Origin of the sequence: Streptomyces sp. CB02058, from assembly GCF_001905505.1 — a bacterium.
Classification (GTDB): domain Bacteria; phylum Actinomycetota; class Actinomycetes; order Streptomycetales; family Streptomycetaceae; genus Streptomyces.
This window is the reverse complement of the sequence record NZ_LIPG01000011.1, coordinates 1-91,567: the sequence shown is the minus strand read 5'-3', so window position 1 is coordinate 91,567 and position 91,567 is coordinate 1. Positions and strand designations below refer to the sequence as shown.

The window sequence follows — 91,567 nt, the reverse complement described above, 5'->3', positions numbered from 1 at the left end:
AAGCCCCGTGCCCTTGTGGCACGGGGCTTTTCTGCGTTCACGGCCCCTTGCCCGTACCCCTGTGCACTGCCGCAAGGATGCTGAGGGTAAGGTCAGGGGGCATCATTGGCACGTTCTTCACAGGAGGCCCCCGGGTGGAGGTCCAGGAGACTCGAGTTCAGACGGACCGAGTACTCACCATCCCCAACATCCTCAGCATGGCTCGCCTCGTCGGCGTACCGCTCTTCCTGTGGCTGATTCTTCGCCCCGTGTTCGGCGGGCCCAACAGTGACGGCTGGGCCCTGCTGGTCCTGATGCTGAGCGGTGTCAGTGACTACCTCGACGGCAAGCTGGCCCGCCGGTGGAACCAGATCAGCAGTCTCGGCCGGCTCCTGGACCCGGCTGCCGACCGCCTCTACATTCTGTCCACCCTCGTCGGACTGACGTGGCGGGAGATCCTGCCCCTCTGGCTGACGGCAGCGCTCCTCGCCCGTGAGCTGATGCTCCTCGTGATGGTGGCAATCCTGCGCCGACACGGCTATCCGCCGCCCCAGGTGAACTTCCTGGGTAAAGCTGCAACGTTCAACCTGATGTACGCCTTCCCCTTGTTGCTGCTCAGCGACGGAAGTGGTTGGCTTGCTTCGCTGGGCACCATTTTCGGATGGGCGTTCGCTGGATGGGGTACAACGCTCTATTGGTGGGCAGGGATCCTCTACGTGGTCCAGGTCCGCCGTCTGGTCAAGGCGGATGAAGTAGCCGATTAGCTCGTTGACGTGGCGCCGTGCAGAGTCGCAGGCCCGCACCGGATAGTTGTGGTGTTGCCCCGACGGGCGAAGTCGGCTAGACCGTCGTCTCTTCGAGGAGGACGTTTCCGACATGAAGGCCGTCGTGATGGCAGGCGGTGAAGGCACCCGCCTTCGCCCCATGACCTCAAGCATGCCCAAGCCGCTCCTGCCCGTGGCCAACAGGCCGATCATGGAGCATGTGCTGAGGCTGCTCAAACGGCATGGGCTCAACGAAACCGTTGTCACCGTCCAGTTTCTCGCCTCGCTCGTCAAGAATTACTTCGGAGACGGCGAAGAGCTCGGGATGGAGCTCAGCTATGCCAACGAGGAGAAGCCACTCGGTACCGCGGGGAGCGTCAAGAACGCCGAGGAGGCCCTGAAGGACGACACCTTCCTGGTCATTTCCGGTGACGCCCTCACGGACTTCGATCTCACGGACCTCATCGCCTTCCACAAGGAGAAGGGCGCACTCGTCACGGTGTGTCTGACCCGGGTCCCGAATCCTCTGGAGTTCGGGATCACGATCGTGGACGAAGAAGGAAAAGTAGAGCGCTTCCTCGAGAAGCCGACCTGGGGCCAGGTCTTCTCGGACACGGTGAACACGGGCATCTACGTCATGGAGCCCGAGGTCTTCGACTACGTCCAGGCCGACACCTCCGTGGACTGGTCCGGTGATGTGTTCCCGCAGCTCATGAAGGAAGGCAAGCCGATCTTCGGCTATATCGCCGAGGGTTACTGGGAAGACGTGGGCACCCACGAGAGCTATGTGAAGGCCCAGGCCGATGTGCTGGAGCGCAAGGTCGACGTAGAAGTGGACGGATTCGAGATCTCGCCCGGGGTCTGGGTCGCGGAAGGCGCGGACGTCCATGCCGACGCCGTACTCCGAGGGCCGCTGTACATCGGTGACTACGCGAAAATCGAAGCCGGTGCGGAGATCCGCGAGCACACCGTCGTCGGCTCCAACGTCGTCGTGAAATCCGGCGCGTTTCTGCACCGGGCGGTCGTGCACGACAACGTGTACATCGGTGAGCAGAGCAATCTGCGTGGCTGCGTGATCGGCAAGAACACCGACATCATGCGTGCGTCGCGTGTCGAGGACGGCGCCGTGATCGGCGACGAATGCCTGGTCGGTGAAGAATCGATCATCCAGGGGAACGTCCGGGTCTATCCGTTCAAGACCATCGAGGCCGGCGCCTTCGTCAACACCTCGGTGATCTGGGAGTCGCGCGGCCAGGCGCACCTCTTCGGAGCCCGCGGTGTGACCGGCATCCTGAACGTCGAGATCACCCCGGAGCTCGCCGTCCGGCTCGCCGGCGCGTACGCGACGACTCTCAAGAAGGGCGCGACGGTCACGACCGCGCGTGACCACTCCCGTGGTGCCCGTGCGCTGAAGAGAGCGGTCATCTCGGCCCTGCAGGCCAGCGCCATCGACGTCCGCGACCTGGAGAACGTGCCACTGCCGGTGGCCCGTCAGCAGACCGCACGGGGCAGCGCCGGCGGAATCATGATCCGTACGTCTCCGGGAGTGCCGGACTCGGTCGACATCATGTTCTTCGACGAGCGGGGAGCCGACCTCTCCCAGGCACGCCAGAAGAAGCTGGACCGCGTCTACGCCCGCCAGGAGTTCCGCAGGGCCTTCCCCGGCGAGATCGGAGACCTCCACTTCCCGTCGAGCGTCTTCGACTCCTACACCGGCTCCCTGCTCCGCAACGTCGACACGAGCGGCATCGCCGACGCGGGCCTCAAGGTGGTCGTGGACGCCTCCAACGGCAGCGCCGGACTCGTTCTGCCCAGCCTCCTCGGACGCCTCGGCGTGGACGCCCTCACGATCAACCCGGGACTCGACGAATCCCGGCCCACCGAGTCCGCCGAATCCCGTCGGGCGGGGCTGGTGCGCCTCGGCGAGATCGTGTCGTCCGCACGCGCGGCCTTCGGGGTGCGGTTCGACCCCGTGGGCGAACGCCTGTCGCTCGTCGACGAGCGGGGCCGCATCATCGAGGACGACCGGGCGCTGCTCGTCATGCTGGACCTCGTGGCCGCCGAGCGCAGGAGCGGCCGCGTCGCCCTGCCCGTGACGACGACCCGCGTCGCCGAGCAGGTCGCGGCCTACCACGGCACGCAGGTCGAGTGGACGACCACGTCGCCGGACGATCTGACGCGGGTGGGCCGTGAGGACACGACCATCTTCGGCGGCGACGGCCGCGGCGGCTTCATCATCCCCGAGTTCAGCAGCGTCTTCGACGGTGCCGCGGCGTTCGTCAGGCTGATCGGCCTGGTGGCCAGGACACAGCTCACGCTGAGCCAGATCGACGCCCGCATCCCGCGCGCCCATGTCCTGCGGCGAGACCTCGCCACACCGTGGGCGGTCAAGGGGCTCGTCATGCGGCGGGTCGTCGAGGCCGCGGGCGAGCGCAGCGTGGACACCACCGACGGTGTGCGTGTGGTCGAGACCGACGGCCGCTGGGTCATGGTGCTGCCCGACCGGGCGGAGGCGGTCACCCATCTGTGGGCGGAGGGCCCCGACGACGCTTCCGCACAGGCGCTGCTCGACGAGTGGGCTGCGGTCGTGGACAGCGCGGGCGACTAGGGCGTTCGCGCGGATACAGCCCGGCATGATCCGAGCGGGAGGCCCCGGGGTCTCCCGCTCGGGCCGGGCCTGGTCCGCGAGCGAGGTCCCGCACGTGCGGCGGCATGCGCGTCCCGCGTGATGCGTGTACGAGGCCCCAGGTCGTCGACGGTCGGCCCGGCATCCGATGTGCCACCGGTTCCGGGCCGACGGTGGGGCCATTCGGCGGCAGCCTCCATGACGTGCGACGATGTGCGGCATGTCGCAGCCGCCCCCCGATCGGAGTAGCGCCCCGCCGCGTCCTCGCCCCGACGCGTCCATGTCGCTGCTGACCACCGTGATGGAACACAGCCTCGACGAGGGATACGCCGAGGCCTCCGCCCGCCGCAGGTCGGAGGGCGATGCCGGGCTGCCCCGCACGCTCAGGGCCAAGCTGGGCCTTGCGGCCGGTCTGGTGCTGGCCGCGTTCGTGGTGACCCTCGGTGCCGCCGAGGCACAGGTCGCGGCACCCGTCGTGGCCAAGGAGCGCGAGGAACTCATCGACCGCGTGAACGCCGAGACCTCCACGGCGGACACGCTGGAGGCCGATGTCGACAAGCTGCGCAAGGACGTCAACGAGCGGCAGCGCAAGGCCCTTGAGCGGCACGGCGGGGACCAGGGCGGCCTGGTCGCCCTGTTGTCCGGCGCAACTGCCGTGGAGGGGCCAGGAATCAAGCTCGTCGTGGACGACGCGGAGGACACCGACCAGGGTGGCGGGGGACCGCGGGAGTCCACCGGCTTCGCGGACACCGGCCGGGTGCGCGACCGCGACATGCAGCGCGTGGTCAACGGCCTCTGGCAGTCCGGCGCCGAGGCGGTCGCCATCAACGGGCAGCGGCTGACGGCCCTCTCGGCCATCCGCGCGGCCGGCGACGCCATACTGGTCGACAACAGGCCGCTCGTGCCGCCGTACACGGTGCTCGCGGTGGGGGACGGGAAGCAGCTCGCCACGCGGTTCCGCGACAGCGCGGACGGCCAGTACCTTCAGGCGCTGCACGAAAGTTTCGACATCCGCACCAGCATCTCCGAACAGGAGAAGGTGCGCCTGCCGGCCGCTCCCAGCCTGATCGTACGTACAGCAGAGCCTCAGGCCGCAGACACGGGCAGTGGTGCGGCAGACACAGGGAAGGGCACATCGTGATCGCCGTACTGGGCCTCGTCGTGGGAGTCGTGGTCGGACTGTTGGTCCGGCCCGAAGTGCCGGCGGTGGTCGAGCCCTATCTGCCGATCGCCGTCGTGGCCGCGCTGGACGCGGTCTTCGGCGGCCTGCGGGCCATGCTGGACGGAATCTTCGTGGACAAGGTCTTCGTGGTGTCGTTCCTGTCCAACGTGGTCGTCGCGGCGCTGATCGTCTTCCTCGGTGACAAGCTCGGCGTCGGGGCCCAGCTGTCCACCGGTGTCGTGGTCGTGCTCGGCATCCGGATCTTCTCCAACGCCGCGGCCATCCGCCGCCACGTCTTCCGGGCCTGAGGCCGATGAACAACGAACAGAACCCCTTCGGTGGGGGACCGGCCGGAGCGCTTCCCCCCGAGGCCCCCGGGCCCGAGCCGTCACGCCCTGCCCCCGCCGAGGGTGTCTCCGGACGTCAGCGGCTGCTGGCGGGACTCTGGCCGCCGAGGGTGAGCAGGGCCCAACTCATCGTGGCGCTCCTGCTGTTCGTCCTCGGCCTCGGTCTTGCCATCCAGGTCAGGTCGAACAGCGACAACAGCGCCCTGCGCGGCGCCCGCCAGGAGGACCTGGTCCGCATCCTCGACGAGCTCGACAACCGCACCCAGCGCCTGGAGGACGAGAAGCAGCGCCTCGACGACCAGCGCACGGAGCTGGAGAACAGCTCCGACCAGGCGGAGGAGGCCCGTAAGCAGACGCTGGAGAAGGAGCGCCAGCTCGGTATCCTGGCGGGTACCGTCGCGGCGCACGGTCCGGGGATCACGCTGACCATCAGCGATCCGAGCGGTGCGGTCGAGGCCGACATGCTCCTCGACACCATCCAGGAGCTGCGTGCCGCGGGTGCCGAGGCGATCGAGATCAACGGTGTCCGGGTCGTCGCCAACACGTACTTCTCCGGGGACGGGGGAGAGTTGAGGGTGGACGGCAAGAGGATCGAGGCTCCGTACGAGTTCAAGGTCATCGGCAAGCCGCAGGACCTGGAACCGGCTCTGAACATCCCCGGCGGCGTGGTGCAGACGCTGGAGAAGGAGCAGGCCACGGCGGAAGTGGCACGCGCCGACGACATCGTGGTGGACGCCTTGCGACCGGCGGAGCAGCCTGACTACGCTCGGTCGTCGCCCCAGTGAGACAGGGGTGTGTGGTGCTCGAAGGACACGGGCACGAGGTTGCGGGGGGTCGCCGCAACGGATCGGTGACGCGTGGTGGAAACTGTCGGGTGGATACGGACGTTGTGAGGATGTCCGGGTCGGCAGGTGTGTTCATTCAGGGTTCGTCCTGCCCCACGGGCGGGTCTATTTCGGTCAAGGGGAAACGCCCGTGAAGTTGTTTGCGAAGTTGTTCGGAAAGAGTGCCCGCGAGGACAGCAACGCTGCCCGCCACCGCGCTCCGCGTCAGGGTGCCGAGGAGCAGGGCTCGGAGCGCCCGCTCTTCCGCGATGAGGTGCCGGGAACCGCCGGTGGTACCGGCGCGTCGTCGGTTGACCCCGCCGGTGCAGGACGCATAGGTTTCGGGGAACCATCAACCTCAAGTACGGGTGGAGGGTTCGCCCCCGCTCCGGAGGGCTCGTCCATGCCGGTTTGCAGCAGGTGCGGGCATCGCAATGCCGAGGCCAGCCGATTCTGTTCCAACTGCGGCGCGCCGCTGCGGGGCGGAATTCCCGAGCGGGCTTCGGAGACGACCTCGACCATCTCGATCTCCGGTATCGAGGCGTACGAGGCAGAGGCGACGGGGCAGACGTCCCTTCCCTCGCTCTCCCCGGAAGCCCAGGCCGCGGTCGACGCGCTGCCCGCGGGATCCGCGCTGCTGGTCGTGCGCCGAGGCCCGAACTCGGGCAGCCGCTTCCTGCTGGACGGCGACCTGACGACGGCCGGCCGTCACCCGCAGAGCGACATCTTCCTCGACGACGTGACCGTGTCGCGGCGTCATGTGGAGTTCCGCAGGAGTCCGGACGGTAGTTTCACCGTGGGCGACGTCGGCAGCCTCAACGGCACCTACGTCAACCGTGAGCGCATCGACTCCGTCGCGCTGTCCAACGGCGACGAAGTCCAGATCGGTAAGTACCGGCTGGTCTTCTACGCGAGCCAGCGGGGCGTGTGACCCTTCCCCGGACACCGTCCGGGGGGACCACCAGGAAGGCCCATGCTGCGAACACCGACAGGCGGTGCCGGTCACGGCACCGCCGCCGCGGGCGAGCGCACGATGAGTATCGGCACGGTGCTCCTCCAGCTGCGCGACGAGTTTCCCGAAGTCACGATCTCCAAGATCCGCTTCCTGGAGACGGAAGGGCTGATCGAGCCCCAGCGGACGCCGTCGGGCTACCGGAAGTTCGGTCCCGCCGACGTCGAGCGGCTGGCACAGGTCCTGCGCATGCAGCGGGACCACTACCTGCCCCTCAAGGTCATCCGTGAGCACCTGGAGGCCCTGGCCCGCGGTGAGCAGGTCGCGCTGCCGTCCCAGGGCGCGCAGGGCGAGCTGGGGGACGGCAGCTGGGACCAGGACCCGGGCGCGGCGACAGCGGCCCGTATCGGCCGCTCCGAGCTCCTCGCCGCCGCCGGCATCACCGAGGAGCAGCTCGACGAGTGGGAGTCCTACGGGCTGGTCGTGCCCGCGTCCGGCGGGAGCTACGGCGCCGAGGCGGTGACCGTGGCCAGGCTCGTCGCCGATCTCGGCCGGTTCGGGCTGGAACCTCGGCACCTCAGGGCCGTCAAAGCGGCGGCGGAGCGTGAGGCCGGGCTCGTCGAGCAGGTGGTCGCGCCCCTGCGCAGGCACCGGAATCCGCAGACCAGGGCCCATGCCGAGGCGACCGCCAGGGAGCTCGCCGAGCTGTCCGTGAGGCTCCACGCGGCGCTCGTGCAGTCCGCGCTGAAGGTGAGCTTTCACTGACCTTGGAGGAGCCCGACTATCCAAACATGGCGAGCACGTCCTAGGGTTGCTGTGTGAACGAGCTCGACGTTGTGGGTGTCCGGGTGGAAATGCCCTCCAACCAACCGATCGTGCTCCTGCGTGAAGTGGGAGGCGACCGGTACCTCCCTATCTGGATCGGCCCTGGGGAAGCGACCGCGATCGCCTTCGCCCAGCAGGGCATGGCTCCGGCCAGGCCGCTGACCCATGATCTCTTCAAGGATGTGCTCGAGGCCGTGGGCCAGGAGCTCACCGAGGTCCGCATCACGGACCTCAGAGAAGGGGTCTTCTACGCGGAGCTGGTCTTTGCCAGCGGGGTCGAGGTGAGCGCGCGTCCTTCCGACGCCATAGCGCTCGCCCTGCGCACCGGTACGCCGATCTACGGCAGTGACGGGGTGCTTGACGATGCGGGCATCGCCATCCCGGACGAGCAGGAGGACGAGGTGGAGAAGTTCCGCGAGTTCCTCGACCAGATCTCGCCGGAGGACTTCGGTACCAACAGCCAGTGACCGTCCTCGGAGGGGCGGCGTCAGCGCATCCGACAAGCCGTTCCCGTAAACCAGTCACGGGAAACCACCCTCAGGGTGATTATCACTCGGCGTGCCGAGTGTGGCGATCGTTGACGCACCCCTGGTGACTGCCTACCTTCGAGGTGGCAGGTCAAGGACGGAGGTCGGCGTGAGAAGCAGCGGCGACGGTACGGCTGCGGGTGGGCCGTACCGGCAGCACGGCAGTGCGGCCGACCACTCCATCAGACAGCCGGTTCAGCCGGCGGTGGTGGCAGCGGACGGTGTGGCAGTGGCGGGTGACATCGGCTATCGGGGGCCCACAGCGTGCGCTGCGGCGGGTATCACCTACCGGCAGCTGGACTACTGGGCGCGTACGGGGCTCGTCGAGCCGAGCGTACGTCCGGCCTACGGGTCGGGGACGCAGCGCCTGTACAGCTTCCGGGACGTGGTGCTCCTCAAGATCGTGAAGCGGTTCCTGGACACGGGGGTCGCTCTGCAGAACATCCGCACCACTGTCCAGCACCTCAGGGCACGAGGATTCACGGATCTCGAGCGCATGACCCTGATGAGTGACGGGGCGACGGTCTACGAGTGCTCCTCGCCCGACGAGGTCGTGAGTCTGCTCCAGGGGGGCCAGGGCGTCTTCGGGATCGCCGTCGGCGTCGTCTGGCGGGATGTCGACGCGGCGCTCTCCCAGCTCCACGGGGAGCGGGTCGACACGGGGGAGACGCTGATCGGGCACAACCCCGCCGACGAACTGGCACGCCGGCGCAACCGCGCGGTCTGACCCGGCGGAGCAGCAACAGGAGCCCTGACCCGAGCCGCCCCGCACCGCGCACGCGCCGGGCGGGGCGGTTGTCAGTGGCGTAGGGCACCATCGGTCCATGTGAGAGCCGCGCCCACGATTCTGCATCTGGACATGGATGCCTTCTACGCCTCTGCGGAGCAGGCGGCGAAGCCGAGTCTGCGCGGCAAGCCGGTGGTGGTGGGCGGCCTGGGGATGCGCGGCGTCGTCGCCACCGCTTCGTACGAGGCCCGGCGGCTCGGTGTGCACTCGGCGATGCCGATGGCCCAGGCGCGTCGGCTGGCGCCCAACGCGGCCTACCTGGTCCCCCGCTTCTCGCTCTACCGGACGGTGAGCGACCAGGTGATGGAGCTGCTCGGGCGGCTGTCACCGCTCGTCGAGCCGCTCAGCCTGGACGAGGCCTTCGTGGACCTGGAGGCCGGAGGGGTCGCCGACGACTCGGCCTCCGCCCGTGCGATCGGCGTGGAGCTGCGTACGGTGATCAGGGCCGTCACCGGCCTCAGCGGCTCCGTGGGCCTGGCCGGTTCCAAGATGCTGGCCAAGATCGCCTCCGAGGAGGCGAAGCCCGACGGACTGATGCTCATCGAGCCCGGCACCGAGCGCGAGCTCCTCGCGCCGATGTCCGTGCGCATCCTGCCCGGCGTGGGGCCCGCCACAGGAGACCATCTGCGGCGCGCCGGCATGACCGTCGTCAACGACCTCGCGGAGGCGGGGGAGGCCGAGCTCGTACGCCTGCTGGGCAAGGCGCACGGCGTCGCGCTCCACCGCATGGCCCAGGGGTACGACGACCGGCCCGTCGTCGCGGAGCGGGACGCCAAGTCCGTGTCGGTCGAGGACACCTTCGACGTCGACCTGCACGACCGTGTGCGGGTCAGGACCGAGGTGGAGCGGCTGGCGGACCGGTGCGTGGGGCGGCTGCGCGGGGCCGGGCGCTCCGGGCGCACCGTCGTTCTCAAGGTACGCCGCTACGACTTCTCCACGCTCACGAGGTCCGAGACCCTGCGGGGCCCCACGGACGACCCCACGGTGGTCAGGGAGGCCGCCGCGAGGCTCCTGGAGGCCGTCGACACCACCGGCGGAGTGCGGCTGCTCGGCGTCGGCGTCACGGGCCTGGCGGACTTCACCCAGGAGGACCTCTTCGCGCAGGCCGCGGAAGCGGAGGCGGAACACGCGGCGGAGGAGGCCGCGGCGACCGGAGCCGCCCCCGAGGAGGCGGAGGCGGCTGTGCGGGAGGCCCGGGAGAGCGAGGAGCAGACGGCGCCCCGGCGCTGGTCCGCCGGGCACGACGTACGGCACGAGGTCCATGGACACGGATGGGTGCAGGGCAGCGGCGTCGGCCGGGTCACGGTGCGCTTCGAGGAGCCCTGGACACCGCCCGGCCGGGTGCGCACGTTCCGTGTCGACGATCCGCAGCTGCAGCCGGCCGATCCGCTCCCGCTGGTGCGGCGGCCCGCGGACTACTCCTCCTGGCCGGCCAGCCGGCCGAAGTCGCGGTCCGGGGCGACGGGCCCTGCCGACGGGGCGGAGTCCAGCCCGTAATGGCGGTAGAGCTGGAGTTCCTGTTCGGGGGAGAGATGGCGGCCGACGCCGAAGTCCGGCGCGTCCTTGATCAGGGCCCGGTCGAAGGGGATCAGCAGCGCCCCGTCGACGAACTCGCTCGGCTCCAGCGGGACGAACGCGTCCCTGGTGAAGAGACCGGTGCGCACGGCGGCCCATTCGGGTACGCCCGTCGCGTCGTCGAGATACACCTCGTCCACCGTTCCGATCTTGGCACCTTGACGGTCGAAGGCCTTTCGGCCGATCAGGCTGCGCGGATCGATGTCGGTCTGCACGGTGCCTCCCACGGGTCACAACTGCATCAGGGTGGTCGCAACTGCTCCACAGGCACTACGAAAGGGCAGAACCGGGGTATCGGCCACTCGAGACGGCCCGCTCCGTCCCCGCTGGTAGGCTGGAACCGGCTGCTGACCCCGTGCGGGAGAGTCCTCCGGAGAGATCCGGGGGCGCCGAAGGAGCAACTCCTCCCCGGAATCTCTCAGGCCCCCGTACCGCACGGACGAGGTCACTCTGGAAAGCAGGGCGGAATCCGTGCGGCACACGCCGCCGCGGGCGCCGCCCTCACCGACGGTGAAAGCCGGTACGCCCCAGGGCGTCCCGGTGAAGCTCTCAGGTCGAGATGACAGATGGGGAGGCCGTACGGGCAGCCACGCCGTGGCGCCCCTCGCAGGTCGTGGCAGACCAGGAGGCCTCCATCATGACCCCCCGTCGCACTCCGCTCTCCCAGCTGGAGCAGGGCATTCCCTTCGAGCAGCGCCACATCGGGCCCGACGCAGGGGCCCAGGCGAAGATGCTCGCCCAGGTCGGTTACGGCTCCCTCGACGAGCTCACCGCCGCCGCGGTGCCCGACGTGATCAGGAGCGCCGAGGCGCTGGACCTCCCCGAGGCCCGTACCGAGGCCGAGGTCCTGGCCGAGCTGCGCGTCCTCGCCGACCGCAACCAGGTGCTGGCCCCGATGATCGGGCTCGGCTACTACGGCACGTTCACCCCGCCGGTGATCCTGCGCAACGTCATGGAGAACCCTGCCTGGTACACGGCCTACACGCCGTACCAGCCGGAGATCTCCCAGGGGCGCCTCGAGGCCCTCCTGAACTTCCAGACGATGGTCGCCGACCTCACCGGCCTGCCGACCTCGGGAGCCTCGCTCCTCGACGAGGGCACGGCCGCCGCCGAGGCCATGGCCCTGGCGCGGCGCGTCGGCAAGGTGAAGGAAGGCGTCTTCCTGGTCGACGCCGACACGCTGCCGCAGACCGTCGCCGTGATCCGGACCCGCGCCGAACCGACCGGCGTCGAGGTCGTCGTCGCCGACCTCACCGACGGCATCCCGGCTGAGATCGCCGAGCGCGGCGTCTTCGGCGTGCTGCTCCAGTACCCGGGCGCCTCCGGGGCCGTGCGCGACATCAAGCCCGTCATCGACCAGGCGCACGAGCTGGGGGCGGTCGTCTCCGTCGCCGCCGACCTCCTGGCCCTGACGCTGCTCACCTCGCCCGGCGAGCTCGGCGCGGACATCGCCGTCGGCACCACCCAGCGCTTCGGCGTCCCGATGGGCTTCGGCGGACCCCACGCCGGCTTCATGGCCGTACGCGAGAAGTTCGCCCGCAGCCTGCCCGGCCGCCTCGTCGGTGTCTCCGTGGACGCGGACGGCGACAAGGCCTACCGCCTGGCGCTGCAGACCCGCGAGCAGCACATCCGCCGCGAGAAGGCCACCAGCAACATCTGCACCGCCCAGGTGCTGCTCGCCGTCATGGCCGGCATGTACGCCGTCTACCACGGCCCGGACGGGCTCCGCACGATCGCGCAGCGCACCCACCGCTACGCCGCCGTCCTGGCCGAAGGGCTGAAGGCCGCCGGCAACGAGATCGTGCACGACGCGTACTTCGACACCCTCACCGTGCGGGTGCCGGGGACGGCGGCCGACGTCGTCGCCGGTGCGCGTGAGCGTGGGGTCAATCTGCGCCTCGTCGACGCGGACCACGTCTCCGTCGCCTGCGACGAGACCACCACCCGGGCCCGGATCGCCGCGGTCTGGGCCGCCTTCGGAGCCGACGGCGACATCGAGGCACTGGATGCCGAGACGGCCGACGCGCTGCCCGAGGGGCTGCTGCGCACCGACGCGGTCCTCACCCACCCGGTCTTCCACCAGCACCGCTCCGAGACGGCGATGCTGCGCTACCTGCGCAGGCTCGCCGACCGCGACTACGCGCTGGACCGCGGCATGATCCCGCTGGGCTCCTGCACCATGAAGCTGAACGCGACCGCCGAGATGGAGTCCATCACCTGGCCCGAGTTCGGCGCGCTGCACCCCTTCGCCCCCGCCGAGCAGGCACAGGGTTTCCTCACCCTCATCCGTGAGCTGGAGGAGCGCCTCGCCGAGGTCACGGGTTACGACGCCGTCTCCATCCAGCCCAACGCGGGCTCGCAGGGCGAGTTCGCCGGTCTCCTGGCCGTCCGCGCCTACCACCGTGCCAACGGCGACCACGGCCGTACCGTCTGCCTGATCCCGTCCTCCGCGCACGGCACCAACGCGGCGAGCGCCGTGATGGCCGGAATGAAGGTCGTCGTGGTGAAGACCGCCGAGGACGGGGAGGTCGACATAGAGGATCTCCGGGCCAAGATCGCGCAGTACCGCGACGAGCTCGCCGTCCTGATGATCACCTACCCGTCCACGCACGGCGTCTTCGAGGAGCACGTCGCCGACATCTGCGGCGAGGTGCACGACGCCGGCGGTCAGGTCTACGTGGACGGTGCCAACCTCAACGCCCTGGTCGGCCTCGCCAAGCCGGGCCACTTCGGCGGTGACGTCTCCCACCTGAACCTGCACAAGACCTTCTGCATCCCGCACGGAGGCGGCGGCCCGGGCGTCGGCCCGGTCGGCGTGCGCGCCCACCTGGCGCCGTACCTCCCCAACCACCCCCTCCAGCCCGCCGCGGGCCCGGAGACCGGCGTCGGCCCGATCTCGGCCGCCCCGTGGGGCTCGGCGGGCATCCTGCCGATCTCATGGGCGTACGTACGCCTGATGGGGGGCGAGGGCCTCAAGCGTGCGACGCAGGTCGCCGTACTCGCGGCCAACTACATCGCCAAGCGCCTGGAACCGCACTTCCCGATCCTCTACAACGGCCCGGCCGGTCTGGTCGCGCACGAGTGCATCGTGGACCTGCGGCCGCTCTCCAAGGAGACCGGCGTCAGCATCGACGACATCGCCAAGCGGCTGATCGACTACGGCTTCCACTCGCCGACCATGTCCTTCCCGGTGGCTGGGACGCTGATGATCGAGCCGACCGAGAGCGAGGACCTCGCGGAGCTCGACCGGTTCTGCGACACGATGATCGCCATCCGGGGCGAGATCGACAAGGTCGCCTCCGGGGCCTGGAGTGCGGACGACAACCCGCTGCGCAACGCCCCGCACACGGCTGCCTCGCTCGGCGGCGAGTGGACCCACGGCTACAGCCGTGAGGAGGCCGTCTTCCCGGCCGGCGTCACGCCCGCGGACAAGTACTGGCCGCCGGTGCGCCGGATCGACGGTGCGTTCGGTGACCGCAACCTGGTCTGCTCCTGCCCGCCGCTGGAGGAGTACGACCAGTAGGAGCGCGGACACGCGTCGGGGCCGGTGCGGAGAATTCTCCGGGCCGGCCCCCGTGTCTCTGCTGCCTCGGTCAGGCGGCCTTCACCACCCGGTCGCTCTTCAGCGGCCGGTGAGGGGCGATGATCTGCCCGTCCGGGAGCAGCTCGCCGGTGTCCTCGAAGAGCAGGACGCCGTTGCACAGCAGGCTCCATCCCTGTTCCGGGTGGTGGGCCATCAGGCGTGCGGCCTCCCGGTCGTTGGAGTCGGCGGTCGGGCAGGGTGGCTGGTGCTGGCACATGGAGGGGTTCTTTCGCTGCGTCGATTCGAGTGTCCTGCGGCTGGACGATGTGTTCATGGCCGCCCCCGTATCAGTCGGTCCGGTCCCAGTGTTGCCCCACGGGCGTCATTCCGCAGGGATTTCGCTGCAGCTGCTGTTCTCCTCCCATGACGCATCACCCGGCCGGACGGTTCGATCCAACTGGACTGTCCGTTCGGATGGTTCGGGGTGACCTGACCGGACTAGTCCGCACGGGAAGCCGACGCGCCCCCGCCGGGAGTCCCGGCGGGGGCGCGTGATGACGCGGGGTCAGGCAGGCGACCCGAGAAGGCCGGGGACCTCGGGCAGATCCGGCAGGGGCGCTGGGGTGACACGCAGTGTCATGACCGGGAGCAGCTCGGCGACATGATGCGGCCGGTAGGCCGTGATGCCCGGCGGGGCGGGCGCCAGGGGCACCAGCACATCGGTCGGCGCGAGCACACCGCCGCCGGCGTCGGCCCCGGTGTCGTGGTGCAGCCAGAGGGTGAGCATGTACAGCTCGGGCACCGAGAGCAGGCGCGGCTGGTAGTGCGCCGACGACGACTCCGCCTGACGCACGGCCAGTTCGGTCGAGAGGAGGTACGGGCCCTCGAAGAAGTGCGAGAACGTCCAGCCGTCGGCGGTGAGCATGGTGTCCGCGGCGGCGACGGCGCGCTCGCCGTCACGGATCAGGAAGCGCCAGCCGGCCAGGCGGGTGCGCGGAGCGGCCTCGTTCGGCACGATCCGGTCCAGCACATGGACGGGAAGCGGGAGTTCGGGGCTCAGAGATCCCTGGACGGACCTGAGAGCGGGCGTATGGGCCTCGCGCACTGCGGTGGGAGAACCGAGTGCCGCGAGAACGCTGCGCAGTGCGGGCGCGGGGGCCGGGGAAACATGCAGCGGCATAGTGGGTCGCCTCTCACTTCGGAGACACGGTGATGCGTGGGCGGGTGCAGACGGCGCTGTCGGCGTGCGGGGCCAGAGGAAGGCCGGTGACGGGCGGACGGGCCGGTGCGTCAACTCTCTGCCTCGTGCGCAGAGTTTATACGACAAATGTTCACACGATGTTTCGGCTACCTGACCCGCATATTGCGCGCAAGGGGCATCTGAGCCTTTGAATTGCGGGGTTTCTGTGGATTCGGGCCGCTCCGGACCCCTGCCGCCAGGTATTTTCCCTATGCGGCGGTAGGCTGAAACACGTCGGTGTTTCTACCACGCAACTCGGCCGCGTGAACTGCATATGCCTCATGCCTTCGGAATGTGCCTCCGGCGTCGGCCACCAGACTAGTGGCTGTCCGGAGGGCGCGCAGGCGTTACGGATCATCTCGTCGGGGCATTATCGATCGTGATACGAGCGGCCTGTGCCGCGGGCCGCCCACTCGAGGAGGGACCCTTCGATGGGCGAGAAGGTCGTGGCGGGCGCCTTTGCCCCGTCCGATCGGCAGGCGTACCGCGAGAAGCTCACCCGGTGCCTGACCGGGCTGGAGAGGCTCCTGTCGGAGCGGAGGTTCGATCGGCCCAGGAATCTCATGGGGCTGGAGATCGAGCTGAATCTCGCGGGTTCGGACGGCATGCCGAGGATGCGGAATGCTGAGGTGCTCCAGCGCATCGCCAGCCGGGATTTCCAGACGGAACTGGGGATGTTCAATCTGGAAGTAAACATTCTTCCCCACCGGCTGAGCGGCCGGGTTTTCGATCAGCTCGCCGAGGAGTTGCGCACCGGACTCGCATATGCCCATCGCAAGGCCGCGGAGGTCGACGCGGGGATCGTGATGATCGGCATCCTGCCGACCCTGGGACGTGATGACCTGGTCTCGGCGAACCTCTCCGACGTGGACCGTTACACGCTTCTCAACGATCAAATGGCGGCGGCCCGCGGTGAGGAATTCATCCTTGATATCGAAGGCGTGGAGCGATTGGTCTCCACCTCTTCCTCGATCGCCCCGGAATCGGCCTGCACCTCCGTGCAGTTGCATCTCCAGGTGACCCCGGACCGCTTCTCCGACGTCTGGAACGCCGCCCAGGCCATCGCGTCCGTACAGATCGCCCTCGGCGCCAACTCTCCCTTCCTGTTCGGCAAGGAGCTCTGGCGGGAGTCGAGGCCGCCGCTGTTCCAGCAGGCCACGGACGTACGGCCGCCCGAACTCAGGAATCAGGGGGTGCGCCCGAGGACCTGGTTCGGGGAGCGCTGGATCGGATCGGCGTACGAGCTCTTCGAGGAGAATCTGCGCTACTACCCGCCGCTGCTGCCGATCTGCGACGACGAGGATCCGCTGCACGTTCTCGACGAGGGCGGGGTGCCGGCCCTCGCCGAGCTCGTCCTGCACAACGGCACGGTCTACCGCTGGAACCGCCCGGTCTACGGGCTGGCCGACGGCGTGCCCCATCTGAGGGTGGAGAACCGGGTCCTGCCCGCCGGTCCCACGGTCGTCGACGTGATCGCCAACGCCGCCTTCTACTACGGGCTCGTGCGCGCGCTCGCCGACGAGTCCCGGCCCGTGTGGAGCAGGCTGCCCTTCGAGGCGGCTGCCGAGAACTTCGACGCCGCCTGCCGCCACGGCATCGAGGCGGAGCTGCTCTGGCCGCGTCCCGGCCGCTCCGGAGGCGTGGCCAAGGTGCCCGCCGTCAAGCTCGTACGGGACGAACTGCTGCCGCTCGCCGCCGCGGGGCTCGACGCCTGGAACATCGAGCCCTCGGACCGGGACCGCTACCTCGGCGTGATCGAGGAACGCTGCCGGCTCGGGGTGAACGGAGCCTCCTGGCAGGTCGACACCTACCACCGGGCGCTGGACGCGGGCCTCGAACGCGAGGGGGCCCTGGCGGCGACCACCCGGCGCTACGGGGAGCTGATGCAGGCGGGCGAGCCGGTGCACACCTGGCCGGTCGGCTTCCCCGCCCCCTGAGGGAGGAGCCTCCCGGTGTCCCGCCTCCGCGACACCTTCGGGCAAGCTATGACGCGTAGTCGACGGAAGGTGCACAGGTGGAGGCGGGGCGCGTGGCTGAATCCATTCCTCACGAGGGGGTGTCCCGGCGGACCCTGAGCTCGGAGACGCTGCTCGTGCTGGCTCTCTCGCTCGGGGCCAGCGCGGTGTCCGCCCTGATCAGCTTCATCGGGTCGTTGACGAAACCAGGTGGCCTCAAGGACCAGGCCGCGACGCTGAACGGCTCGTACGCCCCGGGCCGGCCATGGCTCGACCTGTCCTGGCAGCTCTTCGGCATCGCCACGGCGCTGGTGCCCGTCGCCCTGGTGGCCCACCTGCTCATGCGGGAGCGCGCGAGTCTGCGGACCCTCGGCCTCGACCGCACCAGGCCCTGGCAGGACCTCGGCCGGGGCACTCTGGTCGCGGCGGGGATCGGCAGCGCCGGGCTGGCGTTCTACCTGGTGGCGCGGGCCACCGGATTCAACCTCACGGTGGTGCCGGAGTCGCTGCCCGAGGTGTGGTGGAAGTTCCCCGTACTGATCCTCTCCGCGCTCCAGAACTCCCTCGTCGAGGAAGTCATCGTCGTCGGCTATCTGCTGCGGCGGCTGGGGCAGTTGGGATGGACGCCGATGGCCGCGCTGGTGGCGAGTTCCGTACTGCGCGGCTCGTACCACCTCTACCAGGGGATCGGCGGCTTCATCGGGAACATGGTCATGGGCGTGGTCTTCGTGCTGCTGTACCGGCGCTGGGGGCGGGTCGGGCCGCTTGTCGTCGCCCACGCCCTGCTCGACATCGGGGCGTTCGTCGGTTACGCCCTGCTCGCGGGCAAGGTGGACTGGCTGCCGACCCCGTGAGCAGGGCCGCCCCGCCCGCCGGGCTCAGAGTCCCGCGAGCAGGTCGCCGTCGATGACCGTGACCGCGCTGCCGGTCAGCAGGGTGCGCTCGCCCCGCAGCGAGGTGCGGACCAGACCCGAGCGGGCCGAGGCCTGGAGGCCCGTGAGGTCGCCACGGCCGAACCTGGCCGACCAGAAGGGCGCCAGAGCGGTGTGGGCGCTGCCCGTCACCGGGTCCTCGTCGATGCCCACCCGGGGGAAGAAGCCCCGCGAGACGAAGTCGTAGCCGCTCGTGGGGTCCTCGGCCGCCGCCGTGGCGATGACGCCCCGTCGGGAACAGGCGACGAGCGCGCGGAAGTCCGGCCGGAGAGCGCGTACGGCCGCCTCGTCGGCCAGTTCCACCAGGAGGTCGCCGACCTGCTCGCCCGTGTCATGGACGGAGAGCGGCGACGCGCCGAGCGCCTCGGCCAGTCCGGCCGGGGCCGGCACCGGTGTCAGAGGCGCCGTCGGGAAGTCCAGCGTCAGGGTGCCGTCCTCGTGTGCCGTGGAGCGCAGGACGCCGGACCGGGTCGCGAAGCGCACCGTGCCGCTCGCGGCTCCCGTGGTGTGCAGGACGTGAGCGGTGGCGAGTGTCGCGTGCCCGCACATGTCGACCTCGGTCGTGGGGGTGAACCAGCGCAGCGCCCAGTCGGCGTCGCCGCCCGGCGGCAGCGGGTGGGCGAAGGCGGTCTCGGAGAGATTGACCTCGGAGGCGATGATCTGGAGGCGGTCGGCCCCGGGGAAGGTCCCGGAGTCCAGGATCACGACTCCGGCGGGATTGCCGGCGAAGGGGCGGCCGGTGAACGCGTCGACGATGCGGATCTTCATGGAGCAGACGGTAGGCGGACGCAATCGCGCGGTCCAAGGCCAATCGCGGATGCGCGGCTCGTACCGTCGGCGGGTCGGCCCACGCCACGGAGGTGACCCCCTTCGGCCGGCGCCGTTGGCGCGCGTTCCGCGATCGCCCTTCCGCCGCCGTCGGCTCCTAGGGTGGGCGAGGCCGGTGCGGACAGCCGCTCGCCCGAGCCGATGCCCCGTTCCGCGACGCGATGGGAGACTCCGATGGGCTCGTTCGATGTGCTGCTGGACGACGAACGCAGGCAGTTCGACGCGTTCGTGAAGGACGGTCGGAGTGCCGTCGAGGCAACCCTCGACGGCCTCACCGAGGAACAGGTCCGCCGACGGCTCGTACCCTCGGCAACCACGTTGCTCGGCCTGCTCAAGCACGTCACGTGGATGCAGCGGGTCTGGTTCGAGGAGTGCGTCGGCGGCACGTCCCGTCGGGAGCTGGGATTGGTGCAGAGCCCGGACGAATCCTTCAGGCTCTCCGACGACGACACCGTCGCCTCCGTCCGGGCGGCCCATCAGGAGGCCTGCGCGACGGCCGCGGCGATCGTCTCGGGTCTGTCGTTGGACACCGTCGTGACCGGCCACCGCACCGGACCGCGTACGCTGCGCTGGGTGTATCTGCAAGTCCTGCGCGAGCTGGCCCACCACTGCGGGCACGCCGACATCCTGCGCGAGCAGCTGCTCGCCACCGACCGGGTTCCGGGGCCGGACCCGACGGCGTGACTCATGACTTCCGGGCACCGGCGTGAGTTCGACGCCGGAGCCCCGCTGTTCCGGCGCGGCCGTCAGACCTGTCCAGCCGATCATGGCGGCCGGACCGCCCGCCGGACGGGAGCCATGGCCGTGAACCAGCCGACGCGGAGACATGGGGGGTAGGGGCATCATGGTCGCGTTCCACGCGTCCGCACTGGACGGAGTCGCCCGCAATCCGTCGCTGCCGACACCGCTGCTGCTGTGCCTGCTCGCCTTCGACGGGGGTGGTGACGGTCGTCCGCGCCGACGCCGAGAGGTGCCTCGCCGAGCGGACGCACCTGGCGGCACTCGCCGAGAACCCGTCGCTGCCCGCCGATCTCGTGGAGCGGCTCGCCGCCGACCCCGACGAGGACGTACGGCTCGCCATCTCGCTCAGGCCGGAGCTGGACGAGACGCGGCGCATGGAGATCGACTTCACGGCCGGGGACTTCGACCGGGGGGATACCGTGCAGTAGGTACGAGACGGGCTGAGCGACCCCGAGGTGCTGCGCCGCGCCGCGGTCTCCGCCCACCCGCTGCTCCAGCGCGCCGCCGCCCGGAGTCCCCACCTGCCGTCCGGTCTGCTGCTCCTGCTCGCGCGCGTCGAGGATCCGGTGGTGGATAACCGCCTGGGCATTCACCACCCCGACACCCCGGAGGAGGTTCTGATGCGGGTGTACGCGAGGCTCGGCGGGACGTTCTCCGCCTGGATGGCGGAGACGCACCCGCGCTTTCCCCGCGAGGGCCTCGCCGCCCGCTACGCGGACCACCCGGACGGGAACTACCGCCGACTGGCCGTCCGGGATCCGGCCGCCGCGCCCGCGCTGATCGAACGGCTGAGCCATGACCCCGCGGTCTGGACGCGTCAGGCAGCGGCCGGTGATCCGCGCCTCCCGCTCCACCGGCTCCGCGAGGCCCTCCACGAACCCGAACTGGCCTCCAGCGCGGGCGCCAACCCGGCGCTCCCCGAAGACGAGATGGCCGCCGTCCTGAACCGGGCCGGCGTTCCCGCCTGACCGCCGAGTGACGCGGCCAGGCCCCGCCCCGCTTCCCTTTGTGAGGCCGATCGCGGGCGTCAGGGCCGAACAGCTGAGTGACGTTGCCCCTTCGGCTACAACCGGTCCGGCTGTTCTGGCTGTTCGGCCTGTCCGGCCTGTTCGGCGGGGAAGAGGATGGGGCTGAGGAGGTAGCGGGTGCGGTCCCGCGAGGGTTCGTTGGCGAGGAGGGGCGCGATGGCGGCCTGCATCGCTCCGATCAGCTCTGCGAGCTCGTCCTTGCTGAGCCAGATCGCGTGCTGGCGGTAGCCGACGAGGTCGTCCACGGGATCACTGCCGTCGCGCTCCAGATAGGCGCCGAACTCGGCGACCAGGGCGGCCATCGCGGCAGCGAACGCCCGCTCGTGGTGCTGTGGGGTGAGCGCACGCATGGCTTCCGCGTCGATGCCCGGGTGCTCCTGCCTCAGCCGGTAACTGCGTTCGACGGCACCCCGCACCCGCCGTTCGTCGGCGACGTCGAGGATGCCGCCTGCGGCGAGAAGGTCGACGTGCCGGTAGACGGTGGCCTTGGAGGCATCCGGGATGAGAGCGCACAACTGGCCGGTGGTCAGGGCCCGCCCGCCGCGCAGGGCGTGGACCACGCGGAGGCGGACAGGGTGCGCCAGGAGTTCCAAGGTGTCCATGACCAAACATTCTCACGCATGCTACCTTTATCAAAATTGAGAAAGGTGAAGCGATGCAAGCTGCTGAGCAGACCGCCGTGCTGGTGGTCGAGTGGGCATGCGACGGCCGCTTCGGGGAGATCGTCGCGCGGTTCAGCCCGCCGTTGAGTGCTGCGGTGACCGTCGAGGCACTCCAGGCGGCCTGGCTCGCCGAGACCGCGCGGACCGGTCCGGTCACGGACCTCGGCGAACCGTCGAGCGAGCCTTTGCGCCCGGACCTGACCCGTGTCGGCGTGCCCGTGGTCTGCGAGCGGGGACAGTTCACCGCCGTCATGTCGGTCGACTCCGTCGGCCTGCTGAACGGGCTGCGCCTCGCGCCTCCTGCCGGCGAACCATGGACGCCGCCCCGCTACTCGGATCCGGACGCCTTCGAGGAGCACGAGGTCACGGTCGGGGCCGGCCCTCTCGCCGTGGCCGGCACGGTCACCGTTCCGCGCGGCGACGGCCCATGGCCCGGAGTCGTGCTTCTCAGCGGCGGTGGCCCCTTCGACCGGGACGCGACCAGCGGCCCCAACAAGCCCCTCAAGGACCTCGCCTGGGGGCTGGCATGCCGCGGCGTGGCGGTGCTGCGCCACGACAAGGTGACCTTCACGCACGCGGCGCAGGTGGCTGCCGCGGACGACTTCACGATGACGCAGGAGTACGTCCCCCACGCCGTCGCCGCAGTGCGTCTGCTCCAGAACGAGCCGTGCGTCGATTCCAGCCGGGTGTTCGTCGCCGGGCACAGCATGGGCGGCAAGGCCGCCCCGCGGGTCGCCGAGGCCGAGCCGTCCGTCGCGGGTGCCGTGATCCTGGCGGGTGACGCCGAGCCCATGCACCGGGCGGCCGTCCGGGTCGTGGGCCACCTTGCCGCCCTCGACCCCGGTCCGCGCTCCGAGGCGCTCCTCGCGGAGATCACCCGTCAGGCAGTGACCGTCGAGGCCGCCCTGTCACCCCGTACGCCCCGGGAGGACCTGCCTTTCGGCCTTTCCGCCTCGTACTGGCTGGACCTGCGCTCCTACGACCCCGTTGCCACCGCCGCCCGCCTGGACAAGCCCCTGCTGATCCTCCAGGGAGGCCGCGACTACCAGGTGACCGTCGAGCACGACCTGTCCCTCTGGAGGGAGGGGCTGACCGGGCATCCGGACGTCACCATCCGGATCCACGAAGCCGATGACCACCTCTTCTTCCCGGGCACGGGACCTTCGACGCCCGCCGGGTACCTGGCGCCGCAGCACGTCGACGCGGCGGTCGTCACGGACATCGCCGCGTGGCTGGACCGTCGGCTCTGACGCGGGTGTCCGCCGTGCGGTGGAAGGCCGAGTGCCTGGCGGGGCGCGGGTGGCCGGTTCGGGAGGCGCCGGGGGTGATCCGTGCCGGCCACGGGATCGTGGCAGGGGCGGGTGGCGGCTCATCCGCGTGCTCATCGACCACTGGCAGCGCCTCGCTGGTGGTCGTCAGGGTCTCGTGATCACCGGATCGTGTGACAGCCTTCGAGATCGGTGCGGGCGGCGGCCACTCAGGTGCCGGGGTGCTGCGGCAGGGCGAGCCAGTCCGACCAGGAGATCTCGCGGCCGAGGAAGCGCGGCTGCTCGAACGGCCAGTCGACGGCGATCCACCGCGGCACCAGCGCGTCGAGGGCCTGCTCGACCTCGCCGCCCACCAGCTCGTCCACCACCCACCAGGAGATCTCGCCGTCCGCGCCGGCCCTCTCCGGCGGGTCGATGTAGACACAGCCGAGCAGAACCGTCTCCGCCGCGTCGAACAGCGCGTAGTTGAAGGACTGGTGCGCGGCGATCTCCTTCTCGTGCCGCGAGAGGTCGGCCCGGTCGGCCTCGTAGGTCATGGTCTCCGCGGGCCAGCCCCAGGCCGGGCCGAAGATGGTCCACAGCCGCTCGCGCGACCCCATCACGGCCGGATAGTCGAGCGGGGTGTCCGCCTCCCGGATCGGCCGCAGATGATGACCGCCGCCCGGCAGCGGTACCAGGACGGGGTGGACGAAGTCATCGGGAAGCCAGCTCATGGTGCCCGACCGTAGCAGCGCGGCCGTCCGCCCCCTCGGAATTCCCCGCACGCCGGCAGGCTCTGCTGTCATGCCGACGGGCCCGCGACCACGGGATCGAGACCCCTGTTCGGTCGACGGACTTGATGATCGGCAGGGCGACGGCTGCTCGGTCGGGCTGCCGCTGCACTCCTCCCGCCCTTCACTGCCCGTGCCGGGTCTTGCCTTGCGATAGTTTCCGATATATCGTTGAGGCATCGCGACAGATCAACGACAAGTGTCGCGTCACCACGATGACGAAAGGAGCGCAGTCATGCGTTCACATGGACACGATCACGGGTACGGCCCTGGGCGCCGAGGCGCCGGCAGGGGAGACTTCGACGGCGGCCGGGCCGCGTTCGGGCCGTTCGGCCCGCCCTTCGGTGGCGGACCCTTCGGTGGCGGCGGAGGCCGCGGCCGGGGAGGCGGAAGGGGAAGGGCCAGGCGCGGTGACGTACGTGCCTCCATCCTCGCGCTGCTCAAGGACCGCTCGATGCACGGTTACGAGATGATCCAGGAGATCGGCGAGCGCAGCGGAGGGGCCTGGCGGCCCAGCCCCGGCTCGGTGTATCCCACGCTCCAGCTGCTGGAGGACGAGGGTCTGATCGTCAGCGTCAGCGAGGGCGGCAAGAAGCTGTTCACGCTGACCGACGCGGGGCGTACGGAGGCCGAGTCCGGCGCCGAGGCGCCGTGGGAGGAAGCCGGTCGCGGTGTCGACTGGGAGGGTATGAACGAGATCCGGCAGGCCGGGTTCGGTCTGATGGAGGCGTTCGGCCAGGTCTGGAAGACCGGTTCGGCCGACCAGCGGCAGAAGGCCCTCACGGTCATCAACGACGCCCGCAAGAAGCTGTATCTGATCCTCGCCGACGAGCACTGAGCCGTGCGGCTCGCCGAGTGCTGGTGAAGGGCCCCGGTCGACCTCGACCCGGGGCCCTTCACGCTTTCCGTGTGCGCGCGACGCAGGGTGCGCCACCGCCTTCCCCTCGGGGGAGATCTCATCCGGAAGGATGAGGGGGCGTTCTGTTGTGCCCGCCTTCCGCGGGATGCCGGATGCGCCGTAGCGGGGATGTTTTCGCTCCCCGGGGCTGATGGGGTGGAGATGTGCAATTCCGGACGTCGGGGATCCCCGAACAGGCCCCATCCAACCCGCCGTGGGCCGGTGTCGGGCTGAGTGACGCCATGACGGCGGTGGCTGGCGGCGCGCGGCGGCGGGCCGTGCGCGACGGTGACCGCCATGTCGACACCGCCCATCTGCTGCATTCCCTCGTCGAGTCGGACCCCGAGGTCCGGGAGGTCTTCGACGGCGGGCCGCAGCTCGCCAAGGTGCTCGGCTATCTCGTGCAGCGCAGCATCGGATACGGCCTCCGCTGGCAGGGCACCCAGGAGGATTCGGGTGAGTTCCCCGCCGTACGTGAACCCGGTGGCGAGGGGTGGTCGCCCTCGGCCGCGGCGGCGCTGGAGCGCGCGGTCCGGGGTGCGGTCCTGCGTGGGCGGGTCCATGCCGACGGCCTCGATCTGCTCGTGGCGCTGGTGGCGGATCGCCGATCCCGGGCGGTGGAGGTGCTGGAGCGCGCGGGTGTGGTGACCGAGCGGCTGGCCGTCCGTGCGGCGGACCGGCTCGCGACGGGCAGCCCGTTGCAGTGATCATGAACACGCCCTGGACAGGTGTGACGGGGGTGACGCTGCTGACGCCTGCTGCCATGATGTGCCGATGCACGTGTCTCAGGGGAGAAGTGCCGGTCTGGGCCTGGCCCTTGTCTCGGCCTTCGCGTTCGGTGGTTCAGGGGTCGCGGCCAAGCCGTTGATCGAGGCGGGGCTCGACCCCCTCCATGTGGTGTGGCTGCGCGTGGCGGGCGCCGCTCTCGTCATGCTTCCGGTCGCCTGGAAGCACCGGAATCTCGTCCGGGAACGGCCCGTCCTGCTGGCCGGCTTCGGGCTGTTCGCCGTGGCAGGCGTCCAGGCCTTCTACTTCGCATCGATCTCGCGCATCCCGGTGGGTGTCGCCCTGCTCATCGAATACCTCGCGCCCGCGCTCGTCCTCCTCTGGGTCCGCTTCGTGCAGCGGCGGCCCGTCACCCGCGCCGCCGCCGCAGGGGTGGTGCTCGCGGTCGGCGGACTCGCCTGTGTCGTCGAGGTGTGGGCCGGGCTGAGCTTCGACGTGGTCGGGCTGCTGCTCGCCCTGGGTGCCGCGTGCTGCCAGGTCGGCTACTTCGTCCTGTCGGACCAGGGTGCCGGGCACGGGGACGGTCCGGACGCCGAACCGCCGCACCCCGTCGGCGTGATCGCGTACGGACTGCTGGTGGGTGCCGCCGTGCTCACCGTCGTCGCGAGGCCGTGGGGTATGGACTGGGCGGTGCTCGGCGGACACGCGGACATGGACGGGGACAGTGTCCCCGCGTGGCTGCTGCTCGGCTGGATCGTGCTGCTCGCGACCGTGCTCGCCTATGCCACCGGGGTCGTCTCGGTGCGGCTGCTCTCGCCGCAGGTCGCGGGGGTCGTCGCCTGCCTGGAGGCGGTCATCGCGACCGTGCTCGCCTGGGTGCTGCTGGGTGAGCACCTCTCCGCGCCGCAGCTCGTGGGCGGTGGAGTGGTGCTGATCGGTGCCTTCATCGCGCAGTCCTCCGCGCCCAGACCGCCGTCGGGACCCGTGGCATCGGGTCCGGGCGTGCTCGCGGCCGAGGTGCCGGGAGCCCACGCGCCGGCCGGCGGTGAGCTCTCCTCGCGTCCGCCCTCGCCGTAGGGGCGAGGGCCCGCCGGGCCGGTCGGCGCGCGGCGGACCGCGGGCGGCCGGGTGTCAGAGGGTGCCGAGGTAGTCCGGCACCGGCACCGCCGGGTCCAGGTCGGCGGACGGCACCGGCGCGCCGTAACTCCGCGCGAGCGGAACCACGCCCGCCCAGTACGGCAGTGCGAGGTCCTCGGGGGCGTCGTTCGGGCCGCCCGTGCGAATCTTGGCGGATACCTCGTCGAGGTCCAGGCGGATCACCGCGGTCGCCGCCAGTTCCTTCGCGTCGGCGGGCCGTGAGTCCTGCGACCTGCCCGGCACCACCTGGTCGACGATGGCGTCGAGTGCGATGCGCCGCTCCTCGGGGTCCGTCACCGTACGGGCGATGCCGTGGACCACCACCGAGCGGTAGTTCATCGAGTGGTGGAAGGCGGAACGGGCCAGCACGAGGCCGTCGACATGGGTCACCGTGAGGCAGACGGCGAGCCCGGGATCGGCCGCGCCCGTCGCGCGCAAGGGGCGCGATCCCGTGGAGCCGTGGATGTACAGCCGCTCACCGACCCGGCCGAAGAGGGTCGGCAGGACGACGGGTGCGCCGTCGCGGACGAAGCCGAGGTGGCACAGGTAGGCCTCGTCGAGTATCGAGTGGACCGTCTCCTTGTCGTACGAGGCGCGCTCCCTGGAGCGGGTCGGGACCGTGCGCTCCGTCGGCGCGTAGGCGGCTGCCCCCGGGAGGCCGGTGCTGTCGGGCGTGGCGGTGTCCGGCATTGCGTACTCCATTGCACTAGTGCATAATCATGTTTGTGCTAGGAGAGTATCGGATCAGCGGGCGGCGCGCATCGGACATTGCCGCGAGTGTGGAGCGCGGGGTCGCGTCGGGAGACCTCCCGCCCGGTCATGTGCTGCCGCCCATGCGGGAGTTGGCGACTCTGCTCGGCGTCAATCCGAACACGGTGGCTGCCGCGTACCGCACGCTGAGGGAGCGCGGAGTGATCGAGACGGCGGGCCGGCGGGGGAGCAGGGTGCGCCCGCGCCCCGCGAGCACGTCGCGCGGCTCCCTCAGGGTCGAGGCACCGCCCGGTGTGCGGGATCTCGGCGACGGCAACCCCGATCCCGCCCTGCTGCCCGGCCTCACCGATGCGCTGGCCGAGGCGGCCGGGGCCTATGCCCGGGGGCCGCGGCTCTACGGCGAAGCGGCGGTGGTTCCCCGGCTCGCGGAGCTCGCACGGGCCGGGCTGGACGCCGACGGTGTCCCCGCGGGGCCGGTCGCGGCCGCTTCCGGATCGCTCGACGCGATCGAGCGCGTCCTCACGGCGCACCTCAAGCCCGGTGACGCGGTGGCGATCGAGGACCCGGGGTGGGGCGCCCTGCTGGACCTCGTCCCGGCGCTCGGCATGCGCGCCGTCCCGGTGGCGCTGGACGAGGAGGGGCCGCTGCCCGGGGAAGTGGCGCGAGCCCTGGACGCGGGGGCCAGAGCGCTCGTGGTCACCTGCCGCGCGCAGAATCCGACCGGCGCGACGGTGGGGAGGCGGAGGGCGGAGGAGCTTCGCGCGGTCCTCTCCCGGCACCCCGGAGTGCTTCTGATCGAGGACGACCACGGCCACGCCATCGTCGACCTCCCGGTGCACCCCCTCGCCGGGGGCACGGAGCACTGGGCTTTCGTGCGCTCCGTCTCCAAGGCGTACGGCCCCGATCTGCGCCTCGCCGTGCTCACCGGGGACGCGCTGACCGTGGACCGGGTGACGGGGCGTCAGCGTCTCGGGCCCGGCTGGGTCAGCGGACTGCTCCAGTGCGCCGTGGCACATCTGTGGGCCTCGGGCGCCGTCGACACGGCACGGGTCGCCCGGTCGTACGGGGAGCGGAGGGATGCCCTCGTGGGCGCGCTCGCGGAGCGGGGCGTCGAGGCGTACGGGCGGACCGGGATGAATGTGTGGGTGCCCGTGAGCGACGAGACCGGGGCGGTGGCCAGGATGCTGCACTCGGGCTGGGCGGTGGCCCCGGGAGCGCGGTTCCGGATGGCGTCGCCGCAGGGGGTGCGGCTGACCGTGTCGTCGCTCACCGCCGCGGACATCGAGCCGCTCGCGAACGCGGTGGCGGAGGCGGCGCGGCCCGCCACGCCGGTCAGTTACGGCTGAGCGGCCCGGCCGCCGGTGACACGGCGCGAGGCTCCGGCCGGGCCTCGGGCCCGGCTCTGGGTGAGTGCGGCGCCGGCGAGGACCACCAGTGCGCCCACCGGGGTGTTCCAGGCCAACTCCTCCCCGAGCAGGGACACTCCGGCGGCCGTGGCGATGACCGGGATGAAGTAGGTGACCATCTGCGCCGTCGTGGGCCCGACTTCCTCGACGAGGCCGTACTGGAGCAGGACCGCGAGCCCGGTCCCGAGTGCCCCGAGCGCGACCACGGCGAGCGCGGGGAGCAGTGGGAAGTGCTCCGGAACCGACGTGAACACCGGCAGTACCAGGGCCAGTTGCACCGTACCGAGAAAAAGCTGACTGGCCGTTAGCGCCAGGGTGGATGAATCGGAGCCCGCCAGTGTGCGGCGGACGTAGATCCAGCCGACGGGATAGCTGAGCGAGGCGAGCAGGGCCATCGTGGTGCCGGTGACGTCCAGCCCCGAGAATCCCTGCCAGGCGCCGAGCACCGTCAGTACGCCGATGAATCCCAGGCCCAGTCCCGCGACGCGGCGGCGGGTGGGCCGGTCCTCGGAGAGCGCCACCAGGGACAGCGCCATGCCCCACAGCGGCGAGGTCGCGTTGCAGATCCCGGCGAGCGTGGACGGGATGGTGAGCTCGGCGTACGCGAAGAGCGAGAACGGCAGGGCGTTGAGGAGGAACGCGGCGACGAAGAGATGACCCCAGGTGCGGCCCGAGCGCGGCAGTCGCTCGCGGCGCACCGCCATCGCCGCGGCGAGGACGGCCGTCCCGAACAGCAGCCGGCCGAAGGTCACCTGGAACGGGGCGTACCCGTCGGTGCCCACCTTGATCAGCAGGAAGCTGAACCCCCAGATGAGCGACAGGGCCGCGAAGCGGAGCCGCCAGTCCAGGGCGGGTCGCGGTGCGCGGGGTGCGTGCGGGGAGGCGGCCGGGGGCCGCAGGGTTCTCGGTGCTGACGGAGCGCTCATGGGACAACCATGACGAGAGCAATCGCGTAGGACAAGTGAGACTTCATGGAGGACTTCGCGTAGCATTGCTTACATGTTGAATCTGGAGCGCCTGCGGACGCTGGATGCCCTGGCCCGCCACGGCTCCGTGAGCGGGGCGGCCGACGGCCTCCATGTCACCACTTCGGCCGTCTCCCAGCAGATGGCCAAGCTGGAGCGCGAGGTCGGCCAGCAGCTCCTGGCCAGGAACGGCCGGGGCATCCGGCTCACCGACGCGGGCCGGCTGCTCGCCGACCACGCGGCGAAGATCCTCTCCCAGGTGCAGATCGCGCAGTCCGACATCGAGGCGCAGCGCGGCCAGGTGGTGGGCGAGGTCCGGCTCGCCGCCTTCCCGACGGCCGCGCGGGGGCTGTTCCCCGCCGCTCTCGCCACGCTCCGCGCGGACCATCCCGAACTGCGGGCGCGCACGACGGAGCTGGAACCCGAGAGGGGAATCCGTGCCGTGCTGCGCGGGGACACCGACCTCGCCGTGGTCCTCGAATGGAGCAACAAGCGGCTGCCGGTCCCCGGCGGCCTGGCGAAGGCCGAACTCCTCGACGACGCACCGGACATCGCCATGCCCGCCGGGCATCCGCTCGCCGACCGGGCGGAGGTCGACCTCGAGGACTTCGCGGACGACGACTGGGTCTCCTGGCCGGAGGGCGAATTCTGTTACGACTGGCTGATGTTCACGCTGAGGTCCAAGGGGATCGAGCCCCGCATCGCGCACCTCGCGGGCGAGCATCACACCCAACTCGCCCTGATCGCAGCCGGTTTCGGCGTCTGCGTGGCACCCCGGCTGGGGCGCGGGCCCGTCCCGGACGGGGTGCGGCTGGTGCCCGTACGGCAGCCGATGCGACGCCACGTCCACGCCGTGTGGCGCACCGACGCGGACCGGAGGCCGTCGATCAGGGCCGCCGTGGCCGCACTGCGTGCCGCGGGGCGGGCCCTGCACGAGCCGATGCCTCCCGAGCCGGCCCGCTGACCCCTGTCCCGGCAGGGGCCCGTACGGGGGAGTCCGCTCAGCTGCCCTGGGCCAGCTTCCGGAAGTCCCAGGACGTGACCGCCTCGGGGGTCAGGCGCAGCCAGCCGTGCCGCGCGTCGTGCGGCAGGGTGTCGAGGGCGAAGTACTTCGACGCGAACGTCCGCTCCGGCAGGTCCAGTTCGGGGCATTCCTCGCCCGTGCGCGGGATCTCGCCGACGAAGGAGACCTCGCCCGACAGCTCCACCCCGCGCAGTTCCCCGTACTCGGCTCCGTCGTCCACCACCACGGCGACCCTCGGGTCCTTCCGGAGCTGGGACCAGCGCAGGCTACGGGTCAGCGAGTACAGCCAGAGGGACGTGCCGTCCCAGACGAACCAGAGTGCGCCGACATGCGGCCTGCCGTCGGGGGAGACCGTGGCCACCCGGCAGGTGCGCTGTTCGGTGAGGTAGGCGTCCCGCTCCGCGTCGGTCATCATGATCCGACGGCCACGGCGCTGGGCAACGGTCACGGGACGCCTCTCCTGCTGTTCGGCCGGTTCCCGGAATCATGGAGCCTCTTCCGCGATCACGCAACGGTCCCGGACCGGCCGTGGCGGCTCACGCCAGAGTGATGGAGTCGCCCTCCACCCGGATCTGCTTCTCCGGCAGCGGCAGGGTCGCCGGACCGCCCGTGGCCTCACCGGTCGCCGCGTCGAACGTACTGTTGTGGCACGGGCAGTTGATGACACCGTCGGCGATTCCCTTCACGGCGCAGCCCTGGTGGGTGCACTTCGACGAGAACGCCTTGAACGTGCCGGCGGTGGGCTGGGTCACCACGACGCCCTGGTCGGCGAAGACCACCCCGCCGCCCTCGGGGATGTCGGCCGTCTTCGCGAGGACCGCGCCCCCGGCGTTCGCGCCGTCCCCCTCCTCGGCCGGCTGGACCGTGTCCGAACCCCCCGCGTCGTCCTGCGATCCGCCGCACGCGGTGAGAGCGGCGGCCACGCCCACCGCACCGACGGCCGCGACGACGGTGCGGCGCCGGAAGTGGACCTGGCTCTCCTGCGATGCGCTCATGCGTGCAATCCCTTCATCGGAGTACGACACCTCGGGTGAGGATACGGAGCCGAGCGGCCGGACGTTCAGCCGCGGACCCGGTTCACCGCCGGTGGCCGCCGACCAGCATGCGGAGGTCGACGGCTTCGGCCATCGCCCGGGTGCCCGCGTCGTTGGGGTGCAGACCGTCACCGCTGTCGAACGCGGGGTCGAGCGTCAGCGGGTCGCCGTCCGACGCCGTGGCCGCGGCGAAGTCGACCACACCGTCGAACGCGCCGGAGTTCCGTATCCAGTCGTTGACCGCGGTCCAGGTCGCCTGGCGCTCCGGGGTCCAGATGAACGACCCCTGGAAGGGCAGCAGGGTCCCGCCGTACACCGGAACGCCCTTCGCGTGGACCTTCTCGATGAACGCCCGGTATCCGGCGATGATGTCCTCGGCCGGGGCGCTGAACCCGATGTCGTTGATGCCCTCCTGGAGGATCACGGCCCGGACACCGCTCTGGCCGAGCGCGTCCCGCTCCACCCGCGAGACACCGGACGGGCCGTAGAACGGCTCCCCGTCCCGGTCCGCGATGAGGCGGTTGCCGCCCAGACCAGCGTTGACGACGGCGAGCGACGGGCCGTGCCCGCCCTGGAGTCTGCGCGCGAGATGGTCCGGGTAGCGCTGGTTGGCATTGCCCGTGGTGCTCGCGGTGTCGGTGATGGAGTCGCCGAAGGTCACCACGGTGCCGGTCGTACGCGCACCGGCGCGCACATCGACACCGCTCACCAGCATCCAGCAGGGGGTGTCCGTGTATCCGGCGCCCGAGGTGCCGAGGGTCGCGTCCCCGTCCGCGAGGTAGTTGCCCTGCGCGGTGAACGGATGGTTGGTGACCGGGCCCGTCGCCTCGTCCACATGCACGCTGACCAGCAGGCTGGACAGGGCGCGAAGGCGCATCGGAAGGGGGTCGCTGAAGAGGTCCCCGCCGGCCGGGATCGTGGTCTGCGCGCGACCGCCGAAGGTCAGCGTCCGCAGGGTGCCGGGCACCGCGGCGGCCCCGGACTCCTGCAGAGCGACGGTGACATGACCTACGCTCACCGGCCGCGTACCGAAGGTGTTCGCGAGCCGGACCCGGACGTTGTCGCCGCCCGCGCTGACGAAGAGCACGTTGCGGACCGTCTTGTCCTGCAGGCCCGCTCCCGCGGGGCAGCTGCTCCAGGGGATCTCACTGCCGGCCACCTGGCTCGCACCCCATGCGGTGACCCACTTCGCGCCCGGACCGTGCGCGGAGGCTGGCTGCGGGACGGCGACGAGCGCGAGGAGCAGGGCGCTCAGGGCGGCGAGGGTCGTACGTGCGGCGGCGGAGGCAAGGCGTAATCGCATCGGTGTGCTCCTTCGGGGCGGGTACGGGGTGTGCGGGGTGAGTGCGGTCGGTACGGCGACGCAGCGGCGGCCCCAGGAGTCTGGCAACGTTGTCACGGTGCGAGAGGGGTGCGTGGGTCTGCCGTGATGAATGAGACCGGACCCGGGCCGGGCGCACAAGGTGTTGTTCGAGTCAGGCGGAAACGGTGAGCATCGCACCCCGGGACGCGAGCCGGAGCGCCGGTGCATCCGTGCGAGCGCGGCCCACTCGTACGGATGCACCGGAAGACTCGGCAGGCGCGCACCTGGCTCACCGTCCCACCCGGCCAGAGCTCATCTCCTGCCCTGGCCGGCCCCGGCCGCGCCGCCGGTGTCTCCGCCTCCGCCCGCCGGATCTTCCGACGGCCCCGTCCTGCCCGCCGGAGTCATGGCCGAGCGGAGCATGGACGCCCCCACATGCGTGAGGGTGTGCAGGACCGTCGGCCCGTTCCGGATGCTGGTGATGAGTCCCGCGTCGCGCAGCGCGGTGGCGTGCCGGCTGGCGGAGGAGGCGGAGACACCGGCGGCGCGGGCGATCTCCCCCGTCGTGGCACCCGAGGACGCGGCGTACAGCGCGACCGCACGGGTGCGTCCGAGCAGGGCGGTCAGAGGTCTCCCCGGAGCCTCGAAGCCGCTCGCCGGGCCGTGTGCGGCCTGTCGTGCGTCCCGCTCGTGGAGCAGCGAATACCAGAGCACGGGCGGCAGTTCGGGATCCGCGAAGGCGACCGGCTCCCCCCAGTTGAAGTACGAGGGGATCAGCGTGATCCCGCGCCCGTTCAGATGCAGGTCCCGGTCCCTGGCCTGCTTCGGGTAGGCGACCTCCAGGACGGGAGGGCGCCAGCGCATCATGGGTCCGAGCCCCGTGAGCATGCCCTCCACGCCGCCGTCCAGGATGCCGCGGCAGCGCACCGCCCGCTCGGCCTCGATCCGCGCCTGCGCCTGTTCCTTGTGCGGGACCACGACGGCCTCGTGGTACGCGCGCAGCATCCCGACGAGTTCCCTGCGCGCCTCCAGCCGGGCGAGTTCCCCGGCCCAGGACGGTGCTCCGACGGTCCTGTCGAGGATGGCGATCTCCTCCAGGACGCGCTGGGGAGGTGTGGCCAGAATCGACTCCACGCCCGCCTCGAATCCGTCTATCGCGTGGACCGGAGTCAGAAAATCGGGAAAATACGCGGCTCTTGGATACAGCGGCAGGAGAACGCCTCGCAGTAGCCGCTCCATTCCCTTCTCCCGCAGTTGCTGACGCGCTGTTCGGTGCCACCCTGCGTACGCCCACCGTCCTTTCCTCGACTGAAACCTGTGCAGACTCGATGCGATCTCCCAGAGTGGATCAGGAGCGGCGGCAATCCTTGTTCTGCCCAGGTCGGCATCACTGAAATGAATGCGGAGCATCGCTTTCTCCCCCGTTGAGCTCAGCTTCTGCTCTCAGTCGCAACAGCATGGCCCAGCCGGGCGGGTCTGGGCAATCGCGGCACGCCGGGTCGAGCCCCGTGCCATGCGGAGCCGACGCGTCCGCGGGGCACACGAGCCCGGCTTGATCGAAAGCACCGGTCCGTACCCGACCTGGGCCCGAAGAAAGCCACGAGGTCCGGCAGTTCCCCCGGGCAGGTGGTGTCCATTCACCGCATGGGGAAAGGAAGTTCGTTCTCCTCCGGTTCGGAGGTGGTCTGCCGAAAAGGAGACAGTCTCGATGTTCCCGGACCATTGTCAGGAGGCCGGGGGCATCCTCTGCAACGTCCTCGTCCGCCCGCACGCGATCTACGAACGCCGGGATGCGAAGGGCGCCGGACGTCGAGGACGGGCCGTGAAAGGCCGCGTGTCCTGATGTCCTCCGCCCGGGCCCCGGGGCAGCATCGGCCGGGTGAATCCTCCTGCGGACCCGGAGCGGACCCCGGACGGCCGTTACGTGGTCGTCGGCCACCGCCGGTGGCGCGCGACGGACCCCGAGATCCCCGGGGACGTCGCCTCCCGCCTCCGGCACCACCTCATGGCGGGGCGTCGCGCGGTGGCCGCCGCACGGCGCACCGCCGACACGGAGGCCGAGGGCCGGGCGCGGAAGCGGGTGCACACGGCGAAGGTGGCCCTGGGTGAGAGGGGCACGCCGTGGTGGGAGCAGTCCTCACCGGCGCGCCGCCGGCGCTGGGAGAGCGGGGTGCGCCAACTCGACCTCATGGATCAGGAGGAGGGAGGGACCGCGCCGTGAGGCGGGAGTGCCCGCGCATGAGGTGGGCATCCCGGGCCTGAGGTGGGAGTGCCAGGGGCGCGTCTGCCGCCCCAGGCGACCGTGTTCGCCCTCTTGCCCTGCGGATGCGGCCCGCCCTACCTTACTCCTCGGTAAGTTTACTCTCTGGTAAGGAGTTTGTCGTGGCTGTTGCCTACCGGACGGTCATGGTCGGCACGGACGGCTCGGAGTCGTCGTACTCCGCGGTCGAGGGGGCGGCCCGCCTCGCTGCCGCCTGCGGGGCCGAACTTGTCATCGCCTGCGCGTACATGCCTATGAGCGGGACCGAACTCGCCAGGGCACAGGATCAGTTAGGTGCCGAGGCCTATCAGGTCGTGGGTTCGGCGCCGGCGGAGGAGACCCTCCGGACAGCCACGGAGCGCGCCCGCGCCCAGGGGGCGGAGACCATACGCTCGACCGCGGTGGAGGACGAGCCGGTGCCCGCGCTCGTGGCCGTCGCCCGGGAGTGTTCGGCCGATCTCGTGGTGGTGGGGAACAGGGGCCTGCGCTCGCTCGCCGGACGCATTCTCGGCTCCGTCCCCGCGGACATCGCCAGAAGAGCGGGTCTCGACGTGCTGATCGTCCACACCACGTGAGCGAGTCGGGGGCGACGGGCGGGGCGAAGGACCCGTCCGAGGCCGAGGAGTTGCGACAGGCCGTCGAGGCCGTGCTGCTCGGGGGCGAGCGCCTCTGGACGAGGCGGGACGTCGGCGAACGGTCCGGAGTGGGTCCCGAGCGCACCGCGCAGATCTGGCGTGCGCTCGGATTTCCCCTGGTGGAGGACGAGGCGAGGGTGTTCACCGACGCCGATGTCGACGCGCTGCGTGCGGGGGAGCGGCTCGTCGGCGCGGGTCTCATCACCGAGGAGAACGAGACGGCGATGGCGCGGGCGCTGGGGCATCACCTGTCCCGGCTCGCGGAGTGGCAGGTGCACACTCTCTGGACCTGGCTGAACCGCGACTCCGGTGCCGCCGGCGGCCAGGCGCTGGTGGAGCAGGCCGCGGTTCTGCTACCGGAGATGGAGCTGCTGCAACGGCATGTGTGGCGCCGGCATCTTGCCGCGAACGCCGAGCGCGTCCTCGCGGAGACGGAGGAGGACGCGCGGGCGGTACGGGGACAGGGGGAGGTCCGGGGCGAGGGGGAGCACGGATACGCCGCGGAAGGGGTTCCGGCCGCGCCGCACGAGGCCGCCGACGTCCGCGAGCGTGCGGTGGGATTCACCGACATGGTCGGCTACACCCGGATGACCCGAGGGCTGGACAGTGCCGAACTGGTCCGGGTCATCGACCGGTTCGAGAGCCTGACGGGTGATGTGGTCGCCGAGGGAGGGGGCAGGGTGGTGAAGACCATCGGTGACGAGGTCCTCTTCGTCTGCGAGTCCGCCCCCGACGCGGCCGACACCGCCCTGGAGCTCACCGCACGGGCGGAGACGGAACACGGGTTGCCGCAGGTGCGGACCGGGGTGGCACACGGGGCGATGCTCAGCCGGTTCGGTGATGTGTACGGGGCCACGGTCAACATCGCGGCCAGGCTCACCGCGGTGGCCCGCCCCGGCACCGTACTCGTCAACACAGCACTCGCGGGCGAGCTGGCCGGCTCGGCGGCGTACGAACTCAGAGTGCTCCGACCCGTGTCGGTGCGGGGGTACAGCCGGCTGCGGCCGGTGCTGTTGCGGTCGCGCGGCGGCCGGGGCGCGGTCTCGTGGAGACGGACCTGACCCGCCCCCGGCCCGGCCAACCGGTCAGGCGCTCGGGAGGAAGAGCCGGAAGGGGGTGACCGCGCGGGGCGCGGAGCACGCGCAGGGCCTCTCGCGACCACTGAACCGGGGTGCTTCCAGGTCCGGTTCCGCTCCATTCGCCGGAAGCCACCCCTCCGCCGAGGAGCCTTCATATGATCGCTTTCGCTCCCGCTGAGCGCGGGAGATCTTCAGGAGGAGGGGGCCACATGTCGAACATGTCGAGACGTTCGCTGCTGGGATATTCGGGGACGGCGGCCGCGGGGGCCGTATTCGCCTCGGCCGGAACCGCCGCTGCCGATGACGCGCACGCGAGCCAGACGCCAGCGGTGTTCTCACCGGGTACGAAGTTCGAGACCAGCGCCAGCATGGCCGAGTCGGACCTCATGATGGAGATGACGTTCAGCGTCCGGGTGGACTGGCCCAACGGCCTTCCGTCGGCGCAGGACATCACTCCCCTGGAGATCGCCAACGCGCTGTCGGCGATCGCGGAGTCCAAGGGCTGGCCCCCGCTCACGTTCTACGGTGCCCAGCCCCCGGCTCCGCTGACCTGACCTGACCTGACCTGACCTGACCGATCGCTCCGGAGGCCGGGGTGGCCCGTTCCCGGACGGGCTCTCCGGCCGCTCCCGGGCTGAGCAACGATCGAGGCAACAGGCGGCAGCCGAACAGGTGGAACGCTGCCGCATCGCACTCGGGCAGGGAGAACCTGCACCACGGAACGCCTGTGCCCACGCGCCCGTGCGCATGGCCCCTCACGGCCGAAGCGCGGCCCGGCGGCGCAGGCCGGTCCGCTCCGTCACAGCGGACGCCGTGCCCAGAACAGCGCGTGTCCGCTGTCCCCTTCGGGGACGAGTTCCTCCTGTTCGACTGTCAGCCCCGCACCGGTGATCCAGGACCGATTCGTGTCGGCATCCGCGTGGCTCCACCACATCGTGACGCCGCTGTCCAGCCAGTTCTCGTCCGTGCCCGTCCACGCGTGCTGCCCTGTGCTGCAGAGGAACCAGCCGCCGGGCCGGAGCCACGACGCGATCTTCCTCAGCAACGGCGGCTGTTCCTTCAGCGGAATGTGAATCAGGGCATACAGCGACACCACGGCATCGAACGTCCCGACGGGAAAGTTCACCGAGGTCGCGTCCGCCCTGATGAAGTCGGCCTGCGGCACCAGCGTCCGAGCCCGGTCGATCTGTGTCTCGCTGATGTCGACGCCGGTGACCCGGTGACCTGCTCCCGTGAGGTCACGCACCACGGGTACTCCGCTGCCGCAGCCCAGATCCAGCACTCTGCTGCCTGCTGCGAGACGTCCGTTCAGGTCGGTGACCCAGCGGTGGTACTTCGTGTCGGAGTCGTACGCCTCGTCGTACCGCAGAGACAAGGCGTCATAGCCGCGCCGAACCAGGCCCTTGGGATCTTCGACAGTCACAGCCGGGGACGGTAGCGCCCTCGCTCTGCGTGCGGCGAGTTCTTTTCGCCCTCCAGCCGGCTTCCCGCCCGCGCGACCGGCTCACCCAGGCCCCACGGGCCGCCCTCGCACCGGTCTCCTCCCGCCCCGGTCGCCGTGGACGCTGCCCGGCAGCCGGTCCGGTGGGCGTGGGCGGAGACCGGCGGCACGTCCTCCGCGCACCGCACGCGGTGCGCCGGGGACCGGCCCGGGCCCCCACGGACGGACCGCTGTCGGACGGGCCCAATGCCCGCAGGAATACGGCTGTCGGGTCAGGAGCCGATCACCTACGGTTCCGCCATGACGACTTCGGCGCCACGCCCCGACCTGCGGCCTCCCGGCCTGAACACCGACGAGAAGACCACGCTGCTGACCTTCCTGAACTACCTCCGTGAAGCGGTCCTCGCGAAGGCGGCCGGCGTCCCGGAGCCCGCGGTGCGCACGGCCGGCGTCCCCTCCGGGACCAGTCTGCTCCGGCTGATCAAGCACCTGACGGCTGTCGAGCTCAACTGGTTCGTCTGGGCCTATGCCGGCGCCGACCGGGAGTGCTGGGACGACGAGGGGGACGTCTCCGCCGACGAGACGGCGTCGGACCTGGCGGACGCCTATCGTGAGGCGATCGCCCGCGCCGACGAGGTCGTTCTGGCCTGCACCGACCTGGACCGCCCCGGCGCCCGCTCGCTCCGCGAGACCCCGCCCCCGTCGATGCGCTGGGTGCTGGTCCACATGATCGAGGAGACCGCCCGGCACGCCGGGCACGCGGACATCCTGCGCGAACAGATCGACGGCTCGGTCGGACGCTGACGCGGGTGTCGCTCGTCCCGGAGTGATCTCAGCGGCCGGCTTCCCTTGGGGGGCGTCGGACGCCTTGTCCGCCTGCGGGCGTCGGGGTTCGACGCCCCGGCCGGAGCGGGGGCGTGCCGTCCGGTTACCTTCGGCCATTGGCTTCGGTGTGAGGCTCTCGTGGTGTTCACAAGGGGCGTGCGTGATCCGGAGGGGGTCATGTCAGGGGCCGCCATCGGCGCACACGGCCGGCACGGGGCCGGCCGGCGGCTCCCCGGCCGAGCACGGCGGTCGGAGACATCGCCGCGCACGGCTGCCCCGCCACCTGCGAAGACGCGGTGTCCGTCCGCCGCGGTCACCTCGCACCGGGTGTTCCACCGGGCGTCGTCGTGGCGCAGCTACCCAGGGGTGATTAAGGGCGGCTAGGGGTGTGGGGCGCGGTTCGAATATCTCTACGGTTTGCCCGTCGCCAGTTTTCGGGGCTATGAGACGGGGTCTGGAAATGGACAGCCATGCGCACGTGGGCGGCAGCCGGCCGGCGGGCACTGCCACGGATACCGAAGGTGCGGACGAGACACCAGCAGTGGGCGGAGCCGCGGACGCGGCCGGTGGCCCCGGTGGTGAGTTCGTCCATGAACTGCTCGACAAAGCCGTAGCCACCACCCCCGACGCACCCGCTGTCCGGGACGCGGACGAGAGGTGGAGCTACGCGGAACTGGACGAGGCGAGCCACGCCGTGGCCGTCTGGCTGGAGCGGCGCGGACTCGGTGCCGGGGACCGGCTCGTCGTCCAGCTGCCCACGGGCCGTGAACTAGCGGCGATGTTCTACGGGGCCTCCCGCCGCGGAGTCATCTTCGTGCCGCTCAACCCCGCGATGAAGCCCTTCCACCTGCGGTCCGTAGTGGCGAACTGCCGTCCCGCGCTGTTCGTCACGGACCACGACGGCGAGGCCCGCGCGGGCGAGCTCGCCCTCCCCGCCGAGGGCGACGCCCCCGCCGGTCCGGTGTCCCGCACGACGTTCGAGGACATCTGGCCGGAGATCGCCGCGCTGCGCGAGAGCGGTGTCCGCGCCGCCCCGGTCCCGCTGCGGTCCGAGGACCCGGCAGCCCTCATCTACACCTCGGGGAGCACCGCGGCACCGAAGGCGGTCATCTGTCCGCACGCCCAGGTCACCTTCGCCACCCGGGCACTGGTGAGCTCCCTCGGCTACCGCGCGGACGACGTCGTGTTCTGTCGCTTCCCGATGTCCTGGGACTACGGCCTCTACAAGGTGCTGATGAGCTGCGCCGTCGGCAGCGAGATCGTGCTCGCGGACCGCGCGGAGGACCTGCTCCTGCTGCGACGGATGCACGAGGTCGGGGCCACCGTGGTCCCCACCGTGCCGTCGCTCGCCAGCATGATCGTCAAGCTGGGCCGCCGGGCCGCAGCAGGTCAGTTGCCCCTGGTCCGGATGTTCACCAACACCGGCGCGGCGCTCCCGCCCTCGGTGATCTCCGAGCTGCGGGACCTCTTTCCCGGCACACGGGTGGTCCGCCAGTACGGCCAGACCGAGGCCAAACGGATCACCGTGATGCCCCCCGAGGAGGACCAGGAGCGCCCCGACGCGGTCGGGCTGCCCCTGCCCGGAACCCGGGTCCTGATCCTGGACGAACAGGGCCGTCCGGTGCCGGCCGGCGAGACCGGCGAGATCGTGGCCGAGGGCGGTCACGTCATGCCCGGCTACTGGGGCGCACCCGAACTGAGCGCACGGACCTTCCGGCGCGACGCCGAGTCCGGGCAGCTGCGGCTGCACACCGGCGACTACGGCAACCTCGACGAGGACGGCTACCTCTACTTCCGCGGCCGGCGCGACGACATGTTCAAGCGCAAGGGCTTCCGGATGAGCACGCTGGAGATTGAAGCCGCCGCCATGGACATCCCCGGTGTCCGGGCCGCCGCGGCGGTCCCGCCCGGCGACCGGCACGATCTCGCGCTCTTCGTGGAGACCGAACTCGACCCCAGGGTCATCATCAAGGAACTCACGGTCCGTCTGGAGCCGGCCAAGATACCGGCGATCTGCCGGGCGCTGACCGAGTTCCCGCTGACCCAGCACGGCAAGAACGCCCGACAGGAACTGGCCAGGCTGCTCGACGGGAGAGACAAGTGAACGCCCCCACCGGTCCGGATCCGGAGGATCTGGCCAAACGTTACGGCACCCCCCTGTACGTCTACGACCTGGAGAAGGTACGGGCCGCCCGCCACGATCTCTTCCAGTCCCTGCCGGAGGGCTTCGAGGTCTACTACGCCTTCAAGGCCAACCCGCACGTCGATCTCGTCCGTACCCTGCGCGAGGGCGACGGCCCCTCCTGCCGCGCCGAGATCAGCTCCACCGGCGAACTCGCGGCGGCTCTCGAAGCGGGCTACGCGGGTAGAGACGTCCTCTACACCGGCCCCGGAAAGACCTACGAGGAACTGCGTACCGCCCTGGAGAGCGGCGTACGCCTGTTCTCCGCCGAGTCGCTGGGCGACCTGCGGCACATCGGCGGGGCCGCCTGCGAACTCGGCGTGACCGCCGACTGCCTGCTGCGCATCAACAGCGCCACGGGGTCGGCCGGCACGGGCATCCGGATGACCGGCAAGCCCACCCAGTTCGGCATCGACAGCGAGACCGTCCCCGAGCTCGCCGAGCAGCTGCGGGACGTGCCGGGAACCGACATCGTCGGCCTGCACCTGTTCTCCCAGAGCAACGCCGCCGACGAGGAGGCGCTGCTCGGCGAGTTCCGGCACACCATCACCGCCGCGGCCCGCATCCAGGAGGAACTCGGCATCCCCCTGCGGCTGCTGGACATCGGCGGCGGCTTCTCCGTCCCGTACGCCACGGCCGGCGAACGCGCCCGCTACCCGGGCCTGGCCGCCGGTCTCGCCGAGGCCCTGGACGAGGCGTTCCCCGCCTGGCGCGAGGGCAGTCCCAAGGTCGCCGTCGAGTCGGGCCGTTACCTGGTCGGTGACAGCGGCACGCTGGTCGCGGGCGTCAGCAACGTGAAGGTCAGCCGCGGCCAGAAGTTCGTCATCCTGGACACCGGCATCAACAGCTTCGGCGGGATGTCGGGGCTCGGCCGGCTGCTGCCGGTCACGGTCCAGGTCGCCGTCGGCGCCGAGACCGAACGCGCCACCCTGGCAGGACCCCTGTGCACCCCCGGCGATCTTCTCGGCCGGCAGGTCGAGGTGCCGCTGCTCACCGAGGGCGACATCGTCACCGTGCCGAACGCGGGTGCCTACGGGCCGACAGCGAGCCTGCTGATGTTCCTGGGACGCCCGGCGCCCACCGAAGTCGTCCTCGACCGGGACGGAGTGGTCTCCGTCTCGCGCATCGAGCATGTCCGCCGCAGCCGCGAAGAGGAGCCGGCGGATGTCTGACGGGACGGCGGTGGCCCCCGCCGAGCGTGCGCTGCCCGCGCAGGGCTCCAAGGGCACCGTGGTGGTCACCACGGTCGCCTCCGACTCCCACACCTGGAACCTGGTCTACCTCCAGTTGCTCATCGAGGAGCTCGGCTACCGGGTGATCAACCTGGGCCCGTGCGTCCCCGACGACCTGCTGGTGCGGGAGTGCCTGGAGACCGCCCCCGACCTGCTGGTCGTCAGCTCGGTCAACGGCCACGGCCATCAGGAGGGGATGCGGATGATCCGACGGCTGCGCGAGCAGCCCGAACTCGCCGCGACCCCCGCCGTGATCGGCGGCAAGCTCGGCATCACCGACGAGGCCGACCTGCTCTCCGAACAGCTCACCGAGGCCGGCTTCGACGCCGTGTTCCCCGACGACGCCGACCCCGTGATCGCCTTCCGGTCCTTCATCGAGGTCCTGGAGAGTTCCGCCCGGACCGCCGGGAACCGGGCCCTGCCCGGGCCCCGGATCACCGCGTGAAGCCAGCCCGGCGGCCGACGCACTCCCGCCCCGCGCCGACGGGGGAGCCCGGTCAGCAGTCCGCCGGCTTCGGCGCCTTCGTGCGGGCGCACGGGGCGGGCGGCCGGCTCGTGGTGCAGCCCCGCATGGGGTTCGGCGACCCGGCCCGCATGCGGGCCGGACTGCTGGCCACCCGCCGCGCCGACGCCCACACCGTGGGCACCATCACCCTGGACAGCCACACCCGCGTCGGCCATCTCCAAGCCGTCGAGGAGGCGCTGCGCGCCGGGTTCGACCTCAACGGATACCCGGTGGTCAGCCACCCCGTCGAGACGACCGAACGGGTCCTGGACGGCATCCGCGGCCCCGACTTCCCCGTACAGGTCCGGCACGGTTCCGCCGTCCCCCGGGACATCTTCGCCGCCATCGCCGGCCTCGGCCTGACCGCCACCGAGGGTGGCCCCGTCTCCTACTGCCTTCCCTACGGGCGCACCCCGCTCGCCGAGGCGGTCCGGGAGTGGTCCGTGTGCAGCGAACTGTTCGCCGAACTCAGCGGCAGCGGCGCCGAACCGCACATCGAGACCTTCGGCGGATGCATGCTGGGACAGCTCTGCCCACCCAGCCAACTGGTCGCCCTCAGCCTCCTGGAGGCGATGTTCTTCGTCCAGCACGGAGTGCGCAGCGTCTCCCTCAGCTATGCCCAGCAGACCCATCTCGGCCAGGACCAGGAAGCAGTCGCCGCACTGCGCCGTCTGTGCCGGGAGCATCTGCGCACCGACGACTGGCACGTGGTGGTGTACGCGTACATGGGGGTCTACCCGCAGACCGACGGCGGCGCGCTGCGGCTGCTCGGCCAGGCCGCCGAGCTCGCCGTCACCACGGGGTGCGAACGGCTCATCGTGAAGACCGTCGCGGAAGCCCGGCGCATCCCCACGATCGTCGAGAACGTCCAGGCACTGGAGTACGCCGCGGACGTGGCCGCACGCACCCCCCGGCCCGCCGCCCTCGCGGGTGCTCCGGCGGAGACCGACTCCCAGACGTATCAGGAGGCCCGGGCCCTGGTGGAAGCGGTCCTGTCCCTCCATACGGACATCGGCACCGCCCTGATGCGCGCATTTCAGCACGGCTATCTCGACATCCCCTACTGCGTGCACCCCGACAACTGCGGTCGCACGCGCAGCTATGTGGACGGCGAAGGCCGGCTGCGCTGGTCTGCCATCGGCTCTCTTCCGCTGGGGCATCTGGTGACCGGTCCGAGTACGGGACGTGTCACCGCGACGGGGCTTCTCAGCGACCTTTCCTACGTACGCAGCACCTTTGACGAACCTCCGATCCAGCCGGTTCTGCTCGACGGCGGCTGACTGTTCCGGAGGGCAACGTTCCGAACGTCCGGAAGGACTCCGCGACGGAAATCGCGGCCGTGTGCGCGACGGCGGTCGCGATATCCGTGGAACCGTCACGCCGGGCAATGGGCCGCCCCACCGGAAGAGGCCCTTTACCGGGCGCCACCACCGGCAACCGGGGTCACTAGGGGTGTCAGCCGGGAGCCCGGCCCCCCTACGTTGGCGATATCCGGTCGGAATATCCGTACCGGCCCGTCGCTCGCGGCAGTGACAGCAACACCTTTGAGTTCAGAAGCAAGAACAGATCCACTGCCATGACGAAGAACGAATCCGAGACACGATTTCCGTAATGGCCGGCACACCGTAACAAGGCCGGGTGTAGGCATATTCGCGCGCCGTGAATCGCGCGAACCAGTGATGACCGTGGAGTGCGCTGATGACCGAGCCCGGTTCCCTTTCCTCTTCTGCCGACAAGGTGAATGTGTCGCATGCCGAAGCGGGTGACCCTTCCGAACTGGTCCGCCGACTCGAGGCGCTTCCGGTCGCCGAGCAGACCCGGCAGCTGACCGACCTGATCTGCCGCGAAGCCGTGGCGGTGCTCCGTCGCCTGCGCCCGGACGAGAAGCGGGTGGCCGTCGACGCGCGCCGCCCCTTCCGCGAGCAGGGCCTGGACTCCCTCGGGCTGGTCGCGCTCCACACCGGGGTCAACACCGCGACCGGGCTCGCGCTGCCGCCCACGGTCGGCTTCGACCACCCCACGCCCGCGCTCCTCGCCGAGCACCTGCGCACCGAGGCCCTCGGACTGCCCGCCACCGCCGTGGCCGTCGACGGCCCGGCCGCCCGGCGGGTGGACGACGACGACCCCATCGTCGTCATCGGTGCCGCCTGCCGGTTCCCCGGCGGGGTCACCAGCCCCGAAGCGCTGTGGCAGCTGCTCCAGGAGGGCGGGGAGGTACTCGGTGAGTTCCCCCGCGACCGCGGCTGGGACGTCGACGGGATGTACGACCCCGACCCGCAGGCGCAGGGCAAGAGCTACGTCAAGCACGGCGGCTTCCTCGCCGACGCCACCGACTTCGACGCGGACTTCTTCGGGATCAGCCCCCGCGAGGCGCTGGCCATGGACCCGCAGCAGCGCCTGATGATGGAGACCACCTGGGAGGTACTGGAGCGCTCCGGCATCGACCCGCACCGCCTGCGCGGTACGCGCACCGGCGTCTTCGTCGGCGCCGAGGTCCACGAGTACGGTGTCCGCGTGCACGAGGCCCCCGACGGTCTCGACGGCTATCTGATGACCGGGAACGCCCCGAGCCTGGCGTCCGGGCGCGTCGCCTACACCTTCGGCTTCGAGGGCCCGGCGATCACCATCGACACCGCCTGCTCCGGCTCCATCGTCTCCCTGCACCTGGCCGCACAGGCACTGCGCCGCGACGAGTGCTCCCTCGCCATCGTCGGCGGCGTCACCGTGATGGGCAGCCCCGGCATGTTCACCGCGTTCAGCCGACAGCGCGGTCTGGCCCCCGACGGGCGCGTCAAGGCGTTCGCCTCCGCCGCCGACGGCACCGGCTTCTCCGAAGGCATCGGCCTGCTGGCCGTCGAGCGGCTTTCCGACGCCCGCCGGCACGGCCACCAGGTGCTCGCCGTCGTCCGGGCGACCGCGGTCAACCAGGACGGCGCCAGCAACGGCCTCACCGCGCCGAACGGCCTGTCGCAGCAGCGGCTGATCCGCGACGCCCTGTCCACGGCCGGACTGACCGCCGCCGACGTCGACGCCGTCGACGCCCACGGCACCGGCACCACGCTCGGAGACCCGATCGAGGCCCAGGCGATCATTGCCACGTACGGCCAGGGGCGCCCCGAGGGCAGCCCGCTGTGGCTCGGCTCGGTCAAGTCCAACCTCGGCCACACCCAGGCGGCGGGCGGCGTGGCGAGCATGATCAAGATGATCCTCGCCATGCGGCACGGGGTGCTCCCCAAGACGCTCCACGTCGACGAGCCGTCCCCGCACATCCGCTGGGAGGCCGGCGACGTCCGGCTGCTCACCGAGCCCGTCGAGTGGCGCACCGGTGACCGCCCCCGCCGCGCCGGTGTCTCCGCGTTCGGTATCAGCGGCACCAACGCCCACGTCATCCTCGAGGAAGCCGGCGACGCGGAGGCCGCCACGGCCGTCGACCCCGGCTCCGCGGAGGACACCGGCACCGACGCGACGGAGACCGCCACCGCCACCGACGCCGATGCCGAGGCGACGGAGACCGTCACCGGGCTCCTGCCGCTGGCCCTCTCCGCCCACAGCGCGCCCGCGCTGCGCGCGCAGGCCGACCTGCTCCGCACGCACCTCGACACGCATCCCGGCACTCCGCTGCCGCACCTCGGCCACGCGCTGGCGACCACGCGCGCCGCACTCAGCCTCCGGGCCGTCGTCACCGTCAGCGACCGCACCGGGCTCGACAGCGCGCTGCGCGCCCTCGCCGAGGACACCGACCACCCCGACGTGGTGCGCGGTGAACCCGCCACCGGACGGCTCGCGTTCCTCTTCACCGGCCAGGGCAGCCAGCGCGCGGCCATGGGACGTGAACTGTACGAGCGGTACCCGGTGTTCGCGGACGCCCTCGACGAGGCCATCGGTCATCTCGACATCCAGCTGGAGCACTCGCTCTGGGACGTCCTCCTCGCCGACGAGGGCACCGAGGACGCCGCGCTGCTGAACCGGACCGAGTACGCCCAGACCGGTCTCTTCGCCCTGGAGACCGCACTGTTCCGGCTGCTGGAGTCGTGGGGCGTACGGCCCGACTACCTGGCCGGCCACTCCCTGGGCGAGCTGTCCGCGGCCCACGCCGCCGGAGTGCTCTCCCTGGAGGACGCGGCGACCCTCGTCGCCGCGCGCGCCCGCCTGATGCAGGAACTGCCCGCCGGCGGTGCCATGGTCGCGGTCCAGGCCACCGAGGCAGAGGTCGCCGCAGCCCTCGCGGACGGCGACGGCACCGTCTCCCTCGCCGCCGTCAACGGCCCCGACTCCGTCGTCGTCTCCGGCGCCGAGCAGGCCACCCTCGCCCTGGCCGAACGCCTCGCCGCGGGCGGCGCCAAGACCAAGCGGCTTCGCGTCTCCCACGCCTTCCACTCGTCCCTCATGGAGCCGATGCTGGAGGAGTTCAGGGGGATCGCCCGGCTGCTGGAGTACCGCGCGCCCCTGATACCCGTCGTCTCCAACGTCACGGGTGAGATCGCCACCAGCGCCGAACTCTGCGACCCCGAGTACTGGGTGGGCCACGTCCGCCAGGCCGTCCGCTTCGCCGACGGAATCGACACCCTCGCCGCCGCCGGAGTCACCACCTTCCTGGAGCTGGGCCCCGACGCCGTACTCACCGCCATGGCGCAGGGAGCACTGGCCGACGCCGGTGACACCACGTCCGCGGACGACGCGCCCGCCTTCCACTGCGTGCTGCGCCGCGGCCACGACGAACAGCGGGAACTCCTGACCGCCCTCGGCGCCGTCCACGTCCGCGGCTTCGACGTGGAGTGGGGCGCCGCCTGCGCCCCGGACGGCGCCCCCCGTGTCGAACTGCCCACGTACGCCTTCCAGCGCCGCCGCTACTGGCTCACCCGCGGGATCACCGACTCCGGCGACCCCACGGGCCTCGGCCAGGTGGCCGCCCGGCACCCGCTGCTCGGCGCCGTGATCAGCCGCGCGGGCGAGGACGGCATCATCCTCACCGGCCGCGTCTCGCTGCGCTCCCACCCCTGGCTCGCCGACCACGCCATCGCGGGCACCGTCCTGCTGCCCGGCACGGCCTTCGTGGAACTGGCCGTCCGCGCCGGTGACCAGGTCGGCTGCGACGCCATCGAGGAACTGACCCTCGCGACCCCCCTCACCGTCCCCGCGGACGGCACCGGCATCGCTCTGCAGATCCAGGTCGCCGCCCCCGACGGCAGCGGACGCCGCGCCATCGCGTTCTACTCGAGACCCGAGGACGCCACCGAGGACGAGCCGTGGTCCCAGCACGCCGACGGACTGCTCGCCCCACTCGGTGCCCCCGCCGCCGACCGCACCGGCTTCGGCCTCGCCGAATGGCCCCCCAAGGGCGCCGAGCCCGTCGACATCACCGGCCTCTACGAGGACATGGCCACGAAGGGCTACGGATACGGCCCGGCCTTCCAGGGGCTCCGAGCCGCCTGGCGGCACAACGGCGAGGTCTACGCCGAAGTCGCCCTCCCCGAGGGCGTCCAGGGCGACGCCGGAGCCTTCGCGCTCCACCCCGCACTGCTCGACGCGGCGCTGCACGCCACCGACTTCACCCAGGACGGAGCCGCCGACGACGTCACCCGTCTGCCCTTCGCCTGGCACGGGGTGACGCTGTACGCCACCGGTGCGTCCGCCGTCCGGGTCCGGATCGCGGCCACCGGCCCCGACTCCGTCCTGCTGCGCCTTGCCGACACCACGGGCGCACCCGTGGCCCTCGTCGACGGCTACCTCGTACGTGCCGTCGACACCACGCGCCTTGCCGCCGCCGCCACGCGCACCGACACGCTCAAGCGCGTCAACTGGGTCGAGGCGAGCGCTGGTTCACCAGCCGACCTGGAGAACTGGGCGATCGCGGGAGCGGACCCGCTGGGTCTCGCCGACACCCTCGGCGTACCCGTACACCCCACACTCACCGAGCTCGGCGCAGCGGCCGACGCCGACGGGCCCGTGCCTGACGTCATCCTCGTCACCCACCGTACGGAGGCCACGAGCACAGGCACCGACCCGCTGGCGACCACCCGTACGGCCCTTGCCCAGCTTCTCGGCACCGTAAAGAGCTTCCTCACCGACGAACGGTTCGCCGGCTCGCGGCTGGTGCTGCTCACCGAGGGCGCCGTCGCCACCACGGACGACGACACCCCGCCCGCCCTCGACACCGCACCCCTGTGGGGTCTGGTGCGGGCGGCCGAGGCGGAGAATCCGGGCCGGTTCGTGCTGGTCGACGGTGATGCCGCTGGTGTTTCTGCCGGGGTGCTGTCCGGGGCGCTTGCCTCGGGTGAGCCGGAGTTGGCGTTGCGTGGGGGTTCCGTTCTGGTGCCGCGTCTGGTGTCGGTGGCGCAGGCGGATGGTGCTGGGAGTGCCGAGGGTGGTGCTTTTGGTGCGGGTACGGTCCTGGTGACGGGTGGTACGGGTGGTCTCGGTGCGCTGGTGGCGCGTCATCTGGTGGCCGAGCACGGTGTGCGCAGTCTGCTGCTGACGAGTCGTCGTGGTCCTGATGCTCCGGGTGCGGCCGAGCTGGCCGTAGAGCTGGAGGAGTCCGGTGCTGTGGTCACGGTCGCCGCGTGCGACACGGGCGACAGGGACGCCCTGGCCGCGCTGATCGCCGGCATCGAAACGGGCCACCCCCTCACCGGCGTCGTCCACCTCGCCGCACTCCTCGACGACGGACTCACCGAGTCCCTCACCCCCGAACGCATCGACGCCGTGCTGCGGCCCAAGGCCGACGGCGCCTGGTACCTCCACGAGCTGACCCGGGACCTGCCGCTCCGGCAGTTCGTGCTGTTCTCCTCGACCGCCGCCTTCCTCGACGCCGCAGGACAGGGCAACTACGCGGCGGCCAACGTCTTCCTGGACGCCCTCGCCCTCCACCGGAGCGCCGCCGGACTGCCCGCCACCTCGCTCAACTGGGGCCTGTGGACCGGCGACCACGGCATGGGCGCCGGTCTCGACCACGCCTCCGTACAGCGCATCGCCGACCTGGGCCTCACCCCCCTGAGCGCCGACGAGAACCTCGCGCTGCTCGACACCGCCGTGAGCGACACCAACGCCGTCTCCGTGGTGCCCATACGCATCGACACGAGGGCCCTCCAGCGCCGGGGAGACGCCCTTCCCGCCGTACTCCGCGGCCTGGTCCGGACCCCCGCACGCCGCACCTCGGCCGACAGCGGGCCGGGAGCCGTCCCCGTCGAGCAGACCCTCGCCCAGCACCTGGCGACGCTTCCCGCCCCCGACCGCGCCGACGCCGTGCTCGGCCTCGTCCGCACCCACGTCGCAGGCGTACTCCGCCACGACGACGCCGAAGCGATCAGCCCGCAGCGCGCGTTCAGCGACATCGGCTTCGACTCCCTCGGCGCCGTCGAACTCCGCAACCGCCTCAACTCCGCCACGGGCCTGCGCCTGCCGGCCACCCTGATCTTCGACTACCCCACACCGCGTGGGCTCGCCGAGCACATCGGCTCCAAACTGCTCGCCGTCGAGACCGCCGCCCCCAAGGCCCCGGTCGCGCCCCGCACCCCCGCCGACGAGCCCATCGCCATCGTCAGCATGGCCTGCCGCTTCCCCGGAGGAGTCACCTCACCCGAGGAGCTCTGGAACCTCGTCTCCGAGGGCCGTGACGGCGTCTCCTTCTTCCCCTCCGACCGTGGCTGGGACACCGACGGTCTGTACGACCCCGAGCCCGGCACATCCGGAAAGTCCTCCACCCGCGAGGGCGGCTTCCTCTACGACGCAGCGGACTTCGACCCCGAGTTCTTCGGCATCAGCCCTCGCGAAGCCCAGGCCATGGACCCCCAGCAGCGCCTGCTGCTCGAGACGGCCTGGGAGGCGTTCGAACGCGCCGGCATCGATCCCCACAGCCGGCGTGGCTCGGACACCGGCGTCTTCGCCGGCGTGATGTACCACGACTGGAGCACCCGTCTCACCGATGTCCCCGAGGACGTCGCCGGGTACCTCGGCAACGGCGGTCTCGCGAGCGTCGTGTCCGGCCGCGTCGCCTACGCCCTGGGCCTCGAAGGCCCGGCCGTCACCGTGGACACGGCCTGCTCCTCCTCCCTCGTCGCCCTGCACTGGGCGCTCCAGGGGCTGCGCCGCGGCGAATGCTCCCTCGCACTGGCCGGCGGCGTCACCGTGATGTCGACCCCTGACACCTTCATCGACATGAACCGGCAGCGCGGGCTGGCATCCGACGGCCGCTGCAAGTCCTTCTCCGCCGCGGCGGACGGCACCGGCTGGGGCGAAGGCGCGGGCCTCCTGCTCCTGGAGCGGCTGTCGGACGCCCGGCGCAACGGGCACCCGGTGCTGGCGGTCGTACGCGGCTCTGCCGTCAACCAGGACGGTGCGAGCAACGGCCTCACGGCCCCCAACGGGCCCTCCCAGCAGCGCGTCATCCAGCGGGCCCTGCACGACGCCCGGCTCACCCCGTCCGAGATCGACGCGGTGGACGGTCACGGCACCGGCACCACACTCGGCGACCCCATCGAGGCCCAGTCGCTCCTGGCCGTCTACGGGCAGGAGCGCCCGGACGACGCCGAGCCGCTGTGGCTGGGCTCCGTCAAGTCCAACGTGGGCCACACCCAGGCCGCCGCGGGCGTCGCCGGAATCATCAAGATGGTCATGGCGATGCGCCACGGCCAGCTGCCCAAGACCCTCCACGTCGACCGGCCCTCCGACGAGGTGGACTGGTCCGAAGGCGCTGTGGAGCTGCTGACCGAGTCTCGTGCCTGGCCCGCGACAGGCCGTCTCCGACGGGCCGCCGTCTCCTCCTTCGGTATCAGCGGCACCAACGCCCACGTGATCGTCGAACAGGCACCGCTGAGCGCCGCTCCGGCCGCCCCCGAGAGGATCGCCTCCGCTCCGTCCGTCCTGCCCTGGACCCTCTCCGGCACGTCCCCGCAGGCGCTGAGCGCTCAGGCGGAACGCCTGCTGCGGCACCTGGGCGCGCTCCGGGACGACGAACTCGCCGCCGCCGGCCGCACCCTCGCCACCGGTCGCGCAGCCCTGGACCACCGAGCCGTGGTCGTCGGCGGCACGAAGGACGAACTGGCCGAGGGGCTGCGGGTGCTCGCTGCGGGTGGCACGAGTGGTGTTGCCGTGGGCGAGGTGCGTGCGGGCAAGTCCGCGTTCTTGTTCACGGGTCAGGGTGCGCAGCGGGTGGGGATGGGTCGTGAACTTCACGCTTCCTTCCCGGTGTTCGCCGAGGCGTTCGACGCGGTCGTGGCGGAGCTGGATTCCCATCTGTCCGGGTCTCTGCGGGATGTGGTGTGGGGTGAGGATGCGTCGGTGTTGGAGCGGACGGAGTTCACCCAGCCGGCGCTGTTCGCCTTTGAGACGGCGTTGTTCCGTCTGCTGGAGTCGTGGGGTGTGCGCCCTGACTTCCTGGCGGGGCATTCGGTGGGTGAGCTGACGGCTGCGCATGTGTCGGGTGTGTTGTCGTTGGCGGATGCGGCGAGGCTGGTTGCTGCGCGTGCGCGGCTGATGCAGGCCCTCCCGGAGGGTGGCGCGATGGTCGCCGTCCGTGCGTCCGAAGACGAGGTCCTTCCGTATCTGGCGTCGGATGCGGTGAGTATCGCTGCGGTCAACGGTTCGGATGCGGTGGTGATCTCCGGTGCTGAGGTGGATGTGCTGGAGGTCGCGGCTCGGTTCGAGACGGAGGGTCGTAAGACCAGTCGTCTGCGGGTCTCGCACGCGTTCCACTCGCCGCTGATGGAGCCGATGCTGGCCGAGTTCCGTACGGTCGCGGAGAGCGTGACGTTCGGCGAGGCCCGTATCCCGGTGGTCTCCAACGTGACCGGCGAGCTCGCGACCTCGGATGATCTGCGTACTGCGGACTACTGGGTACGTCACGTCCGCGAGGCGGTTCGTTTCGGCGACGGCATCCGTGCACTGTCGGCCGCCGGGGTCTCGGTGTTCCTGGAGGTCGGCCCCGACGCCGTCCTCACCGCCATGGCGCAGAACGTCCTCACCGGAGACAGCGAAACCGGCGACGCCGCAGTCTTCACCGCGCTCGTGCGGCGTGAACGCCCGGAGGCGCGTGAGCTGTTGCTCGGTCTCGGCCGCGCCACCGCCCACGGCGCCCGGCTCGACTGGGACGCCCTGTTCGCCGCGTACGGCCCGGGATCAGGGGTCGTCGACCTTCCCACGTACGCCTTCCAGCGCAAGCGCTACTGGCTGAACGCCACCGTCAGCACGGCGGCGGGCGTCGGGGGTGCCGGACTGGAGCCGGTGAACCACCCGCTGCTCAGTGCCGCCGTGGTCGTGCCGGACTCCGACGGTGTGATTCTCACCGGTCGGCTCGCCGCCGGTACGCAGGCATGGCTGGCCGATCACGAGGTGCTCGGAAGCCTCCTGCTGCCCGGCACGGGCTTCGTCGAACTGGCCGTACGTGCCGGGGACGAGATCGGCTACGGCCGAGTCGACGAGCTGACCCTCCAGGCCCCGCTGATCATTCCGCGACGCGGCGCCACGGACCTGCGCGTCACCGTCGGCGCGACGGGCAGTGCGGCCGGCGCGGACGCGGACGACGTCGCGGGCGCCCGTACCGTCACCGTCCACTCCCGACCGGAGGGCGCGGCACCCCACGAGTGGACCTTGCACGCCACCGGTGTGCTCACTGCCTCGCCCGCCGTCCCGGACTTCGATCTGGTGCAGTGGCCGCCGCCCGGCGCCGAGCCGATCCCCGTGGAGGGCGCCTATGAACGCCTCGTCGGACGCGGCTACGGCTACGGTCCGGTCTTCCAGGGGCTGAAAGCCGCCTGGCGCAACGGCGAGGACGTCTACGCCGAGGTCGCGCTGCCCGAGGACGCGGGGACCGAGGCCGGTCGCTACGGCCTGCATCCCGCGCTGCTGGACGCCGCGATGCACGCCGACCTGCTGGACGAGCAGGGCGCGGCGGACGGCGACACCCTGCTGCCGTTCTCCTGGAACGGCGTCACTCTGCACGCTTCCGGCGCCACCGAACTGCGCGTCCATCTGAGTCGGCTGCGCGGCGACGAACTCTCCGCGCTCCGGGTGGCCGACGCCTCCGGACGCCCCGTGGCGACCGTCGAGTCGCTCGTGTCGCTGCCGGTCTCCGCCGCCCAGCTGGACGGCTCCGGCGGCCGGTCCGACGCGCTCCGTCGCATCGCCTGGAGGCCGCTGCCTCTCTCCGAGCCTCTGAGCGTCCCGAGCCCGGGACCCGTGTCGGCATCCCTGGGAGCCACGCCGCTCGCGGCGACCGGAACGGTCACCGAGTACGCGGACCTGGCCGCACTCCAGGCCGCTCTGGACGGCGGCGCCGTGGCACCGGAGCAGGTGCTCTGCCCGGTGCCCGACCTCACGGGCGGGCACACCCTCCCGGACGCGGTGCGTGCCACGGCCCATTGGCTGCTCACCACGGTCCAGCAATGGCTCGCGGACGAGCGATTCGCGCTGTCCCGGCTGGTCGTGGTCACCCAAGGTGCGGCCATCGCACCGCTCGGCGAGGTGGCCGGCCACCAGGCTGCGGCCTCGCTGGCCCAGGCCCCTCTCTGGGGTCTGGTGCGGGCGGCCGAGGCGGAGAATCCGGGCCGGTTCGTGCTGGTCGACGGTGATGCCGCTGGTGTTTCTGCCGGGGTGCTGTCCGGGGCGCTTGCCTCGGGTGAGCCGGAGTTGGCGTTGCGTGGGGGTTCCGTTCTGGTGCCGCGTCTGGTGTCGGTGGCGCAGGCGGATGGTGCTGGGAGTGCCGAGGGTGGTGCTTTTGGTGCGGGTACGGTCCTGGTGACGGGTGGTACGGGTGGTCTCGGTGCGCTGGTGGCGCGTCATCTGGTGGCGGAGCACGGTGTGCGCAGTCTGCTGCTGACGAGTCGTCGTGGTCCTGATGCTCCGGGTGCGGCCGAACTGGCCGTAGGGCTTGAGGAGTCCGGTGCTGTGGTCACGGTCGCCGCGTGCGACACGGGCGACAGGGACGCCCTGGCCGCGCTGATCGCCGGCATCGACACGGACCACCCCCTCACCGGCGTCGTGCACGCCGCGGCGGTCGCCGACAACGGACTCACCGGCACGCTCACGGCAGAGCGACTGGACACCGTGCTGCGGCCGAAGGCCGACGGCGCCTGGCATCTGCACGAGCTGACGCAGGATCTCCCCCTGAAGCAGTTCGTGCTGTTCTCCTCCGCCGGCGGCCTGGTCCTCGCCGCAGGACAGGGCAACTACGCGGCGGCCAACGTCTTCCTGGACGCCCTCGCCCTCCACCGGAGCGCCGCCGGACTGCCCGCCACCTCGCTGGCGTTCGGCATGTGGGCGGTGGACACGGGCCTCGGCGGCTCCCTCTCCGAGGCCGACCTCGACCGGATGGACCGGCTCGGCACCCCTGCCGTCGCAGCCGAGGAGGGGCTCGCCCTCTTCTCCGCAGCCCTCGGCACCGGGCTGCCCGCCCTCGTACCGCTGCCCGTGGACGCCGCCGCCCTCGCGGGCCGCTCCGGAGAGCTTCCCGCCCTTCTGCGGGACCTGGTGCACCGCCCCGGCCACACACCTCGCCGCGCCGCCGCCACCGGCGCCGCCGGGGCAGACGCCCGGCTCGGCGGACTGCTCGTCGGCACCGCCGCGGAACGCTCCCGAGCCCTGCTCGAACTGGTCAGGGCCGAAGCCGCCACCGTGCTCGGCCACAGCGGGGCCGACGGCGTCAGCCCGGACCGCGCGTTCAAGGACATGGGATTCGACTCGCTCGCGGCGGTGGAGTTCCGTAACGCCCTCACCGGTGCCACCGGTGTCCGGCTGCCGGCCACCCTCGTCTTCGACCACCCCAACTCCCGTGCGGTCGCCGACTTCATCGGAGCGCGGCTGTCCGGTGTCTCCGCCCCTGCGGCGCCCGCCGTGCGAGCCACTGTGCCCGCAGCCGCCGACGACCCGATCGCCATCGTCAGCATCAGCTGCCGCTTCCCCGGCGACGTCAGAAGTGCCGAGGACCTGTGGCAGCTGGTCGCCGAGGGGCGCTCGGCCATCACCGGATTCCCCGCCGACCGTGGCTGGGACGCCGACGCCCTCTACGACCCCGAGCCCGGCACTCCCGGCAAGACCTATGCCCGTGACGGCGGATTCCTGCACGACGCCGCCGACTTCGACCCAGAGTTCTTCGACATCATGCCGCGCGAGGCCCTGGCCATGGACCCCCAGCAGCGGGTGCTCCTCCAAGGGGCCTGGGAGGCCATCGAGCGTGCCGGGATCGCTCCGGACTCGCTGCGCGGCTCCCGCACCGGCGTCTACGTCGGCATCATGTACCACGACTACGGCTCCCGGGCCGGGGCCGTGTCCGACGAGCTGACGCCCTACCTGGGCAACGGCAGCGCAGGGTCCATAGCCTCCGGGCGTGTCTCCTACGCCCTGGGCCTGGAAGGCCCGGCCGTCACCGTGGACACCGCCTGCTCGTCGTCCCTCGTCGCTCTGCACTCGGCGATCCAGGCCCTGCGGTCCGGTGACTGCGACATGGCACTGGCCGGCGGTGTCACCGTGATGCCCAACCCGGACATCTTCGTCGACTTCAGCCAGCAGCGGGGTCTGGCGGCGGACGGCCGCTGCAAGTCCTTCTCCGCAGGCGCGGACGGAACCGGCTGGTCCGAAGGGCTCGGCCTGCTCCTGGTGGAGCGGCTGTCGGACGCCCGGCGCAACGGACACCCGGTGCTGGCAGTGGTACGCGGTTCGGCCGTCAACCAGGACGGTGCGAGCAACGGCCTCACGGCCCCCAACGGGCCCTCCCAGCAGCGCGTCATCCAGCAGGCACTGGCCTCCGCAGGACTCACCACGGCCGATGTCGACATGGTCGAGGGCCACGGCACCGGAACCCGTCTCGGGGACCCGATCGAGGCCCAGGCCCTGCTGGCCACCTACGGCCAGGAGCGCCCGGAGGGGCAGCCGCTGTGGCTGGGCTCCATCAAGTCCAACATCGGCCACGCCCAGGCCGCAGCCGGCGTCAGCGGCATCATCAAGGCCGTGATGGCACTGCGTCACGGCCAGATGCCCGCGACCCTGCACGTGGACCGTCCCTCGGACCAGGTGGACTGGTCGGAGGGTGCCGTGGAGCTGCTGACCGAGGCCCGTGACTGGCCGGAGACCGGCCGCCCGCGCAGGGCCGCCGTCTCGTCCTTCGGGCTCAGCGGTACCAACGCCCACATCATCCTTGAGCAGGCTGCGGAGCCGACGGCCCCGCAGGCCCGGAAGCACCTCCCCGACACGGTCCAGGACGCCGTGCCCGTACCGCTCGCCCTGTCCGCGGCCAACGCCACATCACTGGCCGCCCAGGCTGAGCAGCTCCACGCCCACCTGTCCGACAGCCCCGAACTCGTCCTGCACGACCTCGGGTTCTCCCTGGCGACCTCACGTGCGGCGCTGGAGCACCGCGCTGTGGTACTGGCGACGGACACGGAGCAACTGATCTCCGCTCTGGAGGCGTTGCAGGAACAGCGCGAGAACTCCGCTGTCGTGCAAGGGCTTTCGCGATCGGTCGGAGCGTTGGCCTTCCTGTTCACGGGTCAGGGTGCGCAGCGGGTGGGGATGGGTCGTGAACTTTACGCTTCCTTCCCGGTGTTCGCCGAGGCGTTCGACGCGGTCGTGGCGGAGCTGGATTCCCATCTGTCCGGGTCTCTGCGGGATGTGGTGTGGGGTGAGGATGCGTCGGTGTTGGAGCGGACGGAGTTCACTCAGCCGGCGTTGTTCGCTTTCGAGACGGCGTTGTTCCGTTTGCTGGAGTCGTGGGGTGTGCGGCCGGACTTCCTGGCGGGTCATTCGGTGGGTGAGCTGACGGCTGCGCATGTGTCGGGTGTGTTGTCGCTGGCTGATGCGGCGAGGCTGGTTGCTGCGCGTGCGCGGCTGATGCAGGCCCTCCCGGAGGGTGGCGCGATGGTCGCCGTCCGTGCGTCCGAAGATGAGGTCCTTCCGTATCTGGCGTCGGATGCGGTGAGTATCGCTGCGGTGAATGGTCCGGATGCGGTGGTGATCTCCGGTGCTGAGGTGGATGTGCTGGAGGTTGTGGCTCGGTTCGAGGCGGAGGGTCGTAAGACGAGTCGTCTGCGGGTCTCGCACGCGTTCCACTCGCCGCTGATGGAGCCGATGCTGGCCGAGTTCCGTACGGTCGCGGAGAGCGTGACCTTCGGCGAGGCCCGTATCCCGGTGGTCTCCAACGTCACCGGTCAGCTGGCCACTCCGGATGATCTGCGTACCCCCGAGTACTGGGTGCGTCATGTCCGTGAGGCGGTCCGCTTCGGAGACGGCATTCGCGCGCTGTCGGCTGCTGGGGTCTCGGTGTTCCTGGAGGTCGGCCCGGACGCCGTCCTCACCGCCATGGCGCAGAATTCTGCGGCTGACGCGGTGTTCGTGCCGGGTCTGCGGCGCAACCAGAGTGAGCCCGAGGCTCTCGTCACGGCGCTCGCGCGGCTGCACACCGTCGGCCACAGCCCCGACTGGGCGGCGTTCTACGCGCCCACCGGAGCCCGCCGGGTCGACCTGCCCACGTACGCCTTCGAGAAGCGGCACTTCTGGCTGGATGCCGCAGAGGCGCCCGCCGTCGACGCTGCCGGTCTCGGTCAGGTGGCCGCCGGGCATCCCCTGCTCACGTCCGTGGTGGTCTCGCCCGAGGGCGGCAGCGTGGTCCTCACCGGCCGGCTCTCGGTGACCACGCACCCGTGGATCGCAGACCACGACGTGCTGGGCACCGTGCTGCTGCCCGGTACGGGTTACGTCGAACTGGCCCTGCGCGCCGCCGAGGAGGTCGGCTGCGACCTGGTCGAGGAACTCGTCATCGAGGCGCTGATGCCACTGCCGGAGAACGGCGACGGAGTCGCGGTTCAGGTGGTGGTCGGAGAGCCCGACGGCGCGGACCGCCGCTCGCTGGCCGTCTACTCGCGCGTCGAGGACGCTCCGCCGCAGGTGGAGTGGACCCGGCACGTCTCCGGATATCTGGCCGTCGAGAACCGCGAACCGGTCACCCCGGAGGAGTTCGACGTCGGCTACGGGGTCTGGCCGCCGACCGGCGCGGAACCGGTCGACGTCAGCAACGTCTACGACTACCTGACCGCGCAGGGCTATCACTACGGTCCGATGTTCCGCGGTCTGAAGGCGGTCTGGCAGCGCGACAAGGAGGTCTTCGCGGAGGTCGCCCTCCCGGAATACGCGCGGGACGAGGCGGCGCGATACCGCATGCATCCCTCGCTGCTGGACGCGGCGCTCAGCGCCACGGACTTCCTCGGCGGCCGGAAGCCCCAGGACGTCGGTGCCTCCATGCTGCCGTTCTCCTGGTCCGGTGTGTCCCTGCACTCGGGCGGCGCCGCCTGCTTCCGCGTACGGATCAACTGGACGGGGTCCGACGAGGCGGTCGGCTCCGACGCCGTTCGGCTGGAGCTCGCCGACGAGCACGGCACACCCGTCGCGAGCGTCGAGTCCCTGGTGGTCCGGGCCGTCACGCCCGACCGGGTGTCGGCAGCCGCCGCGGCATCCACCGGTACCCGTCACCTGGAGTCGATGTTCCGGCTGGGCTGGAGCCAGCTGCCGGTCGGTGCGCACTCCGACGCCACGGTCGGCGACTGGGCCTTCATCGGTGAGGACGACCTCGGTCTCGCCGCCGATCTCGGCCTCGCTCCCGACGCGCTGCCGGTCCATGCCGACCTCGCCGCACTGCGGGCCGCCGTCGACGCCGGTACCAAGGCGCCCGAGCTGGTCCTCCACCGCTGCCCGGGTGCGGCGGAGGGCGACGACATGGCCGAGCGCACCCACCGCACGGCGGCCGAAGTCCTGGGCCTCGTCCAGGACTGGCTTGCCGACAGCCGGTTCGCCGACTCGCGGCTCATGCTCGTCACCCACGGCGGCGTACTCACCGAGACCGAACCCACCGAGGGAACACCGAACGACCTCTCGCAGGCCCCCGTCTGGGGCCTGATCAGGTCCGCCCAGCAGGAACACCAGGACCGCCTGGTCCTGGTCGACCTGGACGGCTCGGACACCGCCCGTCGGACTCTGCCGGCCGTGGCCTCGCTCCGGGAACCGGAGGCCGCGGTCCGCGGCAGCGAGGTGAAGGTGCCGAGGCTGGCCCGGATGTCCGCGGCCGAGGGCGACACCCCGCAGACCTGGGGACCGAACGGAACCGTCCTGGTCACCGGCGGTCTCGGCGGCCTCGGAGCGGTGCTCGCCAGGCACCTGGTCAGCACCCACGGCGTCCGGCACCTGGTGCTCACCGGCCGCCGTGGCGCCGAGTCGCCCCACGCAGCCGCGCTGCGCGACGAACTCTCAGCGCTGGGTGCCGAGATCACCGTCGCGGCCTGTGACACGGCCGACCGTGACGCCGTGGCCGGACTGCTCGCCGCGATCCCGGCGGACCAGCCGCTCACCGCAGTGGTGCACGCGGCCGGAGTGATGGACAACGCCCTGATCGACTCGCTGACCGCCGAGCAGCTCTCCGAGGTGTTCCGGCCCAAGGTCGACGCGGCCTGGCACCTGCACGAACTCACGCGGGACATGCCGCTGAAGGCATTCGTCCTGTTCTCCTCGGTGTCCGGTCTCGCCATGGGAGCGGGTCAGGGCAACTACGCCGCGGCCAACCGCTTCCTGGACGCGCTCGCCGCCCACCGCAGGACCCAGGGGCTTCCCGCGGTCTCGCTGGCCTGGGGCCTGTGGGCCACCCGGACCGGCCTCGGCGGTGCCGGGGTGGACGAGGACCTGGAGGAGCAGCGGATGGCGGCCATGGGCCTGCCCGCCCTCTCCTCGGCGGAGGCGCTGGTCCTCTTCGACCAGTCGCTCGGCCTGGCCGCCCCGACCCTCGTGCCGTTGCGGATCGACGCCGCGGCGATGACCGCCTCCGGCTCCGTACCCGCCGTGTTCCGCGAAGTCGTACAGCGCACCACCGCCCGCACCGCCCGCCCGGCCGCCGGCGGTCAGGGAACGCGCTCCACCCAGCGCGCCCGGAGCTCCGCACCGGACACGCAGAGCACCCAGTCGCTCGAAGAGCGTCTGGCGGCGCTGCCCGGACAGGAACGCGACCGGGTCCTGCTCGACACCGTGCGCACCCACGTCGCTGCCGTACGGCACGACGAACCGGACGCGATCGACGTGGAGAAGGGCTTCACCGAGCTGGGTCTCGACTCGCTCGCCGCGATCGAGCTGCGCAACCGTCTCAGCTCGGCGACCGGGCTGCGGCTCCCCGCCACGCTGATGTTCGACTATCCGAACCCGGTGACCCTGGCGAAGTTCCTCCTGGAGGAGTTGCTGCCCGGTATCGAAGCACTGGCACCGGCCGCCCCCACTCCGGCCGCGAACGGCACGGGCGGCGGGGCACAGGGGCCGGCCGCTTCCGGTGACGACGCCGAACTCCAGCGGCGGATCGGGACCGTCTCCATCGCCCGACTCCGTGAGGCCGGACTGCTGGACACCCTGCTCAAGCTCTCGGAGGAAGCCGACACACCCGGCAACGGGTCCGAGGGGGCCGGCAGCAACGGCGGCAGCGACAGCAACCGCAGCGACGCGATCAAGAGCATGAACATCGAGGACCTGGTCCGGGCCGCGCTCGGCACCGACAAGTCCTGACAGCATCCGGTCACCCAGCGAGAAACCAGGGACAATCACGTGGAAGCATCCGCTGAGCAGATCGTCGAAGCACTGCGCTCGTCCATGCTGGAGAACGAACGGCTGCGACAGCAGAACCAGCAGCTCACCGACCGTGCCGACGAACCCGTCGCCATCGTCGGCATGGCGTGCCGCTACCCCGGTGGCGTGCGCACCCCGGAGGAGCTGTGGCGCCTGGTCCGCGACGGCAAGGACGCCGTCGCCGGGTTCCCCACCGACAGGGGCTGGAATCTCGACGCCCTGTACGACCCGGAGCCCGGAGCCGTAGGCAAGTCCATCGCCCGTGAGGGCGGCTTCCTCTACGACGCCGTGGACTTCGACCCGGAGTTCTTCGGGATCAGCCCCCGCGAGGCGCTGGGCATGGACCCGCAGCAGCGGATGCTCCTGGAGACCGCCTGGGAGGCCTTCGAGAGCGCGGGCATCGACCCGACCTCCGCGAAGGGCTCCGCGACCGGTGTCTATGCGGGCGTGATGTACCACGACTACGGCCCCGGCAGCAGCGACGGCAGCCTGGTCACGGGCCGGGTCGCCTACACCCTGGGGCTGGAGGGCCCGGCGGTCACCGTGGACACCGCGTGCTCCTCCTCGCTGGTCGCGCTGCACTGGGCCGCGCAGGCCCTCCGCAAGGGCGAGTGCACGCTGGCTCTCGCCGGCGGTGTGACCGTGATGACCGAACCCGACATGTTCGTGTACTTCAGCGAACAGCGGGGCCTGGCGGCCGACGGCCGCTGCAAGTCCTTCTCCGCGGGCGCGGACGGCACCGGGTGCTCCGAAGGCGCCGCGCTCATCCTGCTGGAACGCCTCTCCGACGCCCGCGCCAACGGACACCCGGTACTCGCGGTGATCCGGGGCTCCGCCCTCAACCAGGACGGCGCCTCCAGCGGGCTCACCACCCCCAACGGCCCCTCCCAGCAGCGGGTCATCCGTCAGGCCCTGGCCGACGCCGGTCTGACCGCCGCCGACATCGACACCGTGGAGACCCACGGCACCGGCACCACCCTCGGGGACCCCATCGAGGCACAGGCCCTCATGGCCACGTACGGCCGCGAGCGCGCCCCCGGGGGAGAGCCGCTGCTCCTCGGCGCGCTGAAGTCCAACCTCGGACACACCCAGGCCGCAGCCGGGGTCGGCGGCGTGATCAAGATGGTTCTTGCCATGCAGGAAGGGTTCCTGCCGGGCATCGTCCATCTGGACGAGCCCACCCCTCAGGTGGACTGGTCCGCGGGAGCAGTGGAACTGCTCACCGAAGCCCGTGCGTGGCCGGAGACCGGCCGTCCACGACGAGCCGCCGTCTCCTCCTTCGGGATCAGCGGTACGAACGCCCACGTCATCGTCGAACAGGCCCCGTCCGCCGACGAGGACACCCCCACCCGTGCCGACGAGGACCCGCGCCACGCCCCTTCCGTCCTTCCCTGGGTGCTTTCAGGGAAGACTCCGCAAGCCCTCACGGCACAGGCCGACCGGCTGCGCGGTCACCTCGCGACCCGCCCCGAGGCCAGAGCTCTCGACATCGCCCACTCCCTGGCCACGGGCAGGGCCTCGCTCGAGCACCGAGCGGTCCTCATCGGCGAGGACCGCGCGGAACTCGACGCGGCGCTCGACTCCTTCCTCCGGAGCGAAACCTCCGCCACTCCGCGCCGCCGGGGCCGCACCGCGTTCCTGTTCACGGGTCAGGGTGCGCAGCGGTTGGGGATGGGGCGTGAACTTCACGCTGCCTTCCCGGTGTTCGCCGAGGCGTTCGACGCGGTGGTGGCGGAGCTGGATTCCCATCTGTCGGGGTCGTTGCGGGATGTGGTGTGGGGTGAGGATGCGTCGGTGTTGGAGCGGACGGAGTTCACTCAGCCGGCGTTGTTCGCGTTCGAGACGGCGTTGTTCCGTGTGCTGGAGTCGTGGGGTGTGCGGCCGGACTATCTGGCGGGGCATTCGGTGGGTGAGCTGACGGCTGCGCATGTGTCGGGTGTGTTGTCGCTGGCGGATGCGGCGAGGCTGGTTGCTGCGCGTGCGCGGTTGATGCAGGCCCTCCCCGAGGGTGGTGCGATGGTCGCCGTCCGTGCGTCCGAGGACGAGGTTCTTCCGTATCTGACGTCGGGCGCGGTGAGTATCGCTGCGGTGAATGGTCCGGATGCGGTGGTGATCTCCGGTGCCGAGCAGGATGTGCTGGAGGTTGTGGCTCGGTTCGAGGACGAGGGTCGTAAGACGAGTCGTCTGCGTGTCTCGCACGCGTTCCATTCACCGCTGATGGAGCCCATCCTGAAGGTGTTCGGCCAGCTGGCCGCCACTCTCACGTTCAACAGCCCGAATCTCCCGGTGGTGTCGAACGTCACCGGGGAGCTGGCCACCGCCGACGAGCTCCGTTCGCCCGAATACTGGGTGCGGCACGTGCGGGAGGCCGTGCGCTTCGCGGACGGCATTCGCTGCCTGGAGTCCAAGAACGTCACGACGTTCATCGAAATCGGACCCGACACCGTTCTCACAGCGCTGGCGCAGGACTGTGTCTCCGCAGGCGATGAGCAACAGGACGTCGTGGCCCTCATCCCGACACAGCGGCGCAATCGTTCTGAGCAACGCGAACTACTGGCAGGGCTCGGCGCGGCACACCTGCGCGGCGTGCCGGTCGACTGGAGCGCATGTCTTCGGAACACCGGCGCCAAGCGTGTCGATCTGCCCACATACGCCTTCCAGCGACAGCGCTACTGGCAGGAGAGCTTCACCAACGCGGCCGGCAAGGGCGATGCCGCCGGTGCGGGGCAGACTCCCCTCGACCACCCGCTGCTCCGGGCGGCCGTGAGCACGCCCGACGAGCGGATGGTCCTGACCGGCCGTCTCTCCCTCAACTCTCATCCTTGGCTTGCTGATCACAGTGTGCTGGGCAGTGTGCTGGTGCCGGGGACGGGTCTGGTGGAGCTGGCGGTGCGTGCGGGTGAGGAGGTCGGGTGCGGCCTCTTGGAGGAACTGACCCTTCAGTCACCTCTGATGCTGCCTGACAGCGACGCCGTACAGGTTCAGGTCGTCATCGATGCTCCGACCGAGGACGGCGGGCGGCCGGTGGGAGTCCACTCGCGGCCGGAGGCCGACCCCGAGGCGCCCTGGCGGCTGCACGCGGAGGGGATGCTGCGCCCGGAGGCGCCCGCTGCTGACTTCGATCTGGCGGTGTGGCCGCCGGCCGGCGCGGTGTCGGTTCCGGTCGTGGGTGCGTACGAGCGGCTGGCGGAGCAGGGGTATGGGTACGGCCCGGTGTTCCAGGGGCTGAGGGCTGTCTGGACGCGGGGTGAGGAGATCTTCGCCGAGGTAGCTCTTCCCGATGAGGCTCGCGAGGAGGCAGGGCGGTTCGGTCTGCACCCTGCTCTTCTCGATGCTGCCCTGCACGCGGAGATGCTTACCGAGGTTGCTGACGACAGTGCGCCGCGTCTGCCGTTCTCGTGGGCGGGTGTGTCGCTGTTCGCGGCGGGTGCGTCGGTCGTGCGGGTGCGGATCGTGCGCGGTGAGAAGGGCCTGCTGGCGTTGGAGGTGGCTGATGGTGCGGGTGTTCCTGTGCTGTCGGTGGGTTCGTTGGTGGCGCGTGAGGTGTCTGCCGAGCAGTTGAGTGCGGGTGGCCGTGCGGCTGCTGGTGGTTCTTTGCTGGCGGTTGAGTGGGGTGTGGTGGCTGGGGGTTCGGCTGCTGTTCCTGCGGGTGTGGGTTCGTTCGTGCGGTGGGAGGACGTTGCGGCTGGTGGTGTGGTGGGTGCGGATGCGGTGGTGTTCGCGGTTCCGGATGTGCCTGGGGATGTGCCGGGTGTGTTGCGGGGTGTTGTGGGTGGTGTTCTGGGTGTGGTGCAGGGGTGGTTGGCGGATGAGCGGTTCGCTGATGGCCGGTTGGTGATCGTTACGCGTGGTGCGGTGGCGGTTGATGGTGGTGGTGTGTCTGATCTGGCTGGTGCTGGTGTGTGGGGGCTGGTGCGGGCGGCGCAGGCGGAGCATCCGGGGCGGATTGTTCTGGGTGATGTGGATGGTTCTGCTGGTGCGGTGGAGCTGGTGGTGGGGTGTGGTGAGCCCGAGGTTGCGGTGCGTGAGGGCCGGTTGTGGGTTCCGCGGCTGGTGCGTGCTGTAGCCGGGCCGGCTGAGGCTGGCGGCGGTGGTGGTTCGTTCGGTGATGGCACGGTGTTGGTGACGGGTGGTACGGGTGGTCTGGGTGCGTTGGTGGCCCGGCATCTGGTGGGGGTGCATGGGGTTCGGGATCTGTTGCTGGTGAGTCGTCGGGGGTTGGGTGCTCCGGGGGCTGAGGTGCTGGTCGCGGATCTGGAGGCGGCTGGTGCGTCGGTGTCGGTGGTGGGCTGTGATGTCGCGGACCGTGGGGCGCTGGCAGCGGTCTTGGATGGTGTTGCGCTGTCGGGTGTGGTGCATGTTGCGGGTGTGCTGGATGACGGTGTGATCGGTGCGATGTCTCCGGAGCGGTTGGACGGGGTGTTCGCGCCGAAGGCTGATGCGGCGTGGCATTTGCATGAGTTGACGGCGGGGATGGATCTGTCGGCGTTTGTGATGTTTTCGTCGGTTGCTGGGTTGTTGGGTGGTCCGGGGCAGGCGAATTATGCGGCGGCGAATGCGTTTTTGGATGCGTTGGCTGTGGTGCGGGTGTGTGGTGGTTTGCCGGGTCGGTCGTTGGTGTGGGGGCCGTGGGCTGGTGTGGGTGGTATGGCTGACCGGTTGTCGGTCGGTGATGTGGAGCGGTTGGCGCGGCAGGGTTTCCCGGCGTTGGGTGCGGTTGAGGGTCTGGAGCTGTTCGACGCTGCGATGAGCAGGTCGGATGCGGGTGTGGGTGGGGCGGTGGTGGTGCCGTTGCCTTTGGATCTGGTGGCGTTGCGGTCCCAGCCGGCCACCGTCCCTCACCTCCTCCGCCACATGGTGCCTGCGGTGCGCAAGGTGGCCCGTTCGGGTGCTTCGTCGGGTGCGCTGAGGGCCCGCCTGTCCGGCCTCGGGGCGGAGGAGCGGGAGCGGCTGCTCCTGGACGTGGTGCGGGAACAGGTCGCGGGCGTCCTTGGGCATGCCACGGCCAACGCCATCGAGGCGGACCGTGCTTTCAAGGAGCTCGGCTTCGACTCCCTGACGTCCGTGGAGCTCCGCAACCGCCTCAATGCTTCAGCGGGCCTACGGCTGCCTGCGACCCTGGTGTTCGACTATCCGAGTGCACGGGCCGTCGCCTCGTACCTCGATACCGAGATGTCGGAGAGCGGGGCCTCGCAGGCCGCGGGCGACGTGGTCGTGCGCGGGGCGATCGCCGACGACGATCCGATCGTGATCGTGGGCATGGCCTGCCGCTACCCCGGCGGCGCGGAATCGCCCGAAGGACTGTGGGACGTGGTGGCCGAGGGCCGTGACGCCGTCTCGTCCTTCCCGACCGACCGTGGCTGGGACACCGGACGGCTCTACGATCCCGAGCCGGGCACGCCGGGCAAGTCGTACACGCGCATGGGCGGTTTCCTGCACGACGCGGCCCGGTTCGACCCCGACTTCTTCGGGATCAGCCCCCGTGAGGCGTACGAGATGGATCCCCAGCAGCGGCTGCTGCTGGAGGTCTCGTGGGAGGCCATCGAGCGGGCGGGCATCGTTCCGTCGACGCTGGCAGGTTCCCGGACGAACGTGTACGCGGGTGTGATGTACCACGACTACTCGGCAGGCGCCAACGAAGGCAGCCTGGTCTCCGGCCGCATCGCCTACACGCTGGGTCTTGAGGGATCGGCGGTGACGGTGGATACGGCGTGTTCGTCGTCGTTGGTGGCGTTGCATTCGGCGGTGCAGTCGTTGCGGTCGGGTGATTGTGATCTGGCGTTGGTGGGTGGGGTTGCGGTGATGGCGACTCCGGAGACGTTTGTGGAGTTCAGTCGTCAGCGTGGTTTGGCTGCGGATGGTCGTGCGAAGTCGTTTGCTGCGGGTGCGGATGGGACGGCGTGGGGTGAGGGTGCGGGGATGCTTCTGGTGGAGCGTCTTTCGGATGCGCGGCGTCTTGGGCATGCGGTGGTGGCGGTGGTGCGGGGTTCTGCGCTGAATCAGGATGGTGCGAGTAATGGTCTGACGGCTCCGAATGGTCCGTCGCAGGTGCGCGTCATTCGGCAGGCTCTTGCCAATGCGGGTCTGACTGGTGCTGATGTGGATCTGGTGGAGGCGCATGGTACGGGTACGACTTTGGGTGATCCGATCGAGGCGCAGGCGTTGTTGGCGACGTATGGGCAGGGTCGGGTTGAGGGTCGGCCGTTGTGGCTTGGTTCGGTGAAGTCGAACATGGGTCATACGCAGGCTGCTGCGGGTGTGGCGGGGATCATCAAGGTTGTTCATGCGATGCGGCATGGTGTGTTGCCGAAGACGTTGCATGTGGATCGTCCGTCGGATCAGGTGGATTGGTCTGCGGGTGCGGTGGAGTTGTTGACGGAGGCTCGGGAGTGGCCGGCGACGGTGGGTCCGAGGCGGGCTGCGGTGTCGTCGTTCGGGATCAGCGGCACGAACGCGCACGTGATCATCGAGCAGGCTCCGGACGAGGAGCCTGTGCAGGGCGAACGATCCGAAGAGTTCCCGGTGCATGCGTGGGTGCTCTCGGCCGCCGGTGAGGATGCGTTGAAGGCGCAGGCTGCGCGTCTGCTGGAGCGGGTGGCCGGGTCTGAGATACGTCCGGTGGATGTGGGCTTCTCGCTGGCGACCTCGCGTGCGGTGCTGGATCAGCGTGCTGTGGTGGTCGGCCGTGACCGGGATGAACTGTTGGCTGCTTTGGGTGTGTTGGCGGAGGGCCGTGAGGGCTCCGGTGTGGTGCGGGGGACTTCACGTTCTGCTGGTGCTCTGGCCGTTCTCTTCACGGGTCAGGGTGCGCAGCGGTTGGGGATGGGGCGTGAACTTCACGCTGCCTTCCCGGTGTTCGCCGAGGCGTTCGACGCGGTGGTGGCGGAGCTGGATTCCCATCTGTCGGGGTCGTTGCGGGATGTGGTGTGGGGTGAGGATGCGTCGGTGTTGGAGCGGACGGAGTTCACTCAGCCGGCGTTGTTCGCGTTCGAGACGGCGTTGTTCCGTGTGCTGGAGTCGTGGGGTGTGCGGCCGGACTTCCTGGCGGGGCATTCGGTGGGTGAGCTGACGGCTGCGCATGTGTCGGGTGTGTTGTCGCTGGCGGATGCGGCGAGGCTGGTTGCTGCGCGTGCGCGGTTGATGCAGGCCCTGCCCGCCGGTGGTGCGATGGTCGCCGTTCGTGCTTCCGAAGACGAGGTTCTTCCGTATCTCACGTCGGACGCGGTGAGCATTGCTGCGGTGAATGGCCCGGACGCGGTGGTGATCTCGGGTGGCGAGGATGAGGTCCTTGCGCTCGCGGCTCGGTTCGAGGCGGAGGGGCGTAAGACGAGTCGTCTGCGGGTTTCGCATGCGTTCCATTCGCCGCTGATGGAGCCGATGCTGGCCGAGTTCCGTACGGTTGCGGAGAGCGTGACGTTCGGCGAGGCTCGCATTCCGGTGGTCTCCAACGTCACCGGCGAGCTCGCGACCTCGGATGATCTGCGTACCCCCGAGTACTGGGTGCGTCATGTCCGTGAGGCGGTCCGTTTCGGAGATGGCGTTCGTGCGCTGTCGGCTGCTGGGGTCTCGGTGTTCCTGGAGGTCGGCCCGGACGCCGTCCTCACCGCCATGGCGCAGAGTTCTGCGGCTGACGCGGTGTTCGTGCCGGGTCTGCGGCGCAACCAGAGTGAGCCCGAGGCTCTGGTCACGGCGCTCGCGCGGCTGCACACCGTCGGCCACAGCCCCGACTGGGCGGCGTTCTACGCGCCCACCGGAGCCCGCCGCGTCGACCTGCCCACGTACGCCTTCCAGCACCAGCACTACTGGTCGCTCCCCGCAGTTGCCGATGGCGACCCGGAATCGCTGGGGCTGGTGCCGGCCGGCCACCCTGTCCTGGGTGCGGCTGTCAGCCTGCCCGACGGGGGAGTGGTCTTCACCGGCCGCCTTTCCGTCACCACCCAGCCCTGGATTGCGGACCACAACATCCTGGGCAGCGTGCTGATGCCTGGGACGGGCCTGGTGGAGCTGGCGCTGCGTGCGGGAGACGAGGTCGGGTGCGGCCTGCTGGAGGAACTGACGCTTCAGTCACCGCTGGTACTGCCGGAATCCGACGGATTGCAGGTCCAGGTCGCGGTCGGTGCTGCCGCGGACGACGGCGCACGGGTGGTGCGTGTGCACTCCCGCGCGGAGAACGACCGGGACGCTCCGTGGACGCAGCACGCGGAAGGGATCCTGTTGCCACAGGCTCCGGCACCCGATTTCGACCTCACCGTGTGGCCGCCGCAGGGCGCCGAGCCCGTGTCCGTCGACGGCACGTACGAGCGGCTGGCAGATCAGGGTTACGGGTACGGCCCCGTGTTCCAGGGGCTGAAGACGGTGTGGCAGCGGGGCGAGGAGACCTTCGCCGAGGTGACGCTTCCGGAGGAGGCCCGCTCGGACGCCGGTCGATTCGGGTTCCACCCCGCTCTTCTCGATGCCTCCCTCCACGCAGTGCTGCTGACCGGCTCGAGCGGGGACAACGATGAGGAAGGCGCCGAGGACAAGGGCCGGACGATGCTTCCCTTCTCCTGGAGCGGTGTCGCCCTTCACGCCGTGGGAGCCGCCGACCTGCGGGTGCGGTTGGTGCAACAGGGCAGTGTGTCCCTCATCGAAGTGGCGGACGGCGAAGGTGGCCCCGTGCTGTCGGTCCAGGCGCTGACCGCCAGGGCTGTCGACCCGGACCAGCTGCGTGGGACGGACGCGGGCGGAGTCGATCCGCTGCACCACCTGGACTGGACGGCGGAATTCGCAGTGCCTGCGGCTGCCCCGTCCCTGACGTCCTGGGCCGACGTGGTCGACGACCAGGCCGTCGCGACGGATGCGGACGTCCCCGAGGTCCTGGTGTACACCTGCCCGGCGACCTCTGTGGGTGACGGGCCGGGGGGCAGCACGCGAGCTGTTCCGGCTGTGGCCCACGAGGTGACGGCCACCGTGCTCGCTGTGCTGCAGCGATGGCTGACCGATGAGCGGCTCGCCGACGCGCGGCTGGTGATCGTCACGCGAGGCGCGGTCTCCGTGGAGGGCGGGCAGGTGACGGATGTGGCCGCCTCCGCAGTCTGGGGGCTGGTTCGCGCCGCCCAGGCGGAGAACCCCGGCCGGATCGTCCTGGCCGATCTGGAAGGGCCGGCGGACGGTTCCCGTGACTCCGCATCGGTCGATGAGCTGCCGGGCGCGGTGCAGTTCGCCATCGCTTCGGGAGAGTCCGAAGTCGCTCTGCGGGGCGGTCGTATCCGCGTGCCCCGACTGGTCCGTACGGTCTCCGAGCCTGGGAGCTCCGGTGGCGCCGAGGATGCCGCCCACGGCCCGGCTCCGTTCGGGGACGGCACGGTGCTCGTCACCGGCGGGACCGGTGGCCTCGGAGCGGTGGTGGCACGCCACCTCGTGGCCGTACATCAGGTGCGGCACCTGGCGCTCGTCAGCCGCCGGGGCGCTGACGCCTCCGGCGCGACGGACCTGGCCGCGGAGCTCGAAGCCGCGGGTGCCCAGGTGACCCTTGCGGCCTGCGATGTCTCCGACAGGGAGGCTCTGGCCGCCCTGCTCAAGGAATTCGACGCCGAGCGGCCGCTGACCGGAGTGGTGCACGCGGCCGGTCTCCTGGACGACGGCGTCGTCACCGGTCTCACGCCGGAACGCCTCTCCAGAGTGTTCGCGCCCAAGGCCGACGCGGCCTGGCACCTGCACGAGCTGACCGCCGGCCTGGATCTCTCGGCATTCGTCATGTTCTCCTCCGTCGCCGGTGCTCTCGGCAACCCCGGGCAGGCCAACTACGCGGCGGCCAACGCCTTCCTGGACGGCCTGGCCGCCCACCGCCACGCCCACGGCATGGCCGCGCAGTCCATCGCCTGGGGACTGTGGGAAGAGGACAGCGGAATGACCGGCCATCTCGCCGCCGACGACACATCCCGCCTGGGGGTCGCCGCGCTGCCCGCCGAGTCCGGGCTCGCCCTGCTCGACGCGGCTGTGTCCTCAGGTGCTCCGCAGCTGGTGGCGGCCCGCCTCGACCTGCCGGCGCTACGGCGCCGCCGGGAGACGCTCTCCAACGTGTTCCACGGCCTGGTGGGCGCTCCGCCCCGGCGCGCCGAGGCCGCCTCGGGGACGCGGCAGGAGGATGCGGGCGACGAGCTCCGCCGTCGGCTTGCCGGGGTTGATCCCGAGGCGCGGCGTCAGGAGCTGCTCGCCCTCGTACGTTCGCAGGTGGCGAAGGTCCTGGGCCATGAACGCTCCGAAGCCGTTGACGTCAACCGGGGGTTCATGGACGCCGGTATCGACTCGCTGATGGCGCTGGAGCTTCGCAACGGAATCGGTGCGTTGCTCGGTCGCCGCCTTCCGGCAACGTTCGTATTCGACTATCCGTCGGTCACCGCCGTGGTCGGCCATATGCTCGACGAGCTCTTCGGCGGTGAAGCGGCGAACGGCACCGACCTCCTGGAGGCCGAAATCCGTAAACTGGAATCGATGATGGCCGGAGTTGCCGCGGACGAGAGTGACCGCACTCGAATCGCCGATCTGCTGCGCGGCATCGCCGCCGGCTGGTCGGACGACCCCGCGGACGGCACCGCATCGGAGGAGGCCGGGGTCGACCTCGACTCCGTGACCGCCGACGAGCTCTTCGGCATTCTCGATTCCGAACTCGACGCCCGGAACTGAGGTATTCCTCCGGCCGTGCTTCTTTCGGGATAACCCGCGGCCCGGCGCACCCCTTGCTCCGGGCCGCCCCTCAACCCCTTCGGTGCCTCCCCCCGTACCGAAGGCGACTGCGCACCACCGTGTACCGAATCGCCTGCCAGCTCAGGCGGCACACGTCCCCCGGCCACTCGGTACCCCCCCACCGAGCCCCGGCCCGGACGTGGCGGTGCACGGTGGTGCGCCATTCCATGTCCCGACTCGGTGGGATTGCAGCCCGTGCCCTAGGGGCGGCTAGGGGTTGGCCGCCCCTCGGCGCACTCAGTAACGTCGCTATCGGTGAATCGGCTCTTATGGCCGGATGCTTTCCCTGGCGATGCTCGCTGCATTTCCTGGCATTCGGAATTTATGGGCCGACGTGAACTCCTTCGGCCGTGGACGAATTCAGTGGGGTGACTGGTGAGCAGCGAGGAGAAACTTCTCGACTATCTCAAGCGAACGACTGCTGAGCTACGGGACGTCCGAAAGCGCCTCACGGACAAGGAACAGCACGACACCGAGCCGATCGCCATCGTGGGAATGGCCTGCCGCTATCCGGGCGGTGTGGAATCCCCCGAGGACCTGTGGCGATTGGCGGCCGAAGGCAGGGACGCGGTATCCGCATTCCCGAAGGACCGCGGCTGGGACACCGATCACCTGTACGACCCCGAGCAGGGCAAGCCGGGGAAGACCTACACGAAGGACGGCGGCTTCCTCCACGGGGCCGCCGGCTTCGACCCGGCCTTCTTCGGGATCAGCCCCCGGGAAGCCCACGACATGGATCCGCAGCAGCGGCTGCTGCTGGAGGTGTCGTGGGAGGCCATCGAGCGGGCGGGCATCGTTCCGTCGACGCTGGCCGGCTCGCGAACGGGTGTGTTCGCGGGCGTGATGTACCACGACTACACGGACGTCGGCGCAACCGGCTCCATCGTGTCCGGGCGGGTGGCGTACACGTTGGGTCTTGAGGGTCCGGCGGTGACGATGGATACGGCGTGTTCGTCGTCGTTGGTGGCGTTGCATTCGGCGGTGCAGTCTCTGCGGTCGGGGGACAGCTCGCTGGCGTTGGTGGGTGGCGTGACGGTGATGGCGACTCCGGAGACGTTCGTGGAGTTCAGTCGTCAGCGTGGGTTGGCTGCGGATGGTCGGTGCAAGTCGTTCGCGGCGGCGGCCGATGGCACAGGCTGGGGGGAGGGCGTCGGTGTCCTGGTGGTGGAGCGGCTCTCCGACGCGCGGCGCAACGGCCACCCGGTGCTCGCAGTGGTCCGCGGGTCGGCAGTCAACCAGGACGGCGCCAGCAGCGCACTCACGGCCCCGAACGGACCGTCGCAACGCCGCGTCATCCAGGAAGCACTGCGGAACGCCCGCCTGACCACCAATGATGTGGATCTGGTGGAGGCGCATGGTACGGGTACGACTTTGGGTGATCCGATCGAGGCGCAGGCGTTGTTGGCGACGTATGGGCAGGGTCGGGTTGAGGGTCGTCCGTTGTGGCTTGGTTCGGTGAAGTCGAACATGGGTCATACGCAGGCTGCTGCGGGTGTGGCGGGGATCATCAAGGTTGTTCATGCGATGCGGCATGGTGTGTTGCCGAAGACGTTGCATGTGGATCGTCCGTCGGATCAGGTGGATTGGNGTCTGCGGGTGCGGTGGAGTTGTTGACGGAGGCTCGGGAGTGGCCGGCGACGGTGGGTCCGCGGCGTGCTGCGGTGTCGTCGTTCGGGATCAGCGGGACGAACGCGCATGTGGTTCTGGAGCAGGTGGTGGAGGAGGCCGCCGCTGTTGTCGAGCCGGTGGTGGATGGTCCGGTGGTGCCGTGGGTGGTGTCGGGCCGGTCTCCGGAGGCGTTGCGTGACCAGGCCGCGCGTCTGCTGGAGCGGGTGGCGGACGGGCCTGAGGTGCGTCCGGTGGATGTCGGTTTCTCGTTGGTGACCTCGCGTGCGGTGTTCGAGCATCGTGCTGCTGTGGTGGGCGGGACGCGGGAGCAGCTCGTCGAGGGGCTGCGGGTGCTCGCTGCGGGTGGCACGAGTGGTGTTGCCGTGGGTGCGGTGCTTGCGGGCAGGTCCGCGTTCCTGTTCACGGGGCAGGGTGCGCAGCGGGTGGGGATGGGTCGTGAACTTCACGCTGCCTTCCCGGTGTTCGCCGAGGCGTTCGACGCGGTCGTGGCGGAGCTGGACGGTCATCTGTCCACGCCGCTGCGGGAGGTCGTGTGGGGTGAGGACGCGTCGGTGTTGGAGCGGACGGAGTTCACCCAGCCGGCGCTGTTCGCGTTCGAGACGGCGTTGTTCCGTTTGCTGGAGTCGTGGGGTGTGCGCCCTGACTTCCTGGCGGGGCATTCGGTGGGTGAGCTGACGGCTGCGCATGTGTCGGGTGTGTTGTCGCTGGCTGATGCGGCGAGGCTGGTTGCTGCGCGTGCGCGGTTGATGCAGGCCCTCCCCGAGGGCGGTGCGATGGTCGCCGTCCGCGCTTCCGAAGACGAGGTTCTTCCGTATCTCACGTCGGACGCGGTGAGCATTGCTGCGGTGAACGGTCCGGATGCGGTGGTGATCTCCGGTGCCGAGCAGGACGTGCTGGAGGTCGCTGCCCGGTTCGAGGCGGAGGGTCGTAAGACGAGTCGTCTGCGGGTTTCGCATGCGTTCCATTCGCCGCTGATGGAGCCGATGCTGGCCGAGTTCCGCACGGTCGCGGAGAGCGTGACGTTCGGCGAGGCTCGCATTCCGGTGGTCTCCAACCTCACGGGTGAGCTGGCGGGCTCGGAGGATCTGCGTTCGGCTGAGTACTGGGTGCGTCACGTCCGCGAGGCTGTGCGGTTCGCGGACGGAGTACGTGCACTGTCGGATGCCGGCGTCACGGCGTTTCTGGAGGTCGGCCCCGACGCCGTCCTCACCGCCATGGCACAGACCGCCCTTGCCGATTCCGTCGATGATGACGCGGTGTTCGTGCCGGGTCTGCGTCGTCAGCAGAGTGAGCCCGAGGCTCTGGTCACGGCGCTCGCGCGGCTGCACACCGTCGGCCACAGCCCCGACTGGGCCGCGTTCTACGCGCCCACCGGAGCCCGCCGGGTCGACCTGCCCACCTACGCCTTCCAGCACGAGAACTACTGGGCGCTTCCTGCGATCGCCGGGGCGGATCCGGAATCGCTTGGCCTGGTGCCGGCTGACCACCCGGTCCTGGGCGCTGCTGTTGGTCTGCCCGACGGGGGAGTGGTCTTCACCGGCCGCCTCTCCCTCAACTCTCATCCTTGGCTGGCTGATCACAGTGTGCTGGGCAGTGTGCTGGTGCCGGGAACGGGTCTGGTGGAGCTGGCGCTGCGTGCGGGCGAGGAGGTCGGGTGCGGCCTGCTCGAGGAGCTGACGCTTCAGGCGCCCTTGACCCTGCCCGAGTCCGAGGCACTGCAGGTCCAGGTCGTGGTCGGAGCTGCGAGCGATGACGGCGCACGTGCGGTGGGCGTGCACTCCCGGCCGGAGGGCGACCGGGACATCCCCTGGACGCTGCACGCCGAGGGCGCCCTCCTGCCGCAGGCACCCGCGCCTGACTTCGATCTGGTGGCGTGGCCGCCGGCCGGCGCGGTGTCGGTTCCGGTCGTGGGTGCGTACGAGCGGCTGGCGGAGCAGGGGTATGGGTACGGCCCGGTGTTCCAGGGGTTGAGGGCTGTCTGGACGCGGGGTGAGGAGATCTTCGCCGAGGTGTCCCTCCCCGACGAAGCCCATGAGGATGCCGGCCGCTTCGGCCTTCACCCCGCTCTGCTCGACGCCGCCCTGCACTCCGTCCTCCTCACCGGCGAGGGCGAGACCGTACTGCCGTTCTCGTGGGCGGGTGTGTCGCTGTTCGCGGCGGGTGCGTCGGTCGTGCGGGTGCGGATCGTGCGCGGTGAGAAGGGCCTGCTGGCGTTGGAGGTGGCTGATGGTGCGGGTGTTCCTGTGCTGTCGGTGGGTTCGTTGGTGGCGCGTGAGGTGTCTGCCGAGCAGTTGAGTGTGGGTGGCCGTGGGACTGCTGGTGGTTCTTTGCTGGCGGTTGAGTGGGGTGTGGTGGCTGGGGGTTCGGCTGCTGTTCCTGCGGGTGTGGGTTCGTTCGTGCGGTGGGAGGACGTTGCGGCTGGTGGTGTGGTGGGTGCGGATGCGGTGGTGTTTACGGTTCCGGATGTGCCTGGGGATGTGCCGGGTGTGTTGCGGGGTGTTGTGGGTGGTGTTCTGGGTGTGGTGCAGGGGTGGTTGGCGGATGAGCGGTTCGCTGATGGCCGGTTGGTGATCGTTACGCGTGGTGCGGTGGCGGTTGATGGTGGTGGTGTGTCTGATCTGGCTGGTGCTGGTGTGTGGGGGTTGGTGCGGGCGGCGCAGGCGGAGCATCCGGGGCGGATTGTTCTGGGTGATGTGGATGGTTCTGCTGGTGCGGTGGAGCTGGTGGTGGGGTGTGGTGAGCCCGAGGTTGCGGTGCGTGAGGGCCGGTTGTGGGTTCCGCGGCTGGTGCGTTCGGGTGTGGGAGCTGTGTCGAGTTCCGCTGGTTCGTTCGGTGATGGCACGGTGTTGGTGACGGGTGGTACGGGTGGTCTGGGTGCGTTGGTGGCCCGGCATCTGGTGGGGGTGCATGGGGTTCGGGATCTGTTGCTGGTGAGTCGTCGGGGGTTGGGTGCTCCGGGGGCTGAGGTGCTGGTCGCGGATCTGGAGGCGGCTGGTGCGTCGGTGTCGGTGGTGGGCTGTGATGTTGCGGACCGTGGGGCGCTGGCAGCGGTCTTGGATGGTGTTGCGCTGTCGGGTGTGGTGCATGTTGCGGGTGTGCTGGATGACGGTGTGATCGGTGCGATGTCTCCGGAGCGGTTGGACGGGGTGTTCGCGCCGAAGGCTGATGCGGCGTGGCATTTGCATGAGTTGACGGCGGGAACGGACCTGTCGGCATTCGTGCTCTTCTCCTCGGCCGGCGGCCTGGTGCTGGCTGCCGGACAGGCGAACTACGCTGCGGCCAACTCCTTCCTGGACGGACTGGCGACCATGCGCCGGGCACAGGGTCTGGCAGCCGTGTCCATGGCGTTCGGCCTCTGGAACGTCGACACCGGGATGAACGACCAGGCCGACGAGGCCGCCGAGCACATGGCCCGCCAGGGCTTCCCCGCCCTCAGCGTGGAGCAGGGGCTGGAACTCTTCGACGCCGGCCTGTCCGCGGATCGTCCCCTCGTGGTGCCGTTGCCCCTGGACCAGGCCGTGTTGCGTCGGCGCGGAGAGGGTCTGCCTCCGCTGCTGCGCGGGCTGGTGCGTCTCCCTGCACGGCGTGCGGCCGGTGGCCAGGGCCTGACGTCCGGTCTGGCGGCGCAGCTGTCGGGTCAGCCTAAGGAGGAGCGGGCACGACTGCTGCTGGATGTGGTGCGGGAACAGGTCGCGGGCGTCCTTGGGCATGCCACGGTCGACGCCGTCGAGGCGGACCGTGCCTTCAAGGATCTTGGCTTCGACTCGCTCACTGCCATCGAGCTCCGTAACCGCGTCAACACAGCTACCGGCCTACGGCTGCCGGCGACCCTGGTCTTCGACTACCCCAGCGCCCGGTCGGTGGCGGCGTTCGTCGATACCCAGCTGACGGGGAGCGGTGGTGCGGAGGCGACGGGCTCCACGGTCCAGCGCCCGACGGTCCTGGACGACGATCCGATCGTGATCGTCGCGATGGCCTGCCGTTACCCCGGCGGTGTGGAGTCCCCCGAGGACCTGTGGGATGTGGTCGCCGAGGGCCGCGATGTGGTGTCGGCGTTCCCCGACAACCGTGGCTGGGACACCGGGCGGCTCTACGACTCCGAGCCCGGGAAGCTCGGGAAGACGTACACGAAGGACGGCGGATTCCTCCACGAAGCGGGAGAGTTCGACCCCGGGTTCTTCGGGATCAGCCCCCGTGAGGCGTACGAGATGGATCCCCAGCAGCGGCTGCTGCTGGAGGTCTCGTGGGAGGCCATCGAGCGGGCCGGAATCGATCCGGGCGCGCTCAAGGGATCGCGCACCGGCGTCTTCGCCGGACTGATGTACCACGACTACGCCGGCGTCAGCGCCGGCGGCAGCCTCGTCTCCGGCCGGATCGCCTACACGCTGGGCCTGGAGGGTCCGGCCGTGACGGTCGACACGGCTTGCTCCTCGTCGCTGGTCGCTCTGCACTCGGCGATCCAGTCCCTGCGGTCCGGTGACTGCGACCTGGCACTCGCCGGTGGCGTCACCGTCATGACCACGCCCCAGATGTTCGTCTACTTCAGCGAGCAGCGTGGGCTGGCGGCGGACGGCCGTGCGAAGTCGTTCGCCGCAGGTGCGGATGGGACGGCATGGGGTGAGGGCGCCGGGATGCTTCTGGTGGAGCGGCTCTCCGATGCGCGGCGTCTGGGTCATCCGGTGATCGCGATGGTGCGGGGTTCGGCGCTGAACCAGGACGGGGCGAGCAACGGATTCTCGGCCCCCAACGGCCCGTCGCAGGTACGTGTCATTCGGCAGGCCCTCGCCAACGCGGGTCTGACCGGTGCCGATGTGGATCTGGTGGAGGCGCACGGGACGGGTACGACGCTGGGTGATCCGATCGAGGCGCAGGCGTTGTTGGCGACGTACGGCCAGGAGCGGCCTGAGGGGCGACCCCTGTGGCTGAGCTCCATCAAGTCCAACATGGGCCACACCCAGGCAGCCGCCGGCGTGAGCCAGGTGATCAAGGCGGTGCAGGCGATGCGGCATGGTGTGTTGCCGAAGACGTTGCATGTGGATCGTCCGTCGGATCAGGTGGATTGGTCTGCGGGTGCGGTGGAGTTGTTGACGGAGGCTCGGGAGTGGCCGGCGACGGTGGGTCCGCGGCGTGCTGCGGTGTCGTCGTTCGGGATCAGCGGTACGAACGCGCATGTGGTTCTGGAGCAGGTGGTGGAGGAGTCCGCTGCTGTTGTCGAGCCGGTGGTGGATGGTCCGGTGGTGCCGTGGGTGGTGTCGGGCCGGTCTCCGGAGGCGTTGCGTGATCAGGCCGCGCGTCTGCTGGAGCGGGTGGTGGACGGGCCTGAGGTGCGTCCGGTGGATGTCGGTTTCTCGTTGGTGACTTCGCGTGCGGTGTTCGAGCATCGTGCTGCTGTGGTGGGCGGGACGCGGGAGCAGCTCGTCGAGGGGCTGCGGGTGCTCGCTGCGGGTGGCACGAGTGGTGTTGCCGTGGGTGCGGTGCTTGCGGGCAGGTCCGCGTTCCTGTTCACGGGGCAGGGTGCGCAGCGGGTGGGGATGGGTCGTGAACTTCACGCTGCCTTCCCGGTGTTCGCCGAGGCGTTCGACGCGGTCATGGCGGAGCTGGATGGTCATCTGTCCATGCCGCTGCGGGATGTGGTGTGGGGTGAGGACGCTGGGGTTCTTGAGCGGACGGAGTTCACTCAGCCGGCGTTGTTCGCGTTCGAGACTGCGTTGTTCCGTTTGCTGGAGTCGTGGGGTGTGCGGCCCGACTATCTGGCGGGGCATTCGGTGGGTGAGCTGACGGCTGCGCATGTGTCCGGTGTGCTGTCGCTGGCGGATGCGGCGAGGCTGGTTGCTGCGCGTGCACGGCTGATGCAAGCCCTGCCCGCCGGTGGCGCGATGGTCGCCGTCCGCGCTTCCGAAGACGAGGTCCTCCCGTATCTCACGGCGGACGCCGTGAGCATTGCTGCGGTGAACGGACCGGACGCGGTGGTGATCTCCGGTGCCGAGCAGGACGTGCTGGAGGTCGCTGCCCGGTTCGAGGCAGAGGGTCGTAAGACCAGTCGCCTGCGTGTCTCGCATGCGTTCCACTCACCGCTGATGGAGCCGATGCTGGCCGAGTTCCGCACGGTCGCGGAGAGCGTGACGTTCGGCGAGGCTCGCATTCCGGTGGTCTCCAACCTCACGGGTGAGCTGGCGGGCTCGGAGGATCTGCGTTCGGCTGAGTACTGGGTGCGTCACGTCCGCGAGGCTGTGCGGTTCGCGGACGGAGTACGTGCACTGTCGGATGCCGGCGTCACGGTGTTCCTGGAGGTCGGCCCCGACGCCGTCCTCACTGCCATGGCGCAGAGTTCCGCGGCTGACGCGGTGTTCGTGCCGGGTCTGCGGCGCAACCAGAGTGAGCCCGAGGCCCTCGTCACGGCGCTCGCGCGGCTGCACACCGTCGGCCACAGCCCCGACTGGGCCGCGTTCTACGCGCCCACCGGAGCCCGCCGCGTCGACCTGCCCACGTACGCCTTCCAGCGGCAGCACTACTGGTCGCTTCCCGCAGTCGCCGGGGGCGATCCGGGGGCGCTGGGTCTCGGGGAGGCTGGGCATCCGCTGCTGGGTGCGGCGGTGACCTTGCCGGACGGCGGCGTCGTCTTCACCGGCCGCCTCTCCCTCAACTCCCATCCCTGGCTTGTCGATCACACCATCCTGGGCAGCGTGCTGGTACCGGGCACCAGTTGGGTGGATCTGGCACTGCGTGCGGGTGACGAGGTCGGGTACGGGCTGCTGCAGGAGCTGAAGATTCAGGCACCGCTGGTCGTACCCGAGAACGCTGGCGTGCAGATCCAGGTGGCGGTTGGCGCGGCCGAGGCCCCCACCGATCGTCGCAGCATTGCGGTTCACTCCCGTGCGGAGGGTGATCCGGATGCGACATGGACGGTGCACGCGGTAGGGACGCTGATGCCGCAGGCGGCCACTCCTGATACCGATCTGGTGGCGTGGCCGCCGGCCGGCGCGGTGCCGGTTCCGGTCGTGGGTGCGTACGAGCGGCTGGCGGAGCAGGGCTACGGATACGGACCGGGGCTCCAGGGGCTGAAGGCTGTCTGGGCAAGGGGCGAGGAGATCTTCGCCGAGGTCGCCCGGCCCGAGGAATCCCATGAGGACACGGACCAGCCGGGGCTGCATCCCGCTCTCCTGGAGGGCGGGATGCAGGCTGCCCTGCTGGTGAGTGCGGTCGGGACCGGCGGCACGCCGAGGGTGCCGGCCGAGTGGAGCTCGGTGGCCTTGCACGCCACAGGCGCGGACGAGGTTCGCGTTCGACTGGTACGAGACGACACCGGCTATGCGATGCATGTCTCGGACACCGTCGGCTCACCTGTGTTCTCAGCAGAATCCCTCACCACTCGTCCACTGGACCTGGAGCAACTGCGGACCAAGGCCTCTACGGCCGACTCTCTGCTGGCGGTTGAGTGGGGTGTGGTGGCTGGGGGTTCGGCCGCTGTTCCTGCGGGTGTGGGTTCGTTCGTGCGGTGGGAGGACGTTGCGGCTGGTGGTGTGGTGGGTGCGGATGCGGTGGTGTTTACGGTTCCGGATGTGCCTGGGGATGTGCCGGGTGTGTTGCGGGGTGTTGTGGGTGGTGTTCTGGGTGTGGTGCAGGGGTGGTTGGCGGATGAGCGGTTCGCTGATGGCCGGTTGGTGATCGTTACGCGTGGTGCGGTGGCGGTTGATGGTGGTGGTGTGTCTGATCTGGCTGGTGCTGGTGTGTGGGGGTTGGTGCGGGCGGCGCAGGCGGAGCATCCGGGGCGGATTGTTCTGGGTGATGTGGATGGTTCTGCTGGTGCGGTGGAGCTGGTGGTGGGGTGTGGTGAGCCCGAGGTTGCGGTGCGTGAGGGCCGGTTGTGGGTTCCGCGGCTGGTGCGTGCTGTAGCCGGGCCGGCTGAGGCTGGCGGCGGTGGTGGTTCGTTCGGTGATGGCACGGTGTTGGTGACGGGTGGTACGGGTGGTCTGGGTGCGTTGGTGGCCCGGCATCTGGTGGGGGTGCATGGGGTTCGGGATCTGTTGCTGGTGAGTCGTCGGGGGTTGGGTGCTCCGGGGGCTGAGGTGCTGGTCGCGGATCTGGAGGCGGCTGGTGCGTCGGTGTCGGTGGTGGGCTGTGATGTCGCGGACCGTGGGGCGCTGGCAGCGGTCTTGGATGGTGTTGCGCTGTCGGGTGTGGTGCATGTTGCGGGTGTGCTGGATGACGGTGTGATCGGTGCGATGTCTCCGGAGCGGTTGGACGGGGTGTTCGCGCCGAAGGCTGATGCGGCGTGGCATTTGCATGAGTTGACGGCGGGGATGGATCTGTCGGCGTTTGTGATGTTTTCGTCGGTTGCTGGGTTGTTGGGTGGTCCGGGGCAGGCGAATTATGCGGCGGCGAATGCGTTTTTGGATGCGTTGGCTGTGGTGCGGGTGGCTGGTGGTTTGCCGGGTCGGTCGTTGGTGTGGGGGCCGTGGGCTGGTGTGGGTGGTATGGCTGACCGGTTGTCGGTCGGTGATGTGGAGCGGTTGGCGCGGCAGGGTTTCCCGGCGTTGGGTGCGGTTGAGGGTCTGGAGCTGTTCGACGCTGCGATGAGCAGGTCGGATGCGGGTGTGGGTGGGGCGGTGGTGGTGCCGTTGCCGTTGGATCTGGTGGCGTTGCGGTCCCAGCCGGCCACCGTCCCTCACCTCCTCCGCCACATGGCTCGTGTCTCCTCCCGGAGCACGGTCGGTGGGGGCGCGACCCTCGCGGGACGCCTGTCCGGCCTCGGGGCGGAGGAGCGGGAGCGGCTGCTCCTGGACGTGGTGCGGGAACAGGTCGCGGGCGTCCTTGGGCATGCCACGGCCAACGCCATCGAGGCGGACCGCGCTTTCAAGGAACTCGGCTTCGACTCCCTGACTGCCGTCGAGTTCCGTAACCGCCTCAACATCGCCACCGGCCTGGAGCTCCCCTCCACCTTGGTGTTCGACTACCCGACCGCCCGCGATGTGGCCGTACAGCTTCAGGAGTCGCTGGCTCCCCTCGATGCCGATGGCTCCCAGCGACTGATCGGCGAGGTCGAGCGCCTGGAGGCCGCCCTCGCTGTCGCCTCGCTCGTGGACGGTGGGCGCGCTCAGATCACGGCGCGTCTGGAAACTCTGCTGCGCCGCTGGAACGCGGCCCAGCCCGATGCGGCGACTGCCGAGGACGAGCCGGATCTCAGTACCGCTTCCGACGACGAGCTGTTCGATCTGCTCGACAACGAACTCGGCCATTCCTGAGAGCTCTTCTCAGTCCTCATATGAACTTCCTCCGAGATTGGGTATGACGACGATGGAGAACGACGCCAAGCTCCGGGAATACCTCCGGCGAGCCACCACCGACCTGCGCCAGGTCCGCCGCAAGCTGCGGGAGGCCGAGACCAGGGAACACGAGCCGATCGCCATCGTCGCCATGAGCTGCCGTTTCCCCGGCGGCGCCGGATCCCCCGAGGATCTGTGGGACCTGGTGGCGGCAGGCACGGACACGATCGCCGACTTCCCGGCCAACCGAGGCTGGAACGTCGACGACATCTACGACCCGGAGCCGGGAACGCCGGGCAAGAGCTACGCGAAGACCGGCGGATTCCTCTACGACGCCGATGAGTTCGACCCGGAGCTGTTCAAGATCAGCCCGCGTGAGGCCGAGGACATGGATCCGCAGCAGCGGCTGCTGCTGGAAGCATCCTGGGAAAGCCTGGAGCGCGCGGGGATCGACCCCTCATCGCTCAAGGGCAGCCGAACCGGCGTGTTCGCCGGCGTCGTCTACCACGACTACGCCAGCGTCACGACTGCCGGCAGCCTGGTGTCGGGCCGGGTGGCGTACACCCTCGGTCTGGAGGGCCCGGCTGTCTCGATCGACACGGCCTGTTCCTCCTCCCTGGTCGCGCTCCACCTCGCGATCCAGTCACTGCGCCGAGGCGAGTGCTCTCTCGCACTCGCGGGGGGCGTCACCGTGATGTCCACCCCTGACGTGTTCGCCTACTTCAGCGAGCAGCGCGGCCTGTCGCCCGACGGCCGCTGCCGCGCTTTCGCCGCCGACGCGAACGGAACGGGTTGGGGCGAGGGCGTCGGCGTCCTGCTGGTGGAGCGGCTGTCGGACGCCCGGCGCAACGGGCACCCGGTGCTGGCGGTCGTACGCGGCTCTGCCGTCAACCAGGACGGTGCCAGCAACGGTATGACCGCACCCAACGGTCCCTCCCAGCGACGCGTCATCCAGGACGCCTTGAACGCGGCAGGACTCACACCGTCCGACATCGACGCGGTCGAGGCGCACGGCACCGGCACGACGCTGGGCGACCCGATCGAGGCGCAGGCGTTGCTGGCCACCTACGGCCAGGACAGGCCGGAGGGCCGGCCTCTGTGGCTGGGCTCCATCAAGTCCAACATCGGCCATGCCCAGGCTGCCGCGGGTGTCGCCGGTCTGATCAAGATGGTCCAGGCGATGCATCACGGGCTGCTGCCGAAGACCCTGCACGTGGCTGAGCCGTCGCCGAAGGTGGATTGGTCCGCGGGTGCGGTGGAACTGCTCACGGAGGCTCGGGAGTGGCCGGCGACGGAGGGACCGCGGCGGGCTGCGGTGTCGTCGTTCGGGATCAGCGGTACGAACGCGCACGTGATCATCGAGCAGGCGCCGGAGGAGGAGATCGCCGAGAGTGAGGAGGCGGAGGAGACTCCGGCTTCTGCTCTGGAGATACCGGTGCATGCGTGGGTGCTCTCGGCCGCCGGTGAGGATGCGTTGAAGGCGCAGGCCGCGCGTCTGCTGGAGCGGGTGGCCGGGTCTGAGACACGTCCGGTGGATGTGGGCTTCTCGCTGGCGACCTCGCGTGCGGTGCTGGATCAGCGTGCTGTGGTGGTCGGCCGTGACCGGGATGAACTGCTGGCTGCTTTGGGTGTGTTGGCGGAGGGCCGTGAGGGCTCCGGTGTGGTGCGGGGGACTTCACGTTCTGCTGGTGCTCTGGCCGTTCTCTTCACGGGTCAGGGTGCGCAGCGGTTGGGGATGGGTCGTGAACTTCACGCTTCCTTCCCGGTGTTCGCCGAGGCGTTCGACGCGGTCGTGGCGGAGCTGGATGGCCATCTGTCCACGCCGCTGCGGGATGTGGTGTGGGGCGAGGACGCGTCGCTGTTGGAGCGGACGGAGTTCACTCAGCCGGCGTTGTTCGCCTTTGAGACGGCGTTGTTCCGTTTGCTGGAGTCGTGGGGTGTGCGGCCGGACTTCCTGGCGGGGCATTCGGTGGGTGAGCTGACGGCTGCGCATGTGTCGGGTGTGTTGTCGCTGGCGGATGCGGCGAGGCTGGTTGCTGCGCGTGCACGGCTGATGCAGGCCCTGCCCGCCGGTGGCGCGATGGTCGCCGTCCGCGCTTCCGAAGACGAGGTCCTTCCGTATCTGACGTCGGACGCGGTGAGCATTGCTGCGGTGAACGGACCGGACACGGTGGTGATCTCCGGTGCTGAGGTGGATGTGCTGGAGGTTGTGGCTCGGTTCGAGGCGGAGGGTCGTAAGACCAGTCGTCTGCGGGTCTCACACGCGTTCCATTCACCGCTGATGGAGCCGATGCTGGCCGAGTTCCGCACGGTCGCGGAGAGCGTGACGTTCGGCGAGGCTCGTATCCCGGTCGTCTCCAACGTCACCGGTCAGCTGGCCACTTCGGATGATCTGCGTACCCCCGAGTACTGGGTGCGTCATGTCCGTGAGGCGGTCCGTTTCGGAGATGGCGTTCGTGCGCTGTCGGCTGCTGGGGTCTCGGTGTTCCTGGAGGTCGGCCCGGACGCCGTCCTCACCGCGATGGCGCAGAGTTCCGCGGCTGACGCGGTGTTCGTGCCGGGTCTGCGGCGCAACCAGAGTGAGCCCGAGGCTCTGGTCACGGCGCTCGCGCGGCTGCACACCGTCGGCCACTCACCCGACTGGGCGGCGTTCTACGCGCCCACCGATGCCCGTCGGGTCGACCTGCCCACGTACGCCTTCCAGCACCAGCACTACTGGCTCCCGGACCGTGCGGTCGCTGGGGCCGCCGCTGCCGGTCTGCATGCCGCCGAGCACCCTCTGCTCAGTGCGATGGTGATGCTCGCCGACGCCGATGGAGCCGTGTTCACCGGCCGGCTCTCCGTCGGTTCGCACGCCTGGCTGGCCGATCACGTGATCGGTGAGTCGGTCCTCTTCCCCGGTACGGGGTTCGTCGAGCTGGCCATCCGAGCGGGGGACCAGGTCGGCTCGCCGGTTCTGGACGAGCTGGTGATCGAGGCGCCGCTGGTCCTGCCCGCCCATGGATCGGTGCAGGTCCAGGTGGTCGTCCGGGCGCCCGACGCCGTCCACGCCGGCCGCTCGGTGGGCGTCTATTCGCGTCCCGGTGACGCGGACGCCGATGCTCCGTGGACGCGTCACGCCAGTGGGATGCTCGTGTCCGCCGCCGCGGCCCCCGCACCGAGCAGCGCGGTGGAGCTGCAGGAGTGGCCGCCGGCCGGTGCGGAACCGCTGGATCTGGACGGACTGTACGAGGGCCTCGCCGAGTCCGGCATGGTCTACGGGCCGGTCTTCCAGGGGCTCACCGCCGCTTGGCGACACGGTCGCGAGATCTACGCCGAGGCCACACTTCCCGAGCACGCCCGCAGCGAGGCGGAGCGCTTCGGTCTTCACCCCGCTCTGCTTGATGCGGCACTGCACGCGGTCGCCCTGACCGACGCGGTGGGCCAGGGCCCTACCCTCCCCTTCACCTGGTCGAAGGTGGCCTTGCACGCCTCCGGCGCCGCTTCGCTGCGCGTCAGGCTCGTCCCGGGCGAGTCCGGCGGCGGGAGCGTCGCGGTGAGTGTCGAGACCACCGATGTCGAGGGTCGGCCGGTCGCCACGGTCGGCTCGTTGGCTCTGCGCCGTATCTCCGATGAACAACTGGCTGCCGCAGCAGCCACCTTCCACGACTCGCTCTATCAACTGGACTGGGTGAGGCTGCCGTCGGCCACCCAGCAGGGAGCCGCCACGATCGGAACCTGGGAGGAGCTGGATCGCGGCGCCCTCGTCCCGGACGTCGTGATACTCGAGGCGGTCGGTCCGGACACCACCGCACTCCCGACCGTCGAGGGGGCCTCGGGCCTCGACGACTCCGCCGATGCTGTTCATGAAGCAACGCATCGCGTGCTGGGCGCCGTTCAGGACTGGCTGGCCGACTCCGACGGGCGATTCGACACGTCGCGCCTGCTCGTCGTCACCCGAGGAGCCGTCGCCGTTGCCGACCCGGTGAGCGTGCAGGGCGACGCCACGGCCTCGGACGGCACCACCGGCACAGGACTGGGATCCGACGGTCTCATCGGCGCTGCGATCGCAGGGCTGGTCCGTTCCGCGCAGATGGAGAACCCGGGCCGCATCCTGCTCGCCGACGTGGACGCCACAGCGGACCCCAGGTCGATCGGCGCCGTCGTCGTCGCGGCAGGGGAGGACAGCGTCGCGATCCGCGACGGTGTGGTGTACGCCCCACGGCTGACACGGGCCACGGCCCGGACCGCAGGCACCGGGTCGACCCCTGGAACGGTCCCGGGGTCGGCCGGCGCGCCGACCGACGCCGAGGGCGGCGCCTTCGGGAACGGCACGGTCCTCGTGACCGGAGGCACCGGAGGTATCGGCGCTCTCGTCGCCCGCCGCCTGGTGTTGGACCACGGTGTACGCAGCCTGCTGCTCACCAGCCGTCGCGGCCCGGACGCCCCGGGCGCTGCCGTGCTCCGGGACGAGCTCACCGCGCTCGGCGCGGAGGTGACCGTCGCCGCCTGCGACGTGGCGGACCGCGCGTCCGTCGCCACCCTCCTGGAGCAGGTCACGCTGACCGGCGTGGTGCACGCGGCGGGGGTGCTGGACGACGGTGTCGTCGCCTCCCTGAACCCCGAGCGCATCACCACGGTGTTCCGTCCCAAGGTGGATGCCGCGTTGCACCTCCACCACCTCACCGCAGGACAGCCGCTCGCGGCGTTCGTCCTGTTCTCCTCCTTCGCCGGACTCCTCGGCGCCCCCGGGCAGGGCAGCTATGCGGCGGCCAACGCCTTCCTGGACGCTCTCGCCGTCCACCGCCGTGCCCAGGGCCTGCCTGCGCAGTCGCTGGCCTGGGGGCTGTGGGAGCTGTCCGGAGGCATGGCCGGCGAGCTGGACACCGCCGACCGCGCCAAGATCTCCCGCGGCGGGATCTCCCCTCTCAGCACCGACGAAGGCCTGGCGCTGTTCGGCGCCGCGCCCTCGGTGGACCGCGCCCTTGTCGTGCCGACCGCCCTCGACCTGCCCGGCCTGCGGGCCCAGGGCGAGGCGCTGCCCGGTCTGTTCCGAGCCCTGGTGCCGATGGCCCGGCGCAGCGCGGCGGCAGCCGGCGCAGGCTCGGACTCGCTGCGGCGTCGCCTGGCCGGTCTGTCGGCGGAGGGGCGGAACGAGCTGCTGCTCGGTCTGGTTCAGGAACGCGCCGCGGTGGCCCTCGGCTACGCAGGCGCCCAGGCGGTCGAGGCCGACAGGGCGTTCCGTGATCTCGGAATCGACTCGCTCGGTGCGCTCGAACTCCGCAACAGTCTCGGCGAGGAGACCGGTCTCCGGCTCCCGGCAACCGTGATCTTCGACTATCCGAACTCGCTGTCGCTCTCCCGCTACCTGCTGGGCGAACTCTCCGGAATCACGGAGGACGTGCGGGCCGTCGACGCGGGCACAGTGACGGACGACGACCCGATCGTGATCGTGGGCATGGCCTGCCGCTACCCCGGCGGCGTGGAGTCCCCCGAGGACCTGTGGAACCTCGTCGCCGAAGGCCGGGACGGGATCACGTCCTTCCCGACCGACCGTGGCTGGCGGGTCGACGAGCTCCTCGACCCGACCGGCACGCGGCCGAACACGAGCTACGTGGGTGAGGGAGGGTTCCTCCACGGAGTCGCCGAGTTCGACCCTGACTTCTTCGGGATCAGCCCGAACGAGGCGTTGATCATGGACCCCCAGCAGCGGCTGCTGCTGGAGGTCTCGTGGGAGGCCATCGAGAGCGCGGGCATCGTCCCGTCGACGCTGGCGGGCTCCCGGACGGGTGTCTTCGCGGGTGTGATGTACCACGACTACGCGGCCAACAGCGGGACAGGCGCCATCGCCTCGGGCCGCATCTCCTACGTCCTCGGCCTTGAGGGGCCGGCGGTGACGGTGGATACGGCGTGTTCGTCGTCGTTGGTGGCGTTGCATTCGGCGGTGCAGTCGTTGCGGTCGGGTGATTGTGATCTGGCGTTGGTGGGTGGGGTTGCGGTGATGGCGACTCCGGAGACGTTTGTGGAGTTCAGTCGTCAGCGTGGTTTGGCTGCGGATGGTCGTGCGAAGTCGTTTGCTGCGGGTGCGGATGGGACGGCGTGGGGTGAGGGTGCGGGGATGCTTCTGGTGGAGCGTCTTTCGGATGCGCGGCGTCTTGGGCATGCGGTGGTGGCGGTGGTGCGGGGTTCTGCGCTGAATCAGGATGGTGCGAGTAATGGTCTGACGGCTCCGAATGGTCCGTCGCAGGTGCGCGTCATTCGGCAGGCTCTTGCCAATGCGGGTCTGACTGGTGCTGATGTGGATCTGGTGGAGGCGCATGGTACGGGTACGACTTTGGGTGATCCGATCGAGGCGCAGGCGTTGTTGGCGACGTATGGGCAGGGTCGGGTTGAGGGGCGTCCGTTGTGGCTTGGTTCGGTGAAGTCGAACATGGGTCATACGCAGGCTGCTGCGGGTGTGGCGGGGATCATCAAGGTTGTTCATGCGATGCGGCATGGTGTGTTGCCGAAGACGTTGCATGTGGATCGTCCGTCGGATCAGGTGGATTGGTCTGCGGGTGCGGTGGAGTTGTTGACGGAGGCTCGGGAGTGGCCGGCGACGGTGGGTCCGCGGCGTGCTGCGGTGTCGTCGTTCGGGATCAGCGGGACGAACGCGCATGTGGTTCTGGAGCAGGTGGTGGAGGAGTCCGCTGCTGTTGTTGAGCCGGTGGTGGATGGTCCGGTGGTGCCGTGGGTGGTGTCGGGCCGGTCTCCGGAGGCGTTGCGTGATCAGGCCGCGCGTCTGCTGGAGCGGTTTGCCGCGTCTGAGATACGTCCGGTGGATGTCGGTTTCTCGTTGGTGACCTCGCGTGCGGTGTTCGAGCATCGTGCTGCTGTGGTGGGCGGGACGCGGGAGCAGCTCGTCGAGGGGCTGCGGGCGCTGGCCGGTGACGGGCGGGATGGTTCGGTGTTCCGGGGCGCGGCCAGGTCCAGGCCGAAGGCGGCGTTCTTGTTCACGGGTCAGGGTGCGCAGCGGGTGGGGATGGGGCGTGAACTTCACGCTTCCTTCCCGGTGTTCGCCGAGGCGTTCGACGCGGTCGTGGCGGAGCTGGACGGTCATCTGTCCACGCCGCTGCGGGAGGTCGTGTGGGGTGAGGACGCGTCGGTGTTGGAGCGGACGGAGTTCACTCAGCCGGCGTTGTTCGCGTTCGAGACGGCGTTGTTCCGTTTGCTGGAGTCGTGGGGTGTGCGGCCGGACTTCCTGGCGGGTCATTCGGTGGGTGAGCTGACGGCTGCGCATGTGTCGGGTGTGTTGTCGCTGGCGGATGCGGCGAGGCTGGTTGCGGCCAGGGCGCGGCTGATGCAGGCGCTTCCCGAGGGCGGTGCGATGGTCGCCGTTCGTGCTTCCGAAGACGAGGTTCTTCCGTATCTGACGTCGGATGCGGTGAGTGTCGCTGCGGTGAATGGTCCGGATGCGGTGGTGATCTCTGGTGCCGAGCAGGACGTGCTGGAGGTTGTGGCTCGGTTCGAGGCGGAGGGTCGTAAGACGAGCCGTCTGCGTGTCTCGCATGCGTTCCACTCGCCGCTGATGGAGCCGATGCTGGCCGAGTTCCGCACGGTCGCGGAGAGCGTGACGTTCGGCGAGGCCCGTATCCCGGTGGTCTCCAACGTCACCGGTCAGCTGGCCACTTCGGATGATCTGCGTACCCCCGAGTACTGGGTGCGTCATGTCCGTGAGGCGGTCCGTTTCGGAGATGGCGTTCGTGCGCTGTCGGCTGCTGGGGTCTCGGTGTTCCTGGAGGTCGGCCCGGACGCCGTCCTCACCGCCATGGCGCAGAATTCTGCGGCTGACGCGGTGTTCGTGCCGGGTCTGCGGCGCAACCAGAGTGAGCCCGAGGCTCTCGTCACGGCGCTCGCGCGGCTGCACACGGTCGGCCACAGCCCCGACTGGGCCGCGTTCTACGCGCCCACCGGAGCCCGTCGGGTCGACCTGCCCACGTACGCCTTCCAGCACGAGAGCTATTGGCTCGATACGGTCGACTACTGGGCGAACGCATGGGCCGGCAGCGGTGGTTCGCTCGAGTCTGCTGGACTCGGCGCGGTTGATCACCCGCTTCTGCGAGCCGCGGTCGCGCTTCCGGATTCGGGTGGGCTCGTCATGACCGGTCGTCTCTCGCTTGCCACTCATCCTTGGCTTGCTGATCACAGTGTGCTGGGCAGTGTGCTGGTGCCGGGAACGGGTCTGGTGGAGCTGGCGCTGCGTGCGGGCGAGGAGGTCGGGTGCGGCCTGCTCGAGGAGCTGACGCTTCAGGCGCCCTTGACCCTGCCCGAGTCCGAGGCACTGCAGGTCCAGGTCGTGGTCGGAGCCCCGAGCGATGAGGGTGTGCGTGAGGTGAGTGTGCACTCCCGGCCGGAGGGTGACCAGGACGTTCCGTGGACTGCGCATGCTGAGGGTGTGCTTGTGCCGGATCAGCCGGTCGCCGGTTTCGATCTGGGGGTGTGGCCGCCAGCTGACGCGGTGCCGGTTCCGATCGAGGGTGCGTATGAGCGGTTGGTTGATGATGGGTATGAGTATGGGCCGGTGTTCCGGGGGTTGAGGGCTGTGTGGACGCGGGGTGAGGAGATCTTCGCCGAGGTCGCTCTGCCTGATGAGGCCCGTGAGGATGCCGGTCGGTTTGGTCTGCATCCTGCTCTTCTCGACGCGGCGCTTCATTCGGTGTTGTTGTCGGGTGGTGAGG

Annotated in this window: 48 protein-coding genes, 1 pseudogene and 1 riboswitch; of the genes and pseudogenes, 36 read left to right on the top strand and 13 right to left on the bottom strand. The window is 70.4% G+C overall.

All coding sequences use genetic code 11. The features are described 5' to 3' along the window. The first annotated feature begins 134 nt into the window (after nt 1–134). The 10 genes from AMK10_RS36380 (at nt 135) to AMK10_RS36335 (ending at nt 10,290) form a co-directional block, all read left to right on the top strand. Nucleotides 135–743 (top strand): CDP-alcohol phosphatidyltransferase family protein, encoded by a 609-nt coding sequence (locus AMK10_RS36380; RefSeq protein WP_073753992.1) that lies wholly within the window; start codon nt 135–137, stop codon nt 741–743. Between the two features lie 112 nt (nt 744–855). Next, nucleotides 856–3,351: a mannose-1-phosphate guanyltransferase gene (locus AMK10_RS36375; RefSeq protein ID WP_073753990.1), complete on the top strand. Its 2,496-nt coding sequence runs from the start codon at nt 856–858 to the stop codon at nt 3,349–3,351. A gap of 238 nt (nt 3,352–3,589) precedes the next feature. Next, on the top strand, nt 3,590–4,510 hold the full coding sequence (locus tag AMK10_RS36370) for a DUF881 domain-containing protein (protein WP_198959870.1): 921 nt from the start codon (nt 3,590–3,592) through the stop codon (nt 4,508–4,510). Beyond that, nucleotides 4,507–4,839: a small basic family protein gene (locus AMK10_RS36365; RefSeq protein ID WP_003970459.1), complete on the top strand. Its 333-nt coding sequence runs from the start codon at nt 4,507–4,509 to the stop codon at nt 4,837–4,839. The genes AMK10_RS36370 and AMK10_RS36365 overlap by 4 nt, the downstream gene beginning before the upstream one ends. A gap of 5 nt (nt 4,840–4,844) precedes the next feature. Then, on the top strand, nt 4,845–5,663 hold the full coding sequence (locus AMK10_RS36360; RefSeq protein WP_073753986.1) for a DUF881 domain-containing protein: 819 nt from the start codon (nt 4,845–4,847) through the stop codon (nt 5,661–5,663). 190 nt (nt 5,664–5,853) lie between these two features. After that, nucleotides 5,854–6,633 carry an FHA domain-containing protein gene (locus tag AMK10_RS36355; protein WP_073753984.1) on the top strand — a complete coding sequence of 260 codons (780 nt, stop codon included), beginning with the start codon at nt 5,854–5,856 and terminating at the stop codon, nt 6,631–6,633. 42 nt (nt 6,634–6,675) lie between these two features. Further along, a complete protein-coding gene (ftsR, locus tag AMK10_RS36350; RefSeq protein WP_073753982.1) occupies nt 6,676–7,419 on the top strand; it encodes a transcriptional regulator FtsR in 744 nt (247 codons plus the stop codon). Nucleotides 7,420–7,472: 53 nt separating this feature from the next. Beyond that, a complete protein-coding gene (locus tag AMK10_RS36345; RefSeq protein ID WP_006123076.1) occupies nt 7,473–7,946 on the top strand; it encodes a bifunctional nuclease family protein in 474 nt (157 codons plus the stop codon). A gap of 169 nt (nt 7,947–8,115) precedes the next feature. Continuing rightward, nucleotides 8,116–8,733 carry a MerR family transcriptional regulator gene (locus AMK10_RS36340; protein WP_073753980.1) on the top strand — a complete coding sequence of 206 codons (618 nt, stop codon included), beginning with the start codon at nt 8,116–8,118 and terminating at the stop codon, nt 8,731–8,733. Between the two features lie 99 nt (nt 8,734–8,832). Next, on the top strand, nt 8,833–10,290 hold the full coding sequence (locus tag AMK10_RS36335) for a DNA polymerase IV (RefSeq protein WP_073753978.1): 1,458 nt from the start codon (nt 8,833–8,835) through the stop codon (nt 10,288–10,290). Here the strand turns inward: AMK10_RS36335 and AMK10_RS36330 are convergent. Further along, nucleotides 10,209–10,583: a PRC-barrel domain-containing protein gene (locus AMK10_RS36330; protein WP_073754006.1), complete on the bottom strand. Its 375-nt coding sequence runs from the start codon at nt 10,581–10,583 to the stop codon at nt 10,209–10,211. The genes AMK10_RS36335 and AMK10_RS36330 overlap by 82 nt on opposite strands. A gap of 133 nt (nt 10,584–10,716) precedes the next feature. Then, nucleotides 10,717–10,812, top strand: a riboswitch (glycine riboswitch). Between the two features lie 193 nt (nt 10,813–11,005). Here AMK10_RS36330 and gcvP point away from each other — a divergent pair. Beyond that, nucleotides 11,006–13,891, top strand: coding sequence for an aminomethyl-transferring glycine dehydrogenase (gene gcvP, locus AMK10_RS36325; protein WP_073753976.1), 2,886 nt, complete (start codon nt 11,006–11,008; stop codon nt 13,889–13,891). 70 nt (nt 13,892–13,961) lie between these two features. Here gcvP and AMK10_RS36320 read toward each other — a convergent pair whose 3' ends face one another. Beyond that, the gene (locus AMK10_RS36320; protein WP_073753974.1) at nt 13,962–14,168 is read right to left on the bottom strand and encodes a DUF5999 family protein; all 207 of its coding nucleotides are present in this window, start codon (nt 14,166–14,168) and stop codon (nt 13,962–13,964) included. A 288-nt stretch (nt 14,169–14,456) separates the two neighbouring features. Continuing rightward, entirely contained in the window at nt 14,457–15,071 is a 615-nt protein-coding gene (locus tag AMK10_RS36315; protein WP_073753972.1) for a hypothetical protein, read from the bottom strand. A 491-nt stretch (nt 15,072–15,562) separates the two neighbouring features. On the opposite strand from AMK10_RS36315, the gene AMK10_RS36310 reads away from it, so the two are divergent. Together AMK10_RS36310 and AMK10_RS36305 are read left to right on the top strand one after the other, a co-directional pair. Next, complete coding sequence (locus AMK10_RS36310) at nt 15,563–17,068, top strand: glutamate-cysteine ligase family protein (protein WP_073753970.1); 1,506 nt, start codon at nt 15,563–15,565, stop codon at nt 17,066–17,068. A gap of 92 nt (nt 17,069–17,160) precedes the next feature. Further along, nucleotides 17,161–17,940, top strand: a complete 780-nt coding sequence (locus AMK10_RS36305) for a CPBP family intramembrane glutamic endopeptidase (protein ID WP_073754004.1) — start codon at nt 17,161–17,163, stop codon at nt 17,938–17,940. Nucleotides 17,941–17,964: 24 nt separating this feature from the next. Here the strand turns inward: AMK10_RS36305 and AMK10_RS36300 are convergent, their stop codons facing one another. Then, nucleotides 17,965–18,786, bottom strand: coding sequence for a PhzF family phenazine biosynthesis protein (locus AMK10_RS36300; protein WP_073753968.1), 822 nt, complete (start codon nt 18,784–18,786; stop codon nt 17,965–17,967). Nucleotides 18,787–19,020: 234 nt separating this feature from the next. Here AMK10_RS36300 and AMK10_RS36295 point away from each other — a divergent pair, with 234 nt between their 5' ends. The 3 genes from AMK10_RS36295 (at nt 19,021) to AMK10_RS36290 (ending at nt 20,555) form a co-directional block, all read left to right on the top strand. Next, nucleotides 19,021–19,530, top strand: coding sequence for a DinB family protein (locus AMK10_RS36295; RefSeq protein WP_073753966.1), 510 nt, complete (start codon nt 19,021–19,023; stop codon nt 19,528–19,530). A 257-nt stretch (nt 19,531–19,787) separates the two neighbouring features. Continuing rightward, nucleotides 19,788–20,015 (top strand): hypothetical protein, encoded by a 228-nt coding sequence (locus AMK10_RS38440; protein ID WP_241839826.1) that lies wholly within the window; start codon nt 19,788–19,790, stop codon nt 20,013–20,015. 27 nt (nt 20,016–20,042) lie between these two features. Further along, a complete protein-coding gene (locus AMK10_RS36290; RefSeq protein ID WP_241839825.1) occupies nt 20,043–20,555 on the top strand; it encodes a hypothetical protein in 513 nt (170 codons plus the stop codon). Nucleotides 20,556–20,650: 95 nt separating this feature from the next. Here AMK10_RS36290 and AMK10_RS36285 read toward each other — a convergent pair whose 3' ends face one another. Beyond that, complete coding sequence (locus tag AMK10_RS36285) at nt 20,651–21,217, bottom strand: helix-turn-helix domain-containing protein (protein ID WP_073753964.1); 567 nt, start codon at nt 21,215–21,217, stop codon at nt 20,651–20,653. Nucleotides 21,218–21,270: 53 nt separating this feature from the next. Here AMK10_RS36285 and AMK10_RS36280 point away from each other — a divergent pair, with 53 nt between their 5' ends. Continuing rightward, a complete protein-coding gene (locus AMK10_RS36280) occupies nt 21,271–22,527 on the top strand; it encodes an alpha/beta hydrolase (protein ID WP_073753962.1) in 1,257 nt (418 codons plus the stop codon). 227 nt (nt 22,528–22,754) lie between these two features. Here AMK10_RS36280 and AMK10_RS36275 read toward each other — a convergent pair whose 3' ends face one another. Further along, a complete protein-coding gene (locus tag AMK10_RS36275) occupies nt 22,755–23,258 on the bottom strand; it encodes a GNAT family N-acetyltransferase (protein WP_073753960.1) in 504 nt (167 codons plus the stop codon). Nucleotides 23,259–23,550: 292 nt separating this feature from the next. On the opposite strand from AMK10_RS36275, the gene AMK10_RS36270 reads away from it, so the two are divergent. The 3 genes from AMK10_RS36270 (at nt 23,551) to AMK10_RS36260 (ending at nt 26,016) form a co-directional block, all read left to right on the top strand. Beyond that, nucleotides 23,551–24,153 carry a PadR family transcriptional regulator gene (locus AMK10_RS36270; protein WP_073753958.1) on the top strand — a complete coding sequence of 201 codons (603 nt, stop codon included), beginning with the start codon at nt 23,551–23,553 and terminating at the stop codon, nt 24,151–24,153. Between the two features lie 302 nt (nt 24,154–24,455). Next, on the top strand, nt 24,456–24,920 hold the full coding sequence (locus tag AMK10_RS36265; RefSeq protein ID WP_073753956.1) for a Clp protease N-terminal domain-containing protein: 465 nt from the start codon (nt 24,456–24,458) through the stop codon (nt 24,918–24,920). Nucleotides 24,921–24,987: 67 nt separating this feature from the next. After that, a complete protein-coding gene (locus AMK10_RS36260; protein WP_073753954.1) occupies nt 24,988–26,016 on the top strand; it encodes an EamA family transporter in 1,029 nt (342 codons plus the stop codon). Between the two features lie 54 nt (nt 26,017–26,070). Here AMK10_RS36260 and AMK10_RS36255 read toward each other — a convergent pair whose 3' ends face one another. After that, the gene (locus tag AMK10_RS36255) at nt 26,071–26,766 is read right to left on the bottom strand and encodes a pyridoxamine 5'-phosphate oxidase family protein (protein WP_073753952.1); all 696 of its coding nucleotides are present in this window, start codon (nt 26,764–26,766) and stop codon (nt 26,071–26,073) included. Between the two features lie 35 nt (nt 26,767–26,801). Between AMK10_RS36255 and AMK10_RS36250 the strand changes: the two genes are divergently transcribed. Next, on the top strand, nt 26,802–28,133 hold the full coding sequence (locus AMK10_RS36250; RefSeq protein WP_073753950.1) for an aminotransferase class I/II-fold pyridoxal phosphate-dependent enzyme: 1,332 nt from the start codon (nt 26,802–26,804) through the stop codon (nt 28,131–28,133). Here the strand turns inward: AMK10_RS36250 and AMK10_RS36245 are convergent. Next, on the bottom strand, nt 28,124–29,119 hold the full coding sequence (locus AMK10_RS36245) for a DMT family transporter (RefSeq protein ID WP_198959868.1): 996 nt from the start codon (nt 29,117–29,119) through the stop codon (nt 28,124–28,126). The two genes, AMK10_RS36250 and AMK10_RS36245, sit on opposite strands and share 10 nt — an antisense overlap. A gap of 73 nt (nt 29,120–29,192) precedes the next feature. Between AMK10_RS36245 and AMK10_RS36240 the strand changes: the two genes are divergently transcribed. Beyond that, nucleotides 29,193–30,122 (top strand): LysR family transcriptional regulator, encoded by a 930-nt coding sequence (locus AMK10_RS36240; protein ID WP_073753948.1) that lies wholly within the window; start codon nt 29,193–29,195, stop codon nt 30,120–30,122. Between the two features lie 37 nt (nt 30,123–30,159). On the opposite strand, the gene AMK10_RS36235 is transcribed toward AMK10_RS36240, so the two are convergent. From AMK10_RS36235 to AMK10_RS36220, 4 genes are all read right to left on the bottom strand, one after another. Beyond that, nucleotides 30,160–30,630: a pyridoxamine 5'-phosphate oxidase family protein gene (locus AMK10_RS36235; RefSeq protein WP_107428574.1), complete on the bottom strand. Its 471-nt coding sequence runs from the start codon at nt 30,628–30,630 to the stop codon at nt 30,160–30,162. An 88-nt stretch (nt 30,631–30,718) separates the two neighbouring features. Beyond that, nucleotides 30,719–31,177 carry a Rieske (2Fe-2S) protein gene (locus AMK10_RS36230; protein WP_073753946.1) on the bottom strand — a complete coding sequence of 153 codons (459 nt, stop codon included), beginning with the start codon at nt 31,175–31,177 and terminating at the stop codon, nt 30,719–30,721. An 82-nt stretch (nt 31,178–31,259) separates the two neighbouring features. Then, nucleotides 31,260–32,519, bottom strand: coding sequence for an SGNH/GDSL hydrolase family protein (locus AMK10_RS36225; protein WP_073753944.1), 1,260 nt, complete (start codon nt 32,517–32,519; stop codon nt 31,260–31,262). Between the two features lie 312 nt (nt 32,520–32,831). Beyond that, nucleotides 32,832–33,929 carry a helix-turn-helix domain-containing protein gene (locus AMK10_RS36220; RefSeq protein WP_073753942.1) on the bottom strand — a complete coding sequence of 366 codons (1,098 nt, stop codon included), beginning with the start codon at nt 33,927–33,929 and terminating at the stop codon, nt 32,832–32,834. A gap of 469 nt (nt 33,930–34,398) precedes the next feature. Between AMK10_RS36220 and AMK10_RS36215 the strand changes: the two genes are divergently transcribed. The 4 genes from AMK10_RS36215 to AMK10_RS36200 all read left to right on the top strand — a co-directional run bounded on the left by AMK10_RS36215 (nt 34,399) and on the right by AMK10_RS36200 (nt 37,047). Next, the gene (locus AMK10_RS36215; RefSeq protein ID WP_073753940.1) at nt 34,399–34,740 is read left to right on the top strand and encodes a hypothetical protein; all 342 of its coding nucleotides are present in this window, start codon (nt 34,399–34,401) and stop codon (nt 34,738–34,740) included. Nucleotides 34,741–34,925: 185 nt separating this feature from the next. Next, on the top strand, nt 34,926–35,354 hold the full coding sequence (locus AMK10_RS36210; RefSeq protein WP_073753998.1) for a universal stress protein: 429 nt from the start codon (nt 34,926–34,928) through the stop codon (nt 35,352–35,354). Beyond that, nucleotides 35,351–36,475 (top strand): adenylate/guanylate cyclase domain-containing protein, encoded by a 1,125-nt coding sequence (locus tag AMK10_RS36205; protein WP_073753938.1) that lies wholly within the window; start codon nt 35,351–35,353, stop codon nt 36,473–36,475. Before AMK10_RS36210 ends, AMK10_RS36205 begins: the two co-directional genes overlap by 4 nt. A 227-nt stretch (nt 36,476–36,702) precedes the next feature. Then, nucleotides 36,703–37,047, top strand: a complete 345-nt coding sequence (locus tag AMK10_RS36200; protein ID WP_073753936.1) for a hypothetical protein — start codon at nt 36,703–36,705, stop codon at nt 37,045–37,047. A gap of 245 nt (nt 37,048–37,292) precedes the next feature. Here the strand turns inward: AMK10_RS36200 and AMK10_RS36195 are convergent, their stop codons facing one another. Beyond that, on the bottom strand, nt 37,293–37,916 hold the full coding sequence (locus AMK10_RS36195; protein WP_073753934.1) for a class I SAM-dependent methyltransferase: 624 nt from the start codon (nt 37,914–37,916) through the stop codon (nt 37,293–37,295). A gap of 318 nt (nt 37,917–38,234) precedes the next feature. Here AMK10_RS36195 and AMK10_RS36190 point away from each other — a divergent pair, with 318 nt between their 5' ends. From AMK10_RS36190 to AMK10_RS36085, 10 genes and pseudogenes are all read left to right on the top strand, one after another. After that, nucleotides 38,235–38,738 carry a DinB family protein gene (locus AMK10_RS36190; protein WP_073753996.1) on the top strand — a complete coding sequence of 168 codons (504 nt, stop codon included), beginning with the start codon at nt 38,235–38,237 and terminating at the stop codon, nt 38,736–38,738. A 562-nt stretch (nt 38,739–39,300) separates the two neighbouring features. Then, a complete protein-coding gene (locus AMK10_RS36185) occupies nt 39,301–40,863 on the top strand; it encodes an AMP-binding protein (RefSeq protein WP_073753932.1) in 1,563 nt (520 codons plus the stop codon). Further along, the gene (locus tag AMK10_RS36180; protein WP_073753930.1) at nt 40,860–42,113 is read left to right on the top strand and encodes a decarboxylase; all 1,254 of its coding nucleotides are present in this window, start codon (nt 40,860–40,862) and stop codon (nt 42,111–42,113) included. Before AMK10_RS36185 ends, AMK10_RS36180 begins: the two co-directional genes overlap by 4 nt. Beyond that, nucleotides 42,106–42,618 carry a cobalamin B12-binding domain-containing protein gene (locus AMK10_RS36175; protein ID WP_073753928.1) on the top strand — a complete coding sequence of 171 codons (513 nt, stop codon included), beginning with the start codon at nt 42,106–42,108 and terminating at the stop codon, nt 42,616–42,618. The genes AMK10_RS36180 and AMK10_RS36175 overlap by 8 nt, the downstream gene beginning before the upstream one ends. Before the next feature lie 80 nt (nt 42,619–42,698). Continuing rightward, nucleotides 42,699–43,958 carry a methylaspartate mutase gene (locus tag AMK10_RS36170; protein WP_073753994.1) on the top strand — a complete coding sequence of 420 codons (1,260 nt, stop codon included), beginning with the start codon at nt 42,699–42,701 and terminating at the stop codon, nt 43,956–43,958. Between the two features lie 418 nt (nt 43,959–44,376). After that, nucleotides 44,377–61,194 carry a type I polyketide synthase gene (locus AMK10_RS36165; protein ID WP_073753926.1) on the top strand — a complete coding sequence of 5,606 codons (16,818 nt, stop codon included), beginning with the start codon at nt 44,377–44,379 and terminating at the stop codon, nt 61,192–61,194. 39 nt (nt 61,195–61,233) lie between these two features. Beyond that, a complete protein-coding gene (locus AMK10_RS38575) occupies nt 61,234–71,919 on the top strand; it encodes a type I polyketide synthase (protein ID WP_198959867.1) in 10,686 nt (3,561 codons plus the stop codon). A gap of 435 nt (nt 71,920–72,354) precedes the next feature. Beyond that, nucleotides 72,355–73,566, top strand: a pseudogene (locus AMK10_RS38425) (type I polyketide synthase); the annotation flags it as partial. A gap of 1 nt (nt 73,567) precedes the next feature. Beyond that, nucleotides 73,568–82,850, top strand: a 9,283-nt coding sequence (locus AMK10_RS37880; RefSeq protein ID WP_241839823.1) for a type I polyketide synthase, incomplete at its 5' end; no start/stop codon positions are given. Between the two features lie 43 nt (nt 82,851–82,893). Beyond that, the coding region (locus tag AMK10_RS36085; protein WP_241839822.1) for a type I polyketide synthase at nt 82,894–91,567 on the top strand (8,674 nt) is incomplete at its 3' end.

Excerpts from the sequence above, each read along its gene's own strand:
- AMK10_RS36190 (WP_073753996.1), top strand. The coding sequence starts at position 38,235 with ATGACGACTTCGGCGCCACGCCCCGACCTGCGGCCTCCCGGCCTGAAC.
- AMK10_RS36240 (WP_073753948.1), top strand. The coding sequence starts at position 29,193 with ATGTTGAATCTGGAGCGCCTGCGGACGCTGGATGCCCTGGCCCGCCAC.
- AMK10_RS36225 (WP_073753944.1), bottom strand. The coding sequence starts at position 32,519 with ATGCGATTACGCCTTGCCTCCGCCGCCGCACGTACGACCCTCGCCGCC.
- AMK10_RS36315 (WP_073753972.1), bottom strand. The coding sequence starts at position 15,071 with ATGCCGCTGCATGTTTCCCCGGCCCCCGCGCCCGCACTGCGCAGCGTT.
- AMK10_RS36265 (WP_073753956.1), top strand. The coding sequence starts at position 24,456 with ATGACGGCGGTGGCTGGCGGCGCGCGGCGGCGGGCCGTGCGCGACGGT.
- ftsR (WP_073753982.1), top strand. The coding sequence starts at position 6,676 with ATGCTGCGAACACCGACAGGCGGTGCCGGTCACGGCACCGCCGCCGCG.
- AMK10_RS36245 (WP_198959868.1), bottom strand. The coding sequence starts at position 29,119 with ATGAGCGCTCCGTCAGCACCGAGAACCCTGCGGCCCCCGGCCGCCTCC.
- AMK10_RS36320 (WP_073753974.1), bottom strand. The coding sequence starts at position 14,168 with ATGTGCCAGCACCAGCCACCCTGCCCGACCGCCGACTCCAACGACCGG.
- AMK10_RS36260 (WP_073753954.1), top strand. The coding sequence starts at position 24,988 with ATGCACGTGTCTCAGGGGAGAAGTGCCGGTCTGGGCCTGGCCCTTGTC.
- AMK10_RS36285 (WP_073753964.1), bottom strand. The coding sequence starts at position 21,217 with ATGGACACCTTGGAACTCCTGGCGCACCCTGTCCGCCTCCGCGTGGTC.
- AMK10_RS36255 (WP_073753952.1), bottom strand. The coding sequence starts at position 26,766 with ATGCCGGACACCGCCACGCCCGACAGCACCGGCCTCCCGGGGGCAGCC.
- AMK10_RS36200 (WP_073753936.1), top strand. The coding sequence starts at position 36,703 with ATGTCGAACATGTCGAGACGTTCGCTGCTGGGATATTCGGGGACGGCG.
- AMK10_RS36280 (WP_073753962.1), top strand. The coding sequence starts at position 21,271 with ATGCAAGCTGCTGAGCAGACCGCCGTGCTGGTGGTCGAGTGGGCATGC.
- AMK10_RS36230 (WP_073753946.1), bottom strand. The coding sequence starts at position 31,177 with ATGAGCGCATCGCAGGAGAGCCAGGTCCACTTCCGGCGCCGCACCGTC.
- AMK10_RS36370 (WP_198959870.1), top strand. The coding sequence starts at position 3,590 with ATGTCGCAGCCGCCCCCCGATCGGAGTAGCGCCCCGCCGCGTCCTCGC.
- gcvP (WP_073753976.1), top strand. The coding sequence starts at position 11,006 with ATGACCCCCCGTCGCACTCCGCTCTCCCAGCTGGAGCAGGGCATTCCC.
- AMK10_RS36295 (WP_073753966.1), top strand. The coding sequence starts at position 19,021 with ATGGGCTCGTTCGATGTGCTGCTGGACGACGAACGCAGGCAGTTCGAC.
- AMK10_RS36210 (WP_073753998.1), top strand. The coding sequence starts at position 34,926 with ATGGTCGGCACGGACGGCTCGGAGTCGTCGTACTCCGCGGTCGAGGGG.
- AMK10_RS36175 (WP_073753928.1), top strand. The coding sequence starts at position 42,106 with ATGTCTGACGGGACGGCGGTGGCCCCCGCCGAGCGTGCGCTGCCCGCG.
- AMK10_RS36310 (WP_073753970.1), top strand. The coding sequence starts at position 15,563 with ATGGGCGAGAAGGTCGTGGCGGGCGCCTTTGCCCCGTCCGATCGGCAG.
- AMK10_RS36270 (WP_073753958.1), top strand. The coding sequence starts at position 23,551 with ATGCGTTCACATGGACACGATCACGGGTACGGCCCTGGGCGCCGAGGC.
- AMK10_RS36165 (WP_073753926.1), top strand. The coding sequence starts at position 44,377 with ATGACCGAGCCCGGTTCCCTTTCCTCTTCTGCCGACAAGGTGAATGTG.
- AMK10_RS36220 (WP_073753942.1), bottom strand. The coding sequence starts at position 33,929 with ATGCTCCGCATTCATTTCAGTGATGCCGACCTGGGCAGAACAAGGATT.
- AMK10_RS36300 (WP_073753968.1), bottom strand. The coding sequence starts at position 18,786 with ATGAAGATCCGCATCGTCGACGCGTTCACCGGCCGCCCCTTCGCCGGC.
- AMK10_RS36375 (WP_073753990.1), top strand. The coding sequence starts at position 856 with ATGAAGGCCGTCGTGATGGCAGGCGGTGAAGGCACCCGCCTTCGCCCC.
- AMK10_RS36360 (WP_073753986.1), top strand. The coding sequence starts at position 4,845 with ATGAACAACGAACAGAACCCCTTCGGTGGGGGACCGGCCGGAGCGCTT.
- AMK10_RS36275 (WP_073753960.1), bottom strand. The coding sequence starts at position 23,258 with ATGAGCTGGCTTCCCGATGACTTCGTCCACCCCGTCCTGGTACCGCTG.